Annotated in this window: 89 protein-coding genes and 1 pseudogene; 21 read left to right on the top strand and 69 right to left on the bottom strand. The window is 60.3% G+C overall.

The genetic code is table 11. From position 1 onward, the window contains the following. Positions 1-96: 96 nt before the first annotated feature. The 13 genes from QKD99_RS05710 to QKD99_RS05650 form a co-directional block, all read right to left on the bottom strand. Positions 97-465 (bottom strand): Na+/H+ antiporter subunit G, encoded by a 369-nt coding sequence (locus tag QKD99_RS05710; RefSeq protein ID WP_239277421.1) that lies wholly within the window; start codon positions 463-465, stop codon positions 97-99. 3 nt (positions 466-468) lie between these two features. Next, positions 469-759: a cation:proton antiporter gene (locus QKD99_RS05705; RefSeq protein WP_239277420.1), complete on the bottom strand. Its 291-nt coding sequence runs from the start codon at positions 757-759 to the stop codon at positions 469-471. Then, positions 756-1,289, bottom strand: a complete 534-nt coding sequence (locus QKD99_RS05700) for a monovalent cation/H+ antiporter subunit E (RefSeq protein WP_239277418.1) — start codon at positions 1,287-1,289, stop codon at positions 756-758. Before QKD99_RS05700 ends, QKD99_RS05705 begins: the two co-directional genes overlap by 4 nt. Continuing rightward, entirely contained in the window at positions 1,290-2,831 is a 1,542-nt protein-coding gene (locus QKD99_RS05695; protein ID WP_347950942.1) for a monovalent cation/H+ antiporter subunit D family protein, read from the bottom strand. It lies immediately after the preceding gene. Then, positions 2,831-3,307: a cation:proton antiporter subunit C gene (locus tag QKD99_RS05690; protein WP_005325274.1), complete on the bottom strand. Its 477-nt coding sequence runs from the start codon at positions 3,305-3,307 to the stop codon at positions 2,831-2,833. The genes QKD99_RS05695 and QKD99_RS05690 overlap by 1 nt, the downstream gene beginning before the upstream one ends. Further along, the gene (locus QKD99_RS05685) at positions 3,307-6,285 is read right to left on the bottom strand and encodes a DUF4040 family protein (RefSeq protein WP_347950941.1); all 2,979 of its coding nucleotides are present in this window, start codon (positions 6,283-6,285) and stop codon (positions 3,307-3,309) included. Before QKD99_RS05685 ends, QKD99_RS05690 begins: the two co-directional genes overlap by 1 nt. A 371-nt stretch (positions 6,286-6,656) precedes the next feature. Then, the gene (gene ftsY, locus QKD99_RS05680) at positions 6,657-8,591 is read right to left on the bottom strand and encodes a signal recognition particle-docking protein FtsY (RefSeq protein ID WP_347950940.1); all 1,935 of its coding nucleotides are present in this window, start codon (positions 8,589-8,591) and stop codon (positions 6,657-6,659) included. A gap of 89 nt (positions 8,592-8,680) precedes the next feature. Further along, positions 8,681-12,202, bottom strand: coding sequence for a chromosome segregation protein SMC (gene smc, locus QKD99_RS05675; RefSeq protein WP_269953111.1), 3,522 nt, complete (start codon positions 12,200-12,202; stop codon positions 8,681-8,683). A gap of 78 nt (positions 12,203-12,280) precedes the next feature. Beyond that, the gene (locus tag QKD99_RS05670) at positions 12,281-12,565 is read right to left on the bottom strand and encodes an acylphosphatase (RefSeq protein WP_284836287.1); all 285 of its coding nucleotides are present in this window, start codon (positions 12,563-12,565) and stop codon (positions 12,281-12,283) included. Positions 12,566-12,581: 16 nt separating this feature from the next. After that, complete coding sequence (locus QKD99_RS05665) at positions 12,582-14,081, bottom strand: alanine/glycine:cation symporter family protein (RefSeq protein ID WP_239234713.1); 1,500 nt, start codon at positions 14,079-14,081, stop codon at positions 12,582-12,584. Between the two features lie 53 nt (positions 14,082-14,134). Further along, a complete protein-coding gene (mutM, locus tag QKD99_RS05660) occupies positions 14,135-14,950 on the bottom strand; it encodes a bifunctional DNA-formamidopyrimidine glycosylase/DNA-(apurinic or apyrimidinic site) lyase (protein WP_284765812.1) in 816 nt (271 codons plus the stop codon). A 2-nt stretch (positions 14,951-14,952) separates the two neighbouring features. Next, positions 14,953-15,723 carry a ribonuclease III gene (rnc, locus tag QKD99_RS05655; RefSeq protein WP_239277409.1) on the bottom strand — a complete coding sequence of 257 codons (771 nt, stop codon included), beginning with the start codon at positions 15,721-15,723 and terminating at the stop codon, positions 14,953-14,955. After that, positions 15,720-16,265 (bottom strand): YceD family protein, encoded by a 546-nt coding sequence (locus QKD99_RS05650; RefSeq protein WP_284765811.1) that lies wholly within the window; start codon positions 16,263-16,265, stop codon positions 15,720-15,722. Before QKD99_RS05650 ends, rnc begins: the two co-directional genes overlap by 4 nt. A 150-nt stretch (positions 16,266-16,415) precedes the next feature. On the opposite strand from QKD99_RS05650, the gene QKD99_RS05645 reads away from it, so the two are divergent. Continuing rightward, positions 16,416-17,063: a hypothetical protein gene (locus QKD99_RS05645; RefSeq protein ID WP_347950939.1), complete on the top strand. Its 648-nt coding sequence runs from the start codon at positions 16,416-16,418 to the stop codon at positions 17,061-17,063. A 191-nt stretch (positions 17,064-17,254) separates the two neighbouring features. On the opposite strand, the gene QKD99_RS05640 is transcribed toward QKD99_RS05645, so the two are convergent. Both QKD99_RS05640 and gdhA read right to left on the bottom strand, forming a co-directional pair. Then, on the bottom strand, positions 17,255-18,013 hold the full coding sequence (locus QKD99_RS05640; RefSeq protein WP_005328793.1) for a DivIVA domain-containing protein: 759 nt from the start codon (positions 18,011-18,013) through the stop codon (positions 17,255-17,257). 200 nt (positions 18,014-18,213) lie between these two features. Next, on the bottom strand, positions 18,214-19,560 hold the full coding sequence (gene gdhA, locus QKD99_RS05635; RefSeq protein WP_347950938.1) for an NADP-specific glutamate dehydrogenase: 1,347 nt from the start codon (positions 19,558-19,560) through the stop codon (positions 18,214-18,216). Between the two features lie 198 nt (positions 19,561-19,758). Here gdhA and QKD99_RS05630 point away from each other — a divergent pair, with 198 nt between their 5' ends. Beyond that, positions 19,759-20,841 carry a glycerate kinase gene (locus tag QKD99_RS05630; RefSeq protein ID WP_347950937.1) on the top strand — a complete coding sequence of 361 codons (1,083 nt, stop codon included), beginning with the start codon at positions 19,759-19,761 and terminating at the stop codon, positions 20,839-20,841. Here QKD99_RS05630 and QKD99_RS05625 read toward each other — a convergent pair. Further along, positions 20,838-21,236, bottom strand: a complete 399-nt coding sequence (locus tag QKD99_RS05625) for a hypothetical protein (RefSeq protein WP_239277400.1) — start codon at positions 21,234-21,236, stop codon at positions 20,838-20,840. The two genes, QKD99_RS05630 and QKD99_RS05625, sit on opposite strands and share 4 nt — an antisense overlap. Before the next feature lie 36 nt (positions 21,237-21,272). On the opposite strand from QKD99_RS05625, the gene QKD99_RS05620 reads away from it, so the two are divergent. Together QKD99_RS05620 and QKD99_RS05615 are read left to right on the top strand one after the other, a co-directional pair. Next, entirely contained in the window at positions 21,273-22,478 is a 1,206-nt protein-coding gene (locus tag QKD99_RS05620; protein ID WP_347950936.1) for an amidohydrolase, read from the top strand. Between the two features lie 97 nt (positions 22,479-22,575). Further along, a complete protein-coding gene (locus QKD99_RS05615) occupies positions 22,576-24,966 on the top strand; it encodes a glycogen/starch/alpha-glucan phosphorylase (protein WP_347950935.1) in 2,391 nt (796 codons plus the stop codon). Positions 24,967-25,038: 72 nt separating this feature from the next. Here QKD99_RS05615 and QKD99_RS05610 read toward each other — a convergent pair whose 3' ends face one another. From QKD99_RS05610 to QKD99_RS05600, 3 genes are read right to left on the bottom strand one after another with little or no spacing between them, the layout of a single operon-like run. After that, positions 25,039-25,554 carry a hypothetical protein gene (locus tag QKD99_RS05610; RefSeq protein WP_347950934.1) on the bottom strand — a complete coding sequence of 172 codons (516 nt, stop codon included), beginning with the start codon at positions 25,552-25,554 and terminating at the stop codon, positions 25,039-25,041. Between the two features lie 39 nt (positions 25,555-25,593). Further along, positions 25,594-25,830, bottom strand: a complete 237-nt coding sequence (locus QKD99_RS05605) for an alkaline phosphatase (RefSeq protein ID WP_239234727.1) — start codon at positions 25,828-25,830, stop codon at positions 25,594-25,596. Between the two features lie 36 nt (positions 25,831-25,866). After that, entirely contained in the window at positions 25,867-26,067 is a 201-nt protein-coding gene (locus QKD99_RS05600; RefSeq protein WP_239234729.1) for a hypothetical protein, read from the bottom strand. 132 nt (positions 26,068-26,199) lie between these two features. Here QKD99_RS05600 and QKD99_RS05595 point away from each other — a divergent pair. Continuing rightward, positions 26,200-27,544, top strand: a pseudogene (locus QKD99_RS05595) (IS256 family transposase). A 103-nt stretch (positions 27,545-27,647) separates the two neighbouring features. Next, the gene (locus QKD99_RS05590) at positions 27,648-28,331 is read left to right on the top strand and encodes a hypothetical protein (protein ID WP_284765804.1); all 684 of its coding nucleotides are present in this window, start codon (positions 27,648-27,650) and stop codon (positions 28,329-28,331) included. A 7-nt stretch (positions 28,332-28,338) separates the two neighbouring features. Here QKD99_RS05590 and QKD99_RS05585 read toward each other — a convergent pair whose 3' ends face one another. The 15 genes from QKD99_RS05585 to hisD all read right to left on the bottom strand — a co-directional run bounded on the left by QKD99_RS05585 (position 28,339) and on the right by hisD (position 41,495). Continuing rightward, the gene (locus QKD99_RS05585; protein WP_225746763.1) at positions 28,339-29,229 is read right to left on the bottom strand and encodes a cation diffusion facilitator family transporter; all 891 of its coding nucleotides are present in this window, start codon (positions 29,227-29,229) and stop codon (positions 28,339-28,341) included. A 295-nt stretch (positions 29,230-29,524) separates the two neighbouring features. Beyond that, on the bottom strand, positions 29,525-30,940 hold the full coding sequence (gene pyk, locus QKD99_RS05580) for a pyruvate kinase (RefSeq protein WP_269953210.1): 1,416 nt from the start codon (positions 30,938-30,940) through the stop codon (positions 29,525-29,527). 168 nt (positions 30,941-31,108) lie between these two features. Beyond that, a complete protein-coding gene (gene lgt, locus QKD99_RS05575; RefSeq protein WP_347950933.1) occupies positions 31,109-32,053 on the bottom strand; it encodes a prolipoprotein diacylglyceryl transferase in 945 nt (314 codons plus the stop codon). 45 nt (positions 32,054-32,098) lie between these two features. After that, positions 32,099-32,929, bottom strand: coding sequence for an indole-3-glycerol phosphate synthase TrpC (locus QKD99_RS05570; RefSeq protein ID WP_347950932.1), 831 nt, complete (start codon positions 32,927-32,929; stop codon positions 32,099-32,101). Between the two features lie 84 nt (positions 32,930-33,013). Further along, the gene (locus QKD99_RS05565; RefSeq protein WP_347950931.1) at positions 33,014-33,652 is read right to left on the bottom strand and encodes a TIGR02234 family membrane protein; all 639 of its coding nucleotides are present in this window, start codon (positions 33,650-33,652) and stop codon (positions 33,014-33,016) included. After that, positions 33,649-34,011: a phosphoribosyl-AMP cyclohydrolase gene (gene hisI, locus QKD99_RS05560; protein ID WP_150851219.1), complete on the bottom strand. Its 363-nt coding sequence runs from the start codon at positions 34,009-34,011 to the stop codon at positions 33,649-33,651. The genes QKD99_RS05565 and hisI overlap by 4 nt, the downstream gene beginning before the upstream one ends. Continuing rightward, complete coding sequence (gene hisF / locus QKD99_RS05555; RefSeq protein WP_347950930.1) at positions 34,008-34,778, bottom strand: imidazole glycerol phosphate synthase subunit HisF; 771 nt, start codon at positions 34,776-34,778, stop codon at positions 34,008-34,010. Before hisF ends, hisI begins: the two co-directional genes overlap by 4 nt. A 31-nt stretch (positions 34,779-34,809) precedes the next feature. Continuing rightward, positions 34,810-35,592, bottom strand: a complete 783-nt coding sequence (locus QKD99_RS05550; protein WP_239277387.1) for an inositol monophosphatase — start codon at positions 35,590-35,592, stop codon at positions 34,810-34,812. A 3-nt stretch (positions 35,593-35,595) separates the two neighbouring features. Then, a complete protein-coding gene (gene priA / locus QKD99_RS05545) occupies positions 35,596-36,384 on the bottom strand; it encodes a bifunctional 1-(5-phosphoribosyl)-5-((5-phosphoribosylamino)methylideneamino)imidazole-4-carboxamide isomerase/phosphoribosylanthranilate isomerase PriA (protein ID WP_347950929.1) in 789 nt (262 codons plus the stop codon). Positions 36,385-36,398: 14 nt separating this feature from the next. After that, on the bottom strand, positions 36,399-37,031 hold the full coding sequence (hisH, locus tag QKD99_RS05540) for an imidazole glycerol phosphate synthase subunit HisH (protein WP_347950928.1): 633 nt from the start codon (positions 37,029-37,031) through the stop codon (positions 36,399-36,401). Positions 37,032-37,034: 3 nt separating this feature from the next. Beyond that, entirely contained in the window at positions 37,035-38,285 is a 1,251-nt protein-coding gene (locus QKD99_RS05535; RefSeq protein ID WP_284867651.1) for an MFS transporter, read from the bottom strand. Beyond that, complete coding sequence (locus tag QKD99_RS05530) at positions 38,282-38,449, bottom strand: hypothetical protein (RefSeq protein WP_005324605.1); 168 nt, start codon at positions 38,447-38,449, stop codon at positions 38,282-38,284. Before QKD99_RS05530 ends, QKD99_RS05535 begins: the two co-directional genes overlap by 4 nt. A 5-nt stretch (positions 38,450-38,454) precedes the next feature. After that, positions 38,455-39,057 (bottom strand): imidazoleglycerol-phosphate dehydratase HisB, encoded by a 603-nt coding sequence (gene hisB / locus QKD99_RS05525; protein ID WP_347950927.1) that lies wholly within the window; start codon positions 39,055-39,057, stop codon positions 38,455-38,457. After that, positions 39,054-40,184 carry a histidinol-phosphate transaminase gene (locus QKD99_RS05520; RefSeq protein ID WP_284843790.1) on the bottom strand — a complete coding sequence of 377 codons (1,131 nt, stop codon included), beginning with the start codon at positions 40,182-40,184 and terminating at the stop codon, positions 39,054-39,056. The genes hisB and QKD99_RS05520 overlap by 4 nt, the downstream gene beginning before the upstream one ends. Continuing rightward, complete coding sequence (gene hisD, locus QKD99_RS05515; protein ID WP_347950926.1) at positions 40,185-41,495, bottom strand: histidinol dehydrogenase; 1,311 nt, start codon at positions 41,493-41,495, stop codon at positions 40,185-40,187. A 126-nt stretch (positions 41,496-41,621) separates the two neighbouring features. On the opposite strand from hisD, the gene QKD99_RS05510 reads away from it, so the two are divergent. Then, positions 41,622-42,518, top strand: a complete 897-nt coding sequence (locus QKD99_RS05510) for a hypothetical protein (protein ID WP_347950925.1) — start codon at positions 41,622-41,624, stop codon at positions 42,516-42,518. Positions 42,519-42,527: 9 nt separating this feature from the next. On the opposite strand, the gene QKD99_RS05505 is transcribed toward QKD99_RS05510, so the two are convergent. After that, complete coding sequence (locus tag QKD99_RS05505; RefSeq protein WP_225746752.1) at positions 42,528-42,932, bottom strand: hypothetical protein; 405 nt, start codon at positions 42,930-42,932, stop codon at positions 42,528-42,530. An 82-nt stretch (positions 42,933-43,014) separates the two neighbouring features. Further along, on the bottom strand, positions 43,015-43,815 hold the full coding sequence (locus QKD99_RS05500; protein ID WP_347950924.1) for a hypothetical protein: 801 nt from the start codon (positions 43,813-43,815) through the stop codon (positions 43,015-43,017). Between the two features lie 164 nt (positions 43,816-43,979). Between QKD99_RS05500 and QKD99_RS05495 the strand changes: the two genes are divergently transcribed. The 5 genes from QKD99_RS05495 (at position 43,980) to QKD99_RS05475 (ending at position 49,791) form a co-directional block, all read left to right on the top strand. Then, positions 43,980-44,519: a TetR family transcriptional regulator gene (locus QKD99_RS05495; protein WP_347950923.1), complete on the top strand. Its 540-nt coding sequence runs from the start codon at positions 43,980-43,982 to the stop codon at positions 44,517-44,519. Positions 44,520-44,540: 21 nt separating this feature from the next. Then, positions 44,541-46,739 carry a glycogen debranching protein GlgX gene (gene glgX / locus QKD99_RS05490; RefSeq protein ID WP_347950922.1) on the top strand — a complete coding sequence of 733 codons (2,199 nt, stop codon included), beginning with the start codon at positions 44,541-44,543 and terminating at the stop codon, positions 46,737-46,739. Between the two features lie 13 nt (positions 46,740-46,752). Beyond that, positions 46,753-48,084, top strand: coding sequence for an exonuclease domain-containing protein (locus QKD99_RS05485; RefSeq protein WP_347950921.1), 1,332 nt, complete (start codon positions 46,753-46,755; stop codon positions 48,082-48,084). An 80-nt stretch (positions 48,085-48,164) separates the two neighbouring features. Further along, positions 48,165-48,782 carry a hypothetical protein gene (locus QKD99_RS05480; RefSeq protein ID WP_005328828.1) on the top strand — a complete coding sequence of 206 codons (618 nt, stop codon included), beginning with the start codon at positions 48,165-48,167 and terminating at the stop codon, positions 48,780-48,782. A gap of 10 nt (positions 48,783-48,792) precedes the next feature. Next, positions 48,793-49,791, top strand: a complete 999-nt coding sequence (locus QKD99_RS05475; protein WP_239277373.1) for a GTP pyrophosphokinase family protein — start codon at positions 48,793-48,795, stop codon at positions 49,789-49,791. A 22-nt stretch (positions 49,792-49,813) separates the two neighbouring features. Here the strand turns inward: QKD99_RS05475 and QKD99_RS05470 are convergent, their stop codons facing one another. The 4 genes from QKD99_RS05470 to ilvA are packed head-to-tail and all read right to left on the bottom strand — an operon-like array spanning position 49,814 to position 52,352. Beyond that, a complete protein-coding gene (locus tag QKD99_RS05470) occupies positions 49,814-50,203 on the bottom strand; it encodes an RNA-binding S4 domain-containing protein (RefSeq protein WP_023021235.1) in 390 nt (129 codons plus the stop codon). After that, on the bottom strand, positions 50,204-50,443 hold the full coding sequence (locus tag QKD99_RS05465; RefSeq protein WP_239277372.1) for a hypothetical protein: 240 nt from the start codon (positions 50,441-50,443) through the stop codon (positions 50,204-50,206). Between the two features lie 2 nt (positions 50,444-50,445). After that, a complete protein-coding gene (locus tag QKD99_RS05460) occupies positions 50,446-51,084 on the bottom strand; it encodes a YigZ family protein (protein ID WP_347950920.1) in 639 nt (212 codons plus the stop codon). Next, on the bottom strand, positions 51,084-52,352 hold the full coding sequence (ilvA, locus tag QKD99_RS05455) for a threonine ammonia-lyase IlvA (protein ID WP_347950919.1): 1,269 nt from the start codon (positions 52,350-52,352) through the stop codon (positions 51,084-51,086). The genes QKD99_RS05460 and ilvA overlap by 1 nt, the downstream gene beginning before the upstream one ends. A 99-nt stretch (positions 52,353-52,451) precedes the next feature. On the opposite strand from ilvA, the gene QKD99_RS05450 reads away from it, so the two are divergent. Further along, complete coding sequence (locus tag QKD99_RS05450) at positions 52,452-54,317, top strand: choice-of-anchor I family protein (protein ID WP_347950918.1); 1,866 nt, start codon at positions 52,452-52,454, stop codon at positions 54,315-54,317. Positions 54,318-54,379: 62 nt separating this feature from the next. Next, positions 54,380-54,865, top strand: coding sequence for a hypothetical protein (locus QKD99_RS05445; protein WP_347950917.1), 486 nt, complete (start codon positions 54,380-54,382; stop codon positions 54,863-54,865). A gap of 49 nt (positions 54,866-54,914) precedes the next feature. Here the strand turns inward: QKD99_RS05445 and QKD99_RS05440 are convergent, their stop codons facing one another. Together QKD99_RS05440 and dnaE are read right to left on the bottom strand one after the other, a co-directional pair. Further along, positions 54,915-56,105, bottom strand: a complete 1,191-nt coding sequence (locus QKD99_RS05440) for a cobalamin-independent methionine synthase II family protein (RefSeq protein WP_347950916.1) — start codon at positions 56,103-56,105, stop codon at positions 54,915-54,917. Positions 56,106-56,177: 72 nt separating this feature from the next. Continuing rightward, positions 56,178-59,750 carry a DNA polymerase III subunit alpha gene (gene dnaE / locus QKD99_RS05435; protein WP_347950915.1) on the bottom strand — a complete coding sequence of 1,191 codons (3,573 nt, stop codon included), beginning with the start codon at positions 59,748-59,750 and terminating at the stop codon, positions 56,178-56,180. 45 nt (positions 59,751-59,795) lie between these two features. Here dnaE and rarD point away from each other — a divergent pair, with 45 nt between their 5' ends. After that, a complete protein-coding gene (gene rarD, locus QKD99_RS05430; RefSeq protein WP_347950914.1) occupies positions 59,796-60,647 on the top strand; it encodes an EamA family transporter RarD in 852 nt (283 codons plus the stop codon). Here rarD and QKD99_RS05425 read toward each other — a convergent pair. The 5 genes from QKD99_RS05425 to lspA are packed head-to-tail and all read right to left on the bottom strand — an operon-like array spanning position 60,634 to position 63,969. Then, complete coding sequence (locus QKD99_RS05425; protein ID WP_347950913.1) at positions 60,634-60,903, bottom strand: permease; 270 nt, start codon at positions 60,901-60,903, stop codon at positions 60,634-60,636. The two genes, rarD and QKD99_RS05425, sit on opposite strands and share 14 nt — an antisense overlap. A gap of 9 nt (positions 60,904-60,912) precedes the next feature. Then, the gene (locus QKD99_RS05420) at positions 60,913-61,956 is read right to left on the bottom strand and encodes an HNH endonuclease signature motif containing protein (RefSeq protein WP_347950912.1); all 1,044 of its coding nucleotides are present in this window, start codon (positions 61,954-61,956) and stop codon (positions 60,913-60,915) included. A 60-nt stretch (positions 61,957-62,016) separates the two neighbouring features. Beyond that, positions 62,017-62,553 carry a hypothetical protein gene (locus QKD99_RS05415; RefSeq protein WP_284765780.1) on the bottom strand — a complete coding sequence of 179 codons (537 nt, stop codon included), beginning with the start codon at positions 62,551-62,553 and terminating at the stop codon, positions 62,017-62,019. Beyond that, positions 62,550-63,476: an RluA family pseudouridine synthase gene (locus QKD99_RS05410; protein WP_239278933.1), complete on the bottom strand. Its 927-nt coding sequence runs from the start codon at positions 63,474-63,476 to the stop codon at positions 62,550-62,552. The genes QKD99_RS05415 and QKD99_RS05410 overlap by 4 nt, the downstream gene beginning before the upstream one ends. Beyond that, complete coding sequence (gene lspA / locus QKD99_RS05405) at positions 63,469-63,969, bottom strand: signal peptidase II (RefSeq protein WP_347950944.1); 501 nt, start codon at positions 63,967-63,969, stop codon at positions 63,469-63,471. The genes QKD99_RS05410 and lspA overlap by 8 nt, the downstream gene beginning before the upstream one ends. Before the next feature lie 32 nt (positions 63,970-64,001). Here lspA and QKD99_RS05400 point away from each other — a divergent pair, with 32 nt between their 5' ends. Next, positions 64,002-64,943 (top strand): hypothetical protein, encoded by a 942-nt coding sequence (locus QKD99_RS05400; RefSeq protein ID WP_347950911.1) that lies wholly within the window; start codon positions 64,002-64,004, stop codon positions 64,941-64,943. Here QKD99_RS05400 and QKD99_RS05395 read toward each other — a convergent pair whose 3' ends face one another. After that, a complete protein-coding gene (locus tag QKD99_RS05395) occupies positions 64,944-65,594 on the bottom strand; it encodes a hypothetical protein (RefSeq protein WP_284768556.1) in 651 nt (216 codons plus the stop codon). 108 nt (positions 65,595-65,702) lie between these two features. Here QKD99_RS05395 and QKD99_RS05390 point away from each other — a divergent pair, with 108 nt between their 5' ends. Then, complete coding sequence (locus tag QKD99_RS05390; RefSeq protein ID WP_284867633.1) at positions 65,703-66,596, top strand: asparaginase; 894 nt, start codon at positions 65,703-65,705, stop codon at positions 66,594-66,596. On the opposite strand, the gene QKD99_RS05385 is transcribed toward QKD99_RS05390, so the two are convergent. Then, a complete protein-coding gene (locus QKD99_RS05385) occupies positions 66,593-67,981 on the bottom strand; it encodes a DNA polymerase IV (RefSeq protein ID WP_284867632.1) in 1,389 nt (462 codons plus the stop codon). The two genes, QKD99_RS05390 and QKD99_RS05385, sit on opposite strands and share 4 nt — an antisense overlap. A 411-nt stretch (positions 67,982-68,392) precedes the next feature. Between QKD99_RS05385 and QKD99_RS05380 the strand changes: the two genes are divergently transcribed. From QKD99_RS05380 to QKD99_RS05370, 3 genes are all read left to right on the top strand, one after another. After that, positions 68,393-69,016, top strand: a complete 624-nt coding sequence (locus QKD99_RS05380) for a metallophosphoesterase (RefSeq protein WP_347950910.1) — start codon at positions 68,393-68,395, stop codon at positions 69,014-69,016. A 64-nt stretch (positions 69,017-69,080) separates the two neighbouring features. After that, a complete protein-coding gene (locus QKD99_RS05375) occupies positions 69,081-69,725 on the top strand; it encodes a GntR family transcriptional regulator (RefSeq protein ID WP_347950909.1) in 645 nt (214 codons plus the stop codon). Continuing rightward, entirely contained in the window at positions 69,722-70,954 is a 1,233-nt protein-coding gene (locus tag QKD99_RS05370; protein WP_347950908.1) for an MFS transporter, read from the top strand. The genes QKD99_RS05375 and QKD99_RS05370 overlap by 4 nt, the downstream gene beginning before the upstream one ends. A gap of 71 nt (positions 70,955-71,025) precedes the next feature. Here QKD99_RS05370 and ileS read toward each other — a convergent pair whose 3' ends face one another. Then, positions 71,026-74,196: an isoleucine--tRNA ligase gene (gene ileS / locus QKD99_RS05365; RefSeq protein ID WP_347950907.1), complete on the bottom strand. Its 3,171-nt coding sequence runs from the start codon at positions 74,194-74,196 to the stop codon at positions 71,026-71,028. Between the two features lie 288 nt (positions 74,197-74,484). On the opposite strand from ileS, the gene QKD99_RS05360 reads away from it, so the two are divergent. Further along, positions 74,485-75,486, top strand: a complete 1,002-nt coding sequence (locus QKD99_RS05360; RefSeq protein ID WP_284814860.1) for an HNH endonuclease signature motif containing protein — start codon at positions 74,485-74,487, stop codon at positions 75,484-75,486. A 75-nt stretch (positions 75,487-75,561) separates the two neighbouring features. On the opposite strand, the gene QKD99_RS05355 is transcribed toward QKD99_RS05360, so the two are convergent. The 19 genes from QKD99_RS05355 to mraZ form a co-directional block, all read right to left on the bottom strand. Then, positions 75,562-75,783 (bottom strand): hypothetical protein, encoded by a 222-nt coding sequence (locus tag QKD99_RS05355; protein ID WP_049377639.1) that lies wholly within the window; start codon positions 75,781-75,783, stop codon positions 75,562-75,564. Positions 75,784-75,882: 99 nt separating this feature from the next. Further along, a complete protein-coding gene (locus QKD99_RS05350) occupies positions 75,883-77,058 on the bottom strand; it encodes a DivIVA domain-containing protein (protein WP_239228170.1) in 1,176 nt (391 codons plus the stop codon). Between the two features lie 203 nt (positions 77,059-77,261). Beyond that, the gene (locus QKD99_RS05345) at positions 77,262-77,555 is read right to left on the bottom strand and encodes a YggT family protein (protein WP_239278943.1); all 294 of its coding nucleotides are present in this window, start codon (positions 77,553-77,555) and stop codon (positions 77,262-77,264) included. 76 nt (positions 77,556-77,631) lie between these two features. After that, the gene (gene sepF / locus QKD99_RS05340; RefSeq protein ID WP_005324522.1) at positions 77,632-78,084 is read right to left on the bottom strand and encodes a cell division protein SepF; all 453 of its coding nucleotides are present in this window, start codon (positions 78,082-78,084) and stop codon (positions 77,632-77,634) included. Positions 78,085-78,188: 104 nt separating this feature from the next. Then, on the bottom strand, positions 78,189-78,887 hold the full coding sequence (locus QKD99_RS05335) for a YggS family pyridoxal phosphate-dependent enzyme (RefSeq protein ID WP_347950906.1): 699 nt from the start codon (positions 78,885-78,887) through the stop codon (positions 78,189-78,191). Next, positions 78,887-79,618, bottom strand: a complete 732-nt coding sequence (gene pgeF, locus QKD99_RS05330; protein ID WP_297551745.1) for a peptidoglycan editing factor PgeF — start codon at positions 79,616-79,618, stop codon at positions 78,887-78,889. Before pgeF ends, QKD99_RS05335 begins: the two co-directional genes overlap by 1 nt. Before the next feature lie 24 nt (positions 79,619-79,642). Beyond that, the gene (ftsZ, locus tag QKD99_RS05325; RefSeq protein WP_239278946.1) at positions 79,643-80,962 is read right to left on the bottom strand and encodes a cell division protein FtsZ; all 1,320 of its coding nucleotides are present in this window, start codon (positions 80,960-80,962) and stop codon (positions 79,643-79,645) included. A gap of 313 nt (positions 80,963-81,275) precedes the next feature. Further along, positions 81,276-81,947 (bottom strand): FtsQ-type POTRA domain-containing protein, encoded by a 672-nt coding sequence (locus QKD99_RS05320; protein WP_297551743.1) that lies wholly within the window; start codon positions 81,945-81,947, stop codon positions 81,276-81,278. Beyond that, positions 81,947-83,410 (bottom strand): UDP-N-acetylmuramate--L-alanine ligase, encoded by a 1,464-nt coding sequence (gene murC, locus QKD99_RS05315; protein WP_239278950.1) that lies wholly within the window; start codon positions 83,408-83,410, stop codon positions 81,947-81,949. The genes QKD99_RS05320 and murC overlap by 1 nt, the downstream gene beginning before the upstream one ends. Then, a complete protein-coding gene (murG, locus tag QKD99_RS05310; protein ID WP_284814852.1) occupies positions 83,411-84,511 on the bottom strand; it encodes an undecaprenyldiphospho-muramoylpentapeptide beta-N-acetylglucosaminyltransferase in 1,101 nt (366 codons plus the stop codon). 23 nt (positions 84,512-84,534) lie between these two features. Then, positions 84,535-85,929 carry a putative peptidoglycan glycosyltransferase FtsW gene (locus tag QKD99_RS05305; RefSeq protein WP_284765762.1) on the bottom strand — a complete coding sequence of 465 codons (1,395 nt, stop codon included), beginning with the start codon at positions 85,927-85,929 and terminating at the stop codon, positions 84,535-84,537. A 29-nt stretch (positions 85,930-85,958) separates the two neighbouring features. Then, complete coding sequence (gene murD, locus QKD99_RS05300; RefSeq protein WP_284765761.1) at positions 85,959-87,350, bottom strand: UDP-N-acetylmuramoyl-L-alanine--D-glutamate ligase; 1,392 nt, start codon at positions 87,348-87,350, stop codon at positions 85,959-85,961. A gap of 41 nt (positions 87,351-87,391) precedes the next feature. Then, entirely contained in the window at positions 87,392-88,498 is a 1,107-nt protein-coding gene (gene mraY, locus QKD99_RS05295; RefSeq protein WP_239278954.1) for a phospho-N-acetylmuramoyl-pentapeptide-transferase, read from the bottom strand. 30 nt (positions 88,499-88,528) lie between these two features. Beyond that, on the bottom strand, positions 88,529-90,058 hold the full coding sequence (murF, locus tag QKD99_RS05290) for a UDP-N-acetylmuramoyl-tripeptide--D-alanyl-D-alanine ligase (RefSeq protein WP_347950905.1): 1,530 nt from the start codon (positions 90,056-90,058) through the stop codon (positions 88,529-88,531). 2 nt (positions 90,059-90,060) lie between these two features. Beyond that, the gene (locus tag QKD99_RS05285; protein WP_347950904.1) at positions 90,061-91,596 is read right to left on the bottom strand and encodes a UDP-N-acetylmuramoyl-L-alanyl-D-glutamate--2,6-diaminopimelate ligase; all 1,536 of its coding nucleotides are present in this window, start codon (positions 91,594-91,596) and stop codon (positions 90,061-90,063) included. A 9-nt stretch (positions 91,597-91,605) separates the two neighbouring features. After that, positions 91,606-93,474: a penicillin-binding protein 2 gene (locus QKD99_RS05280; protein WP_347950943.1), complete on the bottom strand. Its 1,869-nt coding sequence runs from the start codon at positions 93,472-93,474 to the stop codon at positions 91,606-91,608. A 198-nt stretch (positions 93,475-93,672) separates the two neighbouring features. Beyond that, the gene (locus tag QKD99_RS05275) at positions 93,673-94,467 is read right to left on the bottom strand and encodes a hypothetical protein (protein WP_284768531.1); all 795 of its coding nucleotides are present in this window, start codon (positions 94,465-94,467) and stop codon (positions 93,673-93,675) included. Further along, positions 94,464-95,504, bottom strand: coding sequence for a 16S rRNA (cytosine(1402)-N(4))-methyltransferase RsmH (rsmH, locus tag QKD99_RS05270; protein ID WP_284768530.1), 1,041 nt, complete (start codon positions 95,502-95,504; stop codon positions 94,464-94,466). Before rsmH ends, QKD99_RS05275 begins: the two co-directional genes overlap by 4 nt. Positions 95,505-95,662: 158 nt before the next feature. After that, positions 95,663-96,097: a division/cell wall cluster transcriptional repressor MraZ gene (gene mraZ, locus QKD99_RS05265; RefSeq protein ID WP_005324499.1), complete on the bottom strand. Its 435-nt coding sequence runs from the start codon at positions 96,095-96,097 to the stop codon at positions 95,663-95,665. Positions 96,098-96,514 lie beyond the last annotated feature (417 nt).

Below are 96,514 nucleotides of genomic sequence, written 5' to 3'. Positions count from 1 at the left end.
ACCCACTGTGCAACCGAAAAGCGACGAGCTCCTCTCCTCCCCCGCAGCTACGCGCAGGAGCAGAAAAGGCTCGCCGCCAGAAGGAGCTGGAAAAGACTAGATATCGTCTTCCTCTGCTTGTACGGTCTGAACTTCTTTATTGTTGTGCTTGGCGTGCTTGACGTCGGTGACGGTTACGCCATAGATGGAACGGCCCAGATAAAAGGAACCTACTGAGCCGATGATCCATACACCGAAGCAGGCGATCAGTGCCTGGATGAGCAGCCACAGCGAAAAGCCATCACGGCCAAAGTCCACTACTAGCTTAGCCACGATGATCAGCGGTACCGCAAGTCCCACGGTAGGGCCCAGCAGGTTGGCACGGGTCAAGGCATCGGGCGCTCGCCACAAAGACACCACCGTTGCGACCACCAAGAGGGTAGCGATGATAAGCAGGACCGAAGCGATAATTTCAGAAATGGCCATGGTTTATCGCCTGCCCTTCGAAATAATGCGGGCCATCGATAGCGTCGGTAGCACACCTGCCGCAATGGCTGCGAGGAGTGCAATGTAATACGCCATCGGGGCATTATTGGTCATCGACCAGGCTAAATACATGCAGATCATGCCGTAAAAAACGATGTCCGACGTAATGGCGCGGGTGAGCTCATCGCGCGTACGGAGCCCCAGCAGCACGCCGCACCACGTGGCAATGCCCATGATGAATACGCATACAAATACGACCCAGCCGAACGGGGACAATGTGGCAAAGTCAATCATCGCTCGGTCTCCTTTCTGCGTTGTACGTTGCGGGCGCGGCGCTTTGGCTTTTCGACGTCCGCTTCGCTTTCTGAAAGCGGAGTGTCCTCCGCCCGTGCCAAGTCAGGCGAGCGCATATAGCGTCCCACGGACTCGAGCGGGTACTCGTAGAACGCCTCATCCAATTCTGTAGTCTCCCCTTGACCCGGGACGCCGTAGTCGATGTCCTTAACCCGCGGGGCGAGGCGCTGTTCCATATCAGCCAGATCAGCGACGATTCCCGCTGGGTCGGATCCTTGGACGGCCTGTACCAGCACGATGCGCGGCAGCCCCTTGCGGGGCGGTTCGCGCAAACCGAGCGAGAGCGTGCCCGGGGTTGCGGTAATGGAAGACGTAAACCAGAAGATCTCCCAGGCGCTAGTCACGCGCAGTGGGTAGCGAATGATAACCGGGTTGTATTCGGTATCGGGTTTGAAAGCCGCCAATGCCAAGCTAATGCCGGCGACGAAAATCTCCTTGATGAGCCACAATGCATACACAATTGCGTTCATTTAACGGCCCTCCTGGATGTCATCGATATTGGGAACGGCAATCGGCTCGTCGCCCAAGACGGTTTCAGTATAAGCGGTAGTGTCCAAAAGCTGCTCCGCTGCAGAATCCACGACATCGAGGACGATGCCGGAGAAGATGAACATGCACAACGAACCAAGGATGAGAGCCGCGGATGGGGCCATGAGCTTTTTGCGAATGACCAATTCATCCGGGACCTTGTCCTCCGGCAGGCCCTTGCCCCAAAAGACCTTGCGCCACACGCGCAGCATGGCCAAAAAGGCAGCGAAGGAAGCGATGATGATGGCCGCGATGGCAATCCAGGCCCAAGCACCGCCCACGCGGGCAATCTCGAAGACAATCATCAGCTTGCCCCACATGCCCGAGAACGGTGGGAAGCCCACGACGGAGAATGCACCGGCAGCGAAAATCCACGCGATGATGGGGTCGCGGCGAGCAAGGCCGGAAAGCTTGCTGAGCAAGCCTGTGCCGTAGGTCTCCTCAATGGCACCAGAGGCCAAAATCAGCGAACCAACGGTCACCATGTGGTGAATCGTGTACATGATGCCAGCTGCCAGGGCGCGACGAGGGTCATCAGAGGTAAACGCAAGCATGACCAAAATGAAAGGCATGCCGTTGAGCATCTGGTAGCCGAGGACGCGGCGGATGGAATTTTCCGCTAGGCCACCAAAGGCGCCGATCATCATGGAGATAATCATGATGACGATGATCAACACATTCCAGCGCTGTTCCAGATCGAATAGCTGCACGTAGAGCCGGTAGAGCATGTAGACGGCCACTTTGGTGTGTAAGCCGGAAAACAGGCCCATCACCGCGGCGGAGGTCCCTGGGTAGGTGCGTGGCAGCCACGACTGCACGGGGAACACGCCGGCCTTGGCGGTAATCGCAATGAGGATCAAGCCTGCTGCCACAGTCACCGGCCCATTGCCTGCCGCTGCGCCCTTCAGCGCGCCCAGGTTGACCGCACCGGTAACCGAATACATATAACCTACGCCAACAACCAACAAGGTGGAGGCGAAAAGGTTAACCAAGACGAAGGCACGGCCGGCTGCCAAGCGCGACCACGTACCAGACATGGTGATAAGGCCATAGGACGGCAGAAGCATGACCTCAATAAAGACGAAGAAGTTAAAGAGGTCGGCGGTGAGCAATGCACCGCACACACCGGTGATCAAAATCAGGGTGAGCGAAGGATAGTAGCGAGACTTTGTCTCCCCGCCCACAATGGCAAACCAGTTGGCACCAAAAGCGACGATCATCGTAGTAATGATCATCAACGCGGAGAAGGCATCCGCCGCAAACGGGATACCCACATTGCCTTGGTAGAGGCCAACGGTGTGGGCTACTACCCCATTGTTCATGGTGTAGATGAGCAGGCCCAGGCCGGCGAAAATTCCAACACCCGGGATGATAAGCATGATGGAATCGCGTACCGCACGCCACGGTGCCAGCAGTGCGAAGGCCGCTGCAATCAGCGGGACCGCTGGAAATAGCGGAAGGAGTTGAGCTACAGCATCAGCCATTATTTGTCATCCTCCTTCTGTTGAGTTGCCCCGCGTTCTGCAACGGGAGTGTTGTGGTCCACCTGACCGATTCGGTCCAGCTGATTGGTGGACTCTTCCAAAATTTGGCGATTTTGGGCGTCTCGACCCAAGGTCGAAAAGGCATGGTCGATGGTGTTGTCATCAACCGGCTCCACCACGTCGGTGTCGTCGTTCTTGCCCATGGCCGCCATCGTCAACAAGATGGTCGAGGTTGCCATGGAAATAACAACGGCGGTCAGCACGAAGGCCTGCGGCAGCGGGTCGGCCATCTGATCGTGCGGAACCTGGGATGGGAAGGACTCTCCGCGGTAGGAATACACGCCCGTAGCCAGCAGCATCAGGTTGGCACCGTGGCCAAAGGCCATCATGCCCAACACGATGCGTACCAGGCCGCGCTGCTGGATGAGATAGACAGCACTGCCGATGAGTAAAGCAATAGTCAGTGCAAGGATCATTACTTCTCCCCTCCCCGGTTAGCCGCGGAGCGCTTATTCTTCCTCTTCGTCTTTGCTTCCGAAGGCGTCAGCAAGGCCAACGGATCGGTCGAAGGGTTGATCGGGTCTGGGTACGGATCGTCGACATCCTCAAGCGAAATTCGTGGAGTCGTCGGCAGCGCGGAATCATCATCATGAACCCATGGCAAGAATTCACGCTCCGTTCCTGGGCGCAGGTAGCCGCCCAATGCGTTAATCGCCATAGTCAACATACCCAGCACCGCTAAGTAGATGCCCAAGTCGAAGATGAGAGAGGTGGTCCAGTGTTGGCCAAAGGCTTCGGCATGGATTGCAGCCAGGAAGCCACCATTGCCAATGCCGTGGTGCAAGTAGCCTACAAAGCCGGCGATCAAGGCGGTGATGATGCCGATACCGGTCAGGCGAATCGGAGTCATGCGGCCGAAAACAATTTCATCAGAGCCACGGGACAGATAGATAAGCCCGATTGCTGCACCCATGATCAGCGCCGCGGGGAAGCCGCCGCCGGAGGCATTGTGCCCGCGGAAGAAAACGATGACGGACATAATGACCAACAGCGGGATGACAACGTGCACGCCCTTGCGCAATGGCACGGAGTTCAGCTGGGACTGGCCAAACGGTGCTGGGCGTGTACCCGACTTGAACGGGAATCGCGGCAACGTCGTAGTGATGGCTGCAATAACCACCGCAGCCATACCCAGAACGGAAAGCTCGCCCAAGGTATCGAGTGCACGGAATTCCACGATAATCGTAGCGACAACATTGTCGCCGCCGGTGATATCCGGAGCATTGTCCAGGTACCACATGGCCAAATCGGAGCGCTCGTGACGGCCCATGAGCCCCCACACACCTAGGAACGCAGCCACACCGGCCAAGACCGCAATGACAATAGAGCCGGTCTTGCGGGATTTGTTCTTCACCGGCTGGAAGGTTTCTGGCAGGTAGCGCAGCACCATCATCATGACGATGACGGACAGGGCCTCCACCATAAACTGCGTCAGCGCTACGTCAGGTGCGCCAAGCAGGAACATCTGCAAGGTCACGCCCGAGCCGGCAATGCCAATCATGATGGCACCGGTCAAGCGGTTCTGGGTGCGCACCAGCCCAAACATCGCTAGGGCGATAATGCCCAGTGGCAGCAGGTCCCATGGGTTATCCAGACCATCCACCCGTGGCTGCAGTGCTACCCCGTCAACGCCATCGCGGATGAGAGTGGTAGCAGCCAGCACGATGATCAAAATGACAATCGGCAGCATGTGGCGGGATGGATTATGCGAGTCGGACATCTTGCCCAGGACGCGCCCCAACTGGGAGCAGCCCTTCATCAAGGAATACAGCAAATCATTGCCGCTGCGCGGCATGAACTCGTGAGCTTCAAAGCTTGCCCACATCTTCTTGCGGGCAAAGATACCGGCAATACCGAGGATGAGGACTACTAGCGAGATAAGGAAAGGAACGTTGAGCCCGTGCCAGAGGGCAAGGTGCGAATGATGCTCCAATCCCACGGCAGCCACTGCATCATCAATCGGGGCATCAAAGAGCCCGAGCACAAATACCAGTGGCAGGGACATAAAGCCCGGCAAAGCTGCGGGCAGCCACAGCGACACTGGGGCTTCATGGACATCTCCCATGTCGCGAGGTCCATCGAAGAAGGCGCCGAAGACAATCTTTGCGGAGTAAGTAAAGGTAAAGAAGGCACCGATACCAGCAACGATGAGTAGGATTACCTGGCCCGCGCCGCCAATCGGGGCGTCCTCAAACGCGGTGAGCATTCCTTCCTTGGACACAAAGCCCAGAAGCGGTGGCACCGCAGCCATCGAGGCTGCACCAATTACTACGGAACCAAAAGTCCACGGCATCTTATTCCACAGTGGTCCAAGGCGGCGAATATCGCGCGACCCAGCCTCGTGGTCGATAACGCCAATGAGCATAAACAGCGAGGACTTAAACAGCGCGTGGGCCAGAGTATGGACCAACGCGGCGGCGATAGCGAACGGGGTGCCCACACCGATGGTGGCAACGATCCAGCCCAGATGGGAGACGGTGGAATAGGCCGTAAGCTTCTTCAAATCCGTCTTCTGCACTGCAAATACCGCGGACATCACCGCGGTGCCCATGCCTACGACGATGAGCAACCAATTCCACACCGCCACATCGTGGAAGATGGTGGAAAAACGAATAAGCAGGTACACACCGGCCTTGACCACTGCTGCTGCGTGAAGGAAGGCCGATACCGGGGTGGCGGCGGCCATAGCCTCTGGCAACCAGAAATGGAATGGGAACTGTGCCGCCTTAGTAAAGGCGGACACCGCAATCAACACTGCTACGGCTGCCGTTATCCCTGGGCGTTCCGTCCATACAGGGGACGCCAAGATATCAGAAACGGTAGTCGTTCCGGTCACCGTCGCGGCAATACCCAAGCCGGTCAGCAGGGTCAATCCGCCAATGAAGGTCAGGATCAGTGTCCGCTGCGAACCAGCCTCGCCGCCTGAACCGGAGCGAGCAATCAACATAAACGAAGCCAAGGAGACTAGCTCCCAGGCAAGGAACAAAACCACCACGTCATTGGCCAGAACCAGCAACAAGATGGACAGCGTGAACGCTGTCATCAAGGTATAAAAGCTGGTGTTGCCCTCATTCTTGGGCAAATAGGCCGCCGAATACGTGAAAACGACGGCGCCAATGACCAGCGCCAACATAGCGAAGAAGATGCTCAACGCGTCCCCGCGGAGAGCAAAACTTACGTCGACGCCTGGTGCGATGAAATCACGCACCCAAGTGGCGTGGAAACTTAATTCCTCCCCGGCTGCAATGGCAGGAAATTCCTTGGCGATGAGGACCGCTGCAATAAGAAAAAGGCCAGCTAGTGGATAGCCTGCCTTTCGGTCAATAACCTTTACGGTTACCGGTGCCAAGATCACTGCCAGCGCCGCGAGGAGGACTGCATAAAGTAGCGTCACGAAATACTTGCCTCACGAACCTTGGTCTAGGTTTAATGCGAATTTCGCATTAAATACAGCCCTTTCAGGCTACCATTCCCGCCAAGGTCAAACCACATTGCAGCATGCCCCTGCGCTACATAAAAGGCAAGCACAACCGCCACAATTACGCTCGCAGGCAGAGAGTTCACAGGCGTTCAGCAGGACTTATTCCCGCGCCAATTGCATAGGACTTTTTACATAGTCTGCGAACCGACAGCGAGATGAGAGCGAAAAGAATTCGCGAGATTGTTGCACGTTATAACTCGCCCATGAAAACGAACGACTCCCCCAGCACACCGTGGCGCACGTACGTGACACCCGATATGCAGGGGGAGTTGCAAGGTTGGCTGCTACTTCTCGCCCAACAGAGCGTCGACGAAGCCTTCAACTTCGAATGGCGCGAGATCATCGGCGCCTTCGCCCAAGCCCACAAGCTTGACCGGAACGCCCAATTCTTCTTGTACCTGGAAGACGATTCCGCCCTTAGCGGTGCCGTCCAGCTTGGTGAGAACCACACCGGTGATATCTACTACCTCGCGGAAGATTCGTGCCTGCGTAAGGCCATTCTGCCCCACCGTGGCATCCAATACCAGCAGGACCTCGTCCACATCAGTCTTCTTTTCTACCACGCGCTTAACCTTGCCTAGCTGGTCCATCAAGTCCGTGGAGGTATGGAGCCGGCCTGCGGTGTCGACCAAGACCACATCTACTTGCTGTTCCACGCCGGTTGCTACCGCATCGAAGGCTACCGATGCTGGGTCAGCGCCTTCCTTGCCGCGCACGGTATCGGCGCCAACTCGGCGGCCCCACGTCTCAAGCTGATCAGCGGCCGCAGCTCGGAAAGTATCGGCCGCGCCCAAAAGGACCTTATGGCCCATGGCTACTAGCACGCGAGCAAGCTTGCCGGTGGTTGTGGTCTTGCCGGTGCCATTGACACCGACGACCATTACGATTGCTGGCTTGCCCTCATTCGGCATGGCCTTAATGGAGCGATCCATCTCTGGGTGGCCTGCTTCAATCAGGCATTCGCGCAGCATGGCACGGGCTTCATCCTCGCTGGAAACGCCGCGCTCTGCAATCTTCTCGCGCAGGGAGTCAGTCACCTTCATCGTGGACTTGGTGCCCAAATCCGCCATGATGAGCGTATCTTCGACTTCCTCCCAGGCTTCCTCATCCAAATCGCCTGCGGACAAAATTCCCATGAGCCCTTGGCCGATGGCATTTTGCGAGCGCGAAAGGCGCCCGCGCAAACGGCCAAGACGCCCACCGGCGGGTGCGATATCATCCTGCGGAGCTGGTGCTGGGGCAGGTTCGCCTGTTGGAACTTCGGTCTGTTCCTTGGCGGCTTCGGCTGCACCGGTTTGTGCCTCGGCAGCAGCTGCGGCTTCTTGGGCTTCCTCTCGGTCGTCCACCCGCTCCTCGATGTCTTCCGCATCATTGTCTTCAACAACCTCGTCGAAGACTGGGGACTCCTCTTCTACCTCGGCATTTTCCACGGAGACAACGTCTTCCGGCTCTTTTGCCTTTTCGGCAGCTGTCGGCTCTTCCGGCTTGGGTGCAGCTTCTGGCTGTCCAGCCGCTTTCGGGGCACGGTCCGCGTGCGATTCTTCGCTTTCCGACGCCCCAGCTGCCGCACCCGCTACGCCTGCCGCGCCAGCAGTCGTCGCCGCGGCCGCAGCGCCAGTTCCCTTGGACTGTGGTTTTTCTGTCTTATCAGCGGAAGATTCTGCCGCTTGCTTCTCCTCCGCTGGCGCTTGGGCCTGGGCCTGCTTAGTAGGCTCTGCCGGCTTGTCGGTCTTCGCCGGCTTCCCCTGCTGAGGTGCCGGTTCGGTTTCTGGCTCCTCTGCCACAGACTTGTCTGCCATAGGCTTGTCGGCCACGGGCTTGTTTGCCGCGGCATCAGTCGTGGGCTGAGCAGACTGTGGCTTAGCCTGTGCCTGCGGCTTTTCCTTAGACTGTGAGGTCTTGCCGCTGAGCTGCTCGTTGGCGATGTCTGTAGCATTCGGCTCTGTCTTCGCTGCCTGCTGCGCTGGAGCTGACTTGTCCGCCTGAACCGGGGCTTTCTGCGCTTCCTTAGCGCCGCCAGCAGGAGCGAAGTTAAAGCCGGACTTGGCTTGATAGTTGCCGGACTTTTGCTCCTGGGTCAGCTGCTTCGGTTCTTCCTCAGCAGGCTTATCAAAGGACACCTTTTTGGCGTCGCCGCGCTTTTTGCCGATTACTACGAAAAGAATAATCAGCACGATGACGACGATCGCAATGCCGATCCATAACCATAAAGAATTCATGCCTCTATAGTGCCAGTCTTCTCAGCTCGCGGCACGCCAAACCCCCTCCTATAGCGGAAGGATTTCTGCGGGAAGTCGACGAGCCCAGGCTACTTCCCCGCCTCGTCACCACGGGGAGCATCTACGCCCAAGCGAGTGGCATCCTCGCTGGCTTGCTCCGTTCCAGGGGCGCTGCCTGCGGGATTCATGCGCTGCGAAATCACGCGAGTAACACCATCGCCGCGCATGGTTACGCCATAAAGGACGTTGGCGACATCCATCGTCGGCTTTTGGTGCGTAATGACGATTAGCTGCGAGTCTTTCCGCAGCTCTTCAAAGAGGGCAATGAGACGGCGTAGGTTGACGTCATCAAGCGCTGCCTCAACCTCGTCCATGACATAGAACGGGCTGGGGCGGGCGCGGAAGATAGCTACCAGCATCGCAAGCGCAGTAAGCGACTTCTCGCCACCAGATAGCAAGGACAGGCGCTTGACTTTCTTGCCCGGTGGGCGCGCTTCCACCTCGATGCCGGTGGTGAGCATGTCCTCCGGCTCTGTGAGGATAAGGCGCCCCTCGCCACCGGGGAAAAGGGTTTGGAAAACCTTTGGAAATTCTGCTTCGACGTCGTGCCACGCATCGGTAAAAAGCTGCAAAATCTGCGCGTCTACATCTTCGATAACGCCCGCCAGATCCTTGCGGGCTTGGATGACATCCTCCAGCTGAGTGGAAAGGAAGGAATAGCGCTCCTCCAAAGCCTTATACTCTTCCAACGCGAGCGGGTTGACCTTGCCTAGGGAATTGAGGTCTTTTTCTGCTTGCTTCAAGCGCGCGTTTTCCGCCCCGCGGTCGAAATCTTCGCCTGGAGTGTAGTCCTGCAAGAGATCCGAAATCGCAATGCCCAGCTGTTCCACAATCTTGGCCTCTGCTTCGTCTACACGCACCTGCGCCTGGGAGCGAGCAATTTCGGAGTCATGGGCGCGGTTGGTCAGCCGGTCCAGCTGCTGCCGCGCGGCCGAGACGTGCTGCTTGACCTGCTGCAGCTGCGAGTTTAGGGAGGTGCGCTGTGCAAAGTAGTCATCGCGCTCAGAGGTCGCGCGCTCGAGGAGCTGCGTGGCGCGCGCGGCCAGATCGCGGGAATGCTTGGCTACCGCACCGGCCAATTCTCCCTGGGCCTTGCGCCGCGCCATGGCTTGCTCATGGCGGGCCTTGGCTTGGCGTTCATGCTGCGCTTGGCGACGCAACGCCTCTCCCTTCCCCGCTACCTGCCCCACGTGGTCTTGGGCAGAGCGTGCTGCAACCTGCGCCTCCATTTCCATGGACTTGACCTGCTCTAATGCTGCGGAGGCCTCATCGCGCTCCACCGAAGAGGGTTCGTCGGGTTGTTCGTCCGCATCGACGCGGGCGAGCCTATCGCGGGCGTCGGCAAGCTGCGTGCGGGCCTCGGTCAGCTTAACCTCGATCTCGGTCGCGCGCGCCGCGGCCTTCTCGTGCTCGTTCTTATTGGCCTCGTACTGCTTGAGCAGGCGCTGGTGGTCGCGCTTCCACGCATCAACTTCAGTATCGTGCTCGCGCAAGGCGGCCTTTGCCGAGGCTGCAGTCACTCGGGCATCCTCCGCCGCGATCTTCGCGCCCTCAAGCGTGCCCGATAGTTCTTCCAGCTCCTGCGTGGCAGATTCCAACTGCTCCTCTGCCTCCGCGATGCGGGCGGAAACCTCGACGGTGGATGAGGCACCGGTGCCTACTTCTACCCAACCTTCACCCAGCACCACGCCGGATTCGGTGACCGCACGCAGGCGCGGGTCCTCGGCCACCAGCTTTTTCGCCTCCGCGACATCGGAGACGAGCACGACATCCGCAAGGAGGCGGTGCAGCGCGGCGGATACCTCTGGAACCACCGCAATGTGGTCGAGCAACCACGAGGTGCCTGCGGGCAAAGACGCATCCACGCGCCAGGAAGAGGAAGGGGCGGCCACGGAGACGTCGATAAGCGCAGAGCGCGTGCCCTTTTCCAAGTCCGCAATCAGCTGGGCAGAAATCTCGCCCGCCTGGGCCTCTGCAAAAGCACCCAACGCGGCGGCTACCGCGGTCTCGTACTTGGTGGTAATGAACTCGGCCAACGGTTGGAAATGCTCGCCTACCTCAATCTTTTCCGGCGCAGTTTGAGCCAAGGTATCGATGCGGGAGCGCAACGTGTAGACGGCGCGCTCGCGCTCGCGCTGCTCATCGCGTAGCTGCTCCAAACGCTTATCGGCCGCACCCGATTCACTGGCCGCTCGCACATGGGCTTCCTCGAGCGGCTCACGCTCACCGGCCAAAGACTGCAACTTATCCGCTACCTCATCGGCTTCCGCCTGGGCAGCTTGGGTGCGCTGCTTGGTAGAAGTCAAGGTCTCTTCTTGACGCGCCAGCTCCTCTTCTGCCGAAGTTACCTGGCCTGCCGCCTTTTCTTCTGCGGCGATGAGGCGGACGACGCCCTCACGCCTATCCGCAATAGCACGCAGCTGCGCCATGTGCTCGCGCTCAGCGGCCTCGAATGCCTCACGACGCTCTGCTACCTCCTCGCGGATAGCCTCCAAGCGCTCCGCAGCTTCCTCTGCCGCGGCGAGAAGCTCCGCATGTTCTTCGTCCGCGCGGGCAGCACGGGCCTCTAGGTCATCCGGGTCCTGGCCAGAATAGGCCACCTGGGCGCCGGCATTGGCCGCTCGTTCCTCCGCGATGCGCTGGGTGGCGGAAATGCGCTCGGAAAGCGTGGATAGGTCGAACCACAGCTTTTGGGCGGAATCCGCCTTGGGGTTAATCTCCTCCAGCTGGGCTTCCACTTCTAGCTGGGAACCCGTTGCCTCTTCTAGCTGCGCAGTAACTTCTTCTACTTGCTCGGCTAGGACCTCGGCCGCGCGCTCGGCCTCCTGAAACTTGCTGCGCAGGCGCACTACCCTATCGCCGGCAAGCCGCAGGCGAGCGTCGCGCAAATCAGCCTGTACAGTGGCAGCGCGCTGGGCGGCCTCAGCCTGACGGGCCAAAGGCTTGAGCTGCTTGCCCAACTCATCAGTAAGGTCCTGCAGGCGATCCAAATTGGCCTGCATGCCGGTGAGCTTGCGCTGCGCTTTTTCCTTGCGGCGGCGGTGCTTGAGCACACCCGCAGCCTCTTCGATATACGAGCGCCGATCCTCAGGCCGCGATTCTAGGATCTCAGAAAGCTTGCCTTGGCCGACGATAATGTGCATCTCGCGGCCAATACCGGAATCAGATAACAGCTCCTGAATATCCATCAGGCGCGCTTTGGAGCCATTGATTTCGTATTCGCTGGCGCCATCGCGGAACATCCGGCGGGTGACCGACACTTCCGAGTATTCGATTGGCAGCGCACCGTCCGCATTATCAATGGTGAGGGTGACCTCGGCGCGCCCCAGCGCTTTGCGGTCACCAGCGCCGGCAAAGATGACGTCCTGCATCTTTCCACCGCGCAGCGTCTTGGCGCTTCCCTCACCCATAACCCAGGCCAGGGCGTCGACCACGTTGGACTTGCCGGAGCCATTCGGTCCGACGACGGCGCAAATTCCTGGCTCGAATTTCAGAGACGTCGCCGACGCGAATGATTTGAAGCCTTTCAGCGTCAGCGATTTCAGGTGCATTTGGGTAAGTTTAGCAAGCCTTGAACGCAGCCGCCCAGCCGAGCCTCGAGATTCGGCTGGGCGGGCTTGTGCTGCGAGTTAGCGTTCGCTGAAGCCAGATTCGCCCTTAGGGGCAGCCCATTGTTCGACGACCAGATCCACCGTTCCCGGGCGGCGGGTCGTACTCGGCTGCTCTTTGAGGAGTCCCAGCAATTCCTCGCATTTCTCCCGCGGACCTTCTGCTACCACCTGCACCCGGCCATCGCTCAGGTTGGTGGCATGCCCACTCAAGCCGAGTTCAAGGGCACGGGAGCGCGTCCACCACCGAAAGCCCACGCCTTGAACGTGCCCATGGACAAAAGCGGTCATTCTTTCCAGTGCCATGCGGCCTCCCTAATTTCTAATAGCGGTCGTGGTGTCCCTTATCACGCAACACGCGGCGATCCTCCTCGCTGCGGCGAGTGACAGGATCCGATCCGTCCCAGCACTCTACGCCCTTCAGCTCCGGCATCATATCGCGGTGGAATACCGGATCGATGCCGTGGCTGCGCTGCTCGTTGTAATTCTTGAGCAACTTAATCGCCACACCGGATAGTGGCACGATGGCGATGATATTGAGAATCACCATGGTTGCCGCACCGGTATCGGCCAAAGCAAAGACCAGCGGCAGGGAACCCACTGCGCCGAACCAGACAAAGAAAAGCACGACGAGGCGGAAAATTACCAGCGCAGGCTTGCTCTGGGTGAGGTACTCCAGGTTAGATTCCGCCAAGTAATAATTGCCCAGGATGGAGGAAAAAGCCAGGAAGAAGAGGATGAAGCTGACGAAGTGGATTCCCCATTCGCCCACCTCAGAAGACAATGCCGCCTGGGTCAAGGAGACGCCCTCTGCTTCAGCACCGTAGGCAATCTCCGGCCCCAGCAAGATGATAAAGGCGGTGATGGTACACACCACCAAGGTGTCGAAGTACACGCCAAGGGTTTGCACCAGGCCCTGCTTGACCGGGTGCGAGACTGCCGCGGTAGCGGCTGCGTTCGGAGCAGAGCCCTCACCAGCTTCGTTGGAGAACAGTCCGCGCTGAATACCCTTCATCATGGCCGCGCCGAGACCGGCGCCTGCGATTTCCTTAATGCCCAGTGCGTGGCCGACAATATCGCCAATCATTCCCGGCACCTTGTCAAAGTTGGTGATGACTACAAAGCCGCCGATAAGCAGGTAGGCCACTGCCATAAAAGGCACGATGATCTGGGTGATATTGGCAATGCGGTTCACGCCGCCAAAGATGATGAGGCCCGCAACCACGGCAATAACAACACCGATAATGGAGCGGAACATGGTGTCATCGCGGTCAAAGGAGAAGGACACCGCATCTGCAATGGCGTTGGTCTGAAAGGCGTTGTAGACCAAACCAAAGGTAAAGGCGATAGCGATGGAGAAAAGCGCGCCAAGCGGGCCCCAGCCCAAGCCGCGTTTCATGTAGTACGCCGGGCCGCCGCGGTACCCGTCGCCATCGCGCACCTTCCACAGCTGCGCCAGGGTGGACTCGATAAATGCAGTTGCACCACCAAGGATGGCGATGAGCCACATCCAAAAGACAGCACCTGGGCCGCCCACGGAAATAGCCACGGCCACGCCGGCCACGTTACCGGTGCCAACGCGGGAAGCGGCCGAGATGGTAAAGGCCTTGAAAGCAGAGATGCCGCCATAGTCCTCGTCCTCATCGCGGCCCTCCCCCTTGGGTCGCTCGACGACGGCGCGGAACATGTCCGGCACCATGCGCACCTGCACCAAAGCGGTACGGATGCCGAAGAATAGGCCCGCAGCGATGAGCAGCCAGGGCAGAATCCACGACCAGACGCCGTCATTAAATGTCGTTACGACATTTTCAAGAAAATCCATGCAGAATAATTTACTGCCTTGAGGTTCACAACGTGAACCCCATGCGCCATAACTTATTGACAATGGGGGCAGAAATGGGTGGAACGCCCTGAAATTACGCAGCGTTCTAAGGGCGTTCCGCAGCGCTGACAGGGCTGGCCAGCGCGCCCATACGCGGCCAAGGACCGCGAGAAGTATCCCGATTCACCATTCACGTTGACGTACAAGGAATCAAAGCTCGTGCCACCCACTTTTAGGGCGGCGGCCATGACCTCCTGGGCCGCTTCGAGCAGGGCCACGGCATCCTTTTGCCGCAACGTCGATGCCCTTTTGCGTGGCGGAATCTGTGCCGCCCACAGGGATTCATCGGCATAGATATTGCCGATTCCAGAAGCCAAGGTTTGATCCAAGAGTGCGGTCTTTACTGCAGTCTTCTTTGCCCGCAGGCGCCGGGCGGTTGCCACAATGTCGAAATCTGGTTCCAACGGGTCAATGCCTATGTGCGAGATCTTCGCCCACGGTGCATAGAGCCAATAGCCAAAGGTGCGCTGGTCCACAAAGCTAAGCTCTACCCCACCGCTTAGCTGAGCGCTAATGCGCAGATGCGGCGAATCGGTCGCACCGATTCGAACCTGACCCGACATGCCTAAGTGGATGAAGAGGACGTCGCGGTGGGGATCCATGGAATCTTCGCCCACAAATTCCAGCCACATAAACTTTCCCCGCCGAGCCACAGCGGCGATCTCTTTACCGACAAGAAGACCGGGAAGTGGCTCATCTTGGCCACGGTTGGCACGCGGGTGCAGGACGTGCACAGACTCAAAAGTCCGCCCCACCACGTGGGGCTCAAGACCCCGGCGGACGGACTCGACTTCCGGCAGTTCCGGCATACTTAGCCTTCTTTATGCGCGGTGCCCTGCACCAAAAGCGGGGTTTCGCGGAGGGTCTGGCACGCCTCTTGAGCTGCTTGCTGCTCGGCCAGCTTCTTATTGTGTCCCACTCCATTGCCCACGGTCAGACCAGCAACGGTGGCTACCGCGTTAAAGGTCTGGTCATGTTCTGGGCCGGTGGAGGTAGCCGAGTAGACCGGCATTGGTGCCTTAAGCTCGGCGCACAGCTCCTGCAAAGTGGTCTTCCAATCTAGGTGGCGACCGCTCACAGTGGCGTTGTCGATCTTTTCTGCAAATAGGCGCAGGATGACATCTCGCGCAGTTTCGAATCCATGCTCACGGTAGATAGCGCCAAAGATTGCCTCGGTGGTATCGGCAAGGATGGAATCCTTATCGCGTCCACCAGTGGACTGCTCGCCCTTGCCCAGCAAAATGTGCGGGCCGAGGTTTATCTCACGAGCGATATCCGATAGCCCGTAGCGCGAGACGATCGAGGCACGCATCTTGGAAATATCCGATTCCGGACGAGAAGGATAAGTGATGTAGAGCTGAGAGGCCACCGACAGGCCCAGCACCGCATCGCCCAGAAACTCCAAGCGCTCGTTATTAGGCAAATGCCCATTCTCATTGGCAAAAGAGCGGTGAGTAAGCGCCAAACGCAGGTGCTCCGGCTTCAACTCCACGCCGAGCGATTCCAACAGTGGGGTGTGGTCTACTGCAGCAAATTCGGCTGCCAGTGCCTCTTCCCCGGTTAGCTTCTTTTTGCGGCTCATAGGAACTTCTCCAAACCAGCCCAGCGGGGATCGACCTTATCTTCCTCTTCTTCACCAGAAATACCGGTGGTCACGCCTTCAGGCGTGTCAATCTCACAGCCATCTTCACACACCGGCGCGAAGGGAAGGTTGAGGCCTGCCTCATCGATCACGGCCTGCAAAAGGTCCAGCTCATCATCCTCGATCTCCGGAATCTCATCTCCGGAACCTTCATCATCGGTTGCAGGATCATCGCCAGAGACGAAGGATTCATCGGCAGCAAAGACCTGCGTGACATGCAAGTCCAGCTCTGGGTGCAGTTCCTTCAAGCACCGAGAGCATTCCCCTGTCAGCCGTCCAGATACGTTGGCATCCACCAAGACACCTGCACCTAGAGGGGTCAAGGTGGCGTCTACGGTGAGCTCCTCGCCCTTCGGAATAGCGATCATCTCGACGCCGATCCTCTCAGGTGCGGGGCCGGTCTGGGTGCGTTGCTCCGGCAGTGCGTCAGCGCCTTGGGCGTTCAACAATTCGCCCACATCGAACTTCAATGGTGATGTCATAACACTAGGTAGTCTACCTTGCCCCGCAAACTCCGCCTAGCGGCCAGCACAGGCAAACTTTCTGTCAAGAGTCTGTCGTTTAAAGTAAAAGGGCCTATGCCTTTCCGGAGTAGCCTTTTCCCAAGCCAAAGCCGTCTTTAGTGTGGAGACATGACTTACCACTTGGCGCTAGCCTCCCCGGATCCACGCAGCATCGCACTCGGATTCGTCATGTTCAGCTGCCTTCCTGCCGCGGTATTAACCATTTCCGGCACGCTCGTACACGCCACTCCACAGCCGGACCGTTCAGGCATCTATGGCGCTAGTGGGATTCGCCTATTTACTGCACTCATCTGCAGCATCGTTGCTGGTTTAATTGCTGGCACCATCCTGGTATTGCCCACTGGCATGGATCTTTCGGTGCTTACCGGCGCACTCATCTTTTCCCTAAGCGCAGGCGCCATCACCTGGTTCTCACGTGAGACCATTCCTACCGCGCTTATTTCTGTAGGCACCATGCTAGTTGCCACAGGTGCGCTAGTGAGTATGTGCGCGGTGTGCTTTCCGCAGAACTTTAGTGATAGTTCTTTGACGTCACTGTCTTCCTATTTCTTTACCGCACTCGTTGCATTCCTTTTCCCTGGCTTAGTGACCGCAGTCATTGCAGCATGTATGGCCGTCCAATCCGCCGCGCCTGCGCAACTCACCTCGGGGAAGGAAGGCGGCGCCATGTCCGCACACACGCCGTTAACAGCTGCTTCCTATGCAACGAATACGGCAGTGCCCACCACACAGCCTCGCTCCCACGCAACTTCCTGAACTGCCCGCACTGGTAGGAAAACATAAAGGCCCTGGTGGGTGGGCAGACGGTGTACGACAAACCGTCTGCCCACCCACCAGGGTCTTTGGCCGTGCCTGATGTATGGGACTAAACCATCCCTCACCCCTTAAGTTCCCCAGCCCGGGTACCTCCGGGAAATGAAGCTTGAGGGCAGAAAGAATTTAAAGGCTTAGCGCTCGTTATAGCGACGCTCGTAGGCCTCGCCTTCTGCGTAACGGGAGCCGCCCGCAACGCCGCCGGCACGACCCGAGGGCTGGTAGTCGCCACCGCGGGAACGGACTCCGGCACCTCCGCGCAGTGCAGAGCGGTCGGAGCTTACGGTGCGCAGTAGTCCATTGAGAGTGGTTTCAAATTCGCTTAGCTTGCCGTCTACAAACTCGTCGCATTCACTACGCAGACGGTTGGACTCGGTGTGGGCGGACTCCACGATGCGGTGTGCTTCCTCATCAGCGCGGCGCACAACTTCAGATTCCGAAACCATACGCTCTTGCTCGGCACGGCCTTCTGCCACGGAACGCTCATATTCATCATTGGCCTGAGCGATGGTGCGGTCTGCTTCCGCGCGGGCCTGTTCCACCATGGACTGAGCGCGAGCTTCAGCATCAGCCACTAGCTTGGCGGCATGCTGTTCTGCGTGGGACACCGTGGCATCCGCCTCCTCGCGAGCATGGCCCACGATGTCGTCGGCCTGCGCATTAGCATCATTGATGGTCTGGTCCGCGCGCTCTTCGGCGCCGTGGAGGATTTCATCCTGCTTATCCAAGACATCCTGCGCGTCATCAATTTCAACGGGCAGGGCGTTTCGGAGGTCGTCGAGAAGCGCGAGCATTTCATGGCGCGGAACCATGCAATTAGAGGTCATGGGGAGGCTATGGGCCTCTTCCAAGTGCTGGACTAGTTCATCTAGGGACTCAAAGACACGGTACATGCTGCGAATTTTACATGCCCTCACGCGCCAGACGTGGAGGCCACGCACCGAGTGTGTACTGCGGATTTACCCTCCAGTGCCGACAATCGCCTTGCAACCGCCCACTCACGCAATCTATGGTGCGTATTTACAGCACAAGCTCCCCTTCTCCACTACACAAAGGCAGCACAGAAAGGGGGCTTGAAAGAAGAAGTGAGCAGCTAGATAACGCCCTGTGCCAGCATGGCGTCCGCTACCTTCTTGAAGCCAGCAATATTTGCACCGGCAACGTAATCGCCTTCACGGTCATATTCCTTAGCCGTGCTATCGATGTTTTTAAAGATATTGGACATGATCGCATGGAGGCGATCATCGGTGTACTCAAAGGACCAGGAGTCACGGGATGCGTTTTGCTGCATTTCTAGCGCGGAGGTAGCAACGCCACCAGCGTTGGCGGCCTTGCCCGGCGCGAAATTGATCTTAGATTCTTGGAAGATGTGGACCGCCTCTGGGGTAGACGGCATATTGGCACCTTCGGCTACGTAGCGCACGCCGCCGTCAACGAGCTTCTTTGCGGAATCGCCATCGAGCTCATTTTGGGTGGCACACGGCAGAGCCACGTCTGCCTGTACTTCCCAGATATTTCCGCCTTTGTGGAATTCCACTCCGTTTCCAGCCTCTTCGGCGTAGGTGGAAATACGTTCACGGCGGGTTTCCTTTACATCCTTGAGCAGTTCAATGTCCACGCCATTCGGGGTGGTGATGTAGCCGGAGGAATCAGACATCGCAACGACGGTGGCGCCAAGTTCTTGGGCCTTGGCTGCGGCGTAGATGGCCACATTGCCAGAACCGGAGACGATAACCTTGGCGCCGTCGAAAGACTCGCCGTGCGTCTTCATCATCTCATTGGTGAGGTAGACCGTGCCAAAGCCCGTGGCCTCAGTACGAACCAGGGAGCCACCCCAGGTCAACCCCTTGCCGGTGAGGATGCCGGATTCGTGCTGGGTGGTCAGGCGGCGGTACTGACCAAAGAGAAAGCCGATCTCACGGCCGCCGACGCCAATGTCACCGGCCGGCACGTCGCGGTATTCACCGATGTGGCGGTGCAGCTCCGTCATAAAGGACTGGCAAAAGCGCATGACCTCTACCTCGGTCTTGCCCTTGGGATCAAAATCAGAACCGCCCTTGCCGCCGCCAATGGGCAGGCCGGTCAGCGAGTTTTTGAAAATCTGCTCAAAGCCGAGGAACTTGATGATGCCCAGGTTGACCGAGGGGTGGAATCGGAGGCCACCCTTGTAGGGGCCGAGCGCGGAGTTGAACTGAACGCGGAAGCCGCGGTTGACCTGGATGTCGCCATTATCGTCGATCCATGGCACCCGGAAGATGAGCTGGCGTTCAGGCTCGCACAGGCGCTCCACCAAGCCGTAGTCCGCGTACTGCGGGTCTTTTTCTAGGACAATTTTCAGCGAATCCAGGACCTCAGAAACCGCTTGGTGGAATTCTGGTTCTCCCGCATTGCGCTTGAGCAATTTGTCGTAGTACTCAGAGATTTGGCTATCTACTGACATGGTGTGCATTCCATTCTGTGGACTTGTAAGAACAGATACCAGTTTCCTATCAAACTACCGATAATGCAAGCAGGTTCGAGGGTTCAGGTAGATACATACCCCCTTTACCAGCCACGTTAAAGATGGATATTTTCTGTAGTCCGTTCGAATCCTAAGCCGCGCCGTGCCCCAGCGCGGGCGGGCTTTATAATCACGGGCATGCATATTGTTGTCGCCCCAGACTCGTTTAAAGGCACCGCCTCCGCGCCCGAGGCCGCAGCCAGCATTGCTATGGGAGTGCGCCAGGCGCTTCCCGACGCCACGGTGACCACCCTGCCCATGGCTGATGGCGGCGAGGGCACCGCCACCGTCCTTGCGCAGGCAGCAGCGGCCGGAGGACAATCCGCCGAGACCATTACCCTGCCCACTACCGACGCCAATGGCCGCTTGACTCAGGCGAGCTATGTTCTCACCGGAACCACGGCATTCATTGACGCCGCCTCTGCGACCGGGTTGCCCGCTGTGCAGGACAGCCTGGATCCGCTCCACGCCGATTCCTATGGCACCGGGGTGCTGATCGCGGACGCAGAAACACGTGGCGCTACCTCGATCGTGCTGGGATTAGGCGGCACCGCCAGCATTGACGCCGGGATGGGCATCCTCACCGCACTCGGCGCCGCCGCGCACGACGCCCGCGGCTATGCCCTGCCCAAGGGCGGCGCTCCTCTCGTTCAGCTGGACCACATCGATACCGCGCAGCTCAATATCAAGGCCGGCATGCTCGACTTCACACTGCTGGCAGATACCCGCGCTACCCCAGTGCAGGCGGCAACCATGTACGGCCCCCAAAAGGGAGCTGAAGGCGAACAAGTAGCGCTGCTGGCCGGCGCCATGCTCCAAGCCTGCGAGGTTACCGGCACCGATGCAGATTCTGCCTATTATGGCGCCGCGGGTGGCCTTCCCATTGGCCTGTCCTGGCTCTCGCGCACCCTCTGGGGCTCAGACGAACACGTGCGCGTCCTGTCCGGCGGCACGCACGTAGCCGCAGCACTGGGCCTTCCGGAAAAGATCGCCGCTGCCGATCTCGTCATTACTGGCGAGGGCCGCTTTGATGAACAGTCTCTGACCGGCAAGGCAGTCGGAACCATCACGGATCTCGCCCGGCAAGCCGGAACACCGGTGGGCATTGTCGCCGGCTCCTTCGAGCATGACACCGACGCCTACTGCGCTCCCCTTAGCCAAGAAGGCTCGTTGGCCCAGCAGCTAGCGGCGGCCGCCGGGGACATCGTCAAGCAGCTCTAAGGCCGAATGGACAGCGACCACGGGAAGATGGCGGGCCGCTCATGTGCCAGCTCATCTTCTAGCAATACGTGGTCCTTGGGCAGCACTGCATGCGGGGTTAGAAGGCGCGAGAGCACCATGCCCAGCTGGTTGACCGAGCCGCTCACGCCCGCCACCGCAATGTCATAGCGGTGCACGCTCGCGTCCGCAAGGTCACGGTCCTCATGCTCGTCGCGATAATTTTTCCGCAGCTGCTCCTCCAGCCCCTCTGGAAACTGCGGTGCCTTGGGGTGAGTAACGTCAGCGGAAGAAAGCGAACCGCTCTCCACCAGCTTGTCGGTGGCGGTGGTAAAGATTTCCGCGACGCGCTCTGCTTGCCCGTTGGGAACCAAAACATCAAATTGAATAACCGGCATAGCGCCAACCCTACCCAATCCCTAAGGTGTGAAACCATGTCTAATTCTGCCCGCATCGCCCAGCTCGTCACGTCCCAGGAAGCCGACCTGGGGTGGCAGCAGGACTTTTACGAAGACCTGCACCGCCACCCCGAGCTTTCGCATGAAGAAGAGCGCACCGCCGGTCGTATCCGCGCCAAGCTCGCCGATTTTGACTGCGAGGTAGTAGAAAACATCGGCGGCTTTGGTATGGTCGCTATCTTCCGCAACGGCGATGGGCCTACCGCCCTGCTGCGCGCAGACTTCGATGGGTTGCCTGTCGAGGAAGCCACTGGCGTGTCCTATGCCGCCACTAATGGAAAGATGCACGCCTGCGGGCACGATATGCACGCCACGGCGCTGCTGGGCGCTTGCGCGCTTCTCGACGCCTCCCGAAGCTCTTGGTCCGGCACTTTCCTCGCCCTTTTCCAACCGGCTGAAGAATCCTCCATGGGAGCAAAGGACATGTTGGCCGATAAACTCATCGAGCGCGTGCCGCGTCCCGATATTTGCCTTGGCCAACACATCATGCCCGGCCGAGCTGGCACTGTGCGCCACACCGCAGGCCCCATCATGGCCGGCTGCGATTCCCTGCGCATTCGCGTCTTTGGAAAATCGGCCCACGCCTCCATGCCCCATAACTCCATCGACCCCACCTATATCGCGGCCATGATCGTCACCCGCCTCCAAGCTATCGTGGGCCGCGAAGTTGCCCCACACGAGTTCTTTGTCATCTCTGTAGGCGAGCTACACTCCGGCGATAAAAACAACATCATTCCCGAATCCGCCGAGCTCGTGCTCAATACGCGCTACTACGATCCCGCACTCGCGGAAAAGATTTATGCCTCCCTCGAGCGCATGGTCAAGGCCGAGTGTGTGGCGTCCGGAAGCGAGCAAGACCCGACCTTTGAGTACTACGCTCACGGCGAGGTCACTGATAACGACGCCACGGCCCACGCCCCAGTGGCCGAGGTTTTCGATGCCGCCTTCGGCTCCGATTCGGTCATCGCCGCCCCTTCTACCGCCTCTGAGGACTTTTGCTACCTACCCCAGGCATGGGGCGTACCTTATGTCTTTTGGCACATCGGCTGCACCCCGGAAGACGAGTTGCAAGACCCACCGGTCAACCACCAGGCGACCTTCCTGCCGGACTACGCCCCGACCGTCCATGCCTCCACCCGGGCGGCATATGGTGCGGCATTGACTTACTTGGCAAAGCCCTAGGTACCCGGCGCGCCTTTACCTATTCCCCCTGCAAGGCTGCGCCAATCCTATTAAGCTGGCAGGCGTTTCGTGACTTTCCACTAACTTAAGGTTTCACATGAGCCAGCCACGGCACTCTGTTTTCGAATCCACCGTTCCCTCCCATGTTCGTGCGGCCTCCGGTGTGAGCCCGCACAGCGCTTCCTACCGCAAGTTCTGGTCGGGCCTATCCGGCGCCGTCATGGAGCAGATTGCCGATAACTGGGAGCGCACCCGTTCCGCCTATGCCGCGACCCGCCAGCAGCATTACTTCTCTGCGGAGTTCCTGCAGGGCCGCGCGCTGCTCAATAACCTCACCAACCTGGGCTTGGTCGACGATGCCAAGGCAGCGGCCACCGCTGCCGACCACGAGCTGAGCGATGTCCTCGAAGCTGAGCACGATGCCGCGCTCGGCAACGGTGGCCTCGGCCGCCTTGCCGCCTGCTTCCTCGATTCCGCTGTCACCCAGGACTACCCCGTCACCGGTTATGGCCTGCTCTACCGTTACGGCCTTTTCCGCCAGTCCTTTGAGAATGGCTTCCAGAAGGAACAGCCTGATGAATGGATGGAAAACGGCTATGACTTCATCATCCGCCGCGCCTCCGAGCAGCGCCGCGTCCACTTTGATGACATGGACGTGCGCGCTATTCCTTATGACATGCCTATTACTGGCTACGGAACCGATAACGTAGGCACGCTACGCCTGTGGAAGTCCGAGCCCATCGATGAATTCGACTACGATGCCTTCAACTCCCAGCGCTTTACGGAGGCCATTGTCGATCGCGAGCGCGTCATGGATATCTGCCGCGTGCTCTACCCCAACGACACCACCTACGAGGGCAAAGTACTGCGCGTTCGCCAACAGTACTTCTTTGTCTCCGCCTCCCTGCAAACCATGGTGGATAACTACATTGCCCAGCACGGCGAGGACCTCACCGGTTTTGCGCAGTACAACTCCATCCAGCTCAATGACACTCACCCAGTGCTCGCCATCCCAGAGCTCTTGCGCATATTGCTCGATGACCATGGTCTGAGCTGGGATGCGGCGTGGAAGATCGTCACCGAGACCTTCGCCTACACCAACCACACCGTGCTCGCAGAGGCACTGGAGAGCTGGGAAGTGTCCATCTTCCAAAAGCTGTTCTGGCGCATCTGGCAGTTGGTGGAAGAAATCGATCGCCGCTTCCGCGAAGATATGGCCCATCGCGGCCTGGATCAGGGTCGCATTGACTACATGGCGCCGGTGTCCAACGGACAGGTTCACATGGCCTGGATCGCCTGCTACGCCGCTTACTCCATTAACGGTGTCGCCGCCCTGCATACCGAAATCATCAAGGCCGATACGCTGTCCGAATGGCATGAGCTCTGGCCAGAAAAATTCAACAATAAGACCAATGGCGTCACCCCGCGCCGCTGGCTGAAGATGTGCAACCCCCGCCTGGCAGAACTGCTCACCCAGCAGGCTGGTTCCGATGCGTGGGTTACTGACCTCACCCAGCTGGCCAGACTCGCCGATAAGGCCGACGATGCTGACCTACTACGAGAACTGATCGCCATCAAGCAGGCCAATAAACGCGACTTTGCGCAGTGGGTAAACGTCCACCAAGGCGCTGAAATCGACCCTGATTCCATCTTTGACGTGCAGATTAAGCGCCTGCACGAGTACAAGCGCCAGCTGATGAACGCCCTCTACGTCCTTGACCTCTACTTCCGCATCAAGGGAGAGGGCGAAACCGTGCCGAAGCGTACTTTCATCTTTGGTGCCAAGGCCGCACCGGGCTACGACCGCGCCAAGGCGATTATTAAGCTCATCAACACCATCGCAGACCTAGTCAATAACGACCCGGCCACCAAGGACATCATCCGCGTCGTCTTCGTAGAGAATTACAACGTCTCCCCCGCAGAGCACATCATCCCGGCCGCTGATATCTCCGAGCAGATTTCTGTGGCTGGCAAGGAAGCCTCCGGCACGTCCAATATGAAGTTCATGATGAATGGTGCCCTGACCTTGGGCACCATGGATGGAGCAAACGTAGAAATCGTCGAGGCGGTTGGCGAGAACAACGCTTATATCTTCGGCGCCCGCAATGAGGAGTTGCCGCAGCTGCGCGCCGAGTACAACCCGGGCGAGCTTTACCAGAGCGTGCCAGGCTTGGCCCGCGTACTGGATGCGCTTGTCGACGGCACCCTGGGCGCAGACAATGCCGGTATCTTCGGCGATCTGCGCGCCTCGCTTCTCGACGGCTTCGGGGAGCACGCCCAAGACCAGTACTACGTCCTAGGTGACTTCGCCGACTACCGCGAAACCCGTGACCGCATGGCTGCCGAATACGAGGCAGACCAACTTGCCTGGGCCAAGAAGGCGTGGCTCAATATTTGCTACTCTGGCCGCTTTTCTTCCGACCGGACCATCGCGGACTATGCCAACGAGGTCTGGAAGATCCAACCAACTCCGATTTCCCAGAGCTAAGAAAAGTCCTGCCCTCCGCTTCTGCAGCTGAGGGCAGGACTTTAACGTGGCGTTAGGCCTACTTCCGTTTGTTTAGCGCAGGCCGACGCGCTTTAGCTGCTCATAGATGGGCTTTAGGTCAATATTGAGCACACCCATCTGCGTGGCTAGGAAACCGAGTCCGCCAACGACAGCGCCCAAGATTCCTAGGCCTGTAGCTAGACCTGCGGCAAAGCCCTTGCTGCTGCCCTTCTTTCCTGCATCATCCGCCGGATTAGTAGTACTTCCCGGCTGCTCTGGCTCGTCGGCAGAGCCGGCGTCACCATTCCACCACTCATCAAAGACCAAGTTGGCCACCAAGGTGTTATCGATGAAATCGCCGCGCACCGAATCCGTACCGGAGGTATTAGCCATGATGTCCTCAGAGCCTGCACCCTTGAAGAAGAATGGCACCAATTGGTTGGTGTGCTGCCCGGAGTACCAACCGTGCCGAGCGACCTTGCCCTTTTCGCCTTCCATGGCGTTAAAGCGGTCTTCCGCATCAGGGTTATCCTCAGTCGGTGTCTCGTTCGCACCGGATAGATAACCGGTTTCGTGATCCGCGGTCACGACGAGCAAAGTGTCCTCCCACGAGGAGTTCTCCTCTACCTACTTGATGGCAGCATCAACCGACTTATTAAAGTCCTGAGTCTCCTCGATATCGCGCACTGGGTTATTTCCGTGGCCGGCCCAGTCGATGGCACCGCCCTCAATCATGATGGAAAAGCCATCCTCGTCCTGTCCCAGCGCATTGAGGGCGCCAGTCGTCATGGTGGGGAGATCGACGACGTCGTTAAGCTCGTCCGAGTATGGAGCCTTTGCCTCGCCCGAGCGGGAGTTCTGCAACGTGGAACCTACCTGCGCGATACCCCAATACTTCTGCTACGGCTTGACGTCACCTTGCGCCATCTTCTTGAAGTCATCGTTGGACTCGAAGTAATTCCAGTCGGTCTCGCCTCCGGAAAGCTTAGCGTAGTCGTCCTCGTACATGAAGCTATAGTCGGGAGTATCGACCTTCTGGTGGTCATTATCGTAGAACGGGTGGCCAGCGGCCATGACCAAGTCGAGGGCGCTGCCGAGCATCTCACGGCTAATGTCCTGCAGCTTATCGCGGTCCTTGTTGTGCGCGGCCCACGCCGCCGGAGTGGCTTCGGAATAGAGAGTGTCTGATGGTTTGTGTGTGGGTACCTAACCTGCATGAGGAGATGGACCAGAATGACTACTGTGGCGAGACGAGATCCGGCTGATAAGGCCAAGATTGATGCGATCGAAAAGAAGCTTCTTGCTAACCCTGAAATCGCGAAGCTGATTGATGACCTAGGCACGTCTACAACGGATGCCAACGACCTGGTTCGCGGCATGTTGCAAGCCTCGATTACCAGGGGGACTCAACGCTGAAATGGATGCCCACCTGGGCTACGAGTCTGGCGACAGGAGCGCTAAAGCTGCAGCTAGAACAGACAATCACCGCAACGGGTCGTATCCAAAGACTGTGGATTCTAACTACGGGCCAGTTACCGTTGATGTGCCGAGGGATAGGGCTGGCACATTCTTGCTGACTATGGTCCCTAAAGGCTCGAGGAGATTGACCGATGTCGATGACATGACCGTTAGCTTGTACGCCGGTGGGATGACAATTAGGGACATCCAGCATCATATGGCAACGGCGATGCGTGTTGATATTTCCCATGAGACGATTTCTGCGGTTACTGATGCCGTCCCGGATGAGGTCATGGTCTGGCAAAACCGCCAGCTAGACGAGTTCTACCCGGTCATTTTCCTGGACGCGCTGCGCATTAAAATCCGCGATGGCGGCCTAGTGGTCAATAAGTCCGCGTACATGGCAATCGGCGTGGCTCTCGACGGTATCAAGCACTTTTTGGAATCGTGGATTGCCAAAGAAGAAAGCGCTTCATCCTGGGCGCAAGTATGCGTCAATCTTTCTAACCGTGGGGTTAAAGACGTCTTTATCGTTTGCTGTAACGGGTTCAAAGGCTTGCCGGAAGAAGTAAAGGCAACCTGGCCGAACTCTATGGTGCAAACCTGTATCGTGCACCTGATTCGTGCCGCTAACCGATGGGTAGCCTACAGGGATCGCCGGGGCGTATCGGCCGCGTTGAAAAAGATTTACACCGCCACGGACGAGTCCACAGCTAAGGCTGCCTTAGACAAATTTGAAGCCTCTGAATTGGCAGAAAAGTATCCACGCTCAGTCAAAGTCTGGCGAGATGCATGGGCGCGTTTCGTACTGTTTCTCCAGTTCCCACCAGCAGCCAGCAAGGTCATTTACACGAAGAATTCGATTGAATCATTCAACAATGAACTGCGGAAAGCTACCCGCAACAGGGTGCAGTTCACTAACAATGAATCAGCGCTCAAGACGCTATGGTTGATGATCTGCAATATCGAAGACAGACGAGCTGCCAAGAGAGCGAAGCAGGGCAAACGAGTCTCAGCGACAACCGGCAGACTCATGGAAGGGACCCGAGTTTCCGGCTGGAAACAAGCCATTAACCAAATGGCCGTGGCCTACCCCGACAGCTTCGACAAATACCTATAAACCTAGCCCCACACACAAACAACTTGACACCCTCCGAACAAGCAAGCATTGATAGATGCAGGTCTGCACTACATTTTGTCGGTGAAACCCCACCGTGCCTGAGGTGATTGAAACCTGGCGGCGGGAAATCCCTGGTGAAGCCTACGCCCACGGCCGGATCTGGACACAAGCCTCGGCAAGCGATGCGCGCAAACACACAACCCCGAATACGGTGACCCACTTCCAGTACTCCTATGATCGGGCCAGACACGGCCTGCGCGGAATCAAAGCGCAAGTCACAAAAGCCAAACGCGCTGTTGACGGCGAAATCGCCATTAAGCGCAACCGCTATTTCGATCTTTCCACCCCGAACAAGAAGGTCAACTACGCTCTTGCTGCCAAACACCGAGTCCTAGCCGGAATTAAAGGCTATGAAACCGACCTGACCGCTCTTCCCGCCCAGGAGGTTATCGGGCATTACCGCAGGCTATTCCACATTGAAAATGTCGTATCAGATGTCGAAATCAGACCTGAAAGCACGCCCAATCTATGCGAGGAAACAAAACTCGATCACAGCACATCTCAATATTGTGATGGCAGCACTAGCCGTGACCCACCTGATGGAGACCCGCAGTGGTCACTTCATCAAACGCCTCGTGAGAACACTCAAGAAATACCGCAGCTTTCAACTCGTCGTTGGCGGCGAAACCATTCACGCCGCGGTACCATTCCCGCCCGACCTCACTGCCACCATCCAAGTAATCACCGGCCGCGAACTTCCGCACAAAATTGGCCTAAGTCAGGTTAGAAGGGAATCAGCACACCGTCTCGTGGGATTCGTGCTCTGGGTGCTCAATCTGGATGGTGGAGTGCTCGATACCGTGTTCGCGCAGGGCCTGCTGAGCGGCATCCAACAGCGGGCCGGTGCCGACGGTGCCGTCGCGCACGATATGCACGGTCGTGAGCACGTTCACGCCGTCCAGGCTCCACAGGTGCAGGTCGTGGATGTCAGCAACGCCCTCGACCTGCCGCAGCGCGGGCTCGATCGCACTGGCGTCGAAGTCCGCCGGGACTTGCTCGAGCAGCACGCTCGCCGAAAGCCGCATGAGCTGCCAGGCGCGCGGCAGCACCATCGCCGCGATCGCTAGGGAGGCGATCACGTCCGCCGCCACAAACCCCGTGGTCAGTACCACGATGCCGGCCACGATTACTGCGACCGAGCCGAGCATATCCACTAACACGTGCAAGAACGCGCCCTCCACGTTGATCGAGGATTTGCGGTGCCGGTGCAGAACCCACGCCGATAGCGCATTCGCCACCAGGCCGATCACCGCGATGATCAGCATCGTTTTTCCCTGCACTTCGGCCGGGCTCTGCAGGCGGCGCACCGCCTCGACGACAATCCACACCGAGATCGCCAGCACCATCACTGCGTTCGCCAGTGCAGCAAGCACCTCCACTCGTCGGTAGCCGTACGTGGCCTGAGCCGATGCTTGTCGGCGCCCAACCAACACCGCTAACACCGCGATGATCAACCCCGCAGCGTCGGAAAGCATGTGCATCGCATCCGCCATCAGCGCCATCGAACCCGCCAACCAGCCGCCGATCAACTCCGCGAAGAAGACGGTGCCGGTAATTCCTAGCGCAATCAAGAGTGCGCGCAGCGGCATGCTGGAGTGATCGTGGTCGTGGTGCTCGTGTGCCATGCACTCAGCCTACCCCCGTCGACGCTTATTGACAATTAAATGAAAACGGATGGCGGTGGGCGCAGCCACTGAGACCAAATCGGCTTGACTTAGGTCATTGTGCAGTTGTCCTTCGAATCTGTAGAGAAGCTGAAACAAGCACAACCAAAAAGTACTGCAGCCGCATGTCAGGAAAGCTACCGCTGCGTGTACGCAAGGTAAATATAAATCTACATTTGTATAAATGCATATAGAAAAGCGCCGCGACCCGTGGAACGTGTTAAAGGATGGGTCGCGGCGCTTGCGCCAAAAGAAATTACTTCTTGGTCTCACCCAACAGGTGGCACTGGATCATGTTGGTGTTACCAGCAATTCCTGGAGGGGTACCAGCAATGACGACAATCATGTCGCCTTCCTCGTACCTGTCCATCTCCAGCAATGCGTCATCGATGGCTTCCATCATGTCATCGGTGGACTTAACGTGCGGGCTCAAGAAGGTCTCAGCACCCCACGTGAGAGCCAGCTGGGAACGAACCGCTGGGTCCGGAGTAAATGCCAACAGTGGCAGGTGGGAGTGCAGGCGTGCCACTCGCTTAGCGGTATCACCGGAGGTAGTAAAGGCTACGATGGCCTTTGCATTGAGGCGCTCGGCAATATCGCGGGCGGAATAGGACACCACACCACGCTTGGTGCGCGGAACGTGGGACAGCGGTGGAACCTTGCCACCATCTTCAGCATTAGCCACGATCTTGGACATGGTGCGCACCACATTCTGCGGGTCAATGCCCACTGAAGTCTCACCAGAGAGCATGACGGCGTCGGCGCCATCGAGAACGGCGTTGGCCACGTCGGAAGCCTCTGCACGGGTCGGGCGCAGGTTGGAAATCATGGAATCCAGCATCTGGGTAGCCACGATGACCGGCTTAGCGTTCTCGCGAGCAATCTGGATAGCGCGCTTCTGGAACAGCGGCACGCGCTCCAGCGGCACCTCAACACCGAGGTCGCCACGGGCAATCATGATGGCATCGAATGCCAGCACAATAGACTCGAGCGCGTCTACTGCCTCAGGCTTTTCCAGCTTGGCGATGACCGGAACGCGGCGGCCCTCTTCGTCCATAATCTCGTGGACTTTATCTACATCTGCTGGAGAGCGGACGAAGGACAATGCCACGAGGTCAACGCCGAGCTTCAAAGCGAAGCGCAGATCAGCGATATCCTTTTCCGACAAAGCCGGCACGGAGATATCCATACCAGGGAGGGAAACGCCCTTGTTATTGGAAACCGGGCCACCTTCGGTGACCTCACAGACGACGTCGTTGCCGTCGACTTCCTTGCAGACAACGGCAACCTTGCCGTCGTCGATCAGCAGGCGGTCACCTGGCTTGGCGTCCTTGGCCAAGCCCTTGTAGGTGGTGGAGACGCGGTCATGGGTGCCTTCGATATCGTCCACGGTAATGCGGACGATCTGGCCGTTATCCCACTGCTCCTCGCCATTGATAAAGCGGCCAAGGCGAATCTTAGGGCCTTGGAGGTCCGCCAAGATACCGACGGCGCGGCCGGTCTTATCGGTGGCTTGGCGCACCCAGTTGTAATTCGCCTCGTGGTCTGCATGCTCGCCGTGAGACATATTCAGGCGGGCAACGTCCATACCATCCTGTACGAGGCGCAAGATGCCATCCTCGCTAGCAACGGCAGGGCCGAGAGTACAAACAATCTTCGTTCTTCTATCCAGCATTATTGGCCTATTCCGTCGGGGGAAACTGAACACTCCCCAACCTACTCCTTAGAAAGGATTGGGGCCACAATTTCTCGGGTTCATCTTCTGAACGGGCATCCCAAAATGTCCTATTTCCCACAAAACCAAAACCAACCGGACACACTTGGGCAGTGTTTACGTCGATCAAGAACCCGGTTGCTGTCCATTAGATACCGCGTGCTCATCACTGTGCTCATCAGCATCCCGGCGCTCCGCCCAATATTTAGGATCCACCTCTTCGGGGGACTCTGGGCCCTGCCGGTGCCTATCAAGCACAAAGAAGACAATCGCGGCGATGATAAAAATCACAAGGGAGACGATGATATTTACGCGCACCCCAAAGATATGGGTCGCCTCATCGGAACGCATCCCTTCAATAAAGAAGCGGCCCAATGTATAGCCCATGACATAGAGGGCAAAGACGCGCCCGTGCCCCAACTTCCAGGCCTTGTGAGCCCACAAGAGAAAAAGGCAGACTAGAACATTCCACACGAGCTCGTACAAGAAAGTCGGGTGCACCGAGGTCATGACCTCACCCGTGGAGTGTCCGGAAACGGGAGCATAGCCGCCATTTTCATTGACGCGGTAGTAAATATCTAAGGCCCACGGAACGTCGGTCGGGCGCCCATAGAGCTCCTGGTTAAACCAGTTACCTAGGCGTCCAATCGCTTGCGCGAGGACGAGGCCTGGCGCCACCGCGTCAGCAAAGGGGCCGAGCGGCACCTTTTTCACTTTGAAAAGCACCCACAAAGCTAGTGCGCCCAAGGCTACGGCTCCCCAAATGCCCAGGCCGCCATTGGTAACCTTCAGCGCGTCAGCGGGATTGCAGCTATCGCAGAAGTACTTCTGGTTATCGGTAATGACGTGGTAGAGCCGCCCGCCAATGATGCCGGCTGGGATGACCACGATGGCGGCATCCCATACTGTGTCTGGGTTACCGCCGCGTGCGGTGTAGCGGCGTAAGGTCATTCGCAGGGCGACGATAATTCCTACGATGATGCACAGCGCATAGGCACGAATGGGAATGGGCCCCAACTGCCACACGCCCTGCGGCGGAGACGGAATATTTGCAAGAATTTCTGTGTGCACGTAGCCAGTGTGCCTTATCCCCCACCACACCAGCTAGTTGGGGCCTTAATCTATCTTGCGCGCGGGGCACGCTGGATGCTGCCCGGCAGCCACCAAAGAGCGCGCCAGCGCCGTTGGATCCTGGGCAGCCATGACTGATTCGCCCACCAACACTGCATCGGCGCCGCGTGAAGCATAGTGAAACAGGTTGCGCGCGTTGTTTACCCCGCCTACTGCGATGCGCAGGATGGATTCTGGCAGGCCTGGGGCGATATCGTTAAACGCCTCGCGGTTAATGGCATCCGAAGCCAACGACCACGCATTGATGGCGATGACGCTACCTCCTGCCTTGATTGCGCGGTCGACCTCGGCGCAGTTGCGTACCTCGACAATGGCGGTCATACCGAGCGATTCCACGCGGTCTAAAAGCGCCTCCAGGCGAGCTTGCTCTAAGAGCTCTACCTGCAGCGGAATAGCATCGGCCCCAAAGCACCTGGCTTCATGAATTTGATAAGGGTCCACGATGAGATCGCGCGACATCATGGGAATATCAATCGCAGCGCGGGCAGCTGCCATGTCTTCTAAAGAACCGTGGAAGCGGCGGAAATCAGTCTGGCATGCCATGAGATGTACGCCGCAATGTTCAAAGGTGCGGGCCCATTCCGCCATCTGTTCCGCAGAGCCAACATGAGCGATTTCACCGCCGTAGGGTACGGCGCGCTTGAGCTCCGTGATGACCGAGCAGCCTGTGCGTAGCAACGCGGCGCGGGCATCCCGGGGAGGTTCCATGTCCCGCGAGCGCGCCTTTACCTCTTTAAAGGACACACGGGCTTCCCGCGCAGCAACGTCCTCCAAGACTCCTGCAACAAGGTGGTCAACGGCAATGGGCGTAGGCATCAGCACCTCCCTCCACGGGCGATTAAAATCACATTTAGGTTAACCCGCTAGCATGCCGTTCCGGAAATTACACAGGAAACGGGGCTATTTTTTGTCCATATCGGTGGGATCGATATCACTATCAAGTGCGTCCCACATCACGCGTCCAGAGTCGGAAGAGGTTTCCAAATCCTCCTCCAACTTTGCCTGCCGTGCCGCTGGGGTTTCGTATTTGCTAGATGCCTTCGCCTTATCTACGCCCGGATTGCGTGCAAGCATGACTGCACCGAAGAGGGCTGTTGCCGCACCTATTAGGGCCAGAATTGGCCCCAGGGAATGCACCTCGGTGGAAACAACTGTGGCCCAGTCAGAGATCTGGGCAGAGTCAACGGCGTTTTCATTGGCCGAGGCCCCCTGCAGGATTTTCTGCGCGCGCTCGGCGTCCGCGCCCGCAGTCAGCAGGCTCACCGGGGTCCATGCACTGACCGCGGCCGCGAGGGCGCACACTACGCCCACCACTCGCCTACCGACGCGCCGCAGCGCCATCCCCGCGACGGCACCGGCTACTAGAACTAGGGTCAGGGCCATGATCTCCAGCGACCAGGCCGAGCCGATGATGTCATTGGCCGCAGAGCCGGCCTTGTCGTCTTCGCTGGAGGCTACCACCCACGTAGCACGGGAGGACAGCCACACTACGATGGCTCCTACAGCGATAAGTAGTGGTCCAAGGCGTCTAGCCTTCACGGTTGCCCTCCTAGGAGATCGGTGGCGTCAAAGCACGTGCGGTCACCGGTATGGCAGGCGCCGCCGCGCTGCCGCACGGTCAGCAGAATAGTATCTCCATCGCAGTCAAGGCGAACGCCCAGCACCTCTTGGGTATTTCCAGAAGTTTCTCCCTTGACCCAATATTCATTGCGCGAGCGCGAAAAATACGTTGCCTTGCGGGTAGCGAGGGTATGGGCCAAAGCGTGGTCATCCATCCAGGCCATCATCAGCACCTCACCAGACTCAGCTTGGGCAATGGCCGGCACCAAGCCTTGGTCATTGCGCTTGAGTTGCTTGGCGATGTCCCCGTTAAGTTCATAGTTGCCCGGGGTACTCATCGGCGCACCTCGTAGCCCGCAGCATCAAGTGCGTCTTTCACGTCGCTGATTTCTACTTCACCGAAGTGAAAAATGCTTGCTGCCAAGACGGCATCGGCGCCGGCAGCGACGGCCGGTGGAAAATCTGCGGCGTTTCCCGCGCCGCCAGAGGCGATAACGGGAATGGTCACCGCTGCGCGCACGGCGCGCAGCAACTCAAGGTCAAACCCTTCCTTTGTGCCGTCGCCATCCATCGAGTTAAGAAGGATCTCCCCTACGCCGAGTTCCTCGCCGCGGCGTGCCCATTCGATGGCGTCGATCCCGGCCGATTCCGTACCGCCGTGCGTGGTGACCTCAAAGCCGGATGGCGCATACTCTTCGCGGCACCGGCGGGTATCAACAGACAGCACGATGCATTGGGCTCCGAAAATCTCAGCCATGTCGCGCAGCAGTTCCGGATTCTTAATGGCCGCGGTGTTTACTGAGACCTTATCCGCCCCGGCGCGCAATAATTCTCGGACGTCATCAACGCTGCGAACTCCGCCGCCCACCGTCAATGGAATAAATACCTGGTCTGCGGTGCGGCGCACGACCTCGAGCATGGTGGAGCGCCCTTGTGTAGAAGCAGAGACATCCAAGAAGGTAAGTTCATCGGCTCCTAGGTGGTCATAACGCGCGGCCAGCTCCACTGGGTCGCCCGCATCGCGCAGGTTGTCAAAGTTAATGCCCTTGACCACGCGGCCTTGGTCCACGTCCAGGCAGGGGATCACGCGTACGGCTACAGCCATGGCGGCCGCCTCCTTCTTTGGGTGTTTAGTCTTAGCGGTGAAATGAACCGGTGTGACGAGACAAGATATCCACGATGGTGGCATGAACTTGCGGGGTACCTGCCACCATGCCGCGCGACTGCGCGGTCCACGGATTTCCTTCCGGATCGGTGACAACGCCACCAGCTGCCTGAATCTGCAGTGCTCCCGCGGCGTTATCCCATGGGTGCGGAGAGAAGTTGATCGCGCCATCGAACACACCCTGCGCGACGAAGGCATTATCAAGCCCCACAGAACCGGTCATCCGCGGGCGCAGTCCGGTCTCGCGCAGCTCGTGGAAAATGTCGGTGGGCAGGTGGGAAGAGCAGCCCACGTGACCGCGTGCTTCATCAAAACCCATTGCTTCGTCCCCTCCACCAAAACCAGTGGCAGGCCCACCTACTGAGCGCAGCGGGGAGCCATCGCAGGTGACCAGACGGCGCCCCAGAAGCGGGAAGTCAGATACCGCAGCAACGGGCGTACCCTCATGAATGAGCGCCACCAGGATGCCGGCCATGGGGTTTCCGGCAGAGTAGTTTGCGGTGCCATCGATCGGATCTACCACCCACACGGTATCGAGCACACTGCCGCCTGATTCTTCTCCATAGACCGGGATGCCAGTCATCTGGGTCAAAATATCGCGCAGCTGTTGCTCAATGACGAGATCTACCTCGGTGGCAAAATCTCCCTGCCCCTTAAAACGGGCGGGCGCAGCTCCGAGGCCGGAGCGAAAAATGGGTTCTACTTGGTCTACGGCCGCCTCCGCGAAGGCCACCAACTCGCGGGGTTCCATCATGACTTAGTTGTCCTCAAGGTCGAAAGGGTCAATGGTTTCTTCCGCCGGCAGCGGCTCAACCTCGGCCACCGCAGCGAGTGCTTCGTCGAGGGTGAAATTCCCCTCGTACAGGGCCTTGCCAATAATGGCGGAATCGATGCCCTCATTTGCATAAAGCGCGAGCTCGCGCAGGTCTTCCAGGCTAGAAATGCCACCAGAGGCGGTGATTTTTGCCTCCGTTGCCATCGCCACCTCGCGCAGGATCTCAATATTAGGTCCGGTGAGCGTGCCGTCTTTAGATACGTCTGTCACCACAAAGCGCTGGCATCCGGCGGCATCGAGGCGCTCGAGTACCTCCCACAGATCGCCGCCATCGGAGACCCAGCCATTGCCGGCGGTACGCCATTCGCCGCCATCTTCGCGAACGGCAAGGTCCACGGCGACCTTATCTCCGTAGCGAGCGAGGATGTCCTCGATCCATTCCGGCTGCTCTAGAGCAGCCGTGCCGATACTAATGCGCTGCGCACCGGTAGCCAGCGCGCGCTCTACCGCGGCATCATCCCGGATGCCTCCGCTAAGCTCCACATTTACACCCAGCTCGCGGGTAATCATCGCCATTTCTTCGTGGTTGGAGCCCCGACCAAATGCCGCATCCAAATCCACAAAGTGCAGCCAGTGCGCGCCTTGGGACTGCCACTTTTGCGCGGCATCGCGCGGGGAACCATACGAGGTTTCGGTGCCTGCTTCGCCTTTATCCAAGCGCACGGCTTGGCCTTGAGATACATCGACTGCGGGCAAAAGCGTAAAAGTCATATCCATCATCCTACCTAGAGCGTGCGCATCCAGTTTTCCAAAAGCTGTGCACCGGCGTCCCCGGATTTTTCAGGGTGGAATTGGGTCGCCCACAGCGCACCGTTTTCTACCGCCGCGACGAACCTATCGCCCGCGTGCTCGGCCCAACTGACCAAGGGCGGGCGAGTAATCTCCGTTTCCAGCTCCCAGTGGCGAACGCCATAGGAATGCACAAAATAAAAGCGCTCGTCTTCGGCCACTCCGGCAAACATATCGCTGCCGACGGGTACCTCTACGGTATTCCACCCCATATGCGGCAGCACCGTAGAGTGCAGCTTTTCGACGGTACCGGGCCACTCGCCGCAACCGGTGGAGTTGATGTTGTGTTCCACTCCGGCGTCGAAAAGCACCTGCATGCCTACGCAAATGCCCAACACCGGACGCTCCCCCGCCAAGCGCTGGCCGATGACCCTCGGGCCTTGCACCGCGTGCAACCCGCGCATGCAGGCAGCAAAGGCACCCACGCCGGGGACAAGCAGACCGTCCGCTTCCACCGCTTCCTTGGGGTCCGCGGTAACTGTGACGTCCGCGCCCACTCGCTCTAGTGCGCGCTGTGCCGAGCGCACGTTGCCCGCGCCATAATCCAATAATGCGACCGTCTTTGCCATGGGCTACACCTTACGCATACGGCGCAGACGCGTCCGGATATCGTTGGTTTCGCTCACTCGGGTGCGCCCGAGTACGAAGTCTGCCACCGTCATAAGCAAGCCAACAACGAGGATGGCCACGCCGGCGCCAAACGCCCCCGCGTAGCCATAGCCAGCGACCAAGGCGCCCAAAAGGGTCGAGCCCAAACCGGTGCCGCCGTCATAGAAGATATTCCAGATGGCCGAAGCCTCCGAAACTCGTTCACGCGGCAGGCGATCAAACATCGACAGCAAGGCCTCATTTTGCGCAATACCAAAGGCACCGCCGAAGAGGAAGGCGCCCAACACGAGCCACCATACAGAGCCGTCGAAATAAAGAGGAACGGCGATGGCAAGCACACCCACGATGGCCATGATCTGGCTGGGGATGTAGAGCCGGCCAGGAGTGCCCACGCGGTCTGCCACCATGCCGGCAAAGTAGCGGAAAATCATGGCGGCGCCGCCCACGATGGATAACATGATGCCGGCCAGGCTGGCGCCGCGCTCGGCATCAAGTTCTTGCACCGCCGGCGGCAGGAAGGATGATACGGCGCCATAGCTCATAGAAAACGTCGTCAGCGCCAACGCAGGGACGAGCACCAGCTTCCACGTAGGAACGCGGATAAGGTTCGGCTCCTCTTCGGTATCGGAGGCGAGCGTGACCTTGATCTTGGGAATGCGCAAACACATGCCAAAACCCACGAAACCAATGATGCCGGCGGTGATATACGTCGAGGCATAACCCAGCTTTTCCGCCATGATCAATCCCAAGGGCAAAAAGACCATCTGGCCCAGGCCAGTAAAGACACCAATCATGCCGGTAGCCTTACCCAGCAGGCGTACGGGCGCTAGTTCCGCAATGAGCGCGGACTCAGAAACGGTCAGCGCACCAAAGCCCACGCCGCGCAGAGCGGAAAAGAGCAGGACAACCCAAGCATCGGTCCCCAAGAGGTGGCCGAAGGCAGGTACACCCAAGGTAAAGGCAGAAAGCGCCATCACGCGGCGGTAGCCCCACCGGCGCAAGAGCCACGGGGAAATGATCTGGGTCAGCACGGTAAAGGCCATGAAGATGCCCGTGGATGATCCCGCCAAGGTAGCTGAACCGCCGGAGTCAATGACAGCTAGCGGCACTACGGGAAGGAGGATGGACCAAGCACCGAACGCCGCGGCAATGGCCACCATGGTGGCGGTGTAGCCTGGGATCTTCCAGATATTGGTTTCTTGGGTTGTACTCATTTACCAAACGCTCCTACCATCCACGAGATAGCTGCTACCACAGTGATTGCGGCCAAAAGTGAGGCTACGACTGTCATCGCCTTCGACCCCTGTTGGTAGGCAGACCATGCGCCTCCTACCAACATGCCGGCTACGAGGAAGAGGACCAAGATCATAAAGTGCATGCGTTCTAGAGTGCTCCCTTCGTCGATGGAATGCCAGTTTGGCGTGGGTCTAATTCCACCGCACCGCGCAGCGCACGCGCTACGGCTTTATACTCCGCCTCCGTAATGTGGTGCGGATCGCGCCCATAGCGCACGTTGAGGTGGAGCGTTACCGCAGCGTGGGTAGCGAGCGTCTCAAAAAAGTGGCGATTGATCACCGTGGCGTAATGCCCACCGATGTTCTGCCACTGCAGGTGCTCCGGTTCGCCGTTCATCACGAAATAGGCACGCCCAGAAAAATCCACCACCGCTTCCACTAAGGCCTCGTCCATGGGCAAAAGCTGGGAGCCAAAGCGGCGAATGCCGGCCTTATCCCCCACCGCCTCACGCAGCGCGGTGCCGAGCACGATGGCGGTATCTTCCACAGTGTGATGGGCATCTACCTCCACATCGCCCTCAGCCTGCACGGTGAGATCCAAGCTGCCATGAGTAGCAAAGGCCGTGAGCATGTGATCGAAAAAAGGCAGTCCGGTGGAAATATCGCTGCGTCCCGTGCCATCGAGGTCAATGTCCACAGAAATCTGCGATTCCGACGTCGCCCGCTGGGCGCGTCCTACGCGGTTGCTCATGCTTCGCTCCTTTCTCCTGCGAGCGGGGAATCCGCCACTACTGTATCCGCAAGGTCCTCAGCTACGGCCAAAAAGGCCGAATTTTCTTCTGGCAGCCCCACCGTCATGCGCAGGTGGCCTGCGATGCCAACATCGCGAATGAGCACTTCCTTATCCAAGAACTGTTGCCACACGCGGTGTTGGTCAGCAAAGCGCCCGAAGAAGAGGAAGTTGGATTCGCTCGGCAGGACGGTATAGCCCAATTCGCGCAGGCGAGCGGCCACCCGCTCGCGTTCGGCGGCGATCTTTTCCACGGTGGCGAGCGTATCCGCGCTATGGCGCAGCGCCACCGTCGCCGCTGCTTGGGAAAGCACGGACAGATGATACGGCAAGCGCACCAACATCACGGCCTCCACAAAGGCCGGGTCCGCCACAAAGTATCCGAGACGGCCGCCGGCAAAATCGAAAGCCTTAGACATGGTGCGCGAGACCACCAGCTTCGTGGGGTATTTCTCCAGCAGCGTCACCGCAGAAGGCGAGGAAGAAAATTCGCCATAAGCTTCATCGACGATGAGGATGCCCGGGGCGGCGTCGGCCAGCGCGGCAATATCGTCCACGCTGGTCACCCCGCCAGTGGGGTTATTCGGCGTAGTCACAAAGATGATATCCGGCTGGCGCTGCGCCACGGCTGCCAGCGCCCGGTCCATATCGATGCGGAAATTCTCATCGCGCAGGCACTCCACAAACTGCGTATGGGTCCCATCCGCGAGGATAGGGTGCATGGAATAAGACGGGGTGAAACCGAGCACGCTGCGGCCTGGACCGCCGAATGCCTGCAACAGCTGCTGCAAAATCTCATTCGAGCCATTCGCCGCCCACACCTGCGCATAGCCCACGCGCACCCCGGTTTGTTCAGAAACGTAGTCCGCCAAGGCCTGGCGCAGCTCCACCGCATCGCGCTCCGGATAGCGATTGAGCGTGGTGGCAAGGCGCCGGGTCTCCGCCACTAAGTCATCCACCAGCGCCTGCGAGGGAGGATAAGGATTTTCGTTGGTATTGAGCTGGTAGGCCACGTGGAGCTGCGGCGCCCCATAGGCAGACTTGCCGCGCAGCTCCTCGCGCAGGGGAAGATCATTCAAGTGCGTCATTTAATTCTCCTCGAATCGGGCGCGGATAGCCTCGCCGTGAGCGGGCAGCCCCTCGGCCTCCGCAAAAGCGATTACGTGCGGGGCAATCTCTTCCAGCGCAGCTCGGTCATATTCAATGAGGTTGACCGGCCGCATAAAGGTATGGGTAGAAAGACCGGCAGAAAAGCGCGCCGTACCGGAGGTGGGCAATACGTGATTGGAACCAGCCGCGTAATCTCCGAGCGGCACTGGAGCAAAGTCCCCTACAAAGATGGCACCGGCGTGCTTAATCCGCTCGGCCACCGCGCCGGGCTCTGCGGTGTGGATCTCCAGGTGCTCAGCAGCGTAGGCATTGGCCACCGCCACCGCTGCATCCAGGGAATCGACCAACACAATTCCGGATTGCTCGCCGCCTAGAGCTTCGGCCGCTCGCTCCGCATTAGCGGTGGCACCGTAGCGCGCCTCTACCTCCGCCTTCACACGCTGAGCCAGGCTTGGCGATGCCGTAATGAGCACGCTCGCGGCCATCGGATCATGCTCGGCCTGGGAGATAAGGTCATAGGCCACATACACCGGATTCGCGGTGTCATCAGCGATAATGGCGATTTCGGTCGGCCCAGCCTCGGCATCCGTGCCCACCACGCCGCGCACCAGCCGTTTGGCCGCGGTGACGAAGATATTTCCAGGGCCGGTAATCATATCCACAGGGGCTAGTTCGGCGTCATCATCGCCGTAGGCCATCAGCGCGATGGCCTGGCCGCCTCCTACCGCCCAGACCTCATCCACGCCCAGCATCTGGCACACGGCCAACACCGTGGGGTGAGGCAGGCCACCGCACTCTTTTTGTGGCGGCGAGGCTACCACCAAGCTTTCCGCGCCGGCCGCCTGCGCTGGCACGGCATTCATAATCACCGAGGACGGATAGACCGCCTTGCCTCCCGGCACGTATAGTCCAACGCGCTCGACGGGGCGAAAGACCTCGGTCACCGTGGCACCTGGCGCCAGCTCGGTGGCGTGCGCGGCCGGTTTCTGCTCGGCATGGACCTTGCGGACCCGCTCAATGGAGGCCGCAATCGCTTGGCGCACCTGCGGGTCTAGTCCGGAGGCGGCCTTCTCCAGCTCCGCTTGGGGCACCCGCAGGTGGGTTGGGCGCACGCCATCGAATTGCTCGCCATAGTCCAAGGCGGCCGCAGCGCCTTCTTGACCTACTCGATGAACCAGCGGCGCCACCTTGTCCACCACGGCGGCGACGTCGGTGCCACCGCGCGGCAAAACTCGCCGCAGCTGGGCGGGGCGCAGCTCTTGGCCGCGCAGATCGATGGTGCGAAGCATTCCCGACTCCTCTTCTCCCTATCGGATTTCTGTTATTAAACCAATATCCTAATGGTCAAACGCCAGCGAGGGGGCCGGTTTGGGCTATAGACTCGGTGTCAACACAGCTTTAAGGTGGTGGCAGCGATGAGCGAGATTGAGCCCTCTCTTCTGCTCGCGCATGCCCACACCATTGCCCGCGATAATGACGTGTCCTGCTGGGCTCTGCCTACTGGCGAGCTTCTCGTTCCTCATGCGGCCGGTGGCTCCACCTTCATCTTTATAGACCAGCTGGAAGAACCGGTGCTCCACCTGCACACCAGCCCCCGCGACGGCGTCGATCTCAGCGAGATCTCCGAGCTCGCACACCTAGCCAACGAGTGGAACCACGATTGCCTCTCCCCGGCCGTCGTGGTTGATTATGACCAGCCTGACTGCGTGAGCGTTTCCGGTCATAGCTATCTGCCGGCCGATACCTCCCCCAGCCGCGAACAGCTCGCGGCATTCCTCCTACCGGCGCTGCGCAATGCGGAGGTCCTCATGGATCTGCTCGCCCAATCCCATCCCGGCCTCGTGCGCGAAGCCTCACCGGAGCTTGCCCCGCTTGCCGACGCCCCCTTGGAACCCTTCACCCTCGATAGCCTGGCCGAGATCCTGCCGCTTATTGGCATCCAGCGCTTCCAAAGCGACGGCGCCACGGCGATCTACGCGTGGGTCAATGACGTTCTTTTCGCCTTCGCACTGGACAACGGGCCCAGCCTCATTATCAAAGGGCATTGGGACCCCAGCCTGGACGAGGCGGAATTTACCCGGCTCTTCCTCATTTGCAATGACTGGAATCGCGCCCACCACGGCGCCGTAGCATTTTGCCACCACACCGCCGAGGGCCTGCAAGTGCGGATGGATGCCGCCACCATTACCGCCGCGGGACTTACCCGGCCGCAACTATTTAGCGCCATCGGCCGCGGGCTCAAGCACATCCTGCACGGCATCGATGACATCGCACACGAAGTAACCGGTGCCTCGCCCGTCGAATGGCCCTAGGCGCGCACATCACCAATCTTCATCGGCGCTGACAAAGGCCGTGGACCAATAAGCAAACATCGCCATAAAGGGCGCCACCGCCCACGAGATGGCTGGGGAAAAATTCGGGGCGAACTCTACAACTTCCCCTGGGTTTTCTGGCGGATGCGTGGCGGTGACCCCGCCAAAGACATAAAAGGACGCTGCCCCAGCCAGGGCACACACGCCGACCCACAGGAGCATCGACAAGCCCCGCCCTTGCCGGCGCAGGTACGCGCCCAACCCCAAGAACAAACCAAGCAGGCCGGTAATGAGGGCAAAGGTAATAAAGGCGATGAACTGAACGCTTCCCATCGCATCGATGGCATAGCCACCATCGTCTACCTCATGGCCGGTAAGCGTCGGGCGGAAAAGCCCCCACAGCGCACCGGCCACGCCATAAACCAGAAGCGCACACGTGAGTAACCCCGCACCAAAACCTAGGGTGCGGGGTAACCGGCGCTTTAACAGAGACAACTTAGTTACAGAAGGTCCAGTTACCATTCTCGCGGCGGAAGCGGACCGTGGAGGTCTCGGTGCCCTCAGAGTTGGACACGCTCACGGTTGCAGAAGCATCGTCGCCGTTGACCACAACGTCATTGACGGACTGCAGCTTGGTCGACTGCGGGATGGACTCCAACTGGCTAGCGAACTTCTCTACCTCGGCGTTGCCACCGCCCTGCTGGCGCATGGTGTTGGCGTACTCGGCAAAGGACTGGTTCGGCAAGCTATCGACGTACTGTTGGTACTGGCTGAACTCCTGGGCTTGCTCATCGCGGACTGCCTGGCAGGCGTGCTGCGGCATGTAGTTGAAGTATTCCTTCACATTATCGATCTCGTGCTGGCCGCGAACCAGCTGCTCGATGGCCTGCTTATCGCCATCATTAGCGGCCTGGCCGCCTTCGATCGGCTTGATATCCTTCGCGCCAGCGAAAGGATCCTCACCATTGTTCAGCGGGTTAGCCAGCTGATCTGGCCCCTCGCCAGCGCCGTCCTCGCCCTCCTGGCCTTCTGCACCCGCAGCAGCGGCCTTCTTTTCGCCGTCCTTATTCTGATCCTTTTCTTTATCCTTGTCCTTGTCTTTGTCCTTGTCCTTGGACTTATCGGCGTCTTTGTCCTCGGACTTATCTGCAGACTTATCCTCAGAAGACTTGGATGCCGTGGTGGCGGAAGCCTTCTTGGAGTCGTCATTGTCATCCGAACCACACGCAGCCAAAGCCAGCGGGGTAACCAGCGCAACTGCGATGAGGGACTTCTTTGCAGGGGTCAAAAAGGACAAGGGAAAGCTCCTGAATCAATCTTGCGAATGTGAAGCCACCCCAAGGGCGGCCTCTTATTTGTCTTCGCAATACTAACAACCCGACGATGGAAATGACATTGAGACTCCGTTAAAAGAACCTGTGAACTACCGTCCCGCCCGGCCAAGTCCGTACAATTGCCAAGGTGCACATAAATCGCGAGAGTATTATCGGCGCCGCGCTTTCCCTGCTTGATGCCTACGGGCTTGGGGACGTCACCATGCGCCGCGTTGCTTCCTCCCTCGGCGTTGCCCCCGGCGCACTCTACTGGCACATTGCCAATAAGCAAGCGCTCATTGCAGCCCTAGCAGAGGAGATTATCTCCCCCGTTTCTGGGGAGTCTCTCGAAGACATCAGCCTCAACCTCCGTGATTTGCTGCTCGCCCGCCGCGACGGCGCCGAGGTAGTCATTGCCGGCCTCTCCCTCCCGCAGTCCCCTGCCTGGGACCGCCTCTTGACGGCCTTCACCGCTGCCGCCGCGCGCAGCACCCTTGCTGCCGACAGCGCCCACCGCGCCGCCGCGCTCTCCGCCATTCACCTCGTGCTCGGCGCCACCTTAATGGAACAGTCCCAACGCCAGCTTGCAGAAACCACCGGTGAGTCTCCGGTCACAGATTATCGCGCAGACCTTATACGCGGCGTACGCATTATTAACGCTGGACTTACGCACGGCGCCGGCGCCTAGAAAGTGGTTATGCTCGTGGGCATGAACACTCCCGCCATGGACGCAGTCCCCACGCCCACCGAGCGCTACGGCCGCCAAATCTGGCCCGGCAAACCCACCCCACTGGGATCCACCTTTGATGGATCCGGCACCAACTTCGCCCTTTTTTCGGAAGTAGCGGACAAGGTCGAGCTCTGCCTCATTGATAAGGAAGGCAACGAAGACCGCATCGAAATGTCGGAGGTCACCGCCCATGTATGGCATATTTACCTCCCCAATGTCACCCCTGGCCAGCGCTACGGCTACCGCGTCTATGGCCCCTATGAACCAGAAAACGGCCTGCGCTGCGACCCTTCCAAGCTCCTTGTCGATCCTTATGCCCGCGCCTTCGACGGCGAATTCGACGGCGATGCCTCCCTCTACTCCTATGACATCCACGCCGAGGAACCCGGCACCGGCCGCAACGAAGAAGACTCGCTGGGCCACACCATGTTGTCTGTGGTGATTAACCCCTTCTTTGACTGGCGCAGCGACCACCGCCCCCATATTCCCGATAACGAAAAGGTCATCTACGAAACCCACGTTAAGGGCATGACCATGACCCACCCCGACGTGCCGGAAGAGCTCCGCGGTACCTACGCGGGCATGGCACACCCGGCCGTCATTAACTACTTCAAAGAGCTTGGCGTTACCACCGTTGAGCTCATGCCCGTCCACCAATTCCTGCAGGACGATCGCCTGCGCAACCTAGGCCTGCGCAACTACTGGGGCTATAACACCTTCGGCTTTTTCGCCCCACACCATGACTATGCCTTTGCTAAGAAGCCAGGCGAGGTGGTCTCCGAGTTCAAGACCATGGTCCGCGCCTTCCACGAGGCCGGCATCGAGGTCATCCTCGATGTGGTTTATAACCACACCGCCGAGGGCAACCACATGGGCCCGACCATTGCTTTCCGCGGCATCGATAATGGCGCCTACTATCGCCTCGTCGAAGGCGATGAGGCCCATTACATGGATTACACCGGAACCGGCAATTCCCTCAATGTCCGCCACCCGCACTCGCTGCAGCTGATTATGGACTCACTGCGCTACTGGGTTACGGAGATGCGCGTCGATGGCTTCCGCTTCGACCTGGCGGCGACCTTGGCGCGGGAGCTTGACGACGTCGACAAGCTCGCCACCTTCTTCGACCTAGTACAGCAAGACCCCATTGTCAGCCAGGTCAAGCTCATCGCCGAACCCTGGGACATCGGCCACGATGGCTACCAAGTGGGCAACTTCCCGCCCATTTGGAGCGAATGGAATGGCAAGTACCGCGATACCGTGCGCGACTTCTGGCGCGGCGAGCCCGCCACCCTGGGTGAATTCGCCTCCCGCCTGACCGGCTCTTCGGATCTCTATGCCGATAATGACCGCCGCCCCACCGCCTCCATCAACTTCATCACCGCCCACGATGGCTTTACCCTGCGCGACCTTGTTTCCTATAACGACAAGCACAACGAGGCCAATGGCGAGGACAACCGCGACGGCGAATCCTTCAACCGCTCCTGGAACTGTGGCGAGGAAGGCCCCACCGATAACGACGATATCCGCAAGCTGCGCCGCCGCCAGACCCGCAACTTCCTGACCACTCTCCTGCTTTCCCAGGGCACTCCTATGCTCTCGCACGGCGATGAATTCGGCCGCACGCAGGACGGAAATAATAACGTCTACTGCCAGGACAACGAGCTGTCATGGATGGACTGGTCCATGCTGGAGGAAGAAAAATCCGCCGCGATGCTGGGCTTTACCAAGCGCGTGCTGTCTATTCGCAACCATCACCCCGTCTTCCGCCGCAAGCGTTTCCTCGCCGGCGGCCCGCTCGGCGCGGATGTGAAGGAACGCGATATCGCCTGGCTGGTTCCTTCGGGCCGCCTGATGACCCAGGACGACTGGGACCACGACTTCGGCCGCGCCCTTATGGTCTACCTCAATGGCAATGCCATCACGGAAACCACCTCCCGCGGCGAGCGCATCACCGATGATTCCTTCATCATGATTTTTAACTCCCACGACGGCGAAATCGAGTTCACCCTGCCCACCAAGGATCTCGGCGCTACGTGGCGGCTGATGGTCGATACCGCCGATTCCGGCGGTTACCCCGCGGAGGAAACCCTTATTGAGGCAGAGGGTACGATCACGGTGCAGCCGCGTTCAACGCTGATCTTGCGTCAGGTTGAACCGCCCGTTTTCGATTCCTAGAGAAAGGCCCCTCGTGTCATTTCCCGCGCACGGCGTACTCATCGATGTCACAGCGGATAAACTCGTGCTCCACCGCACCCTGCTGGCTACCAGCCTCGGTGCCCCCGCCACTGAAGATATCCCGCTTGAGTCCATCGACACCGTGCACGTGAGTGAACCGACCCCCACCGGCTTCGGCGCCCTAGACTTGGGCGCCGCCGGCACTATCGCCTTCGCCCCGCACCAAGACCCGCAGGCCGTCGCCCGCGCCATTTCCGCCGCACAGCGCGGCGAAGCACCCTCTTCCGCCGCCACCATCCCCGGCCTTGATTTCACTGCCGTGGACGTGGAAACGGCCAACGACAACTGGGGTTCTATCTGCCAAATAGGCGCGGTGCGCTTCCGCGATGGCCAGGAGACCGCCTCCCGGTCCTGGCTGTGCACCCCTCCACCAGGCCTCGAGCACTTCGCGGATATCAACGTCTCCATCCACGGCATTACCGCGGACGATGTGGAAGGGGCGCCGGCTTTTGCCGACGTCGCCAAGGAGCTCTTCGATTTCCTCGGCGGCGACGTGCTTGTCGCGCACAACGCCCAGTTTGATTCCACCGCACTGCGCTCCGGCCTGCTTACTGCTGGCGCCGAGGTGCCCACCGTGCCGCTGGCCTGCTCCCTCGCGCTGTCCCGCGATGCCTCCAAGGCCAAGGTCATTTCGGTACGCAACCATAAACTGCCCACCGTCGCCGCCCACCTGTCTGCGCCGGACTTCAGCCACCACGACGCCACCGAGGATGCCCGCGCGGCCGGCGAAATCATCGCCCGCTTGGCCGAGCGCTTCGGGCACACCGGCAGCATCCGCGACCTATTCACCGCACGCGAATTCACCTTGGGCCGCCTCGATTCCGAGGCCATCCTGCCTGTCTTACGTGCCCACACCGCCCCCACCTCCGGCGCGGATCTCGGCGCTGGGACCGACTTCCGCGACCAGACCCGTGCGGCCGGCTCCGCACAGAAGAAGTCCCGCGGGCCCGCCCCGTGGCAGTCCGTCGCCACCCCGGACACAATCCCAGAGCCCAACCCCGACGCCGACCCGGAAGGCGCACTCTACGGCCAGCACGTCACCCTCACCGGCGATTTCGAGCCCTTTGATAAGGGCATGCTGTGGCAGGGCATCGCCGAGCGTGGCGGCCAAGTGGCAAAGAACGTCACCAAAAAGTCCACCCTGCTTATCGTGGGCGAATGGGCAAAGAAGACCTCTAAGGAAAAGCGCGCGGAGGAGCTGCAGGCCAAGGGCCAAGAAATCGACATCTGGCCGGCCGATAAGCTCTTTGCTGAGCTGCAACTCGACGCCGAGCCGCCCTTCTAGGCCCACCCCGGGAACCAAACGGCGGTTTCTCCAGTCCAATAAAGGCGACCGCACCCTACCGCCACACTGGAGAAACCGCCGTGACCGTCGCCCTGCGCCCGCCTCGTCCCACCACCGCAAACCTTCTGCCTGCGCTCTTTGCCCGCTCGTGGCTGAAAGAACAGCGGCTTTCTGACGACGGCTTCTGCGACTCCCTCGCCACCATCCAGCTCTCCCCCAGCCTGTCCATGGCTCTGGTCTTTCCTGGCAAGCAGACCTTTCGCCGGCTCAGCCACCGTGGCCTCGCGGACATGGATATCTCCGCGCGCCGAGCATGGAACCACGCCTCCCATAACCTGCAGCGCGCCGCACTCGATTCGCAAGGGCTGCGCTTTTGGACCCGCCCCGCCGCCTGCGAGCTTCCTTCCGCCGCCCGTTTCGGTGGCTTGCAGGTCCGCTCCCACGGCGCACCGATTTCCTCCTGGATTGCCCACCCAGAGACCTTTACCGTGCTGGACAAGCACATGCGCCGCCTCCTGCGATCGCACTCCCTGACCTACCTGGTGCCGGACTCCGCCACGCTCTTTGCCTTTGCCCACCTGCCGGACACCTATGCCCGCCAACTGGCCGCCGATGCCGTCGCGCGCGTGCCCCGCCATCGCACCGTGCTCCACCCACGCCCGCTAGTATGGTCTAACGGATTCCCGCGGGAGTTATGAAAGGAGCACCATGCCGGAAAGTAGGATGTCGCGGCTGAGCAATCAGTACCACGACTGGGCGCGCAGCCACCCCACCGCCGCGGTGGACTTCCGCACCGCCATCGAGGACCTCCTCAATGACGCCGGCATCATCTTCGACCGCGTCTCTACCCGCGTCAAAACCTGGCCCTCACTGAAGGCGAAGGCCAAAAAGCGCCGCGAGAACGGCGATTTTGTCTATCCCCAGCCCTGGCAAGAGATCCACGATGTGATGGGCGTGCGTGTGACGTTGTATCACTCCACCGCTATTCCAGAAGCGCTAGGCGTTTTTGGTGAATCCTTTAAGGTTGAACGCTCCGTTGACAAGGCGGCCGAGACTCGCATCTCTGGTGGCTTTGGCTACGGCTCCCACCACCTGGTGCTTACCGTGACCGAAGATAGCGCGGCTGCAATGGAAGAGCTCGCCGCCTACGTGGGCTGGACCTTTGAGGTGCAGATTCGCACCGTCCTGCAGCATGCGTGGGCGGAGTTTGAGCACGATATCCGCTATAAGCAGGGACCGAACCCGCCCTCGCCGGAAGTTGACCGCCTGTTTACCCTGGCCGCGGGGCTTATCGAGCTTGCGGACCAGCAATTCGATGAAATCGCCGCGCTCAAGGCCCCCGATACAGAAACCGACAAGGACGTCGAGCTTACCGCCGAAACCTTGCCGGGCGTGCTCGCCATCATTTTGGGTAACCGCTTCCCGCTCTCGCGCTCGGAGCACTACCGCTTCTTGGCGGAGCTCCTAGAGCAAAACGGCGTGCGCCACCTGGGCCAGCTTGAGCAGTTGCTGGATGACACCGCCATTGCCCACGTCCACGACGCCATGCGCTACCGTTTCCGCCCCGGCCAGGTGCGGCTTATCGACGACCTCCTGCTCAACAAATTTGGCAAGCAACACATCGAGGCCACCGCCGAATCCGGCGACCGCCCGGGCCGCAAGCGGCGGCTTACTGCGCGCCTGAAAGCGCTACGCGCTGTCCACTAGCCGCGCGGTAATTTTCGACAACTTACCGGAAACCGCCGCGGAATTTCTCCATGTCGCGGCGTTCCTTCTTCGTCGGCCGGCCAGCACCGCGCGGGCGCACGGGAACCGACGGCATAAACTCCTTGGGCGGCGGCGGTGGCGCATGGTCCGTGTAGCAGGTGCGCGCGACGGGCGCGCCGACGCGCTTGGCGACGGTCGCTAAAACCTCGAGGTCATGCTCGTGGTGGTTGCGCCATACGCGCACGCGGTCGCCCGGCACCACCTGTTGGGAGGGCTTGACGGCCTCGCCGTTGATCTTTACGTGCCCGGCGCGCACGGCCGTCGCGGCCGCAGACCGGGTTTTAAACATGCGAACGGCCCACACCCAGGCATCGATCCTGACGGGGCGGCCGCTAGGTTGCGGTGCCGGCATCTAGTACTGGTTGTGGTTCTCGTTGACGATTTTCTGGATCTTTAGCCAGTTATAGCCGCCACCTGCGACGGCGACGATGGCACCAATTAGCATCCAGGCCCAGAAGTTAACCGAAAGCACGCCGAGCACTACGCCCACACCGATGCCGCCGGCCACGCATACGACAGCGTTGCGGGAGTGCTTGCGCACCTGCTGCTTGCGCTGCGCAATGGGGTTATTCGGTCGTTGCTGCATACTCATGGTCAGGATCCTACCTCAACCCACGCGCTGCCGGCCTCTGCCGCCTCGAGCTCGCCCTGCGAGATCGCTGCCAGCGTTGCTTCCAGCTCGTCCAGCCCGCCTGGGTGCACGGCCACGGTAAAGGTGACCGCGGCCGCATAGGCGGTATCGGTTATCTCATAACCGCGCCCACGCAGGTCCGCCTCTACTCGCCCGGCCGTCGCGTGTGGGCACTCCACCGCATAAAGCTCCCGGCGCGCCCTGGTTACCGCGCGCACCTTCTCCATGGCCTCACTCACCGCACCACCATAGGCATGCACCAACCCGCCGGCCCCCAACTTGATGCCGCCGAAGTAGCGCACGACTACCGCGCACACATCGAGCATGCCGGAGCCCTTCACCACGTCCAGCATCGGCTTTCCGGCTGTGCCGGAGGGCTCACCATCATCGGAGGATCGCTCCACCGGGTTTGCGCCATCGACGTGGTAGACGTAGGCAGAGCAATGGTGACGGGCGTCGGGAAAGCGGCTGCGGGCGGCGTCGATAAACGCGCGGGCTTCTTCCTCATTAGTGACGCGACCAATCAAGGTAATAAACCGGGACCGCTTAATTTCAATTTCGTGTTCAACCTGGCCTACTGGGCGACGATAAGAATCCTGCATTAGGCCACGAGGAATTCATACTCGGGGGTGCCGGGCTTGAGGTACTGCACCGAAATCTTGGATTCTCCCATGCGCTCTAGCAGGCCCTCGAGATCTTCGGCACGGCTAAGCTGCAGGCCCACCAGCGCGGCGCCCGTCTCGCGGTTATTGCGCTTGAGATATTCAAAGAGCGTGATGTCATCGGTCGGGCCCAGAATCTCGTGCAAGAAATGGCGCAACTGGCCCGGCTCCTGCGGGAAATTCACCAAGAAATAATGCTTCAGGCCGCGGTGGACCAGGGAGCGTTCCATGATTTCGGCGTAGCGCAGCACATCGTTATTGCCGCCGGAAATTACGCACACCACCGTTGAGCCTGGTTCCAGGTCCAATTGGTGCAAGCCCGCCACCGACAGTGCGCCGGCTGGCTCCGCAATGATGCCCTCATTTTGATACAGGTTGAGCAAGTCCGTGCACACCGCGCCCTCGGATACGGTGTCGAAGATCAGGCGCTCGCGATTGGCTTCCAAAATCTCATAGGGCAGCGCGCCAAGGCGCTTGACGGCCGCGCCATCCACGAAGGGGTCGACCTCCTCGAGCGTGACTGGGCCGCCGTGGTCAAACGCCGCTCTTAGCGACGCCGCCCCCTCCGGCTCCATACCCACCACCCGGGTCTGCGGCGCCATATCCGCCACGTAGGAGGTGATGCCAGAAATCAGGCCGCCGCCTCCCACAGGAACGACGATGGTATCGAGAGACTTGCCCTTGGCCGAAAGCTGCGCCAGAACTTCCGCCGCAACCGTGCCTTGTCCGGTGATGGTATCGCGGGCGTCGAAGGGCTCGATGAAGGTGGCGTCGCGCTCGGCGGCGTCGGCATGCGCGGCGGCAGCTGCCTCATCGAAGTTGGCGCCGACCACCACCAGTTCCACCTGGTCACCGCCGTGGATCAGGATGCGGTCGCGCTTTTGCATCGGCGTGGGCTCCGGCACGAAAATCTTGCCTGCAATCCCCATCGTGCGGCAGGCATAGGCCACGCCCTGCGCATGGTTGCCGGCCGACGCCGTAACAATTCCCCGGCCGCGCTCCTCCTGGGGAACATTCGACATACCGTTTAACGCGCCGCGAATCTTATAGGAGCGCACGTCCTGCAGATCCTCGCGCTTGAGATAGACCTCGCAGCCCGTCTCGTCCGACAGCCGGGCGCAGTACTGCAGCGGAGTCGGGGCGATTTCCGAGCTAATCCGCGCCTGCGCCTGCTGGATATCGGATGCATGGATGGTCGAATCAGTCATGTCTTGACAGTCTACCCATTCACTGGAAATTCACTGTCCTTTAGTTGCACCGTTACCTCCATCAGCAATAGTGGACATAACCACAAGAAAGGAATACTTATGCTCAAGCGCATCTCTCTCTGCGTTACCTCCTCGCTCGTCCTCGCCTGTGCCCCGGCCGCACACGCCCACATCGTGGATAACGTGCTGGAACACTCCGCCCCCAACGCCGCACTACAGCTGACCCCCATCGGTTCCCATGAATCCGGCGTCCTGGGCAAATCCGCCGCCGAAATCGTCGCCTACCACGCTGCGTCCCAGCGCATCCTCACCGTCAATGCGCGCTCCGGCGAGGTCGATATCCTCGACGCCTCCGATCCCACCCAGCCGCGCAAGATCGGCGCCATCTCCGCCGGCGGGGACAAGGAAATCAACTCCGTAGCCGTGCGCCCCGATGGCCTGGCCGTTGCCGCGGTGCAGCAGGCGGACAAAACCGACAACGGCGAGGCGCTGTTCTTCAATGCCGAAACCGGCGAGGAGCTTGGGCGCGTAGGCGTTGGCGCCCTGCCCGATAACGTGCACCTCACCGCCGACGGCCGCCACGCGCTGGTAGCCAACGAGGGCGAGCCTTCCGACGCCCTCAACGCCGAGGGCACCGCCTACCTCAAGGACCCAGAGGGCTCCATTTCCGTCATCAGCCTGCCCGAGGACGTCGCGGCGCCCGCGCTTGGCGACGTCCACACGGCCGACTTCACCGCCTTTGACACCGCCGACCTCGACCCCTCGATCCGTGTCTTTGGCCCCTCCGAGCACCATAACCAGCCTTCGCGCGACTTCGAGCCGGAATATATTTCTTCCGCGGGCGGCAAGGCCTATGCCACGCTGCAGGAAAACAACGCCATCGCGATCATCGATATCGAGTCCGCCACCGTGGAAAAGGTAATCCCCGCTCATATTGCAGACCACTCCCAAGTGCCGGTGGATCCGTCCAATAAGGATGACGTGGCGGAGCTGCGCACCATCCCGGTCAAGGGCCTGTCCATGCCGGACTCCATCGGCGCTTTCGAGGCAGAAGGTCAGACCTATTTCGCCACCGCCAACGAGGGCGATGCCCGCGAGTGGGGAGGCTATACCGACGAAGTAGAGCTCAAGGACCTAGTAAAGGACGGCAAGGTCTGCGACGGCCTCGAGCTCCCCGAGGGCATTGAGGATAAGAAGTTTGCCGGCAACCTCAAGCTCACCAACGCTTCTGGCTGGAACGAAGAAAAGGAATGTTTCGACGGCCTGTATTCCTATGGCTCGCGCTCTTTTAGCATCTACGACGCCGAGGGCAACGTCGTCTTCGACTCCGGCTCGGACTTCGAGAACATCACCAAGGATATGCCCGGCCTGAACTTCAACGCCGATAACGAGGATCCGGATTTCGATGACCGCTCCGATAACAAGGGACCAGAGCCGGAAGCCTTGACCATCGGCAAGGTTGGCGATCGCACCTACGCCTTCATCGGCGCAGAGCGCGTGGGCGGCATCTTTGTCTACGACGTAACCACCCCCGCCGAGGCACAGTTTGTCACCTACGTCAACAATCGCGATTTCTCCGTTGGCTACGACGAGGACGATGTCGCTGCCACCACCCAGGCCGGCGACCTCGGACCAGAGGGCCTAGCCTTCGTTCCCGCTGCAGAGTCCCCTACCGATGACGCGCTCCTCATCGCCGGCAACGAGGTATCCGGCACCACCACCGTGTTCTCCGTCAAGGACCTGCTTGCCGACGCCTCCAACAACGCCGACTCCCCTACCGCATCCGGCAGCTCCGACGGTTCCAGCAACGGCAGCAGCGGCAGCAGCGTCGCTGCCGGCGTGGGCATCGTGGCTGGTTTGGTAGGTCTTGGCGCCCTGATTGGCGGGGCGCTGGGATTCCTGCCGAAAACCGTCGACGAGTTCTATGCGCTGTTGCCGGCGCAGGTGCGCAAGCTTTTGCCATAGACCTTCCGGGGTTTACCTGCTAAATTATTTGAGGCTAATACCTCTCACTCTAAAGGAGAACCATGCGCAACCGTCTCAGCATTTCGCTCGTCGCCGCCACCGCCGTGGCAGCGGGCCTCGTTGCACCAGCTACCGCTTCTGCCGCAGAAGATAAGGCGAAGGAGATTTCGGCTGAATGCCAGGCCGAGGTCGACAACGCCAAGGAAGAACACCTCAAGAAGATCAAGAGCGGCGAGCTCGGATCTTCCGCCCGCACCCCGCAGGAGCTCATGCAGGGCCTGGCCAACGGCTACGGCTCTTCCGGAATGCCAAAGGAGCCGGACTGCGTAGCCGAGGAGGCAGAGGCACAACAGATCGAGGCACTCAAGAAGCTTCCTATCTGGGGTTCTTCCTCCCCAGAGAAGTTCCTCGAGGTCATGAGTTGGGTTACCGTGGCTGCCAGCCTCGTTGCTGCGCTGCTGCAGGCCTTCACCATGGTTGCCAAGGTGAACCCGGCTGTGCTGGAGCCAATGAAGAACGCCCTCAAGCAGCTGGGCGTGCGCTTCTAAGCACTGAATAATTGAGCCGCTCCGGAGCTCCGGAGCGGCTTTATGCGTTTTAGAAGAGTTCTCGGGTAGCAATCTCCGCGCCCTCGACCAAGGACTGCAGCTTCGCCCAAGCAATCTGGGGGTGCAGGCGGCCGCCCAGGCCGCAGTCGGTCGACGCGATGACGTTTTCTGGGCCGACTACTTCAGCGAATTGGATGATGCGATCGGCCACGAGGCGCGGATGCTCTACCGCGTTGGTGGAGTGCGAGACCACGCCCGGGTAAATCACGGTGCCTTCCGGCAGCGCGTGGTCCTGCCACACGCGCCACTCATGCGCGTGGCGCGGCGAAGCGGCCTCGAAGGAGAATCCGCCGACCTCGGCACGCAGGATTTCCTCGACAATATCCGCAAAGGGCACGTCGGTAACGTGCGGGCCGTGCCAGGAGCCCCAGCAGATATGCAGGCGCGTTTGTTCCTTGGGCAGGCCAGAGATGGAATCATTGAGGACGTCGATACGCTCGCGAATAAAACCGCGGAAGTCCTCGACCGACGGCTCCGGATTGATTTGGTCCCAAGCCTCGGCCAGGTCGGGCGCGTCGAATTGCACAGTAAGCCCAGCATCGGTGATGGCCTGGTATTCGGTGCGCATGGCACGGCCGACGTCGGCAAGCAGCTCATGCTCATCGTCGTAGTAGCGGTTGGTCAGGCGCGCTGCCGAGCCGGGCGAAAGGGCGGCGATGAAGCCGGGGGTGCCGGTTGGGAGGGCGTCGGCAAGCAGGCGAACATCGGCGGCAACCTCGTCCTGGCCGATGTAGGTTACAGGGCCGGTGAACTCTGGGTTCGCCACCTTGGCGCGGCCGGTGAAGATACCAGAATCCGGATCACTATAGGCCTCCGAGAACAACGCGCGGTCGCGGCGATCAATAAACGACGTCAGCCGCGGCTCACCCGGCTTAGATCGCACCACCTCGGCCGATTCCCAGCGGTCGGTATCCGTCATCGTCAGCCCGCCCAAGCGGCTAAACGAATAGTTCCACCACGCGCCATAATCCACCGCGCCAGAGGTGATATGGCCGTACTCGCCCTCGTTAATGATATCGAGGCCGAGATCGAGCTGCCGCTTGACGACGTCCGCCACCGCAGCCTCCAAAATCCCCTGAAACTCCGCGGCCGGCAGCTCCCCGCGCTGCAGGTTGGCTTCCAACAGCTCCGGGGTGCGCGGCAGTGAGCCGACGTGGGTGGTACGAATCTTGTTAACCATCAGGTTTCCTCCATCGAGATAGACTGTGCTGTCTAGATTAGTGGAGGGCGCCTGCCTCCGCCGAGTTTAAATTCAGCCTAAAATGCCCGCGCCCATTGTGGCCTTGAGGTCGCCCATGAGGTTGCCGGATCGCTCCACGCGCAGGTGGTCGCCGAGGATCATGGTGGTGGACTCGGAGCCGTCGACAAGCTCGAGGTACACGTCTGACTCGCCCTGGTTTTTGAGCAGGACCTGCTTGAGCCGGGCAATGTTTTCCATGGTGCACTGATCCGTGCGCAAAGTCAGGCGCAGCGGCAGACCGGCGCCACCGCCAGGACCGAGGTCTGGGACGCGGATATCAGAGCAGAACAGGGAGCGACGCTCATCGCGCACCTTGACGTTCACGCGCGCGAGGATGATATTGTCCTCCACAATCTGCGGGGCGACGAGCGAGTACACCTTGTTGAAGACCAAGATTTCCACCTGCGCGCCGTTGTGGTCTTCCACCGTGACAATGGCCCACGGCGAACCATCGCGCTTAGAGAAGCGGCGGTCCACGCCCGAAATAATGCCACCGATAATGAGCTCTTGGCCGTTATGGACCTCGTCGTTGAGGATCTTGGTCAGTGGGGTATCCGTCTGCGCGGCCAGCGCCTCCTCGAAGCCATCGAGCGGGTGGCCGGAAACGTAAAGGCCCAGCATCTCGCGCTCGAGGGCAAGTTCGTGTTTGCGATCCCAGTTGTCTTCTGGAATATCCAAGGCAAAGGCGCTCGAGGCCGCATCGTCCTCTCCCCCGCCAATTCCAGCGAAGAGATCGAACTGTCCCTTATCCGCGGCCTTCTTGGTGGTTTGCACCGCATCCACCGCGTCCTCGTGGATGAGCATGAGACCCTTGCGCGGGTGGTTCAAGTCATCGAAGGCACCGGCCTTAATGAGCGCTTCTGTCACGCGCTTGGTGCAGGCGGCGAGCTCGATCTTGTCCAGATAATCGCTAAAGGAGGTAAACGCGCCCTTGTCGTGGCGGGATTTGATGATGGATTCCACCACTTCCGAGCCAACGTTGCGGATAGCACCCATGCCGAAGCGGATATCCTCTCCCACCGCCTGGAAGTCCTCTTCGGACTCATTGACGGACGGCGGCAGCACCTTGATGCCCAGGTGTCGGCAGTCCGACAGGTAAATAGCGGACTTATCCTTTTTATCGCCCACCGAGGTCAACAGCGCGGCCATGTACTCCGGCGCATAGTAGGCCTTGAGGTAGGCCGTCCAGAAGGACACCAAGCCGTAGCCCGCGGCGTGGGACTTATTAAACGCGTAGGACGCGAAGGGCTCGATGGTGCCCCACAGCGCATCCATGGCGGACTTGGAGTAGCCGTTTTCTTGCATACCGCCCCAGAACTTGTCGTACTGCTGCGCCAGCACTTCCGGCTTCTTCTTACCCATCGCCTTACGGAAACCATCTGCCTCGCCGGCCGTGTAGTTGGCGACCTTTTGCGAGATACGCATGATCTGCTCCTGGTAGACGATGAGGCCGTAGGTCTCATCCAGGATTTCCTTGAGCGGCTCTTCCAACTCCGGGTGAATTGGAGTGATTTCCTTACGGCCGTTCTTGCGGTCCGCGTAGTCCCAGTGGGCGTTCACGCCCATCGGGCCCGGGCGGTAGAGCGCAAGGGAGGCCACAATATCCTTAAAGCCGGTCGGCTTCATGCGCTTGAGAAGCTCCTGCATTCCGCCGGAGTCGAGCTGGAAAACACCCAGCGTATCGCCGCGCGAGAGCAGGTCATAGACCTTGGAGACCTTGGGGTCGTCAGCATGCAGCTGCTCCAGGTGGATTTCTTCGCCGCGGTTGCGCTTGATGTTTTCAATCGCATCGCCGATAACGGTGAGGTTACGCAGGCCCAAAAAGTCCATCTTCAGCAGACCGATGGCCTCGCACGCCGGGTAATCCCAGCCGGTGATATAAGCGCCGTCGGCCGGGCGCTTCCACATAGGGATGTGGTCCATGAGGCGAACCGAAGCCATAATCACCGCACAGGCGTGCACGCCCGCCTGCCTGACGACGCCCTCCAAACCCCGCGCCGTGTCATAAATCTTCTTCACATCTGGGTCGGATTCCACCATCTGGCGGACCTCGGCGGCCTCGGAGTAGCGCTCGTGGTCCGGGTCCGTGATGCCCTTGAGTGGAATGTCCTTGGCCATGATGGCAGGCGGCAGCGCGCCGTTGATGCGGTCGGCCATCTGGAAGCCGGGCTGGCCAAAGTGCACCTTGGCCGAGTCCTTAATGGCCTGCTTGGTCTTCACCGTGCCGAAGGTAATCACCTGCGCCACCTTGTCCTCACCCCAGCGCTCGGCCGCATAGGTAATCATTTCGCCGCGACGGCGGTCATCGAAGTCGATATCGATATCGGGTGCGGACGGGCGCTCTGGGTTCAAGAATCGCTCGAAGAGGAGATCGTGTTCCAGCGGGTCGATATTGGTAATGGTCAGCGCGTAGGCGACGAGCGCGCCGGCCGCCGAGCCACGGCCCGGCCCCACACGAATACCCACGGAGCGCGCATGCTTAATGAGCTCGGCCACGATGAGGAAGTAGGACGGGTAGCCTTTCATCTCGATAACAGAGATCTCATACTTGGCGCGCTCGATATACTCCTCCGGAACATCACGGCCGGGGAAGCGCGCTTGCAGGCCCTCCATCACCTCATGGGTGAGCCAGGAGGTTGGGGTGTGACCCTCGGGGACGTCGGCAATAGGCATGCGATCGTGGGTGTGTTCTTCCCAGATTTCGCCGTAGTCTTGCACGCGCTCGGCAATCCACAGGGTGTTATCGCAGCCGTCTGGAATCATATCGTCCCAGGTCTCGCGCATCTGCGCGGCCGACTTAATGTAGTAGCCGGTGCCGCCGAACTTGAAGCGGTCCGGGTCCATGAAAGTTTTGCCAGTCTGCACGCACAGCATCGCCTCGTGCGCAGGCGCCTGGGACTCCAACACGTAATGGCAGTCATTGGTCACCAGCGGCGGCAAGTCCAGCTTGCGTCCGATTTCTAGCAGGCCATCGCGCGTGCGCTTTTCGATGTCCAGCCCATGGTCCATCAACTCCAAAAAGAAGTTGTCCTTGCCGTAGATGTCCTGCCACATGGCCGCGGCCTCCAGCGCCTCGTTGAACTGGCCGAGGCGCAGGCGGGTCTGGACGTCGCCAGAAGGGCAACCGGTGGTGGCGATGATGCCGTCGGCATGCTCGGCGATGAGCTCGGCGTCCATGCGCGGCCACTTGCCCAACTGGCCTTCGTAGGAAGCCAGCGAGGACAAGGTAAAGAGGTTGCGCAGGCCGGTGGCATTCTCCGCAATCATCGTTTGGTGGAGGTAGGCACCGGACGCGGAGACGTCGTCGCGCTTTTGGTCCGGCGTGCCCCACAGCACGCGCTTTTTGTTGAAGCGGGATTCGGGCGCCATATACGCCTCGATGCCGATGATGGGCTTGACGCCGGCGCCGGTCATGCGGCGGTAGAAGGCATCAGAGCCATACATATTGCCGTGGTCGGTCATGCCGACGGCCGGCATTTCTTGGCGGACCACCTCGTCTGCCAGCATATCGACCTTGGCCATGCCGTCCAGCATGGAAAACTCGGTGTGGTTGTGCAGGTGGACGAAGGAGGAGTTTTTGGCCATGCGGCTCATCATAGCGGGGCGGTCAAAATGGGCTATTATTTTGTGATGCTCTACACTCTCGCCGCCTACATCATGTGGGGATTTTTCCCCGCATTCTTCCCTCTGTTGCTGCCGGCATCGCCGCTAGAAATCTTGGCTCACCGCGTGTTGTGGACCGCGGTTTTAGTCACCGGATTTTTGCTCCTCGGCGGCCGGTGGCGCGAAATGGTGCGCATGGACAAGCGCACGTGGGGTTGGCTTGCGGCCGCAGGTGTATTCATCACGGTCAATTGGGGCACCTACGTGGTGGCGATTAATAGCAACCACGTGGCCGATGCGGCGCTGGGGTATTTCATCAATCCCTTGGTGTCGGTCGCCCTCGGCATGGTGTTTTTGAAAGAGCGGCTGCGGCCGTGGCAAGCCGGCGCGGTGGGCGTTGCGGCCATCGCGGTGCTGTATTTGACGTTCTTTACCGGCCAGGCGCCATACATTTCGCTGCTGCTGGCGTTCAGCTTCGGCTTTTATGGGCTGCTCAAAAAGCAGGTTCGGGTGTCCTCGGCCGTCTCGGTCGCAGCGGAGGCGCTCGTGATGTCACCGTTGGCGGTGGGATACATCCTGTGGCTAGAAACAAGCGGCCAGGGCACGTTCGCCAGCGAGGGCGTCGGCCACGCGCTGCTTTTAGTCAGCGCCGGCTTGATTACCGCGCTGCCGCTACTCTGCTTTGCAGAGGGCGCACGGACGCTGCGCTTATCGACGATCGGCATGCTCCAATACCTCACCCCCATCATGCAGATGCTGTGGGCGCTCTTTGTCACCCACGAGCACTTTTCGACGCACCGCTGGATCGGCTTCGGCATCATCGGCGTGGCGGTGGCGATTTACGTCGCCGACTTGGTGCGCATGGCTAGGAGCGCTTAAGTTCCTCGCGGGCGGCGCGGGCACGGCGACGCGCCGCCTGTTCCTCTTCTGCTCGCAGCGCCCAGCGCGGCATTACCACGACGAGAAAGATGCCATAGGCACATACGATCCCGGAAAACACCAGCGTCATCGAGGAGCCGCCGGTGACTAGGCTGATAAGAAGCGCGATGCCGGAAACTACCACCGCGACCCACGCGGCGATATAGGCAAACTTGTAGTTGGGCATCCACTGCGAAAAGGGCTGCTGTGAGGACATGGGTCTAGCCTACGCGGTGGTCGTATTCGTGGGCCCAGTATCGACGAGGTCCGGTGGGGGCGGATCCCAGGGGTTGACCCAGCGCACGCCGCGGGCCGTGCGCTCGAAGCGGCCGTTGCGCGGCGGGCCGGTGCGATGGTCATCATTGCGGCCATTGTGGTAAGCACAGGCGGTGGTGAGGTTCTTCGCATTGGTCCATCCCCCGCCGGCCCAACTGAAAATGTGGTGGACCTGGCACTCATCGGCAGGCTTATGGCAGCCCTTCACCGGGCACGTGGGATTTTCCGCCGCGGCCATCATGAACTGCTTCCAGGTAGCCCCACGGCGCATGCGGTACAGGTTCACTGGGCCCTCTACGGGGTGGAGCAGGGTGACAAATCCCTCCTCGGCTAGCGCGCGCTGGGCCAGTTCGGCACCCGTAATCTGCGCGCCATTGGTCATGGTCAGCACTACATCGTCGCTGCCATGGGCCACGCCAACCAACTTATCCAGCGGCACCACAACGTTGGTGCGCACGGTGGAGGTGGCGGCACTGGTGCCGGTGCGGAAGAAGGAGGCGACGTCGGCAAGCGAGCCGGCATGCTGGTGAAGTTCTGCAATCAGCGCAGAAGGGCCAGTGATAGACAGAGTCCACGGCTTTCCGGCGGCGCGGCGCCGCAAACGCACCCCCGGCTTGGGTTCGCGCGGCGCGCGCATCTCACGCAGCTTCTTGCGGGCACGCCTTTCCATCTCCTGCGTATCGCACGCAATATGGGTGAGCTCGGCGCGCAGGGCCCAGGCGCGGGCTTGGGTGGGCGCGCGCCGGGCATGCTTTTCGATGACCTCCAGCGTCGGCAGCGAATGCCGGTTGCGGCGGGCCCCGTCCACCGCACGTCGTTGGCGGCGGCGAAAGTTGGTGGTCCCGAAGTAGACCTGCGCGAGCTGCGATATGGATTCTGCTGCAGCATCGGGCATGCCCGCTGCGGTAAGGTCCGCGGCGGAGGCATCGGCAGCCTCGGCGAGGATATCCATCGCCGAGTTGAGTGCCGCTATATAGGCCCGAATGTGTTCCATGCCCTAGATGCTAAAAGCGCTGGGCGGCCACCGCGCGCCATAGGGCCTAGGAGGGCGATATTAGCTGGGAGGGCGGATGGCGAAGCTGCCCCAGGCGGCGTCCGCGGGTGCGGGTTCGACGGCGGCGACGGAGGGGGTGGAGGCGACGTCGGCAAGCTGGGCGCCCGACCCCCACACCACTGCCGCGCTCACCGCGGTGGGACGCTGGCCATAGGAGGCATCGATGCGGTCGAAAGCGCGCTGGATGACAGCGGCGCGATCCTCACCGGCGGTGGGTTCGGGCACGTCGATGGGGGCGGTGGAACCGATAAGGATGGCGTCCATGCGCGGCGCTGCGGCAACGGCGGCCGCGGCGGCTACGGGCGGCAGGTCCTCGTCGAAGGTGACAAGGGCGTAGGCAGGCGCGTCTGGAATGTCGCTGCCGGACACGCGCGCAATATACTCCGCTCGCGATTCACCATCCGGGCCGAGCTGGTCTCCTTGCACCTGCGAAGAAGCCTGGGTCCCTAGGGCGCCAAAAAGCGCGAGCGCGGCGAGGAAAAGCACCGCAAGCACCGCCAAGGCCGCTAGCCGACGCCGCCGGTAGACCTTCCTCATCCCCGCAGAACCTCCAAGGCGTGCTCGAGATCGGCCGGGTACGGCGCTTCAATCTCGAACCACTTGCCGGTGCCGGGGTGAGTAAAGCCGAGTTTTACCGCGTGCAGCCACTGGCGCTTAAGCCCAAGGCGCTTAGCTAGGTTCGGATCCGAGCCGTACATCGGATCGCCCACGCACGGGTGGCCGGTGGCGGACATGTGCACGCGGATCTGGTGGGTGCGGCCGGTCTCTAGGTGCACCTCGATGAGGCTGGCCTCGCGGAAGGCCTCGATGAGGCTGTAATGGGTGACGGCCGCTTTGCCGTCGTCAAGCACGGCGAATTTCCAGCCCGACTTGGGGTGACGGCCGATAGGCGCATCGACGGTGCCCTCGATGGGATCCGGCAGGCCCTGCACCACGGCGTGGTAGGTCTTTTTTACGCTGCGGTACTTAAAAGCATGCTTGAGCGCGGAATAAGCGCGCTCCGAGGAAGCCACGACCATCACGCCAGACGTGCCCACATCGAGGCGGTGCACGATGCCCTGGCGCTCGGTCGGCCCGGACGAAGCGACTGTATAACCGGCCGCGCGCAGCCCGCCAATCACCGTCGGCCCGTCCCAGCCCACACTGGGGTGCGCGGCCACGCCCACCGGCTTATGCACGCAGATAATATCGGCATCGCTGTAGAGCACGTCCATGCCCTCGACCAGCTCTTCGCGCGGCAGCAACGGCTTTTCTGGCTCCGGCAAAAGCACCGAGACCACGTTGCCGGAGGTCAACCGCTCGGACTTGCCCAGCTCCTGGGAATCGATGGTCACGTTGCCCTCGGCGCACAGCTGCGCGGTGGCGCTCCGGGAAAGGCCGAGAAGCTTGGCCAGGGCGGCGTCGGCACGCATGCCTTCTAGGCCTTCAGGAATGGGGAAGCTGCGCATCTGCCTATTCATGCTCGGCCTTCCTTTCCTCCAGCACCATGGCGATGATGAACAGCACCACGCCGCAGGTAATGGCCGCGTCCGCAATATTGAACACGGCGAAAGAGCCGACCGAAATATAGTCCACCACGTGGCCAAACCAGAAGCCGGGGGCACGGAAGATGCGGTCAGCGAAATTACCCAACGCGCCACCGGCGATGAGCGCTAGACCCACCGCCTGGCCGGAGTGGGTAATGCGCGGGGCGGCAACGGCCACGCCGAGCACAAAGACCAGCTGAATGGTGGTAAAAAGCCACGTCGATCCCTCCCCGCCCATGGAAAAGGCGGCGCCAGGGTTAAAAAGCAGGGTAAACCGAAACCAGTCCCCTATGACCGGCAGGGGCTCGCCCTCCGTAAGGATGGAGAGCATTACTTGCTTCACGGCTTGGTCCACCAGCGCCACGGCGATGACAACCGCGGCGATAAGTCCTGTCTTGCTCCTTCGTTTTTGACTCACCCGCTCTATTCTAAACGGGAGCGTCCGGTATTTTGGTAAGCGTGTTTCGAGTCAAAGTTTTTGCAGCCCTGACCACAGCCGCCGTAGCGCTTACGGCGTGTTCCTATGAAAAGCCTGGACCCGCGGTAGAACAGCCCGTTGGCCTGACTATCGACGCCCCACGCGTCACCGTGGACAATCCCGGCACCGGGGAGAAAAAGCTCCTGGAATACCGCGATATCGACTCCACGCAGGACGTGAACTACCGCGTTACCGAGGGTTTTTCGCAGGACCTGCTCAAAAAGTCAGCGGCCGAGAAGTTTCGGGCTTCCGACGTCGAATCCACCACCACTACCCTGCCGCTATCGGCCAAGGTAGATAAGGCCAGCGAGGATGTCGAAGATCAGCTGCCCGCCACCCGCAATGCCTTTGTCACTGCCGGTGCGCCGGAAACTTCTGGCGACACCGACGTCTCTTCGGCCGAGGGATTCCAATTTGGCTGGCGTGGCCAAGACAATGGCCAGATGAATTCCTTGCGCCTTGCCGCACCCCAGGAGGCCACGGATGAAGCCCGTGGCTCTGTCGAACAGGCAATTATGAAGCTGACGGCCCTACCCGTGGTTTTCCCCACCGAGGAGGTAGGCACGGGAGCGAGCTGGACGGTGGATTCGCGCGTTACCGGCGAGTCCACCCTGCTGCAGACCACGCGCTATACGGTCGCTTCCATCGAGGGCGACCAGGTCAAGCTCAACGTGGAGGTAGAACAGCGGCCGTCGCTAGGCGCACTGTCCTTTGAGGGTCAGGCCCAGGGCACGGAGTTGGAGGACAAGGAGCTCAAGGTTGTGGACTCCAGCACCCAATCCAAGGGCAACATCACGGTAGACCTGAGCAAGCCGCTGCCCGTGGGCGGTAACGTGTCTTTCGACACGAAGGTCATTTATGGCGCCGCCGGCTCGGAGCTGCGCGTGGTGCAGTCGAGCCTGACGGAGCTGAACTTTTCCTAGTTACTCGGCCGGGGCTTCTACAGGAGCCTCAGCTGGCGCCTGCTCGGCGCCGGCCGCGGGGGCGTCGCCTTCGGCAGGAGCTGCATCGCCCTCGGCCGGTGCCGGGGCGGGTGCAGAGGCACCGGCGCCGGTATCCGCGCACATCTCCGGAACCTGCTCTGGCGGCACGGTGTTTTGGATGAGCGTGCAAGCCCAGGCCTTGGAAAGCTTCCAGGTACCATCTTCGTAGACGAACTCCACCTGGTCAGCGGTCTGCTGCTGGCCGTCAGCGGTGGTGAAGTTCACGGTGGTCAGCACGGACTGCGGGTCATAGCCCGGAAGCACAGGATCGACGACCTCGAACTCGGCACCGGATTCCGCCTTGGACTGTGCCATGGTGTCAAAGATTTCCGGTGCGGTCTCGCCGCCCTGCACGGTGGCGGTCTTTTCCTGCTCAGAAGCGTTCGGATCCGTGGCCTTGGCCAAGATGGCGTTGAGATCTGCCGGGGACGGCAGCGCTGGGGCAGCGGAATCGCCGTCAGAAGAGGCAGATTCCTGAGCCTCGGTGTTGGTGCTGGCGGTATCGTCCTGCTCGTCGTCGGAAGAGCAGGCGGCCAGGGCGGTGGCCGCGGTCAGTGCGAGGCACGCGGCGCTAAACTTGCGGAATTTCACTTCTAACTCCTCACGTCTGGGTTCTAAACTCCCATCAGTTTACAGCTGCACCAGCTTTTTCCGGGCTGCGCCCGCCGCGTGGGCGGAGATTTCTTTAACCTTGAGTACATGACCCGACTTGCTTTGATAGCCACCGGCGGCACGATCGCGTGCACCACCGTGGCCGATGGTTCCCTGGTTCCCACCATCTCCGGCGCAGACCTTGCCGCTGAAATCGACGCCGAGGTAGTGGAGTTTCGCCAGCTCGACTCCTCCTCTATTACTTTGGCGGACCTCGATGAGCTCATTGCGGTGGTCAATGAGCACACCGCGCACGAGGACATCGGTGGCGTGATCATCACCCATGGCACCGACTCCATGGAGGAAACCGCGTTGGCGTTGGAGATTTTCTGTGGAGGGGCAAAACCCATCGTGCTTACAGGCGCGCAGCGCGCTTACGATCACCCCGCGGCCGACGGCCCCACCAATCTGCGCGCTGCCCGCGAGCTTGCGGCCAGCGGGCGCCCTGGGGTTTTCCTCTGCTTTGGCGGGGAGACCATCCCGGCGCGCGGTGCGCGCAAGCGACACACCAGTGACCTGCGCGGGTTTGAGTCGCTGCCCGTTCCTGGCACCACCCCGCGTTTGAATCCTGCCCCGCTGGCGCCGCAGCATATCGAGATCATCCCCGCCTATCCGGGAGCGGGGCGCCTGCTGGTCGACGCCGCCGTAAACTCCCCCACCTCTGGCCTCATTGTGGAGGCCATGGGCTCGGGCAATATGGGCGAGGAGATGGGCCGCGCGCTTGCCGACGCCCTCCACGCCGGCCTCCCCGTCATCATTTCTACCCGCACACCCTATGGCCCGACGGCGCTGGCTTACGGTGGCGACGGCGGTGGCGCGAGCCTGGGGAAGCGTGGCGCCATCAACGCCGGATGGTTCCGCCCGAGCCAAGCCCGAATCCTGCTCGCGGCGGCGCTAGCCACCGGCACCGATCCGGCAGAGCTTTTTGCTCAGGAGGGCTAGTCCTCGCTGGTCAGCCAGTCCTGCCAATCCAGTGAGTCGAGCGGGTCTGCTGGCACGAGCGCGGGATCATTAGCCGCGAAGGATTTGGTGCGCCCGGGACCCGTGGCGCGGGTTTCAAAGCGCACGCTCACCACCCCGTGGCCGGCGCCTTGAATCCAGCCGTGTCCGTAATCGGCGTGGAAAACATCCTGCGTGGCGTGCCACTGGTTATCGGTTTCTTCTTCCACCGTCACCGTAGGCGCTGGAATGGTCGGCGTTGCGTCGTCGCTCACCCCAGTCTCATAGTCCGTATCTGCCGGTGCAGGGCGCACGATCTCGCGGTCGAGCTCCGGAAAAAGCACGTCTTGGCGAGCGGCCTCTAGCCCGGAATAGCTCACCCCCACCAAGCGGATGGGCCCCAGCTCATCGGGGTAGCGGGCAAGCTTGAAGGCGGCAGCGGTGAGCACGGCGGCGTCGTCAGTCGCGTAGGGCAAGGTGGTCGAACGCGATTCGATATGAAAATCCGCCATGCGCAGCTTCACCGTTACGGTGCGCGCGCCGCGGCCATCCTTAAGCAGCCGGCGGTGAGCGCCCTCCGCCGCGCGAGTGATGGCTGCATCGACCTCAGGGGCGGTCTGCAGGTCTTTCGGGTAGGTGTGCTCGGTAGAAATCTGCTTAGAGATAGCACGCGGCGCCACCTCGCGGTCATCAATGCCGCGGGCCAGCTGCCACAGCTGCAGCCCCACCACACTGCCGATGGAAATCTCTACTTCCTTACGCGTCATCGCCGCTAGCTGCCCAATGGTTTCTACGCCGATGGACTTGAGCTTCGCACCAGTCACCGGGCCAACTCCCCACAGCTTGTTCACCGCGAGGGGATGCAGCATATCTAGCTGGCGCTCCGCTGGGATAACAAAGGTGCCATCAGGCTTCGCTTCGCCCGATCCAATCTTGGCAAATTGTTTGCCCGATCCTGCCCCAATGGAGCACGGCAGCCCCGTCTCCTCCCGAATGAGCGCGCGCAGCTCATTCGCCCAGCGCTTGACCTCCTCCGCGGTCGCTCCTTCGAGGGCGGCGGGTTCCATAAAAGCCTCATCGATGGAAAGCTGCTCGATAACCTCCACGTGTTGCGCGATGATGCCGAAGACGCGCCGCGAGGCCGCCGCATACACCGCCCGGCGCGGCTGCACTACCACCGCGCGAAGTCCAACAAGCTGCTGCGCGCGATACATCGGCATGGCCGAATGCGCGCCGTACTCGCGCGCCTCATAGGAGGCGCCGGCCACCACGCCGCGCCCACTGGTGCCTCCCACCAAAACGGGACGTCCCTGCAGCGTAGGCCGGGTCAGCTGCTCGACGGAGGCGAAAAACGCGTCCATGTCGATATGTAAAACCCAGCGTTGCATGCGGCCCAGTTTAATAGGCGCGCTCACGGGCGCACTCCTGGGTGTTTGTGCACCGTTAATTAAAGCTTTTATTTCTTTCCATCTCATCGCCACTCGCATGCAACGTCATACATTTACGTTGTTCAAGGACACCTCGTCCAACCGGTAAGCCTGAGCACACAAAGCCCCCTTACTTCATGCTGCCTGCCTCGGGGGGCACATCGACCGCGCCGCCCTACAGTGCGTTGCCAGATTGACCCCGCGGGAAACCACGACTGTCTTTGGGATGGAGTCCGCAAGCTTAAAAATCGCAGATTCGCCGAGCGACCAAAGGAGGTGCACCACCCCCAAACGAACAGCCACAGCCCCGCGCAAACTATTTCCGTAATACGTATTTCCCACCTGCCTGGCAGTACACCCGAAAGGCCGCACATGCCCGCTAGCATCTTCGTCTTTTCAGATCTCCACTTAGGTCTCCCCGGCGCCCCCGGCTTGGACTGGGCCCTGCAAGCACTCGAGGTTGCCGCCAATAGTGGGGCCACGGCGTGCGTGTGCTTGGGCGATATCATTGACCGCAACGCGGACTCGGCCGAGTTCGTGCCTCAGGTCCGCGCCATTATGGCCCATGCTGTCACCCTGTTCAACGAAGTCCACTTCATTTCCGGCAACCACGATACCCACCACAGCCTGGACTTCCCGCCCGAGGTCACGGTCCACGGCACGCAGGTGCATACCTTTCATATAGGAAACACCACGGTTCTAACCGCAGCGGTGGCCACCGATCCGGACCCGCGCCGCCTCCAGTTTCCTCCCCGCCGCAGCGACGGCCCCGTCCTCGGCCTCCTACATTCTTCCGTCACCGGTGAGTTTTCTAAAGGCACCTGCCTGCCGCTGTCCGTGGCTGAGATACAGGCCTGCGAGGCCGATGCCTGGATCCTTGGGCACGTCCACACCCCGCACACGCTTGCCGACGCGCCCTTCATCGGCTGGGTCGGCATGGGCCACGGCTTACTCTTCGACCCTGATACGTGCCACGTCACACGTTTGCCTAACTAGATTCGTTCCCCACAAATACCCTCATATTCTTGCTTGCACGCAAGCTTGCATGCAAGATGGATGCATGTCCAATGAACGAATGCAGCCCGCCGCGGAGCGCGCCTATGACTTCGTCAAAGAGAAGATCATCGACGGCTCCTTCGATCCCTCGCAGATGCTTTCCGAGGCCTCCCTGGCTACCGAAATGGGAATTAGCCGCACCCCAATGCACGAGGCGTTCCTGCGCCTAGAGGTCGAAGGCTTTCTACAGCTCTACCCCAGGCGGGGTGCGCTCATCGTGCCGATCAGCCCGCAAGAAATCCGCGAGGTCTATGAAGCACGCTTGCTCGTAGATAGGCACTGCGCTGAGAAAATCTGCGCCATGCCTGACACCGAGCGCGCGGACATCGCTGATCAGCTAGACGCGACCATCACGGAACAAGACGCTGCGTTGGATGGCGCAGACCTGCATGCCTATGCGCATCTTGATGCGCGTTTCCACCAGATCATCATGGATGGCGGTACCAATACCCTGCTGGCTGGGCTGGGACACCAGCTGCGCGAACGCCAGCAGCGTTTTACCGCTACAGCCATTGGCCGCAACGTAGCCCGCGCCCGCACCTTCGTGGATCAGCACCGCACGCTTGCCGATGCCCTCCGCACCGGCGACCTCGACGCCTACCTTTCCGCATTGGACACCCACCTAACCAACTCGAGGAATCAACTATGACCGAAAAGTTTGCCAAACACTCATGGTTTCCCGTCGCTGGCAGCATGGTCGCTGTCGCGTGGGGCGGCAATGAGTTCACCCCTCTCCTAGTTATGTACCGCGAGGAGTCGCACTTCTCGCAGGTCACCGTCAATGGCCTCTTGGCCGCCTATGTGCTCGGCATCGTGCCGGCGTTGCTCATTTCTGGCCCGCTTTCGGACTACATTGGCCGCCGCCCCACTATGCTGCCTGCCGCACCGCTGTCACTGTTGGGTTCTTTCCTCTTATCCATCGCGCCGAACGAGCCGCTCGTCATCGCCGTGGGCCGCATCATGTGCGGCTTGGCTTTGGGCATCGTCATGGCTGTCGGCTCCACATGGGTGGCAGAGCTCATCACCCGCGCTGGCGGCGATCCAGCTGCCGGGCCGCGCCACGCCTCCCTGTGCCTGACCTTAGGTTTCCTCATCGGCGCCGGCCTCGCATCGGTACTGGCCCAATGGGGTCCGTGGCCCACCCACTTGGCGTATATCCTGCACATCCTCCTCACGGTTGCCACCGCCATCTGGCTGATGAAGACCCCGGAAACCCGCCCGCCGCGGGGCGCTACGGTAAAAGACACCTTCCTTGACTTAAGCATCCGCGACATGCTGCGCATGCTACACATCCCCTCCGCAGCACACCGCCGCTTCGTGCGCATTGTCCTGCCGGTCGCACCGTGGGTCTTCGGCTGCGCTGGCGCCGCCTATGCCCTCCTGCCCCAGCTTTTGTCCGAGTCCGCCGGCGATGCCCCCATCGCTTTCTCGGGCCTGATGACCGTTATCACCTTGGGCTGCGGCGTCGGCATCCAGATGCTCGGCAAGGTCATCGATACCAGCCGCTCCGCCCGCGCTTCCGCAGTTGCCATGGGGGTTATCACTGTGGGCACCATCCTCGGCGCGGTTGCCTCCCATACTCGCTCCCTGCCGCTCGGAATCGCCGGCGCAGCGGTCATGGGCGCAGGCTACGGCCTCGCCCTTGTCGCCGGTCTCTCCGAGGTCCAACGCATCGCCCGCGCCGAAGAACTCGCCGGCCTCACCGCCGTCTACTACTCGGTGTCCTATACCGGCTTCTTTATCCCCATGGCCTTCAGCGCACTCGCGCCGCTGCTCGGCTTTACCACCCTATTCCTCATTGGCGCCGTGCTCGCACTGTGCTGCCTCATTAACGTGGTCCTCGGCTGGCGCGCCCACCTGCCTGGCCCGGTCCGTTAAGTCCTATCACTCATAAAAAATTGCCCAGCCGCACTGGCTGGGCAATCATTTTTTAGGTGGCAACCTACGCGCTACTGCTTGACGACGGTAGCGCTAACCCCCTTCACCACCTCGTGCACATCCGCACCATCGAGCGCCTCGGTCGTCACCTGGAAATCGGTGGCGAGCACTTCACCGGCGATGTGGTCGGCGTGACGCTCCGCCCAGGCCTTCTTCTCCTCGGGGACAGAGAGTACGGCCGCGATGCGGTCGGAAACCTCGAACCCAGAAGCCTTGCGGGCATCCTGCAGGCCGCGGATAACGTCCGCCGCCCAGCCTTCGGCCTCAAGCTCTTCGGTCACCTCGGTATCAAGTACTACCAGGCCGTCAAGACCTTCGATACGCGCGGTCGACTTCGGATTCGCTGCCTGCAGGCGCTCAGTGTACTCATCCGGGCCAAGCACGATATCGCCGTCCACTACAACCTCATCGCCGCGGCGTTCGTAGTTGCCCGCCTTGAGGTTCTTGATGGCACGCTGCACGTCCTTGCCCAACCGCGGGCCGGCGACCTTCGCGTTACAGACAACCTGGAAGGTGCCTACCGAATCGACGTCGTCAGTAAGCTCAACTTCCTTGACATTGACCTCGTCGCGAATGATATCGGCAAAGTCTGCCAGGCGCTGCGCCCCGTCGAGGGCCACCGTCAGCTTCGGCAGCGGCAAGCGGTTGCGCAGCTTATTGGACTTGCGCACCGAAGACGCTGCCGAGGCCACCGCGCGGGTCGCATCCATCGCAGAGACGAGATCTGCATCAGACGGGTAATCCGCGGCCTGCGGGTAGTCTGCCAGGTGCACCGAACGCTCACCGGTAAGCCCGCGGTAGATAACCTCCGCCACGTGCGGTAGCAGCGGTGCCACCACGCGAGTCACAGTCTCCAGCACGGTGTACAAGGTATTAAACGCCTCAGGATGGGCGTCCTCGCCCTCCCAGAAACGATCGCGCGAGCGACGGACGTACCAGTTGGTCAGGACGTCGGCAAACAGGCGCACCTCTTCGGTTGCCGTGGCGATATCGGTATCAGCAAGCGCCGCGTCAACATTGGCCACGACATCGTGGGTCTTAGCCAAGATATAGCGGTCCAAAACATGCGCGGAGCTGGTGTCGAACTTTGCTTCCTTCTCTGCGTAGAGCTGCAGGAAAGTATAGGCATTCCAGATAGGCAGGATAGCCTGGCGCACGCCCTCGCGAATGCCCTGCTCGGTCACGATGAGGTTGCCTCCGCGCAGGATAGGCGAAGACATCAGGAACCAACGCATGGCATCCGAACCATCGCGATCAAAGACCTCGTTGACGTTCGGATAGTTGCCCTTGGACTTAGACATCTTAAGGCCATCGTTGCCCAGCACGATGCCGTGGGCCACGACCTTCTTATACGCCGGGCGATCAAAAAGCGCGGTGGACAGCGCGTGCATCACATAGAACCAACCACGCGTCTGACCGGAGTACTCCACAATGAAGTCGGACGGCGAATGGGTTTCAAACCATTCCTTATTCTCGAATGGGTAGTGCTTTTGCGCAAACGGCATCGAGCCGGACTCAAACCAGCAATCCAGCACGTCTGGCACGCGGCGCATCATCGACTTACCAGTCGGATCATCCGGGTTCGGGCGCACCAACTCGTCGATGTGCGGACGGTGCAGCGACTCCGGACGGACACCGAAATCGCGCTCCAGCTCATCCAAGGAGCCGTAGACATCCATGCGCGGATAGTTGTCATCATCGGACATCCACACTGGGATAGGTGCACCCCAGTAGCGGGTACGGGAGATATTCCAATCGCGTGCACCCTCGAGCCACTTGCCAAACTGGCCATCCCGGATATGCTCCGGCAGCCACTCAATCTCCTTGTGGTTAAGCTCCACCATGCGATCGCGGAACTCGGTCACCTTCACGAACCACGCCGGCAGCGCCATGTAGATAAGCGGCTCCCCCGAGCGCCACGAGTGCGGATAGGAGTGCTCGATGGTGACGTGGCGCACCACTCGCCCAGCGGCTTTCAAGTCCTTGATGATGTCCTTATTTGCATCAAAGACCAGCTGGCCTTCATACGGCGGAACCTGCGAGGTGAACTTGCCATCCTCATCCACCGGGATAACCAGCTCGATGTCGTACTGGTTGGTGGTATTCATATCGTCTTCACCAAACGCAGGAGCCTGGTGTACCACACCGGTGCCGTCCTCTGTGGTGACGTAATCAGCGATCAAGACCTGGTAGGCATTGCGCAGATCCGGGAAGAAGCCGAAGATAGGCTCATAGGTAAAGCCCTCGAGTTGCGCGCCGGTAAAGGACTCCAGTACCTCGGCCTCACCCAGTTCCTTCTCCAAGGTGGACAGCAGGTTTTCCGCCATGATGAAGGTACGGCCAGCGAAATCGCCCTCCGTAGCTTTAAAGAGCACGTAAGAAACCTCTGGATGAACCGCCAAGGCCTCGTTCGAAGGCAAGGTCCAGGGGGTGGTGGTCCAGGCGAGGAAGGAGGCGTCGGCAAGCGCAGGGTGCTCCGCCAACGTCTTTTCTGCCGCGCTTCCCTCGCGCGCGCCCTCCACGGGGAAGGTAACCGTCAGGGTCGGATCCTGGCGCATCTTATAAGAATCATCCAGGCGGGTCTCCTGGTTGGACAAAGAAGTGTGCTCCGCCCAGGAGTACGGAAGAACTCGGAAGCCCTTGTAGATGAGGCCCTTGTCATAAAGCTCCTTGAACGCCCACATGACCGATTCCATGTAGTTGATATCCATGGTCTTGTAGCCGTTTTCAAAGTCCACCCAGCGGGCCTGGCGGTTGACGTACTCTTCCCACTCGTCGGTGTACTCCAGCACGGATTTAGCGCAGTATTCATTGAACTTTTCCAAGCCCATGTCCTCGATCTGCGCCTTTTCAGTGATACCCAGCTGCTTTTCCGCCTCCAGCTCAGCGGGCAGACCGTGGGTATCCCAGCCGAAGACGCGAGGAACGAAATTGCCAGCCATCGTGCGGTAGCGCGGGACGATATCCTTCACATAACCGGTCAGCAGGTGGCCATAGTGCGGCAAACCATTGGCAAATGGAGGACCATCATAGAAGATGTACTCTGGGCAGTCCTTGGTCTTTTCTAGCGAAGCCTGGAAGGTATCATCCTGCTTCCAGTACTTCTGGACTTCCTCTTCCATATCTGGGAAGCGGCTGGAGCCACCCGTCATGTCGACCTTGGGGTAAATCTTTTTCGCCATAATTATCCTTCACTCTTAACACGGTGCAGGGACGCGCCAATATGGCTCGCGGTACCACCCTGCTTGAGCCCGCAGGCTCCGCTTCGTTTCGGTGAAGGAGTTGACGGTCCCACCCGTTCAGTTCTACTGGGCCACACTGGCTGTTCTTCTGAATTGCTCCCCGGTGATGGCCGGATCACTGCGTGTAGGCCACAGTATAGCGCCCCTGAATCTTCGTGCACAATAAGTTATCCACAGGCTAAAAATTTTCCCTTGTGAGGGCTTGCGCGGGGAAATAAATTGTGAGTCGTGAACGCGCTAGATACTTACCTCGCAGCCATGGCACCCGGGATGGACATCGTCCTCGGGTGCGCAGGCATGTCCGAGGAGGACCTCTGCGCGCGAGGTGCCGCTGAAAAGACGGCCCGCGAGTTGGCATTGCTAAAAGAGGCGTACTGCGGCACGACCAAGTTCACGAGGAAGCGTCGTCGTGCTATCGAAGGTGCTCAGCACAATGGGCATTCCATTGTTGCTCTATCCATCATTGAAAAGTATGCGCGCAAGATGCCCACGCTTTTCGACGCCTGGGTTCTCCGCGAACAACTGTGCACCACCAAGGCCACAGCAGCGGCACTAGAAAAGCTGGCGCAATCCAAGGTTCCGAAGAAAAAGCGCAAGGTGAAGCCTGGTATACGCATCATCAGACGCAAGGATGCGCCGTGGACGCTAGCGATCGACGGCTCGTCTTCGTTTATTGCGGATCTTCACGCGGCGGTGGAAAACCAGGATAGGAAGCCGTTAGATGTAGTGGAAGATACGTTTTTCGGAGGAGATACGGCGCAACGAAGCACGGTGGTAACCAATGTCATCGTGCGGCTGGAAGACTACGTGCGCATCGTCAACGGTGATGGTGAAGAAATCACTTTGCAGATGACCAACGGAGCGACGCTTACGGGTGCGCAGTATGTGCGCCGCACCTTGAAGGAGCATGGGCTCATTACCCTAGTAAGCCCCTATGAAGGCGCGGTAAACCTGTACCGCACGGAGCGCTTCGCCAATGCCAAGCAGCGGTTGATGGCGGGCGCGGAAAATCCGGTATGCCCATGGCCGCGGTGCGCTAAGCCTGCCGATGAATGCCAAATTCACCATCTGGAGCCGTGGTTGCACGGTGGATTGACCAATATCGCGAACTTATCCACAGCTTGCGCGTACCACAATGGCGCCAACGATGACGATCCCAATGCCCCTCCGCTGCGCGGGCGACTTGCCCGAACGAACGGACAGATTCGGTGGCAACCGCCCGACTGCTAGAACCCGACTGCGAAATAAGGCGCCTCGTGCGCCTTATTGGCATGCCTGCTACCGAAGGCTTGGGGTCTCGCGGCGTTAGTCCTCGCGAAAGGCTGCGCGCAGAGCCTCCTGCTCAGGCGATTCAGTTGCCTGGGCTTTGTCAGCGCGATGCTTATGTGCCCAGTCTAGGATGAAACACACAAGTCCGAGGCCAGCAGCGGCAAAAACGATATACAACGACCAGTCGGCTCCCGAGATAACGAAGTTGACCAAGGCCACGAATGCCACGAGGGCGAGAACTAAAGCGGCAACGAGCACAATGGTTCCTTTCGGTAGGAGCGGGCTAAAACACGACGGTCTAAAACAACAATAGCGCCCCCGCCGCGGTGGCGGGGGCGCTAAGAAGAACGGGGTGGCTTAGTTGTTGCCAGCCTCGCCGTTCGGTGCGGCGGTGCCGCGGGTAGCCAGCTCTTCCAGCTGAGACTCCAGCAGGGTCTTCAGGCGAGTACGGTACTCACGCTCGAAGGTGCGCAGCTCGGAGATGCGCGCCTCTAGGGCGGTCTGCTGCTGCTTGACGGTATTCATAACCTCGGTGTGCTTGCGCTCGGCATCGGCCTGCAGCGAAGCAGCCTTCTCCTCGGCCTGACGGATTTGTGCTTCGGCACGGGAAGAAGCGTCGGACTCGGTCTGCTTTGCCTTAGCCTCAGCGTCAGATACCAGCTTCTTGGAGCGGGAATCTGCATCCTGCAGCTGGGCGTCGTACTTCTTCTGGGCGTCGGCAAGCTGCGCCTTGGAGCGAGAATCAGCATCGGTCAGCTGCTTCTCGGCGGCAGTGCGTGCTTCGGACAGCATGGACTCGGACTCTGCACGAGCCTCAGAGGTCAGGCGATCTGCCATCTCCTGTGCCAGACCCAGAACGCGGGCAGCCTGCATGTGGGTTTCTGGGGTAGCCAGGCCATCGGCGGTCTGAGCAGCACCAGCGCCTGCGATACCCGCAGCCGCTGCACCAGCCTTGGAAGAACCAGCTGCAGAAGCGGACTTCTTCAGCTCGTCGTTTTCCTTCTTGGAAGCCTCGAGGTCCTTCTTTGCCTGGGCTGCCTCCGCGCGAGCTGCCTCGGCGTCCTTCTTGGCCTGAGCCGCCTCATCGCGGGCCGCCTTCAGGTCTGCGGAAGAGGAAGCAGCAGCGGAGCCAGACGCCTGTGCCTTGGAAGCCTCAGCCTGAGCTGCCTTAACCTGCTCCTGTGCCTTCTTGGTCTCCTCCTTAGCACGGGAAACCTCGGACTTGGAGTCCGCCAGCTTGGTTTCGTACTCCGCGCGCAGCTTGGCCTCAATCTCCTTGCGCAGCGCAGCCTCATCGGTACGGGTGGAAGCCGCAGTTGCGGTACCAGCAGCACCGGCGCCAGCACCCGCCTTGGCCTGGGAGTTCAGATCGCTAACCTGCGCCTGCAGGTCTTCGTTCTCATCCTGCAGCTGGGCAAGGGCGTCCTCTACGAGGTCGAGGAACTGATCCACCTCGTCTTCGTTGTAGCCGCGCTTGCCAATTGGCGGCTTGCTGAACGCGACGTTGTGAACATCAGCTGGTGACAGTGGCATGTCTTCTCTTCCCCTTCAGGTTGGTACAACCCCGGAGCTTCCAGGGCCTTAGGAGTGCGGTTCAGGTCTAACTAAACCTTCCCCACAAAGGTACATGTGGTTCATAATACGGGTTATCGCGATTTATCGTAACCAAACGCCCACAATAATCGACGCCCCGCCGAGTCTCAACGTTTACCACAGGTTTCGAGGCGACGGGGGTGCTAACTCAGGAAAATTATCCGCAAAATCATTGTGAGTATCGAGAGCAAGACGAACAGCACAAGCACCGATACATCAAGCGCTACGCCACCCATTTGCAGAGGCGGGATCAGGCGGCGCAACGCTTTGACCGGCGGATCCGTAATTACAAACAGAGGCTCCGCTACAACCATGAACCAGCGTGGAGGGTTGAACTGCCGCGAGAAGGACTGGATCATTTCAATAATTATGCGAGCGATGAGCACCCACGTATAGATCCGCACGAGCAGGATAAGAATAATTCCGAGTTGTGTCACAATAACCGAGCCTATCGAATAAACCCCCGCAGATGCCCAATCGGCACCCCACGGGGGCTAAGTGAGACCTGCTGCTTTAGCGCAAGCCTGCGGCGCGCTCGAGCTCGTGCTTTGCAATGTCCGCAGACTTAGGCACGATAGAAAAGACCTTGCGCTCGGTGTCCATGCCCTTGGTGAGGTTGAGCATACGACCCTCCAGGCCGAAGCAGAGGCCGGCAGCGAAGTCGATGAAGCGCTTGGCGGTGGCCTTTTCTGCGTCAGTCAGCTCGAAGACAACGGCATCACCGTCACGGAAAGGTTCGCCCACCTTGGCTGCATCATTGAAAGACGTCAGCGAAATAGCCACGATGGTCGGAACGAATTCCTCCTGCACTGGGGCCGGCTCATAGGACTGCGGGGCGCGGCGAGGCGCGTAGGCCGAGGAGCTATTTTCGGAGTAACGCGGCTCCTCGTTGTAGTAGGCATCGTCCTCTTCGATGTCCACCGGGCCCAGCCCGAAGAAATCCTTCGTCTTATCAATGAATGACATTTTTGGGTCTCCCTCTGACCTAAATTTGTACAAGTCTAAACGCGTAAAATGTGTCTGGTGTGACTCATGTGATTTACGCTGTGAAATGCGCTTTTGCGATGTTTTTAACCTACTGGCCGCGGTCCCATGATGCTGGTTCCGACACGCACGATATCGCTGCCCGCAGCAATTGCCTGGGCCATGTCCGCACTCATGCCAGCAGACATTTTCAGCGGTCGATTGAGCTCAGAGGATAGACGATCTACCTCTCCGCGGACGTTTCGAAATACCTCGCCAGCATCGGCATCAAGTGGCGGAACCACCATGAGTCCGGCAAGTTCTAGGTGCTGCGCTTTTTCCACGGCACGCACGAGCTCATCGAGCGCCTCAGGAGAAACACCGCCGCGAGCACCATCACCGTCGGCGGAGACTTGAATAAATACCGGCAAATTGCTTTCACGCTCGCTTCGTTCCTTGGCTAAGGAAACTCCCCGCTCCAGCGCGTGGGCGAGCTTGAGGGAATCAAGCGAATGCACGCTGGCTGCCCATCGGGCTACGTGGTTGGCCTTCTTGGTTTGGATTTGGCCAATCATGTGGAAACGCAGCTGCGGCAGCTCGGTTGCCTTGGCGCGGGCTTCTTGTTCCCGGTTTTCGGCGACGTCGGTAACTCCTAGCTCTGCCAGCAGGGCAATATCGGCAGCTGGGTGAAACTTCGTCACCGGCAACAGCTGCGGTGGTTTTCGCCCTGACTGCGCTGCTAGCCGTTCAATCTCGGCACGGGTGGCCGCTAGGTTTTGTTCTAGCTGTGCCTTTCGGTCTGACATTACTTAGCCTCCAACCAAATTAGTCCAGCCTGGCGGCCGGTGACGCCTTCGCGTCGATAGGAAAAGAAGTCTTCGTCTTCGATGGTGCAGCGCGGGTCGGATTCAATCGCGGTGATACCTAGCCCCATAAGCTGGCGAATCAGCCCTGCGCGCACATCGATGCCCCACGTACCCTTCGACGTCCGTGTCTTGGAGCCGGGCAAGCGACGCTCGACGTCAGTGGCCATTTCCTCGGGCACTTCATAGTTCTTTCCCGAAGCAGCCGGCCCCATAACCACCTGAATGCGCTCGGGCTGTGCGCCAAGCTTCTGCATTTCGCGCACGGTATTGACCACAATGCCGTTGCGGGCGCCAAGGCGGCCGGCGTGGGCGGCGGCGATGACACCAGCGGCGACGTCGACAAGCAGTACCGGCGTGCAATCCGCAACAAGGACGCCCAAGCCCAAGCGGCGCTGGGTGGTGACAATTGCGTCTGTGGCTGGCACGGGCTCGTCCTGTGGACCATCAACGACGGTGACGGTATTGGTGTGAAGCTGTTCCATCCACACGATATCGTCCAGACCGGTCACGCGCTTCAAGCGCTCGCGGTTAGCGGCAACCGCGTCGGGGTCATCGCCGACGTGGTGCCCCAAGTTAAAGGAATCGTATGGAATAGCAGACGCCCCGCCAGCACGGCTAGTAAAAACCATGCGGACGGGGCGGGTGGTGCGATGTTCCTCGTTTACTGGCATGCACACCAGCGTAGCGCTTTGCGCTTAGCGCATGAAGGAAGGCACGTCCAGATCGTCGTCACCGTCATCGTCACGACGCTGGGACGGGCGGGACAAACGGTAGTCATCGCGGCGCTCCTCGCGGGAGAAACGGTCAGAGTTGGTGAACAGACCGCTAGATTCTGGGCGACGCTCCTCGGCAGGGCGCTGCGGGGTGTAGCGCTCTCGCTCCTGGCCGGCGCGCGGCTCGTAGGAGTGGCGCGGGGAGTAGTCATCCTGTACCGGCTGAGCAGCGGCAGGCTGCGCCGGTGCCGGGGTGACGGGCTCTGCGGCCTCGCGCTGGCGACTGTCAAAAAGGGAGCCCGGCTTGCGCTGTTCCTGCTCAGGCTGCTGCTGCGCAGCGGCCTGGGTCATATTCGCCTCGGCATCGAAACCGGTGGCAATGATGGTGATGCGGATTTCATCGCCCAGGGTGTCATCGATGATGGTACCGAAGATGAGGTTGACGTCTTCGTCAGCGCGCTCTTCCACCATGGAGGCGGCGGCATTAACCTCGTGCAGGCCAAGATCGGAGCCGCCGGCGATGGACAGCAGCACGCCCTTGGCGCCTTCCATCGTGGATTCCAACAGCGGGGAGTTAATGGCTTGCTCAGCAGCGGTCATGGCGCGGTTATCACCGCGGGCGGAACCGATGCCCATCAGCGCGGAGCCAGCGTCAGACATGACGGAGCGAACGTCCGCAAAGTCGACGTTGATCATGCCCGGAATGGTGATCAGGTTGGTAATACCCTGCACACCATTGTGCAGCACCTCATCGGCAGCGCGGAAAGCCTCGACGATGGAAAGCTCTTCCCCACCGAGCTGCATCAGGCGGTCATTCGGGATGACGATGAGGGTATCGCAGACCTCGCGCAGCTCCTCAATGCCGGCCATGGCCTGGCGGGTACGGCGAGCGCCTTCAAACTTAAACGGACGGGTGACAACACCGACGGTCAGCGCACCCATCTTCTTCGCGATAGACGCCACGACTGGAGCAGCACCGGTGCCGGTGCCGCCACCCTCGCCGGCAGTCACGAAGACCATATCGGAGCCCTCTAGGGCGTCTTCAATTTCGGACTTGTGATCTTCTGCGGAGGTCTTTCCTACCTCAGGGTTAGCGCCGGCACCGAGGCCGCGGGTGGCCTCACGGCCAATGTCGAGCTTGGTGTCTGCATCGGAGAAGATAAGGGCCTGGGAGTCGGTGTTGATGGCGACGAACTGAACACCCTTGAGGCCTTCTTCGATCATGCGGTTGACGGCGTTGACGCCGCCGCCGCCGACGCCGACGACCTTGATATCCGCGAGATTGTTATTGGAAGAGATCATGTGAGTAGGTCTCACCTTTCGCTACTTTAAGTCTGCACGTGCATTAAACGAGGAATGTAATGCGCTCCGCCGAAGGCGAATCGCGTTCCTTTCCATCTTTAACGACAGCGGTGTAATTTTCACGCACATTTTCCGCGTGTCGAGACCCTCAAGTTCCACTTTAGGGTTTCTCACCTGCGGTTTTATAAGTCACACCCGTATCATCCGCCCCATGGTTCAGGTACTAAAAAGAGCCCGTGCAGCGCACACGCCTAAGCGGTGCTGCACGGGCCCACAAGAGCGATAAAAAGCACCTGCGGGGGCACCCGTCGCCCTATCCGCGTGTGGTGACCAACTCAGGGTTGGAAATATTCCACTCGCGGCCTTCCATCTTCAATACTGTGGCAAAGGCATGCGCCTTGTCCTCATCGTTGGAATCGCTGGCACCCCAGAAGACGCGCCGGCCATCTTTAGTGGTGAAAGTCAGCGAGTACTCGCCCGCTACTTCGAGCTTTGCTACTTGGTTGCGGACATCGTCGGAAAGCGCTGCGATCGCCCGCACGGCATCCTGAGTTTGCGGCGAGCCACTATCGACGGAGCCGGTCACCTCAACCGCGCCCGCCGGAGGCTCAGCGGAGGTAAATTCCTCGCCTTTATCATCGATCAGGAAGGGCTTGTCATCGCGTTTTACAAACGCCACGGCCTTGTGCTCGGACACGTTGATGGTCAAGGTCGAAGGGAAATCGCGGGAGACTGTCACCGAATCGACCCAGTCCAATCCAGCAACGCCGGAAGCTGCCTCGCGCGCATTAACGCGTAGCAAATTTTCGCCCTTGGGAACCCCAGAGGCCTCCTCCACCTGTGCGGGATCAAGCTGGTGGACACCTTCCACCTGAAAATTGCGTACCTTCAGGACGGGAACTGTCCACATCACGGCGGCCGCTATGAGGGCCACAGCGACAATTGCGGCGATGACCCCAGCGATGAGCTTTGCGGATACACGCACTAGCTTGCCCGCAATTCATCGAGGATTTCTGCTGCCACCATGGTTACCGAGCCAGCACCAATGGTGAGCACCACATCGCCCGGCTCCACCACCGACACGACGTCGCGGGCAGCGGCGGAAAAATCCGGCTCGAAGATGACCTGCATATCAGCGGGCATCTTATCGGTAATGATGCGAGAGGTAATTCCCTCCACGGGCTGTTCGCGAGCGCCGTAGATGTCGAGTACCACGGCGGCGTCGGCAAGCGAGAGTGCCTGGGCAAACTCGGCGTCGAATTCCATGGTACGCGAGTACAGGTGCGGCTGGAAACACGCGATGACGCGCCCGCCGTGGCCTTCCGCCTCAACCTTGGCGCGCGCGGCCCGCAGCACTGCCGCAACCTCGGTGGGATGGTGGGCATAGTCATCAAAGACCCGCACGGGTTTGCCCTGCTTGTCGACGCTCCCCCGGTACTCAAAGCGCCGGCGCACACCGCTAAAGACAGCCAATCCCTCGGCGATGGCAGCCGGGGCGCCGCCGGAGAGCACACCGGCGATCAAGGCACCCATGGAATTGAGCACCATGTGGTGGCCTGGGATCTGCAGCTCGTAGCGCACGGTTTCAGAAACGCCAGGAAGGTCGAGCTTGACGGTGGTGTCCATGCCTTCCGCGGTGGTCTCTTCGCGGACCAGCTCGGCGGCCAGCGGCACGGTAGAGGTAAAAGACTTCTCCGGCGAGCCGTAGGCCACGACGTTGATCCCGCGCTCCAGCGCCCGCTCGCCAGCCCGGGCAGCGTGCTCGTCTTCGGCGCACACAACGAGGTAGCCGGTCTCCGGGGTGACCAAATCAGCAAAGTCATCGAAGACTTGGATATACGCTTCCTCGCTGTGGAAGAAGTCGAGGTGATCGGGCTCGATGGTGGTGAGGACCGCAACGTCGGGGCTATAGCGCAGCAGGGAGGCATCGGATTCATCGGCCTCGGCAACGAAAGCTTCCCCGGTGCCACCGTGGGCATTGGTACCCGCGCGATTGAGCTGGCCGCCGATGGCAAAGGAAGGATCGAGACCAGCGTGCTGCATCGCGCTCACGGTCATCGACGTGGTGGAGGTTTTGCCATGGGTGCCAGCCAGCAACACCTGCTTGTGGCCTTCCATCAAGGCGGCGAGCAGATCGGAGCGGCGAATTACCGGGATTTCGTTATCCTTTGCGGCCACTAGCTCCGGGTTGTCTTGGGGAATGGCGGCAAAAGAAGTAACCACGACGGTGGGCAGTTCACCAGACAGTCGCAGGTTATCCGCGGCGTGACCGATGGCGACCTTGGCGCCCATGGTGCGCAACACCTCAACCGGGGTGGAGTCTTTGACATCGGAACCTGTGACCACTCCGCCGCGAGCGGCGAGGATTCGCGCGAGCCCTGACATGCCGGAACCACCAATGCCGATGAGGTGGACGCGGCGCAGATCGTAGTGTGCGGGATCAGTCATTTACTTATCCTTCCTTCCAGCCGCGTCTTCGGCCTCGGATACGCGGGCGGCGATGCGGTCTGCGATGGAATTTGCCACGTCTCCGGCGCTGGCATGGGCGGCGGCGTGCGTCATCGACTCGAGGCGTTGCGGGTCATCGAGAATGCCGCGTACCTCGGAGATGAGTCGCTCTGCGGTCAGCTCCGCATCCGGAATCTGGATGGCGGCGCCTGCCTCGACCACCTCGCGGGAATTGAGCGCCTGTTCGCCATTGCCGTGCGGCAGCGGAACGTAGATGGCCGGCAGGCCTGCGGCGGATACTTCGGCAACGGTCATCGCGCCGGAGCGGCACACGACGAGGTCGGCTACCGCAAGTGCGGAGCCCATGTCCTCGATATACGGCAGTGCGGCGTAGTTCGGGTGTTCTGCGGGCGGGTCATTCTTCTTGCCATAGGCGTGCAGGAGCTGGAAGTCCTGCGCCAAGTCCTCCACCGCTCCAGCAACGGCGCGGTTGATGCTGGCCGCGCCTTGGGAGCCGCCGGTGATGAGAATGGTGGGAAGCTCGGCCAAGTTCCACTTGGTGCGCGCGTCTGCGGCCAGGTTGCCATTCGGGTCCTCCGCCAGGCTCGGGCGAACGGGGATGCCAACGACCTCGCCCGGCATGCCAGAATCCGGGTGGGCGTTGAGCCCAATGCCACCCATCTTCACGCCGAGCTTATTGGCCATTCCAGCCAAGGCATTGGTCTCAAGAACATAGAACGGGATACCGAGGGACCGCGCAGCAATATAAGCCGGCCCGGCCACGTAGCCGCCGGTGCCGAAGACGACATCCGCCTCGACGTCCTTGAGTATCTGCTTGGCCTCTCCCACCGCGCGGGAGAGGTTGAACGGTAGCTTGAAGAGCTGCGCGTTGACCTTGCGCGGGATTGGCACGGGGGTTATCAGGCTAAGGTCCACGCCGCGTGCGGGAATGATATCGCGCTCGAGGCCCTTTTCGGTACCGAGAGCGGTGATGCGTGCGCCGTGGCGCTCGCGCAAAGCTTCGCCCACGGCGAGGGCGGGTTCAATGTGTCCGGCGGTGCCGCCACCTGCGATGACGACGGAAATAGGCGTGGAATTCATAGCCTAAAGGCTACCAGCGCCACCTAGCGATAGCGGCGCTCGGCGCGCGGATAGCGGCGGCCGCTTCCGGTCACGGGGCGGCCAAAGCGCTCCTCGCGCACGCGGGATCGCGGCTCCTGCGGACGAGCGTGACGGCCCTTCTTCTTCGGCTTCGGCACCGGTTGCGGCTCGCCGATGAAAAGGAGGCGGTCGAACAGCGGGCGGCCAAAGTTCTGCATGGCGGAAATCTGCATCGGCTCATGACGCGCCACATTGCACAGAATGCCCATCGAGCCAATCGTGATGATAGCCGCGGTACCGCCGGCAGAAATCATGGGCAGCTGAATACCGGTCACCGGCAGCAAACCAATGACGTAGCCGATATTCACGAAGGCCTGCGTAACCACACCGATGGTCAGCGTTGCGGCGAGCAGGGACTGGAACTGGTTCTGCGCCCGCATTGCGGTGCGCAGGCCCACATAGCCCAACGCGGCGAATAGCACGATGACGAGCGCACCGCCCCACCAGCCGAGTTCCTCGCCCACGATGGCGAAAATAAAGTCATTCTTCGCCTCGGGAAGGTAGAACCACTTGGCACGGGATTGGCCGATGCCTACGCCCCAGAAGCCGCCGTCGGCAAGCGAGAGAAAGCCCTGATAGGACTGGAAACCCGTACCTTGAGTATCGGAGATATTGCCCACTAGGGCGTCGAAATAGGTGTGGAAGCGGTTGGAGCGGAAGCCGCCAGAAAGGAAGATAAACAGCAAACCACACACGGCTGCGACGCCGATGGTCGCGGGGACGCGCCAGTCGACGCCCGCGAAAATCAGGGTGAAGACAACCACGAGGGCAAAGGACAAAGCCATGCCCAAATCGCCCTGAAAGACGATGAGCAAGAACATAACACCGGCAATGAGGGAGTACATCATGAAGGGATCCGTCACCTTCATGGATTTGTGCTCCTTATCCGCCAATACGGTGGCACCAAACATGCCTACCGCGATGCGGGCAAGCTCCGAGGGCTGCAGGGAGAACGGACCCAAGTAAATCCAGGACTGGGAACCTACCTCTTCACGGCCGGTACCCACGCCGGGGATCAGCACCGCGATGAGCAAAATGATGGACAAACCCACAATCCACGGCACGCACTTGCGCAGGGTATGCGGCGACACTTTGAGACCAAACCAAAAGGCAACGAGGCCCAAGAACACCATCACGCACTGGCGCAATGCCTGGTTCCATACTCCGCCGTCCTCGGTCAGGGAAGTGGCCATGGAGGAAGAAAAGACCATGAGCACGCCGATGCCCACGAGGAAAAAGATGATTAGGCGCAGCAGCTGGTAATCAAGGCCTGCTTCCTGGCGGGCGCGCTCGCGCAGCTCGCGAACGCGGTCGCCAAAACTCTTGGAGCGCGGGCGCTGCTGGGAGGTGGCCGTCATGTGTTCTCCTGATCCTTAAATCTATAGCTCTAGTTACGGGTAAGTTCCCGCGCGGCCGCGGCGAATACATCACCGCGTTGAGCCATGCCGGTATACATATCCAACGATGCCGCAGCTGGCGCCAAAAGAACGGTATCCCCGGCGTCGGCGTGTTGCAGTGCAGCCTCCACCGCAGCATTCATGGCTGCACAAGGCTCCTGCGTCTCGATGACGTCCACCAGGGCATGCGGCGCGTGCGCCGCGAGGGCCCGGGCTACCTCTTCCCTATCCACGCCTAGGACTACCGCGGCCTTGATGTGGGCGGCGTGCTTGGCGACGAGCCCGTCTACCTCCGCGCCCTTCAACTGCCCGCCGGCAATCCAGACCACGGAGTTGAGCCCCTTGAGCGCCGCATCCGCCGCGTGCGGGTTGGTGGCCTTGGAATTATCGATGAACGTAATGCCGGAATGCTCATGGACCACAGCGCCGCGGTGCCCGGCGACGGTATATGCGGCCAACCCCTGCGCAATGGATTCCGGGGTGGCGCCTGCCAGACGCGCGACGCTGGCTGCGGCCGCAGCGTCCAGAACTCCTGCCAGGCCGGCGGGCTCAATGCCCTCTGCGGACGCGAGATCCTCACGCTTCCCGTCAAGCCGCGAGACAAGACGGCCGGCACTTACGCCCACCTCTCCCTGTGTAGGTTCAGCGGCAGTAAAACGGAAGAGGTCTGCGGTATCCGCGGCGTAGCGGACCGCCTCGGAGTCATCCTTGCCCACCACGGCAACCTCACCAGAGAGCACCTTGGCCTTCGCGCGGGCATAGGCATCGAACGATCCATGCCAATCCAGGTGGTCATCAGCCAAATTCAGTAGCACGCCCACATCCGGGCGCAGGTGGCTGGACCAATGCAACTGGAAAGAAGATAGCTCGGCGCAGAGAACGTCGACGCGAGGGGTGGCAGTGAGGGCGTCGAAAAGCGAAACGCCGATATTGCCCACCGCCAGTGCGCGCTTGCCGGTGCGCTTGGCATCTGCCTGCATAATCTGGGCCAGCATACCCGTAGTGGTGGTTTTGCCGTTGGTTCCGGTAACTACCAGCCAGGTACGCGGCGCGCCGAAGACACCCGCACGATCCAGGCGATACGCGAGCTCCACGTCGCCGATGACCTCTACCCCAGCGTCCTGGAGGGCGACCAACAAGGGCGAATCGGGACGCCAGCCCGGCGAAGTAACCGCAAGGTCAAAATCGCCTTGGGCGGCAGAATCGACGGAGACGGTTGCTACCCCGTACTCCTCCGCCAATTCCGCCAGCGCGGTCTGGTTGGAATCTGCCACGGTGGTATCCACCCCGAGGCTTGCCAGCATAGCGACGCAACCGCGCCCCGATACTCCCGCCCCGGCCACGAGCACTCGCCCGCGCAACGAGGATGGCAACTCGGTCATCTCTATTCCTCTTTCCTCGATAAAGCTAAAAGGCGTGAGTCTTAGGAGGCAAAGCCGACGGCAGACAACCAGTCGCCGTAGAAGATGCATACGCCGGCAATAGCGGCCATGGCGCTCAGCAGCCAGAAGCGGGTGACCACGGCGGTCTCGGCCCAGCCACCATTTTCAAAGTGGTGGTGGATGGGCGCCATACGGAAGAAGCGCTTACCGGTGCTGCGGAAGACGATGATCTGGATAACCACGGAGACCGTCTCAATCACGAAGATAGCGCCGATGATGATCATGAGCAGCTCGGTGCGAGTGGTCACCGATAGGCCGGCGACGAGGCCGCCGAGTGCTAGCGAACCGGTATCGCCCATGAAGATCTTTGCCGGCGCGGCATTCCACCACAAAAAGCCCAAGCAACCGCCCAGACCAGCTGCAGCCAGCACGGCCAAGTCGAGCGGATCGCGAACCTCATAGCACCCTGCCGCTGGCGACACGGCGCAAGAGTTGCGGAACTGCCAGAAGGAAATCAGTGCGTAGGCGCCCATCACCATCGCGGTAGTGCCCGCGGCCAAGCCGTCGAGTCCGTCGGTGAGGTTTACGGCGTTTGACCACGCAGCAATGAGTAGGTAGAGAAAGACCAAGAAAACAATGGTCCCGATGACCGCGCCGCCCACGGCGATGTCGAAGGTATCAAAATCGCGAACGAAGGAAAGGTTGGTAGACGCTGGGGTCAATCCATGTGCATCTGGGAACTGCAGCGCCAGGATGCCGAAGATGAGCGCCACGGCCAGCTGACCTACCAGCTTGGCGGTCTTGTTCAGGCCGAGGTTGCGCTTTTTGAATAGCTTGATGAAGTCATCGGCAAACCCCAGACCGCCAAGGCCCATCGTGAGGAAGTAGACCAAGAGACCGGAGGGGCTAAAACCACCGTTACCGGTCACGCGGGCGTAAATTCCCACCACGAGGTAGGCCACGGTGATGGCCAGCAAAATCGCCAGTCCGCCCATGGTGGGGGTGCCGCGCTTGCGCAGGTGCAGCTGCGGTCCGTCCTCGCGGATTTCTTGTCCCTTGCCTACCCCGGAAAAGTAGCGCACCAACATGGGAGTGGTAAAGATCGCGACGAGGAAGCTGAGGATGCCCGCGATAATGATCTGAGTCATTGCTAAAGGTCTTTCTCCTTGTACTGAGGACTAACGGCGATTGAGCTGTTCTGCCACGCGCCACAGGCGCTGGGCATTCGATGACTTGATAAGGACTACATCTTTGGCCTCGCGCCCCGTCCAATCTTCGATGCCGGCAGGCGCTACCCTAATGATGTCTTCGACCGCCGCCGCAGCGGCGTCAACATCCGGGCTGATAGTAGTATTTATACCCCGCGCCTGTGCGGCCTCAACCATGGCCCTCATATTCTCGTTTTCTCCCACGGCCACGAGGTGGTCAACGTGGTACTTGGAAAGCACTTCTCCCAATGCACGGTGGGCGGCCACTGCTTCTCCTCCGAGCTCGCCCATCTCACCGAGCACGGCGATGGCGCGGGCATCCGGTCGGGCGGCCGAGGTATAGGCCAGCGCCGCAATGGCCGCGTGCATGGAATCGGGGTTGGCGTTATAGGAATCGTCGATGGTGGTTACTCCATCGCGGCGGGTACGCACGTCCATGCGGTGTTCCGAGGCATTCTGGTGTCCGGATAGCGCGTTAGCTACCACTTGCGGGTCCATGCCCGATTCGATGGCAGCCGCGGCCGCTGCCAAAGCGTTAGAGACCTGGTGCTTGCCAAAGACCTGCAGCTTTACCGGAAGCGGGTCCGTTCCCGGCGCATGCAGCACAAACGAGGGGCGGGCGACGTCATCGAGCTGGATATCAGTGGCGTAGTACTGGGCGTCGGAAGCTGGCGGCTTATTGGCCGAGTAGTAGACGACCTTGGCCGAAGTGCGCGGCGCCATGCCGGCGACGAAGGGATCATCGGCATTGAGTACGGCGACGCCGCCCTCAGCGGCCGAGGGCAATGCTTCCACGAGCTCGCCTTTGGCTTGGGCGATATTCTCGCGTGAGCCGAACTCACCCAGGTGAGCGGTACCAACGTTGAGTACCACGCCGACGGTGGGCGCGGTAATGGTGGTCAGGTGGCGAATATGTCCGATGCCGCGGGCAGACATTTCGGCAACCAGGAAGCGGGTGTGCTCATCGCAGCGCAAAGCGGTATACGGCAGGCCGACCTCGTTATTAAAGGAGCCGGGAGGAGCAACGGTGTCACCCTCAGCGCGGAAAATCGTGGCCAGTAGGTCCTTGGTGGAGGTCTTTCCGGCCGAGCCGGTTACGCCCACGATGTCTAGGCCTTGCTCGGCGGTCAAGCGGCGGGTGACCTCCCGCGCAATATCGGATAACGCCTGCACCACCGCGGCGGCCGAGCCGTCCTCGTCGTGGGCATAGATATCCGCGTTGGCGGCATCACCGGTAACGCGGCCTTGGGGCTTGACGACGACCGCCGGAACCCCCACCGGCCGCGCAGCTAGCACCGCCACTGCGCCCTGCTCGATGGCCTTTGCTGCATAGTCGTGGCCATCCACACGGGCACCGGGCAAGGCAAGGAAAAGCCCGCCTTTTGTTACCTTTCGGGAATCGAATTCGATGAACCCGGTAACGCGCTGGTCTGGGTCAGACACGCAATCGAGGCTGCCCCCGGTGATTTCGGCAATATCAGCAATAGAAAGTGGAATCATGTCTACTCCTTCGCATTCCCAAGGGTATCGCGGTGCGGGGTTCCGGCCAGCTTTTCCTCGATGGCGCGGGCCATTTCCTCGCGGTCATCAAAGTGCAAGGTTGTGCCGTTCACGAGCTGTCCCACTTCGTGGCCCTTGCCTACGACGATGACGGCATCGCCCGGCTCGGCCCAATCGACGACCTCATCGATGGCACGGGCGCGGGAGCCTACCTCGCGGATATCGCCCTCCGGGGAGGCGTCACGTGCGCCCGCCATCACCGCCGCGCGAATGGTGGCAGGGTCTTCGGAGCGCGGGTTGTCATCGGTAACCACGGTAAGGTCAGCGCGGCTGGCTGCGGCTGCGCCCATGATGGGGCGCTTGGAGCTATCACGGTCTCCGCCGGCGCCGACGACAATGCCGACGCGGCCTTTGGTTCCCTCCAGCTGGCCGCGCAGGGTGTCGAGCACCGCAGCGATGGCCGCCGGCTTATGCGCGTAGTCCACCACGGCCACAAAGTCTTGGCCGCGGTCGATGCGCTCCATACGGCCAGGGACTGCGACCTTCTCCACGCCCGACAGGAACTCCGCTGGGTCCTCTCCTACCGCGGCGGCCATGCCGAGCGCCAAGCAAGCATTGGCGATATTGAACTCGCCAGGCAGCGGCAGCCGGAAGGTGAATTCGGCGCCGTCATAATTCAGGGCTACTTCCTGGGCACCGGTGGCCTCAGTGGCGGTTTGGCGTGCGCTGATCGTGGCCGAAGCGCCCTGGGTGGCAACCGTAGTGACTTTGTGGCCCGCGCTCTTGGCGACGCCGCGCATGCGCTCGCCCCACTCATCGTCGATGCAGAGGACGGCACGCTCGGCCGCCTGTTCCCCAGCGAAGAGCTTCGCCTTAGCCTGGAAGTAATCCTCCATGGTGGGGTGAAAATCGAGGTGGTCTTGGCTCAGGTTCGTAAAACCGCCTACCGCAAACCGAGTTCCGCGCACGCGTCCCAGCTCCAGCGCGTGCGAAGACACCTCCATCACCACGTGGGTAACGCCCTCGTTCTTCATGCGCGCGAAAAGCTCTTGCAGGGTCGGTGCCTCAGGCGTGGTGAGCGACGTGGGGACCGGAGTGCGGTTGATGCGGGTACCGGTGGTCCCGATTAGACCCACGGAATGCCCGGCGTGGAGCAGACCGGCCTCCAGTAGGTAGCTGGTGGTGGTCTTGCCGGAAGTGCCGGTAACGCCGATAACCGTCAGGTTGCGGGTGGGGTGGCCATAAATCTCGGCGGAAATGGGTCCGAGCACGGCACGAATATCGTCCACCACCACAATAGGGCGGGTCTCTTGGGCCGCGGTAAGCAGGTCGAGCCCGGCGGCGTCGGTAAGCACAGCTGCAGCCTTAGTATCGTGGGCAAACTGCGCACCGTGTGCACGAGTGCCCGGCAGGGCGGCGAAAAGCGCGCCCTCAGGCAGCTGGGAAGAATCCAGCCCGCACGCGGAGACCTCCACGGAGGCATCACCAATGACGCGCCCGCCAGAAAGCTGGGCGAGAGTATCCAAAGAAACGGTCATACTAAGCTCCTATTGTGCCCGCAGGGTCAGCCGCGGTGCTGGTTTCGAAGTCGGAATATTGTCACGGTTAAGCAGCCACGAGGCGATGTCGCGGAAAATCGGCGCTGCCGATTGGCCGCCACCGCCATTGTCCTCCACGCCGGATTTGGGTTCATCCAACATGACGGCAACGACGAAGCGCGGATCATCGGCCGGGGCAATACCGGCGAAGGTGATCCAATAGGCGGAATTCGAATACGCCCCGGTATTCGGATCGACCTTTTGAGCCGTACCGGTCTTACCGGATAGTTGATAGCCCTTGAGCTGCGCATTACCGGCCGTGCCATTTTGCAGGCCGGCATCATCGTCTTGGAAGACGGCGCGGAACATATCCACCGTTGTCTTGGCGGTTTCAGGGCTTAGCACCTGAGTCTTTTTCGGTTCCTCCAGCTTTTCGTCCTTACCGTCTGGCCCCTTCACAGAATCAATGATGCGCGGCTCGATGCGCTCGCCGCCATTTGCCAGTGTTTGATACACACTCGCCATCTGCAAGGTGGTCCACGACTGGCCCTGGCCAATGGGCAGGTTGGCGAAGGTGCCGCCGGACCATTGCTCTAGATCCGGGACGCTGCCGGCCGATTCGTTCGGCAGCTCAACGCCCGTGGTATTGCCCAACCCAAACTTCTTTAGGTAATCGGCGTACTTTTCTTGGCCCAATTTATCGGCGATCATCAAGGTGCCAACGTTAGAGGATTTACCAAAGATGCCGGTGGTGGTATACGGCTCGGTGCCGTGTTCCCACGCATCATTCACCGTCACGCCCGCCATATCGATGGAACCGGGGACCTGGTGCACCTCATCCGGAGTGGTCACACCCTCCTGCAGTGCGGCAGCCGCGGTAACCACCTTCGCTACAGAACCCGGCTCATAAGGATGGGAGACGCTGCGGTTTTCAAAGTCCTTGCCTTCATCGAGCTGATCCTCAATATTCTTATTGGGATCCACTGTATCCGTATTTGCCATGGCAAGGACCTGGCCGGTTGCAGCATCGAGGACCACTGCTTCTGCACCGGAAGCCTTGGAGTTGGCCTTAGCCTTTTCCAGTTTTTGCTGAACGTAGGTCTGCAGGTCCAGATCCAAAGTGAGGGTGACGTCGCGACCATCAACGGTATCCACGACGTCACGCAGTGTGCCCGGGATCACCTGGCCATCTGCGGATACGTCCTCGGTGGACTGGCCGTCAATGCCAGTAAGTTCCGTATCGCGCGCGGCCTCGAAACCGAACTGTCCATGGCCATCCATCGACACCTTGCCCACAACGTTTTCACCAATGGCGCCGTTGGGGTATTGGCGGATGTCTTGGCGGTCCGCTGCCACTCCGTGGTACTTATTGGCGATCTCTACGGCAACATCCGGATCGACATTGCGCACCAGTACCTCATACTGGGTATCGGCTTTGAGCTTATTGAGGATGTCGTCCTTATCCACCTTGGAGGTCGAGGCGCCGGAATCCTCAATCAGCTTCGGGATTCCCTCAGACATGTCCTTGAGGGTCTCCTCCATCTTCTTGGTGAGGAAGCTATCCAGCTTTTTATCATCCATGCCCTCGGTCGAGCCATCTTTTTGGGCCTCGATCTCGGCCTTGTCTTTTAGCTCATCGCGCAGGCGGGTCGGCGAGACGGTCAAGGAACGAGACTTCATCGTGTAGGCCAAGCGCTGGCCATCGCGGTCTAAGATCTCTCCCCTCCGGGCCGGCTCAATATAGACGCGCTCACGCTGGGTGACGGCTTTGGCGGAAAGATCCGGGCCCCACACAAGCTGCACCCACGCCAAGCGGCCAGCGAGGACGACCATCGCCACGAGCACCACGGATACGATGATGCGCAGGCGTTTGCGCATCATTTTCTTTTGCGGCACCGCGGAGCTGGCAGAGCGGCGCGGGCGGCGCCTAGCCTTACTTGGCGTAGTCACAGTCCAGTGTCACCTTCCCTATTTCCGCCACAATTTCTTGCGTGTATTGATTGTGCCCTACAAAAGTGAGAATGCCCGCGCCACCACGCGCGAGCATCATCTTTTTCACCGATTATTCTTCCCTAGCTACTCGGCGCGGCTGGCATACGGCGCACGGGCCGGAAGGTTGGGTCGCGCATTGTTCTGGGCGGCATCAGCTTCGCCGGCCTCACGATCGGAATTACGGTCGGCATCGCCACCATTGCTGGTGCGCTGCTGTCCCTGTGGCACGGCATTGAGGGAATCCGACATCCCCTCCGTATCCTTTGGGTCGCTGGAAGCCTGGCCCGGGCGGATTGGTTCACCGTTGACATCAATGAGCTTTTCGGTATCCGGGGTGCCTTCGCGCTTGTCGACGATCTTTCCATCGCCGCCAACTTCCGCAATACCCGGCTGCTTAGGAATAGCCATTCCCATTTCATCCGCGCGGCGCGCAATATCAGCAGAAGAGCTGAGATTTTCCGCATCGCGGTTGAGGGTCTCAATCTGGTTATCCAGTTGGGAATCCTGCACGGTGAGCTGCTGGATGGCAAAGGTTTGCTTGGTAGACAGACCAGACAGCCACATGGCCAAGGCCACACCGACGATAAGCAGGGTGAGGGAAATGACGCCCAACCGGGTAAGGAGCCCGTTCTTCTTCGTTTGCGGCTGCAGCTGGCGTCCGCGGAAGCTCACTACTTGCTTCGAACCTAGGCGCTTCGTGCTGCGGTGCGGCACGCGAGTGCGGCTCGGAGCACGCTTAGTGCTGGGACGCTCGCGCAGCGCCGTCGGGGCTCCGGTATCGATTCCGGTGGTGAAGTCTCGGCTGGCGCCCATGGTGCGAGTGGCCTCTCTGTCGCGGCTGTCAGTCTTTAGGTGGTTGCGGCGTGGGATGGTGCTCATTGCCTGCCTCCCGGCGGTAGAAATTCTGGCATTCCCTCGAGTCTTTCGATGGCACGAACACGCACCGACGCAGCTCGCGAATTTTCCACAATTTCCTCTTCAGAGGCCTTTTCCGCCCCGCGCGTAACGATCTTGAACTTCGGCGCGGTGCCCGGAAGATCCATCGGCAACCCAGCCGGCGTCTTGGAAGTGGTCAGTTCTTTGAAGGCTGCTTTAACGATGCGGTCTTCCAAAGATTGGTAGCTCATGAATACGGCACGGCCACCTTCTGAAAGCGCCTGGGTTATGACCGGCAGGACATTTTCGATAGCCTCCAACTCGCGATTGACCTCAACCCGCAGCGCCTGAAAGGTGCGCTTGGCGGGGTGCCCTCCGGTACGGCGGGTCGCAGCGGGAATGACATCATATAGCAGCTCAACGAGCCGCGCGGAGTTCTCGAAAGGCTCCTTGTCGCGCTCTTTCAACACGGCGGAGGCAATTTTTCCCGCGAAACGCTCATCACCGTAGGTTTTGAGGACGCGAGCCAAATCGCCGTGCGAATAGGTATTGAGTACATCTGCCGCAGTAATCCCTTGCGAAGGGTCCATGCGCATATCCAGCGGTGCATCCGCCTTATAAGCGAATCCGCGGTCAGCCTGGTCTAGCTGCATGGAGGAAACACCAAGGTCAAAAAGAGCGCCGGCAATGCCTACGGTGCGGGCCGAATCAAAGATATCGCCCTCCCCTTCCGCGATGGCGCTGCCCAGCTCATCGAATCGTGCATTAACACCAACGAAGCGATCGCCGTAGGGCGCAAGACGTTCGGTGGCATTGCGCAGCGCCTGCTTATCGCGGTCAACGCCAATGACTCGAGCTTTGGGGAAAGATTCCAGGAAGTAGCGAGTGTGACCGCCGGCGCCCAAGGTGGCGTCGACAAGCACGGCCTTATCCCCCGCCGCCTCTACCTGGGGGCGCAGGAGATCGGCCATGCGCTCGCGCATGACTGGCACGTGGCCGTGGTTATCCGCCACGTCATAATTAAGGTCTTTAGTAGCCATGTCTCCCCGCAACCCCCTTTCTCAAATTCCCTGACTTCCAGTGGTGGAAAGCATGCGAGTGCGTATAGGGCCCTGTCCGAGGCAGGTTTCTGATATCGGGGAAGTACACCAGAATCATCCGCCTCGGACAGAGTCCTTACACGCACTCTTGTGCAGGCTTAGAGCAAGCCCGCCAGTACGTCATCGGCATCTGCTGCCGAATAAGCATCTTCAGTTTGCGACTGGTACTCAGCCCACGCGGCTGCGTCCCAAATTTCGAGAAAGTCCACAGAGCCAACCACAACGCACTCCTTAGACAAGTTCGCATATTCCCGATGCCCCGCGGACAACGTAATGCGCCCATGCCCGTCCGGCCGCTGTTCGTCCGCACTTGCTGCCAAGTTACGGATGAAAGCACGTGCTTCTGGGTTGGTTCGAGAAACTGCCGCAGCCTTCCGCGCGCGTGCCGCAAATTCCTCCCGCGGGTACACGGCCAGCGAGTGGTCCTGCCCCTTGGTGACCATGAGGCCACCCGCGAGTTCATCGCGAAACTTTGCCGGAAGCGTAAGACGTCCCTTGTCATCGAGCTTCGGAGTGTAGGTTCCGAGAAACATCCCGGCGTCCACCTTCCTTACTCGAAAACTCCGGATTCTCTTACTTCAGAATCGAGGCCCTTAAGCCCCTCTTTCCTCCGCTGCGCCCCACTCTACCCCACTTTCCCCCACCTAACCCACTTAAAGCGGCGTGTCCCTCAGATAGCTCTCGATTACGTGCAGCTAGATAATGGTTTTTCCAGTGGGAAGAAATCCCGCGAAAGGCCTTGACAGCTCACTACAATCACCCCACTCACCCCACCCGTAACACCAATATAATGCGCCCCACTCCACCCACCGACCCCATATGCTGTGTTATCGAGGACTTTTACCTAAGCCCATGGGGCAACTACCCCACGATTGCCCACCCAGCGCCTCATCCGTGGGGCAAAGTGGGGAATTTTGGCGAGATACAAAAGTGCCCCGGTTGACCCTCAC

Origin of the sequence: Corynebacterium sp. c3Ub_189 (genome assembly GCF_039907195.1) — a bacterium.
GTDB lineage: Bacteria > Actinomycetota > Actinomycetes > Mycobacteriales > Mycobacteriaceae > Corynebacterium.
Note: the sequence above shows the minus strand (reverse complement) of the source record. Positions and strands in the feature narration are given on the sequence as shown.

Excerpts from the sequence above, each read along its gene's own strand:
- QKD99_RS05710 (WP_239277421.1), bottom strand. The coding sequence starts at position 465 with ATGGCCATTTCTGAAATTATCGCTTCGGTCCTGCTTATCATCGCTACC.
- QKD99_RS05705 (WP_239277420.1), bottom strand. The coding sequence starts at position 759 with ATGATTGACTTTGCCACATTGTCCCCGTTCGGCTGGGTCGTATTTGTA.
- QKD99_RS05700 (WP_239277418.1), bottom strand. The coding sequence starts at position 1,289 with ATGAACGCAATTGTGTATGCATTGTGGCTCATCAAGGAGATTTTCGTC.
- QKD99_RS05695 (WP_347950942.1), bottom strand. The coding sequence starts at position 2,831 with ATGGCTGATGCTGTAGCTCAACTCCTTCCGCTATTTCCAGCGGTCCCG.
- QKD99_RS05690 (WP_005325274.1), bottom strand. The coding sequence starts at position 3,307 with ATGATCCTTGCACTGACTATTGCTTTACTCATCGGCAGTGCTGTCTAT.
- ftsY (WP_347950940.1), bottom strand. The coding sequence starts at position 8,591 with ATGAATTCTTTATGGTTATGGATCGGCATTGCGATCGTCGTCATCGTG.
- smc (WP_269953111.1), bottom strand. The coding sequence starts at position 12,202 with ATGCACCTGAAATCGCTGACGCTGAAAGGCTTCAAATCATTCGCGTCG.
- QKD99_RS05670 (WP_284836287.1), bottom strand. The coding sequence starts at position 12,565 with ATGGCACTGGAAAGAATGACCGCTTTTGTCCATGGGCACGTTCAAGGC.
- QKD99_RS05665 (WP_239234713.1), bottom strand. The coding sequence starts at position 14,081 with ATGGATTTTCTTGAAAATGTCGTAACGACATTTAATGACGGCGTCTGG.
- mutM (WP_284765812.1), bottom strand. The coding sequence starts at position 14,950 with ATGCCGGAACTGCCGGAAGTCGAGTCCGTCCGCCGGGGTCTTGAGCCC.
- rnc (WP_239277409.1), bottom strand. The coding sequence starts at position 15,723 with ATGAGCCGCAAAAAGAAGCTAACCGGGGAAGAGGCACTGGCAGCCGAA.
- QKD99_RS05650 (WP_284765811.1), bottom strand. The coding sequence starts at position 16,265 with ATGACATCACCATTGAAGTTCGATGTGGGCGAATTGTTGAACGCCCAA.
- QKD99_RS05645 (WP_347950939.1), top strand. The coding sequence starts at position 16,416 with ATGACTTACCACTTGGCGCTAGCCTCCCCGGATCCACGCAGCATCGCA.
- QKD99_RS05640 (WP_005328793.1), bottom strand. The coding sequence starts at position 18,013 with ATGTACCGTGTCTTTGAGTCCCTAGATGAACTAGTCCAGCACTTGGAA.
- gdhA (WP_347950938.1), bottom strand. The coding sequence starts at position 19,560 with ATGTCAGTAGATAGCCAAATCTCTGAGTACTACGACAAATTGCTCAAG.
- QKD99_RS05630 (WP_347950937.1), top strand. The coding sequence starts at position 19,759 with ATGCATATTGTTGTCGCCCCAGACTCGTTTAAAGGCACCGCCTCCGCG.
- QKD99_RS05625 (WP_239277400.1), bottom strand. The coding sequence starts at position 21,236 with ATGCCGGTTATTCAATTTGATGTTTTGGTTCCCAACGGGCAAGCAGAG.
- QKD99_RS05620 (WP_347950936.1), top strand. The coding sequence starts at position 21,273 with ATGTCTAATTCTGCCCGCATCGCCCAGCTCGTCACGTCCCAGGAAGCC.
- QKD99_RS05615 (WP_347950935.1), top strand. The coding sequence starts at position 22,576 with ATGAGCCAGCCACGGCACTCTGTTTTCGAATCCACCGTTCCCTCCCAT.
- QKD99_RS05600 (WP_239234729.1), bottom strand. The coding sequence starts at position 26,067 with ATGCTCGGCAGCGCCCTCGACTTGGTCATGGCCGCTGGCCACCCGTTC.
- QKD99_RS05585 (WP_225746763.1), bottom strand. The coding sequence starts at position 29,229 with ATGGCACACGAGCACCACGACCACGATCACTCCAGCATGCCGCTGCGC.
- QKD99_RS05570 (WP_347950932.1), bottom strand. The coding sequence starts at position 32,929 with ATGCCTACGCCCATTGCCGTTGACCACCTTGTTGCAGGAGTCTTGGAG.
- hisI (WP_150851219.1), bottom strand. The coding sequence starts at position 34,011 with ATGAGTACCCCGGGCAACTATGAACTTAACGGGGACATCGCCAAGCAA.
- hisF (WP_347950930.1), bottom strand. The coding sequence starts at position 34,778 with ATGGCTGTAGCCGTACGCGTGATCCCCTGCCTGGACGTGGACCAAGGC.
- QKD99_RS05550 (WP_239277387.1), bottom strand. The coding sequence starts at position 35,592 with ATGATGGAACCCCGCGAGTTGGTGGCCTTCGCGGAGGCGGCCGTAGAC.
- priA (WP_347950929.1), bottom strand. The coding sequence starts at position 36,384 with ATGACTTTTACGCTTTTGCCCGCAGTCGATGTATCTCAAGGCCAAGCC.
- hisH (WP_347950928.1), bottom strand. The coding sequence starts at position 37,031 with ATGGCAAAGACGGTCGCATTATTGGATTATGGCGCGGGCAACGTGCGC.
- QKD99_RS05535 (WP_284867651.1), bottom strand. The coding sequence starts at position 38,285 with ATGAGTACAACCCAAGAAACCAATATCTGGAAGATCCCAGGCTACACC.
- QKD99_RS05530 (WP_005324605.1), bottom strand. The coding sequence starts at position 38,449 with ATGCACTTTATGATCTTGGTCCTCTTCCTCGTAGCCGGCATGTTGGTA.
- hisB (WP_347950927.1), bottom strand. The coding sequence starts at position 39,057 with ATGAGCAACCGCGTAGGACGCGCCCAGCGGGCGACGTCGGAATCGCAG.
- QKD99_RS05520 (WP_284843790.1), bottom strand. The coding sequence starts at position 40,184 with ATGACGCACTTGAATGATCTTCCCCTGCGCGAGGAGCTGCGCGGCAAG.
- hisD (WP_347950926.1), bottom strand. The coding sequence starts at position 41,495 with ATGCTTCGCACCATCGATCTGCGCGGCCAAGAGCTGCGCCCCGCCCAG.
- QKD99_RS05510 (WP_347950925.1), top strand. The coding sequence starts at position 41,622 with ATGAGCGAGATTGAGCCCTCTCTTCTGCTCGCGCATGCCCACACCATT.
- glgX (WP_347950922.1), top strand. The coding sequence starts at position 44,541 with ATGAACACTCCCGCCATGGACGCAGTCCCCACGCCCACCGAGCGCTAC.
- QKD99_RS05475 (WP_239277373.1), top strand. The coding sequence starts at position 48,793 with ATGCCGGAAAGTAGGATGTCGCGGCTGAGCAATCAGTACCACGACTGG.
- QKD99_RS05470 (WP_023021235.1), bottom strand. The coding sequence starts at position 50,203 with ATGCCGGCACCGCAACCTAGCGGCCGCCCCGTCAGGATCGATGCCTGG.
- QKD99_RS05465 (WP_239277372.1), bottom strand. The coding sequence starts at position 50,443 with ATGAGTATGCAGCAACGACCGAATAACCCCATTGCGCAGCGCAAGCAG.
- QKD99_RS05460 (WP_347950920.1), bottom strand. The coding sequence starts at position 51,084 with ATGCAGGATTCTTATCGTCGCCCAGTAGGCCAGGTTGAACACGAAATT.
- ilvA (WP_347950919.1), bottom strand. The coding sequence starts at position 52,352 with ATGACTGATTCGACCATCCATGCATCCGATATCCAGCAGGCGCAGGCG.
- QKD99_RS05450 (WP_347950918.1), top strand. The coding sequence starts at position 52,452 with ATGCTCAAGCGCATCTCTCTCTGCGTTACCTCCTCGCTCGTCCTCGCC.
- QKD99_RS05445 (WP_347950917.1), top strand. The coding sequence starts at position 54,380 with ATGCGCAACCGTCTCAGCATTTCGCTCGTCGCCGCCACCGCCGTGGCA.
- QKD99_RS05440 (WP_347950916.1), bottom strand. The coding sequence starts at position 56,105 with ATGGTTAACAAGATTCGTACCACCCACGTCGGCTCACTGCCGCGCACC.
- dnaE (WP_347950915.1), bottom strand. The coding sequence starts at position 59,750 with ATGGCCAAAAACTCCTCCTTCGTCCACCTGCACAACCACACCGAGTTT.
- rarD (WP_347950914.1), top strand. The coding sequence starts at position 59,796 with ATGCTCTACACTCTCGCCGCCTACATCATGTGGGGATTTTTCCCCGCA.
- QKD99_RS05425 (WP_347950913.1), bottom strand. The coding sequence starts at position 60,903 with ATGTCCTCACAGCAGCCCTTTTCGCAGTGGATGCCCAACTACAAGTTT.
- QKD99_RS05420 (WP_347950912.1), bottom strand. The coding sequence starts at position 61,956 with ATGGAACACATTCGGGCCTATATAGCGGCACTCAACTCGGCGATGGAT.
- QKD99_RS05415 (WP_284765780.1), bottom strand. The coding sequence starts at position 62,553 with ATGAGGAAGGTCTACCGGCGGCGTCGGCTAGCGGCCTTGGCGGTGCTT.
- QKD99_RS05410 (WP_239278933.1), bottom strand. The coding sequence starts at position 63,476 with ATGAATAGGCAGATGCGCAGCTTCCCCATTCCTGAAGGCCTAGAAGGC.
- QKD99_RS05390 (WP_284867633.1), top strand. The coding sequence starts at position 65,703 with ATGACCCGACTTGCTTTGATAGCCACCGGCGGCACGATCGCGTGCACC.
- QKD99_RS05385 (WP_284867632.1), bottom strand. The coding sequence starts at position 67,981 with ATGCAACGCTGGGTTTTACATATCGACATGGACGCGTTTTTCGCCTCC.
- QKD99_RS05380 (WP_347950910.1), top strand. The coding sequence starts at position 68,393 with ATGCCCGCTAGCATCTTCGTCTTTTCAGATCTCCACTTAGGTCTCCCC.
- QKD99_RS05375 (WP_347950909.1), top strand. The coding sequence starts at position 69,081 with ATGTCCAATGAACGAATGCAGCCCGCCGCGGAGCGCGCCTATGACTTC.
- QKD99_RS05370 (WP_347950908.1), top strand. The coding sequence starts at position 69,722 with ATGACCGAAAAGTTTGCCAAACACTCATGGTTTCCCGTCGCTGGCAGC.
- ileS (WP_347950907.1), bottom strand. The coding sequence starts at position 74,196 with ATGGCGAAAAAGATTTACCCCAAGGTCGACATGACGGGTGGCTCCAGC.
- QKD99_RS05350 (WP_239228170.1), bottom strand. The coding sequence starts at position 77,058 with ATGCCACTGTCACCAGCTGATGTTCACAACGTCGCGTTCAGCAAGCCG.
- sepF (WP_005324522.1), bottom strand. The coding sequence starts at position 78,084 with ATGTCATTCATTGATAAGACGAAGGATTTCTTCGGGCTGGGCCCGGTG.
- QKD99_RS05335 (WP_347950906.1), bottom strand. The coding sequence starts at position 78,887 with ATGTCAGACCGAAAGGCACAGCTAGAACAAAACCTAGCGGCCACCCGT.
- pgeF (WP_297551745.1), bottom strand. The coding sequence starts at position 79,618 with ATGCCAGTAAACGAGGAACATCGCACCACCCGCCCCGTCCGCATGGTT.
- ftsZ (WP_239278946.1), bottom strand. The coding sequence starts at position 80,962 with ATGATCTCTTCCAATAACAATCTCGCGGATATCAAGGTCGTCGGCGTC.
- murC (WP_239278950.1), bottom strand. The coding sequence starts at position 83,410 with ATGACTGATCCCGCACACTACGATCTGCGCCGCGTCCACCTCATCGGC.
- murG (WP_284814852.1), bottom strand. The coding sequence starts at position 84,511 with ATGAATTCCACGCCTATTTCCGTCGTCATCGCAGGTGGCGGCACCGCC.
- QKD99_RS05305 (WP_284765762.1), bottom strand. The coding sequence starts at position 85,929 with ATGACGGCCACCTCCCAGCAGCGCCCGCGCTCCAAGAGTTTTGGCGAC.
- murD (WP_284765761.1), bottom strand. The coding sequence starts at position 87,350 with ATGACCGAGTTGCCATCCTCGTTGCGCGGGCGAGTGCTCGTGGCCGGG.
- mraY (WP_239278954.1), bottom strand. The coding sequence starts at position 88,498 with ATGACTCAGATCATTATCGCGGGCATCCTCAGCTTCCTCGTCGCGATC.
- murF (WP_347950905.1), bottom strand. The coding sequence starts at position 90,058 with ATGATTCCACTTTCTATTGCTGATATTGCCGAAATCACCGGGGGCAGC.
- QKD99_RS05285 (WP_347950904.1), bottom strand. The coding sequence starts at position 91,596 with ATGACCGTTTCTTTGGATACTCTCGCCCAGCTTTCTGGCGGGCGCGTC.
- QKD99_RS05280 (WP_347950943.1), bottom strand. The coding sequence starts at position 93,474 with ATGCGCAAACGCCTGCGCATCATCGTATCCGTGGTGCTCGTGGCGATG.
- QKD99_RS05275 (WP_284768531.1), bottom strand. The coding sequence starts at position 94,467 with ATGAGCACCATCCCACGCCGCAACCACCTAAAGACTGACAGCCGCGAC.
- rsmH (WP_284768530.1), bottom strand. The coding sequence starts at position 95,504 with ATGGCTACTAAAGACCTTAATTATGACGTGGCGGATAACCACGGCCAC.
- mraZ (WP_005324499.1), bottom strand. The coding sequence starts at position 96,097 with ATGTTTCTCGGAACCTACACTCCGAAGCTCGATGACAAGGGACGTCTT.